Origin of the sequence: Bacteroides faecis (genome assembly GCF_020091505.1) — a bacterium.
Classification (GTDB): domain Bacteria; phylum Bacteroidota; class Bacteroidia; order Bacteroidales; family Bacteroidaceae; genus Bacteroides; species Bacteroides faecis.
The window spans coordinates 6,167,609-6,282,422 of the sequence record NZ_CP081916.1 but is presented as its reverse complement, the minus strand read 5'-3'; the positions used below and the strand labels follow the sequence as shown (position 1 = coordinate 6,282,422).

The 114,814-nt window shown below is 44.1% G+C and carries 94 protein-coding genes, 2 tRNA genes, 1 pseudogene and 3 riboswitches (1 of these 100 only partly in view); of the genes and pseudogenes, 48 read left to right on the top strand and 49 right to left on the bottom strand.

From position 1 onward, the window contains the following. Window positions 1–352 precede the first annotated feature (352 nt). Together K6V30_RS25150 and K6V30_RS25145 are read right to left on the bottom strand one after the other, a co-directional pair. Window positions 353–1,246 (bottom strand): MlaD family protein, encoded by an 894-nt coding sequence (locus K6V30_RS25150; protein WP_055271530.1) that lies wholly within the window; start codon window positions 1,244–1,246, stop codon window positions 353–355. An 8-nt stretch (window positions 1,247–1,254) separates the two neighbouring features. Beyond that, window positions 1,255–2,517 (bottom strand): N-acetylmuramoyl-L-alanine amidase family protein, encoded by a 1,263-nt coding sequence (locus K6V30_RS25145; RefSeq protein WP_029425706.1) that lies wholly within the window; start codon window positions 2,515–2,517, stop codon window positions 1,255–1,257. A gap of 140 nt (window positions 2,518–2,657) precedes the next feature. Between K6V30_RS25145 and K6V30_RS25140 the strand changes: the two genes are divergently transcribed. Together K6V30_RS25140 and K6V30_RS25135 are read left to right on the top strand one after the other, a co-directional pair. Beyond that, a complete protein-coding gene (locus K6V30_RS25140; protein ID WP_055271528.1) occupies window positions 2,658–3,548 on the top strand; it encodes a hypothetical protein in 891 nt (296 codons plus the stop codon). Window positions 3,549–4,155: 607 nt separating this feature from the next. Next, window positions 4,156–5,514: a purple acid phosphatase family protein gene (locus tag K6V30_RS25135; protein ID WP_055271526.1), complete on the top strand. Its 1,359-nt coding sequence runs from the start codon at window positions 4,156–4,158 to the stop codon at window positions 5,512–5,514. On the opposite strand, the gene K6V30_RS25130 is transcribed toward K6V30_RS25135, so the two are convergent. Then, window positions 5,503–6,666, bottom strand: a complete 1,164-nt coding sequence (locus K6V30_RS25130) for an exo-beta-N-acetylmuramidase NamZ family protein (protein ID WP_055271524.1) — start codon at window positions 6,664–6,666, stop codon at window positions 5,503–5,505. The two genes, K6V30_RS25135 and K6V30_RS25130, sit on opposite strands and share 12 nt — an antisense overlap. Before the next feature lie 74 nt (window positions 6,667–6,740). Between K6V30_RS25130 and K6V30_RS25125 the strand changes: the two genes are divergently transcribed. After that, window positions 6,741–7,277, top strand: coding sequence for an HD domain-containing protein (locus tag K6V30_RS25125; protein WP_010539368.1), 537 nt, complete (start codon window positions 6,741–6,743; stop codon window positions 7,275–7,277). 90 nt (window positions 7,278–7,367) lie between these two features. Next, window positions 7,368–10,079, top strand: a complete 2,712-nt coding sequence (locus tag K6V30_RS25120) for a putative LPS assembly protein LptD (protein WP_055271522.1) — start codon at window positions 7,368–7,370, stop codon at window positions 10,077–10,079. A 121-nt stretch (window positions 10,080–10,200) separates the two neighbouring features. On the opposite strand, the gene K6V30_RS25115 is transcribed toward K6V30_RS25120, so the two are convergent. Together K6V30_RS25115 and asnA are read right to left on the bottom strand one after the other, a co-directional pair. Further along, window positions 10,201–10,863: a uracil-DNA glycosylase gene (locus K6V30_RS25115; RefSeq protein ID WP_055271520.1), complete on the bottom strand. Its 663-nt coding sequence runs from the start codon at window positions 10,861–10,863 to the stop codon at window positions 10,201–10,203. A 5-nt stretch (window positions 10,864–10,868) separates the two neighbouring features. Further along, window positions 10,869–11,906, bottom strand: coding sequence for an aspartate--ammonia ligase (gene asnA / locus K6V30_RS25110; RefSeq protein ID WP_010539365.1), 1,038 nt, complete (start codon window positions 11,904–11,906; stop codon window positions 10,869–10,871). Window positions 11,907–12,125: 219 nt separating this feature from the next. Between asnA and K6V30_RS25105 the strand changes: the two genes are divergently transcribed. Next, window positions 12,126–12,198, top strand: a tRNA-Arg gene (locus K6V30_RS25105). Window positions 12,199–12,259: 61 nt separating this feature from the next. On the opposite strand, the gene K6V30_RS25100 is transcribed toward K6V30_RS25105, so the two are convergent. From K6V30_RS25100 to K6V30_RS25090, 3 genes are read right to left on the bottom strand one after another with little or no spacing between them, the layout of a single operon-like run. Beyond that, window positions 12,260–15,205 carry a bifunctional fucokinase/fucose-1-phosphate guanylyltransferase gene (locus tag K6V30_RS25100; RefSeq protein WP_083312281.1) on the bottom strand — a complete coding sequence of 982 codons (2,946 nt, stop codon included), beginning with the start codon at window positions 15,203–15,205 and terminating at the stop codon, window positions 12,260–12,262. After that, on the bottom strand, window positions 15,135–15,809 hold the full coding sequence (locus tag K6V30_RS25095) for an inorganic diphosphatase (protein ID WP_010539363.1): 675 nt from the start codon (window positions 15,807–15,809) through the stop codon (window positions 15,135–15,137). The genes K6V30_RS25100 and K6V30_RS25095 overlap by 71 nt, the downstream gene beginning before the upstream one ends. Window positions 15,810–15,839: 30 nt before the next feature. Beyond that, entirely contained in the window at window positions 15,840–16,646 is an 807-nt protein-coding gene (locus K6V30_RS25090) for a hypothetical protein (RefSeq protein ID WP_055271518.1), read from the bottom strand. Window positions 16,647–16,832: 186 nt separating this feature from the next. Between K6V30_RS25090 and K6V30_RS25085 the strand changes: the two genes are divergently transcribed. After that, the gene (locus K6V30_RS25085) at window positions 16,833–17,333 is read left to right on the top strand and encodes a DUF5035 domain-containing protein (protein WP_010539361.1); all 501 of its coding nucleotides are present in this window, start codon (window positions 16,833–16,835) and stop codon (window positions 17,331–17,333) included. A gap of 98 nt (window positions 17,334–17,431) precedes the next feature. Here the strand turns inward: K6V30_RS25085 and K6V30_RS25080 are convergent, their stop codons facing one another. The 3 genes from K6V30_RS25080 to lysS all read right to left on the bottom strand — a co-directional run bounded on the left by K6V30_RS25080 (window position 17,432) and on the right by lysS (window position 21,606). Then, window positions 17,432–18,769 carry a glucose-6-phosphate isomerase gene (locus tag K6V30_RS25080; protein ID WP_055271515.1) on the bottom strand — a complete coding sequence of 446 codons (1,338 nt, stop codon included), beginning with the start codon at window positions 18,767–18,769 and terminating at the stop codon, window positions 17,432–17,434. Window positions 18,770–18,791: 22 nt separating this feature from the next. Further along, window positions 18,792–19,787, bottom strand: a complete 996-nt coding sequence (locus K6V30_RS25075) for an NAD(P)H-dependent glycerol-3-phosphate dehydrogenase (RefSeq protein ID WP_055271513.1) — start codon at window positions 19,785–19,787, stop codon at window positions 18,792–18,794. A gap of 88 nt (window positions 19,788–19,875) precedes the next feature. Next, window positions 19,876–21,606 carry a lysine--tRNA ligase gene (gene lysS / locus K6V30_RS25070; RefSeq protein WP_055271510.1) on the bottom strand — a complete coding sequence of 577 codons (1,731 nt, stop codon included), beginning with the start codon at window positions 21,604–21,606 and terminating at the stop codon, window positions 19,876–19,878. A gap of 105 nt (window positions 21,607–21,711) precedes the next feature. Here lysS and K6V30_RS25065 point away from each other — a divergent pair, with 105 nt between their 5' ends. Next, entirely contained in the window at window positions 21,712–23,064 is a 1,353-nt protein-coding gene (locus K6V30_RS25065) for an MATE family efflux transporter (protein WP_070101346.1), read from the top strand. Here the strand turns inward: K6V30_RS25065 and K6V30_RS25060 are convergent. Then, window positions 23,045–23,911, bottom strand: a complete 867-nt coding sequence (locus K6V30_RS25060) for a helix-turn-helix domain-containing protein (RefSeq protein WP_022302017.1) — start codon at window positions 23,909–23,911, stop codon at window positions 23,045–23,047. The genes K6V30_RS25065 and K6V30_RS25060 overlap by 20 nt on opposite strands. A gap of 180 nt (window positions 23,912–24,091) precedes the next feature. Here K6V30_RS25060 and K6V30_RS25055 point away from each other — a divergent pair, with 180 nt between their 5' ends. Genes K6V30_RS25055 through K6V30_RS25045 form a run of 3 tightly spaced genes read left to right on the top strand, consistent with a single transcriptional unit; the run spans window position 24,092 to window position 29,663 of the window. Beyond that, window positions 24,092–25,162 carry an efflux RND transporter periplasmic adaptor subunit gene (locus K6V30_RS25055; RefSeq protein ID WP_022302016.1) on the top strand — a complete coding sequence of 357 codons (1,071 nt, stop codon included), beginning with the start codon at window positions 24,092–24,094 and terminating at the stop codon, window positions 25,160–25,162. Next, complete coding sequence (locus K6V30_RS25050; protein ID WP_010539354.1) at window positions 25,159–28,299, top strand: efflux RND transporter permease subunit; 3,141 nt, start codon at window positions 25,159–25,161, stop codon at window positions 28,297–28,299. The genes K6V30_RS25055 and K6V30_RS25050 overlap by 4 nt, the downstream gene beginning before the upstream one ends. After that, window positions 28,296–29,663 (top strand): TolC family protein, encoded by a 1,368-nt coding sequence (locus K6V30_RS25045; RefSeq protein ID WP_022302015.1) that lies wholly within the window; start codon window positions 28,296–28,298, stop codon window positions 29,661–29,663. The genes K6V30_RS25050 and K6V30_RS25045 overlap by 4 nt, the downstream gene beginning before the upstream one ends. Window positions 29,664–29,771: 108 nt before the next feature. Here K6V30_RS25045 and K6V30_RS25040 read toward each other — a convergent pair whose 3' ends face one another. The 4 genes from K6V30_RS25040 to K6V30_RS25025 all read right to left on the bottom strand — a co-directional run bounded on the left by K6V30_RS25040 (window position 29,772) and on the right by K6V30_RS25025 (window position 32,747). Beyond that, window positions 29,772–30,206, bottom strand: a complete 435-nt coding sequence (locus tag K6V30_RS25040) for a DUF6078 family protein (RefSeq protein ID WP_010539352.1) — start codon at window positions 30,204–30,206, stop codon at window positions 29,772–29,774. A gap of 34 nt (window positions 30,207–30,240) precedes the next feature. Further along, the gene (locus K6V30_RS25035; RefSeq protein WP_305728310.1) at window positions 30,241–30,378 is read right to left on the bottom strand and encodes a ribonuclease HepT family protein; all 138 of its coding nucleotides are present in this window, start codon (window positions 30,376–30,378) and stop codon (window positions 30,241–30,243) included. A gap of 256 nt (window positions 30,379–30,634) precedes the next feature. After that, complete coding sequence (locus tag K6V30_RS25030; RefSeq protein ID WP_224207236.1) at window positions 30,635–32,296, bottom strand: IS1182-like element ISBthe2 family transposase; 1,662 nt, start codon at window positions 32,294–32,296, stop codon at window positions 30,635–30,637. Window positions 32,297–32,453: 157 nt separating this feature from the next. After that, window positions 32,454–32,747 carry a nucleotidyltransferase family protein gene (locus K6V30_RS25025; protein ID WP_055271853.1) on the bottom strand — a complete coding sequence of 98 codons (294 nt, stop codon included), beginning with the start codon at window positions 32,745–32,747 and terminating at the stop codon, window positions 32,454–32,456. Window positions 32,748–33,230: 483 nt separating this feature from the next. Between K6V30_RS25025 and K6V30_RS25020 the strand changes: the two genes are divergently transcribed. Continuing rightward, the gene (locus K6V30_RS25020) at window positions 33,231–34,007 is read left to right on the top strand and encodes a hypothetical protein (RefSeq protein WP_055271855.1); all 777 of its coding nucleotides are present in this window, start codon (window positions 33,231–33,233) and stop codon (window positions 34,005–34,007) included. Window positions 34,008–34,128: 121 nt separating this feature from the next. Here K6V30_RS25020 and K6V30_RS25015 read toward each other — a convergent pair whose 3' ends face one another. Next, entirely contained in the window at window positions 34,129–35,238 is a 1,110-nt protein-coding gene (locus tag K6V30_RS25015; RefSeq protein WP_224207235.1) for a glycoside hydrolase family 38 C-terminal domain-containing protein, read from the bottom strand. Window positions 35,239–35,363: 125 nt separating this feature from the next. Here K6V30_RS25015 and K6V30_RS25010 point away from each other — a divergent pair. After that, window positions 35,364–35,684: pseudogene (locus tag K6V30_RS25010) on the top strand (GntR family transcriptional regulator); the annotation flags it as partial. Here the strand turns inward: K6V30_RS25010 and K6V30_RS25005 are convergent. The 5 genes from K6V30_RS25005 to K6V30_RS24985 all read right to left on the bottom strand — a co-directional run bounded on the left by K6V30_RS25005 (window position 35,681) and on the right by K6V30_RS24985 (window position 42,532). Next, entirely contained in the window at window positions 35,681–36,271 is a 591-nt protein-coding gene (locus K6V30_RS25005; protein ID WP_055271856.1) for a Crp/Fnr family transcriptional regulator, read from the bottom strand. The pseudogene K6V30_RS25010 and the gene K6V30_RS25005 sit on opposite strands and share 4 nt — an antisense overlap. A gap of 13 nt (window positions 36,272–36,284) precedes the next feature. Continuing rightward, entirely contained in the window at window positions 36,285–37,640 is a 1,356-nt protein-coding gene (locus K6V30_RS25000) for an MATE family efflux transporter (protein ID WP_055271858.1), read from the bottom strand. 121 nt (window positions 37,641–37,761) lie between these two features. Further along, on the bottom strand, window positions 37,762–39,423 hold the full coding sequence (locus K6V30_RS24995; protein ID WP_224207234.1) for an IS1182-like element ISBthe2 family transposase: 1,662 nt from the start codon (window positions 39,421–39,423) through the stop codon (window positions 37,762–37,764). A 127-nt stretch (window positions 39,424–39,550) separates the two neighbouring features. Continuing rightward, complete coding sequence (locus tag K6V30_RS24990; RefSeq protein ID WP_081030963.1) at window positions 39,551–41,545, bottom strand: DUF5074 domain-containing protein; 1,995 nt, start codon at window positions 41,543–41,545, stop codon at window positions 39,551–39,553. Window positions 41,546–41,688: 143 nt separating this feature from the next. Further along, window positions 41,689–41,903: riboswitch (cobalamin riboswitch) on the bottom strand. Window positions 41,904–41,968: 65 nt separating this feature from the next. Further along, window positions 41,969–42,532: a DUF2284 domain-containing protein gene (locus tag K6V30_RS24985; protein ID WP_055271568.1), complete on the bottom strand. Its 564-nt coding sequence runs from the start codon at window positions 42,530–42,532 to the stop codon at window positions 41,969–41,971. Between the two features lie 35 nt (window positions 42,533–42,567). Between K6V30_RS24985 and cobO the strand changes: the two genes are divergently transcribed. Next, the gene (gene cobO, locus K6V30_RS24980) at window positions 42,568–43,107 is read left to right on the top strand and encodes a cob(I)yrinic acid a,c-diamide adenosyltransferase (RefSeq protein WP_255323281.1); all 540 of its coding nucleotides are present in this window, start codon (window positions 42,568–42,570) and stop codon (window positions 43,105–43,107) included. Window positions 43,108–43,112: 5 nt separating this feature from the next. On the opposite strand, the gene K6V30_RS24975 is transcribed toward cobO, so the two are convergent. The 5 genes from K6V30_RS24975 to K6V30_RS24955 all read right to left on the bottom strand — a co-directional run bounded on the left by K6V30_RS24975 (window position 43,113) and on the right by K6V30_RS24955 (window position 48,488). Beyond that, window positions 43,113–44,798, bottom strand: coding sequence for a putative transporter (locus K6V30_RS24975; protein ID WP_010539331.1), 1,686 nt, complete (start codon window positions 44,796–44,798; stop codon window positions 43,113–43,115). Window positions 44,799–45,083: 285 nt separating this feature from the next. After that, window positions 45,084–45,295: riboswitch (cobalamin riboswitch) on the bottom strand. A gap of 50 nt (window positions 45,296–45,345) precedes the next feature. Beyond that, window positions 45,346–46,107, bottom strand: coding sequence for an ABC transporter ATP-binding protein (locus K6V30_RS24970; RefSeq protein WP_055271572.1), 762 nt, complete (start codon window positions 46,105–46,107; stop codon window positions 45,346–45,348). Further along, window positions 46,104–47,120, bottom strand: coding sequence for a FecCD family ABC transporter permease (locus K6V30_RS24965; RefSeq protein WP_055271574.1), 1,017 nt, complete (start codon window positions 47,118–47,120; stop codon window positions 46,104–46,106). The genes K6V30_RS24970 and K6V30_RS24965 overlap by 4 nt, the downstream gene beginning before the upstream one ends. Next, window positions 47,117–48,253, bottom strand: a complete 1,137-nt coding sequence (locus tag K6V30_RS24960; RefSeq protein ID WP_010539328.1) for an ABC transporter substrate-binding protein — start codon at window positions 48,251–48,253, stop codon at window positions 47,117–47,119. The genes K6V30_RS24965 and K6V30_RS24960 overlap by 4 nt, the downstream gene beginning before the upstream one ends. A gap of 97 nt (window positions 48,254–48,350) precedes the next feature. Continuing rightward, a complete protein-coding gene (locus K6V30_RS24955) occupies window positions 48,351–48,488 on the bottom strand; it encodes a hypothetical protein (protein ID WP_153880817.1) in 138 nt (45 codons plus the stop codon). A 474-nt stretch (window positions 48,489–48,962) separates the two neighbouring features. Beyond that, a riboswitch (cobalamin riboswitch) is annotated at window positions 48,963–49,157 on the top strand. A 145-nt stretch (window positions 49,158–49,302) separates the two neighbouring features. On the opposite strand from K6V30_RS24955, the gene K6V30_RS24950 reads away from it, so the two are divergent. From K6V30_RS24950 to K6V30_RS24920, 7 genes are all read left to right on the top strand, one after another. Then, window positions 49,303–50,280, top strand: a complete 978-nt coding sequence (locus K6V30_RS24950) for a DUF4465 domain-containing protein (protein ID WP_010539327.1) — start codon at window positions 49,303–49,305, stop codon at window positions 50,278–50,280. Between the two features lie 27 nt (window positions 50,281–50,307). Then, window positions 50,308–52,077: a PKD-like domain-containing protein gene (locus K6V30_RS24945; protein WP_022301996.1), complete on the top strand. Its 1,770-nt coding sequence runs from the start codon at window positions 50,308–50,310 to the stop codon at window positions 52,075–52,077. Window positions 52,078–52,079: 2 nt separating this feature from the next. Then, on the top strand, window positions 52,080–54,287 hold the full coding sequence (locus tag K6V30_RS24940; RefSeq protein WP_055271576.1) for a DUF4971 domain-containing protein: 2,208 nt from the start codon (window positions 52,080–52,082) through the stop codon (window positions 54,285–54,287). 132 nt (window positions 54,288–54,419) lie between these two features. Beyond that, on the top strand, window positions 54,420–55,481 hold the full coding sequence (locus K6V30_RS24935) for a DUF5074 domain-containing protein (RefSeq protein WP_022301994.1): 1,062 nt from the start codon (window positions 54,420–54,422) through the stop codon (window positions 55,479–55,481). A 57-nt stretch (window positions 55,482–55,538) separates the two neighbouring features. Then, complete coding sequence (locus tag K6V30_RS24930; RefSeq protein ID WP_168166728.1) at window positions 55,539–57,575, top strand: TonB-dependent receptor plug domain-containing protein; 2,037 nt, start codon at window positions 55,539–55,541, stop codon at window positions 57,573–57,575. 134 nt (window positions 57,576–57,709) lie between these two features. Further along, the gene (locus tag K6V30_RS24925) at window positions 57,710–59,221 is read left to right on the top strand and encodes a cobyric acid synthase (protein WP_055271580.1); all 1,512 of its coding nucleotides are present in this window, start codon (window positions 57,710–57,712) and stop codon (window positions 59,219–59,221) included. Window positions 59,222–59,234: 13 nt separating this feature from the next. Continuing rightward, entirely contained in the window at window positions 59,235–59,870 is a 636-nt protein-coding gene (locus K6V30_RS24920; RefSeq protein WP_055271582.1) for a cytidylate kinase-like family protein, read from the top strand. A 103-nt stretch (window positions 59,871–59,973) separates the two neighbouring features. On the opposite strand, the gene K6V30_RS24915 is transcribed toward K6V30_RS24920, so the two are convergent. Then, window positions 59,974–61,638, bottom strand: coding sequence for a putative transporter (locus K6V30_RS24915; RefSeq protein WP_010539320.1), 1,665 nt, complete (start codon window positions 61,636–61,638; stop codon window positions 59,974–59,976). A 259-nt stretch (window positions 61,639–61,897) separates the two neighbouring features. Between K6V30_RS24915 and mutA the strand changes: the two genes are divergently transcribed. The 3 genes from mutA to K6V30_RS24900 all read left to right on the top strand — a co-directional run bounded on the left by mutA (window position 61,898) and on the right by K6V30_RS24900 (window position 68,249). Then, complete coding sequence (gene mutA, locus K6V30_RS24910) at window positions 61,898–63,799, top strand: methylmalonyl-CoA mutase small subunit (RefSeq protein WP_010539319.1); 1,902 nt, start codon at window positions 61,898–61,900, stop codon at window positions 63,797–63,799. 1 nt (window position 63,800) lies between these two features. After that, window positions 63,801–65,948: a methylmalonyl-CoA mutase gene (gene scpA / locus K6V30_RS24905; protein ID WP_010539318.1), complete on the top strand. Its 2,148-nt coding sequence runs from the start codon at window positions 63,801–63,803 to the stop codon at window positions 65,946–65,948. 141 nt (window positions 65,949–66,089) lie between these two features. After that, window positions 66,090–68,249, top strand: a complete 2,160-nt coding sequence (locus K6V30_RS24900; RefSeq protein WP_010539317.1) for a DNA topoisomerase 3 — start codon at window positions 66,090–66,092, stop codon at window positions 68,247–68,249. A gap of 235 nt (window positions 68,250–68,484) precedes the next feature. Here the strand turns inward: K6V30_RS24900 and K6V30_RS24895 are convergent, their stop codons facing one another. After that, a complete protein-coding gene (locus K6V30_RS24895) occupies window positions 68,485–69,354 on the bottom strand; it encodes a formylglycine-generating enzyme family protein (RefSeq protein ID WP_010539316.1) in 870 nt (289 codons plus the stop codon). Window positions 69,355–69,481: 127 nt separating this feature from the next. Here K6V30_RS24895 and K6V30_RS24890 point away from each other — a divergent pair, with 127 nt between their 5' ends. Next, on the top strand, window positions 69,482–70,297 hold the full coding sequence (locus K6V30_RS24890; protein ID WP_010539315.1) for a DUF5694 domain-containing protein: 816 nt from the start codon (window positions 69,482–69,484) through the stop codon (window positions 70,295–70,297). 16 nt (window positions 70,298–70,313) lie between these two features. On the opposite strand, the gene K6V30_RS24885 is transcribed toward K6V30_RS24890, so the two are convergent. The 3 genes from K6V30_RS24885 to aroC form a co-directional block, all read right to left on the bottom strand. Then, window positions 70,314–71,180: a hypothetical protein gene (locus K6V30_RS24885; protein WP_010539314.1), complete on the bottom strand. Its 867-nt coding sequence runs from the start codon at window positions 71,178–71,180 to the stop codon at window positions 70,314–70,316. A gap of 228 nt (window positions 71,181–71,408) precedes the next feature. Next, window positions 71,409–72,773, bottom strand: coding sequence for a dipeptidase (locus tag K6V30_RS24880; protein ID WP_022301991.1), 1,365 nt, complete (start codon window positions 72,771–72,773; stop codon window positions 71,409–71,411). Between the two features lie 11 nt (window positions 72,774–72,784). After that, window positions 72,785–73,861 (bottom strand): chorismate synthase, encoded by a 1,077-nt coding sequence (aroC, locus tag K6V30_RS24875; protein WP_010539312.1) that lies wholly within the window; start codon window positions 73,859–73,861, stop codon window positions 72,785–72,787. A gap of 158 nt (window positions 73,862–74,019) precedes the next feature. Between aroC and K6V30_RS24870 the strand changes: the two genes are divergently transcribed. Continuing rightward, window positions 74,020–74,583 carry a calycin-like domain-containing protein gene (locus K6V30_RS24870; RefSeq protein WP_022301990.1) on the top strand — a complete coding sequence of 188 codons (564 nt, stop codon included), beginning with the start codon at window positions 74,020–74,022 and terminating at the stop codon, window positions 74,581–74,583. 118 nt (window positions 74,584–74,701) lie between these two features. Here the strand turns inward: K6V30_RS24870 and K6V30_RS24865 are convergent, their stop codons facing one another. Next, window positions 74,702–75,487, bottom strand: coding sequence for a porin family protein (locus tag K6V30_RS24865; RefSeq protein ID WP_010539310.1), 786 nt, complete (start codon window positions 75,485–75,487; stop codon window positions 74,702–74,704). Between the two features lie 88 nt (window positions 75,488–75,575). After that, window positions 75,576–76,661, bottom strand: a complete 1,086-nt coding sequence (locus K6V30_RS24860; protein WP_055271584.1) for a PCMD domain-containing protein — start codon at window positions 76,659–76,661, stop codon at window positions 75,576–75,578. 133 nt (window positions 76,662–76,794) lie between these two features. Here K6V30_RS24860 and K6V30_RS24855 point away from each other — a divergent pair, with 133 nt between their 5' ends. Then, window positions 76,795–78,081 carry an L-cysteine desulfidase family protein gene (locus K6V30_RS24855; protein WP_055271585.1) on the top strand — a complete coding sequence of 429 codons (1,287 nt, stop codon included), beginning with the start codon at window positions 76,795–76,797 and terminating at the stop codon, window positions 78,079–78,081. A 105-nt stretch (window positions 78,082–78,186) separates the two neighbouring features. On the opposite strand, the gene K6V30_RS24850 is transcribed toward K6V30_RS24855, so the two are convergent. Beyond that, window positions 78,187–78,762 carry an FKBP-type peptidyl-prolyl cis-trans isomerase gene (locus K6V30_RS24850; protein ID WP_010539307.1) on the bottom strand — a complete coding sequence of 192 codons (576 nt, stop codon included), beginning with the start codon at window positions 78,760–78,762 and terminating at the stop codon, window positions 78,187–78,189. Window positions 78,763–79,237: 475 nt separating this feature from the next. Here K6V30_RS24850 and ilvD point away from each other — a divergent pair, with 475 nt between their 5' ends. From ilvD to ilvC, 6 genes are all read left to right on the top strand, one after another. Beyond that, the gene (gene ilvD / locus K6V30_RS24845) at window positions 79,238–81,040 is read left to right on the top strand and encodes a dihydroxy-acid dehydratase (protein WP_010539306.1); all 1,803 of its coding nucleotides are present in this window, start codon (window positions 79,238–79,240) and stop codon (window positions 81,038–81,040) included. A 46-nt stretch (window positions 81,041–81,086) separates the two neighbouring features. After that, complete coding sequence (ilvB, locus tag K6V30_RS24840; protein WP_010539305.1) at window positions 81,087–82,784, top strand: biosynthetic-type acetolactate synthase large subunit; 1,698 nt, start codon at window positions 81,087–81,089, stop codon at window positions 82,782–82,784. An 18-nt stretch (window positions 82,785–82,802) separates the two neighbouring features. After that, a complete protein-coding gene (gene ilvN / locus K6V30_RS24835; RefSeq protein WP_010539304.1) occupies window positions 82,803–83,366 on the top strand; it encodes an acetolactate synthase small subunit in 564 nt (187 codons plus the stop codon). After that, window positions 83,366–84,109 (top strand): acyl-[acyl-carrier-protein] thioesterase, encoded by a 744-nt coding sequence (locus K6V30_RS24830; protein WP_055271588.1) that lies wholly within the window; start codon window positions 83,366–83,368, stop codon window positions 84,107–84,109. The genes ilvN and K6V30_RS24830 overlap by 1 nt, the downstream gene beginning before the upstream one ends. Window positions 84,110–84,120: 11 nt before the next feature. After that, window positions 84,121–84,705, top strand: a complete 585-nt coding sequence (locus K6V30_RS24825) for a porin family protein (RefSeq protein ID WP_010539302.1) — start codon at window positions 84,121–84,123, stop codon at window positions 84,703–84,705. Between the two features lie 86 nt (window positions 84,706–84,791). Continuing rightward, complete coding sequence (ilvC, locus tag K6V30_RS24820) at window positions 84,792–85,835, top strand: ketol-acid reductoisomerase (protein ID WP_010539301.1); 1,044 nt, start codon at window positions 84,792–84,794, stop codon at window positions 85,833–85,835. 1,450 nt (window positions 85,836–87,285) lie between these two features. Here the strand turns inward: ilvC and K6V30_RS24815 are convergent. After that, entirely contained in the window at window positions 87,286–89,232 is a 1,947-nt protein-coding gene (locus K6V30_RS24815; protein ID WP_055271454.1) for an AAA domain-containing protein, read from the bottom strand. 65 nt (window positions 89,233–89,297) lie between these two features. Here K6V30_RS24815 and K6V30_RS24810 point away from each other — a divergent pair, with 65 nt between their 5' ends. Genes K6V30_RS24810 through K6V30_RS24800 form a run of 3 tightly spaced genes read left to right on the top strand, consistent with a single transcriptional unit; the run spans window position 89,298 to window position 94,115 of the window. Then, a complete protein-coding gene (locus K6V30_RS24810) occupies window positions 89,298–91,541 on the top strand; it encodes an aconitate hydratase (protein ID WP_055271452.1) in 2,244 nt (747 codons plus the stop codon). Between the two features lie 14 nt (window positions 91,542–91,555). Next, window positions 91,556–92,746, top strand: coding sequence for an NADP-dependent isocitrate dehydrogenase (gene icd, locus K6V30_RS24805; RefSeq protein WP_010539298.1), 1,191 nt, complete (start codon window positions 91,556–91,558; stop codon window positions 92,744–92,746). Window positions 92,747–92,771: 25 nt separating this feature from the next. Then, complete coding sequence (locus tag K6V30_RS24800) at window positions 92,772–94,115, top strand: citrate/2-methylcitrate synthase (RefSeq protein WP_010539297.1); 1,344 nt, start codon at window positions 92,772–92,774, stop codon at window positions 94,113–94,115. Between the two features lie 302 nt (window positions 94,116–94,417). Here K6V30_RS24800 and K6V30_RS24795 read toward each other — a convergent pair whose 3' ends face one another. After that, a complete protein-coding gene (locus K6V30_RS24795; protein ID WP_010539296.1) occupies window positions 94,418–95,053 on the bottom strand; it encodes a GNAT family N-acetyltransferase in 636 nt (211 codons plus the stop codon). 3 nt (window positions 95,054–95,056) lie between these two features. Next, a complete protein-coding gene (locus tag K6V30_RS24790; protein WP_008761044.1) occupies window positions 95,057–95,215 on the bottom strand; it encodes a hypothetical protein in 159 nt (52 codons plus the stop codon). Between the two features lie 172 nt (window positions 95,216–95,387). Here K6V30_RS24790 and K6V30_RS24785 point away from each other — a divergent pair, with 172 nt between their 5' ends. The 3 genes from K6V30_RS24785 to K6V30_RS24775 are packed head-to-tail and all read left to right on the top strand — an operon-like array spanning window position 95,388 to window position 98,237. Next, window positions 95,388–96,149 carry a phosphatidylethanolamine N-methyltransferase family domain-containing protein gene (locus K6V30_RS24785; RefSeq protein ID WP_055271450.1) on the top strand — a complete coding sequence of 254 codons (762 nt, stop codon included), beginning with the start codon at window positions 95,388–95,390 and terminating at the stop codon, window positions 96,147–96,149. 16 nt (window positions 96,150–96,165) lie between these two features. Then, window positions 96,166–97,389: an NADH:flavin oxidoreductase gene (locus K6V30_RS24780; protein ID WP_055271448.1), complete on the top strand. Its 1,224-nt coding sequence runs from the start codon at window positions 96,166–96,168 to the stop codon at window positions 97,387–97,389. Then, window positions 97,386–98,237 (top strand): SDR family oxidoreductase, encoded by an 852-nt coding sequence (locus K6V30_RS24775; RefSeq protein ID WP_055271446.1) that lies wholly within the window; start codon window positions 97,386–97,388, stop codon window positions 98,235–98,237. The genes K6V30_RS24780 and K6V30_RS24775 overlap by 4 nt, the downstream gene beginning before the upstream one ends. A 461-nt stretch (window positions 98,238–98,698) precedes the next feature. Here K6V30_RS24775 and pfkA read toward each other — a convergent pair whose 3' ends face one another. The 3 genes from pfkA to cmk form a co-directional block, all read right to left on the bottom strand. Further along, window positions 98,699–99,679 (bottom strand): 6-phosphofructokinase, encoded by a 981-nt coding sequence (gene pfkA, locus K6V30_RS24770; RefSeq protein ID WP_008761048.1) that lies wholly within the window; start codon window positions 99,677–99,679, stop codon window positions 98,699–98,701. A gap of 172 nt (window positions 99,680–99,851) precedes the next feature. Beyond that, on the bottom strand, window positions 99,852–100,721 hold the full coding sequence (locus tag K6V30_RS24765) for a 4-hydroxy-3-methylbut-2-enyl diphosphate reductase (RefSeq protein ID WP_010539292.1): 870 nt from the start codon (window positions 100,719–100,721) through the stop codon (window positions 99,852–99,854). Between the two features lie 18 nt (window positions 100,722–100,739). Next, window positions 100,740–101,429, bottom strand: coding sequence for a (d)CMP kinase (gene cmk / locus K6V30_RS24760; RefSeq protein WP_010539291.1), 690 nt, complete (start codon window positions 101,427–101,429; stop codon window positions 100,740–100,742). Window positions 101,430–101,650: 221 nt separating this feature from the next. Between cmk and K6V30_RS24755 the strand changes: the two genes are divergently transcribed. The 9 genes from K6V30_RS24755 (at window position 101,651) to K6V30_RS24715 (ending at window position 107,560) form a co-directional block, all read left to right on the top strand. Continuing rightward, on the top strand, window positions 101,651–102,334 hold the full coding sequence (locus tag K6V30_RS24755) for an energy transducer TonB (RefSeq protein WP_010539290.1): 684 nt from the start codon (window positions 101,651–101,653) through the stop codon (window positions 102,332–102,334). A gap of 70 nt (window positions 102,335–102,404) precedes the next feature. Continuing rightward, window positions 102,405–103,379: a polyprenyl synthetase family protein gene (locus K6V30_RS24750; protein WP_055271445.1), complete on the top strand. Its 975-nt coding sequence runs from the start codon at window positions 102,405–102,407 to the stop codon at window positions 103,377–103,379. A 15-nt stretch (window positions 103,380–103,394) separates the two neighbouring features. Beyond that, window positions 103,395–104,111 carry a hypothetical protein gene (locus K6V30_RS24745; RefSeq protein ID WP_022302133.1) on the top strand — a complete coding sequence of 239 codons (717 nt, stop codon included), beginning with the start codon at window positions 103,395–103,397 and terminating at the stop codon, window positions 104,109–104,111. Beyond that, complete coding sequence (locus tag K6V30_RS24740) at window positions 104,105–104,881, top strand: TatD family hydrolase (protein WP_055271443.1); 777 nt, start codon at window positions 104,105–104,107, stop codon at window positions 104,879–104,881. The genes K6V30_RS24745 and K6V30_RS24740 overlap by 7 nt, the downstream gene beginning before the upstream one ends. 120 nt (window positions 104,882–105,001) lie before the next feature. Then, window positions 105,002–105,089, top strand: a tRNA-Ser gene (locus K6V30_RS24735). Window positions 105,090–105,164: 75 nt separating this feature from the next. Next, on the top strand, window positions 105,165–105,968 hold the full coding sequence (locus K6V30_RS24730) for a MotA/TolQ/ExbB proton channel family protein (RefSeq protein WP_008766463.1): 804 nt from the start codon (window positions 105,165–105,167) through the stop codon (window positions 105,966–105,968). A gap of 6 nt (window positions 105,969–105,974) precedes the next feature. Further along, the gene (locus K6V30_RS24725) at window positions 105,975–106,460 is read left to right on the top strand and encodes a hypothetical protein (protein WP_010539286.1); all 486 of its coding nucleotides are present in this window, start codon (window positions 105,975–105,977) and stop codon (window positions 106,458–106,460) included. A gap of 35 nt (window positions 106,461–106,495) precedes the next feature. Beyond that, window positions 106,496–107,086: an ExbD/TolR family protein gene (locus K6V30_RS24720; RefSeq protein ID WP_010539285.1), complete on the top strand. Its 591-nt coding sequence runs from the start codon at window positions 106,496–106,498 to the stop codon at window positions 107,084–107,086. A 3-nt stretch (window positions 107,087–107,089) separates the two neighbouring features. Further along, entirely contained in the window at window positions 107,090–107,560 is a 471-nt protein-coding gene (locus K6V30_RS24715) for an ExbD/TolR family protein (protein WP_010539284.1), read from the top strand. Between the two features lie 111 nt (window positions 107,561–107,671). On the opposite strand, the gene K6V30_RS24710 is transcribed toward K6V30_RS24715, so the two are convergent. Further along, window positions 107,672–108,208 (bottom strand): GNAT family N-acetyltransferase, encoded by a 537-nt coding sequence (locus tag K6V30_RS24710; RefSeq protein WP_010539283.1) that lies wholly within the window; start codon window positions 108,206–108,208, stop codon window positions 107,672–107,674. A gap of 139 nt (window positions 108,209–108,347) precedes the next feature. Further along, window positions 108,348–109,625, bottom strand: coding sequence for an IgA Peptidase M64 (locus K6V30_RS24705; RefSeq protein WP_055271441.1), 1,278 nt, complete (start codon window positions 109,623–109,625; stop codon window positions 108,348–108,350). Window positions 109,626–109,777: 152 nt separating this feature from the next. Here K6V30_RS24705 and K6V30_RS24700 point away from each other — a divergent pair, with 152 nt between their 5' ends. Beyond that, entirely contained in the window at window positions 109,778–110,257 is a 480-nt protein-coding gene (locus K6V30_RS24700) for an Lrp/AsnC family transcriptional regulator (protein ID WP_055271439.1), read from the top strand. Between the two features lie 18 nt (window positions 110,258–110,275). Here K6V30_RS24700 and K6V30_RS24695 read toward each other — a convergent pair whose 3' ends face one another. The 6 genes from K6V30_RS24695 to K6V30_RS24670 all read right to left on the bottom strand — a co-directional run. Next, a complete protein-coding gene (locus K6V30_RS24695; RefSeq protein ID WP_055271437.1) occupies window positions 110,276–110,770 on the bottom strand; it encodes a dihydrofolate reductase in 495 nt (164 codons plus the stop codon). Between the two features lie 7 nt (window positions 110,771–110,777). Continuing rightward, a complete protein-coding gene (locus K6V30_RS24690) occupies window positions 110,778–111,572 on the bottom strand; it encodes a thymidylate synthase (protein WP_010539280.1) in 795 nt (264 codons plus the stop codon). Between the two features lie 37 nt (window positions 111,573–111,609). Beyond that, window positions 111,610–112,881, bottom strand: coding sequence for a cardiolipin synthase (cls, locus tag K6V30_RS24685; protein ID WP_010539279.1), 1,272 nt, complete (start codon window positions 112,879–112,881; stop codon window positions 111,610–111,612). 823 nt (window positions 112,882–113,704) lie between these two features. Next, the gene (locus tag K6V30_RS24680) at window positions 113,705–114,034 is read right to left on the bottom strand and encodes a DUF5056 domain-containing protein (protein WP_010539278.1); all 330 of its coding nucleotides are present in this window, start codon (window positions 114,032–114,034) and stop codon (window positions 113,705–113,707) included. Continuing rightward, window positions 114,018–114,566 carry an RNA polymerase sigma factor gene (locus K6V30_RS24675; RefSeq protein WP_010539277.1) on the bottom strand — a complete coding sequence of 183 codons (549 nt, stop codon included), beginning with the start codon at window positions 114,564–114,566 and terminating at the stop codon, window positions 114,018–114,020. Before K6V30_RS24675 ends, K6V30_RS24680 begins: the two co-directional genes overlap by 17 nt. Next, window positions 114,563–114,814: the 3' end of a DUF6249 domain-containing protein gene (locus K6V30_RS24670; RefSeq protein ID WP_010539276.1), read on the bottom strand. It continues 594 nt past the right edge of the window; 252 of the gene's 846 nt are visible here — the last part of the coding sequence; the start codon falls outside the window, past its right edge — the gene reads right to left on this strand; it ends in the stop codon at window positions 114,563–114,565. The genes K6V30_RS24675 and K6V30_RS24670 overlap by 4 nt, the downstream gene beginning before the upstream one ends.

Below are 114,814 nucleotides of genomic sequence, written 5' to 3'. Positions count from 1 at the left end.
AGTGACTTTAATGCATTTATTAAATTAAGCGAAACTTCTACGTTTGCAAAATTGGGAATCTTATTTGGAAAAAACAAATTTGCTTTTTCTTGTTTTTTTCGGGCAAACAATAATGTGTTTACTTTCAATGACTTATATGATTGTGTTGGAACACTGTCTGTTTCCCCTCTCTTGCAAAATTATAAGTATCTGTATGTTAGTTGTTTATCGTTTTATTTCAGCTCTTTTATATTTCCCGTACCTGTTTGTACGGGAATATTATTTCGGTCTGTAGATAGACTTTTGCAGAGGTTATACTCCCTTTTATACAACGTCTGCTTATTTAGATAAAATCTATATAAGGAAGATTTTGCTACTTATCTTTCTTTCCGAATAAAGAGAAATGAACGTACCGTTTGGGGTGTGCTTTCAGGTCTTCCAATAAGCTTGCCGCATTCTCTGTAGTAGCGTTCAGATTGTTGTATAAAGCAGGGTCGTTGAAGAGCAGTCCGATCGTGTTATCTTTGCTGTTCAACTTCTCTGTAATCATTTTTACGTTAGCGAGTGTCGCGTCAACTTTTTGGAAAATTGCACTGTAGTCTATTTCCTTCAGGTTTCCGCTGATAGCTACAAAATTATCTCCGATGGTATTGAGCTTGCCGGTCAGCTGAGGAATGTCCTTGCTCATGAGTCCTTTCATCTGCGAGCTGACTACAGCGAGATTGGCCGTAGTCGTTTCGATAGAGTGCAGGGTAGAAGGAATACTCTTGTCGCCTACGATGTTGTTCAGTGAGGTGAGGATGGAGTCCAGTTTGGGCAGCATACTCTCAATTTGCGGCATGAGTTTCGCTACACTTTCCATCATTCCGTTGTTCAGTGTTCCGGGAATGGTGTCTCCTATAGCATATTTTTCACGCGGGTTGTTGGCCAGAAGGATATTCATGCGTACGCCTCCCATCAATTCGGATACAAGCTCTGCGCTACTTCCTTTCGGGATGCGCAGTTCAGTGTCCAGTTCAACTTCTACAATCACATTTCCGGGATTTACATAATCATATTCGATGTCGCGCACAATACCTACACGAACACCATCTGCAAATACAGGGCTCGATTTGGTTAGTCCGTTTACATTTTGAAATTTGGCATAGAAATAACTTGAAGGCTGAAACATATGTATACCTTTCAACCAATTAATTCCATAGACAAGTACGCATAATGCTACGATACCTGCAATTCCTATTCGAACTTCTTTTGTAATGTACTTCATTTTATTTTCTATTTATTTCTTCTTTTCTTAAATTCGGTTATTGCTTCGTTGACATTCATCTTTTCTCCGTTCCGGAAGGCTATGATGAATGCGTCTTTGAATTGTGCCGAGATAGTACGCTTGGTGCGTAATACTTTGTTATAATCGCTGGAAGCGCCATACGTATATTTGTACAGTCCTCCTTCTTTGTAATACTCTGCATCTTTGAGTCCTTTTAGTCGTTTGTCATTTTTCGTAAGAGGTTTCGAAGAGGTGAGTATCTGTATCTTAAACGTTATTTCGCTGTCATTGGTTGCGCTCTCTGAAACAATAGGGCGTTTGGGAGCTGTTTTTGCGGTAGTGGCAGGCGTTTTAGCTTCAGCTATCAGTTCTCTTTGCTTCGGAGTGCTGTCCACTTCTTCGGAATCTTTTTGTGTCTGGGCAATCTCCGGAGCGTTTGTTGATGGTTCTTCGGTTGGGATGATCGTTTTGCTGGCTCCGGTCAGGCGTATTTCCTGCTCCCTTTTGTAGTTTAAGAAAGCGTGATAGATACCTTTGGCCATCGTGTTGGCTCCGGCTTCCGAGTTGAGATAGCGTTCTTCTTCCGGGGTTGAGATAAATCCTAGTTCTACCAGGATACTTGGCATGGCGCTCGCTTTCAGAACCAGAAATCCTGCCTGATGTACTCCCCGGTCTACCCGTCTGCAGGTATGTCGGAACTGTTTTTGCACAAGTGATGCGAGATGTACGCTTTGTTCCATGTATTTATCCTGCATAAACTCGAAGATAATGTAGGATTCTGCCGAATTCGGATTGAAGCCGGCATATCTGGTTTGATAATCGTTTTCGTAAAGGATCACCGAGTTCTCCCGTTTGGCTACTTCCAGATTTGCATCCGATTTGGCCAGACCCAATGTCCATGTAGAAGCACCTTTGGCGGTGCGGTTGTTTGCCAAAGCGTTGGTATGGACAGAGATAAAAAGGTCGGCTTTTGCATTATTGGCTATTTCTGCCCGTCGGTCCAAAGGAATAAAGACATCCCTGCTGCGGGTATACACCACTTTGACGTCATCGCAGTTTCTTTTGATCAGGTTTCCCAGTTTCAGTGCAACGTTAAGATTGATGTTTTTCTCTTTGGAGATTTTTCCTATGGCGCCGGGGTCATGACCTCCATGTCCGGCATCGATAACTACTACGAAATCTTTCCCCCATAAATTGCCGATACATAGGGGAGAAACAAGTAGCCAGAGGCAGATTGATATATATAATATGTAGGTTCTATGCGGTTTCATATTTAAATACGGTGCAAATGTAGTAGAATTTTGCAGAAAACTCATGATTTACAATTAAGTTTTGTGTTTTTTTCGGTTTAATGGTAGCTTTTCTCCCGAAATCTCTGTTACTTTGCACCTCTAAGAAAAAATATACGACGATGCTTAAGTTTTTGAAGAATTGGACGTTGCCTATTGCGATGCTGGTAGGTGCTGTCGGTTATCCGATATTTATCTACTTTTCTTTTCTGACCCCATATCTTATCTTTACGATGTTACTGCTGACTTTTTGTAAGGTATCACCGCATGATTTGAAGCCTAAACCGCTGCACGCATGGTTGTTGCTGATTCAGATCGGGGGTGCTTTCCTTGCTTATCTGTTGCTTTATCGCTTCAATAAGATTGTAGCGGAGGGAGTAATGGTGTGTATTATTTGCCCTACGGCTACGGCTGCTGCAGTGATTACTTCAAAGTTGGGAGGAAGTGCGGCAAGTCTGACTACTTATACATTGTTGGGTAATATCGGTGCTGCTATTGCGGTGCCTGTTCTTTTTCCCCTGATAGAGGTAAATCCGGATGTAAGTTTTTGGGGAGCATTTCTGGTGATTTTGAGTAAGGTGTTTCCGTTGTTGATCTGTCCTTTCCTTGTGGCGTGGTTGTTAAATAAATTTTTTCCTGTAGTGCATCAGAAGTTGCTGGGATATCATGAACTGGCTTTTTATCTGTGGGCTGTTTCTTTGGCTATTGTGACAGCTCAGACATTATTTTCATTATTGAATGATCCGGCGGATGGTTTTACGGAAATAATGATTGCGGTCGGAGCTTTGATCGCTTGTTGTTTGCAGTTCTTTTTAGGGAAAACTATCGGATCGGTTTATAATGACCGTATTAGCGGTGGGCAGGCATTGGGACAGAAGAATACAATTCTTGCGATATGGATGGCGCATACTTATCTGAATCCGTTGTCTTCCGTTGCTCCCGGTTCGTATGTCTTGTGGCAAAATATTATTAACAGTTGGCAGTTATGGAAAAAAAGAAAAGCAAGGGATTGAAGCTCTGCCTTACTGCTGATAGTTCCCTACTGTAGAACTATTATTTTTTGCTTGATGAAACTTTAGTTCCATCGTCTTGAAACCGGAGTTTCCTCTGCTTGAAACTTTAGTTTCTTCAGCTTGGCACTAAAGTTTCTACGGCTTGAAACTATTGGTTTCAATGCTTTGGAACTATAGTTTCATCGCATGGAAACCAACTAAACTAAGGTATTCTTTGATTTATCCTTTCAAGGAGCAATATATGATAGTAGCAGGATGTGATAACAAAGCGTGACGGCATTGTGACAGCACACTTTACTGTCACAATGCTGTCACACTTTGCTGTCACCTTTTTATTGGTTTATAATCAGTGCGTTATTTAGCTTTTGGTGACAGATGACAGCAATTTTGGGTGTTTAAATTCTTATGTAGAAGCGCGTCCAAAGTAATCTTCGATATTCGTTTTTGTCTGTAGATTAAGTGATATATTGCAAAAATATTGCAGATTCGTTATATGTAATGTCGTTTATTTCATGCCTGCCACTCTGTTAAAGGTTAAAAAAGGACATAATTTCCGATTTTCGGGACACTATATCTATCTTTGCTACCAGTTTTAAAAATCGGAAAAATGAAGATTACGAAGAGAAAAATAGCTTGGGGCGTCGTTCTCCTGATATTGATTGTCGGTGGTGTCATTTGTAAGAAACGCTGGAATGTGTGGTTTTACAATATTCCTGAAATACGCTATGTGCTGACGGAAGAACCTCAGCGGGTACTTCTGACATTCGGAAATGACGGTGAGCTATCCCGCAATGTAAGTTGGGTGTGCGGAGGCGTTTCTAAACAAGCGAAACTGGAATATACCAAGATCGGTTCCGGCGATACGCTGCTCATCAACGGATCTTCCAAATTTCTTCGTACACTGGGCGGGTTCGGTTATGCCAATTGGGCGAAGTTTAAAGATCTTTCTTATGGAGATTCCTACTCTTACCGGGTATGGAATGACGATCGCTCTTCTGATTGGTATTCGTTTACCATGCAACCCGATTCGACTGACCATTTTTCTTTTGTATTTATAGGTGATGTGCAGGATACTTTGCGTGGAAAGACACGTGATTTTATGGAAAACGTACGCCATCGATATCCCCAGGTTGACTTTTACATGTTTGCCGGTGATTTTGCCGAACGTCCGATGAACTGTTATTGGGACGAGGCCTATCAAAGTGTAGATTCCATTGCGCCCACCAAACCGATGTTAGTTTCTCCGGGAAATCATGAATATGTGAAAGGCCTGGTACGTGTTCTGGAAAAACGTTTTGCCTATGTCTTTTCTTATCTGCTCGAATCAAGATACAAGAATAATAATGTGTATTCTATCGATTACAATGATGCCACCATTATTACACTGGATAGTAACCGTGACCCTTGGTTCCTTTTCTCTCAGCGCGAATGGCTGGAGAAAACGTTGAAAGCTTCGAAAAAGAAATGGAAAATAGTCATGCTCCATCATCCGGTATACTCCATTAAAGGTAAAATGAACAACCTTCCGGTGCGTTGGATGTTCGACGGGCTGTTCCGCGAATATGGGGTCGATCTGGTGCTTCAGGGACATGAACATAATTATGCCCGTATGACTAATAAAAATGATGAGGGCGAAATGACTACCCCGCTGTATCTGGTGAGCCATGCTTCTCCGAAGAGTTACCGTCTGGCTTTCAATGATAAGTATGATCGTTTTGGGACAAACCGCCGTTTCTACCAACATATCGACGTGACAGGAGATACCCTCCGGATGCAGGCATTTTTGGAGAATGACTCATTGTATGATGACGTCCGGATCGTGAAGAATGCTTCCGGTATTCAAGTCATTGACAATGCGCAAGATATACCGGAAATACTCGAAAAGCCCGTAGGGTTGAGGGGAAAGAAAGCTGAAGATTTCGAACGGAATGCGGCGAAGTGGCGGAACCGTTCCTCAGTAAAGTAAATACTTCTGCCTCATGTCCCGGTAAGTCTGCAACTCTTTTTGCCAATTGTCGCAGATTTCCTTTTCCGATTTTCCTTGAAGGATTGCTTTCCGTACAGAATCTGTTCCCATCAGTAAATCAAACCACCGGGGACGGGAGAAGAAAGCTGCACCTTCGCCGGATAAACGATAGAAACGCAGGAGGTAACGGAGCGTGAATCCGTTTACATCTGTTACGTTCCGCAAATCTTCGCCGTAGCAGGCAACTCCTTTGTGCATCGGATTCTTATCGAATCCGGGCAGAGAACGTGGAGTGAAGACGAAATCGCCATACTTTTTGTCAGGTGCGCCCAATACCTGAAAAGGAAATGTTGTTCCGCGTCCTACACTGATACGTGTTGCCTCGAAAGGGCAAAGCGAAGCATACAGGCGGATGGATTGTGCATCGGGCAAGTTGGGAGACGGTTTCACGGGAAGTACGTAAGGCTGTCCATGTTGCCATCCTTTTATGGGAATCACGGTTAGCGGGCAAGTCTTTGTCTGGGTAGTCATCCATCTTTCTCCGTTAATCATTTGTGCCAGTTCCCCGATGGTACAACCGTGAAGGACCGGCAAAGGTAGCATTCCGACAAAACTTTTATACCCCGCTTTCAATACAGGACCTTCTACGTAGTCGCAGGGATTGGGACGGTCTAGTACAATCATTTCTTTTTTATTTTCCGCACAGGCTTCCATTACATAATACATTGTACTGATATAGGTATAAAAACGCGCACCTACGTCCTGAATATCGAACACGATGACATCGATATCCTTTAGTTGGGCGGCGGTTGGTTTCTTGTTATTCCCGTAGAGTGAGACGATAGGTATTCCCGTGCGGCTGTCTTTTCCGTCTTTTACAGTTTCACCGGCATCCGCGTTGCCGCGAAAGCCATGCTCCGGTGCAAAAACTTTCACTATATTGATCTTTTGTTTTAATAAAGTATCCAGCAGATGAACGTGTTCCGTGCCAACGATGGAAGTGTGGTTTACGACCATTCCTACACGTTTTCCTTTGATTAGCGGCAGGTACTGGTCCATGCGTTCGGCGCCCGTAATTACTTTTCCGCTGGCGTATGTCGAGCAAAGTATTATGAACAGAGAGAAAAGAATGAAGGAACTTCTGGCTTGCATATCAGTAAATTTTTGTAATATTGCACAAAAATATCATTTCTCGGTCAGGGAACAAGTAATAACTAGTGAAAAATATGAATCCAATTGAAATTATCGACAAATTTTATCCGCAAGAGACGGAACAACGGCACATTCTACTTATACATAGCCTTTCTGTAGCTCAAAAAGCTTTGAAGATCGTAGATGCTCATCCCAATTTACCTATCAACCGCAGCTTTGTCAGAGAAGCCGCGCTTCTGCACGACATCGGAATCTTTCTGACCGATGCTCCTACGATCCAATGTTTTGGAGAACATCCTTATATTGCCCACGGCTATTTGGGAGCAGATCTTTTGCGGAAAGAAGGTTTTGAACGTCATGCACTGGTTTGCGAACGCCATACCGGAGCCGGATTATCACTGGAAGAAATCATAGAACGACAGCTGCCTCTTCCTCATCGTGAAATGCTGCCCGTCACTCTGGAAGAGCAAATAATCTGTTTTGCCGATAAATTCTTTTCCAAAACTCATCTTGATGAAGAAAAGACAGTGGAAAAAGCCCGAAAAAGTATTGCAAAATATGGTGAAGAAGGGCTAAACCGTTTCGATGGATGGTGTTCTTTATTTTTATAGCACTAAAAAATAATTAAATAACAGAGATTCTCACGCATTATTGATGAAGATTGTGTACTTTTGCCACTTCAAGCGTAAAACTATTAGTTAATGGCGCCATTGAGAGCAAAAATAATTATATCATTCATATTGCTGATTGTCTTGCTGATGCTTCCTGATGAGGCTACGTCTCAGCGTCGAAGAAGAGGGATGATTGCCTCCAACACTGCACAAACGGATTCCCTTAACGGGAACGATTCGTTGAGAGCGGATACAGTTGTGGTACGCGTCGACTCTGTAGCACCGACAAAGAAACAACCGCTCGATGCACCGGTTATTTATGAATCTAACGACTCCACCACTTTCACGTTGGGAGGTGCCGCTACGCTTTATGGTAGCGGCAAAGTTAACTACCAGAATATCGAACTGGCAGCGGAAGTGATTTCCATGAATCTGGACAGTAGTACGGTACATGCCTATGGTATTAAAGATACGACAGGAACAATAAAAGGTAAACCTGTCTTTAAAGAAGGCGAAACAGCATACGACACAGAGACTATCAGTTATAACTTCAAGAGTAAAAAAGCGGGAATCACGGATATCATCACCCAACAGGGCGAAGGTTATGTGACCGGTAGCAGAGCCAAGAAGGGAGCAAATGATGAAATCTTTATGGAGCACGGTCGTTACACGACTTGTGACCATCATGACCATCCTCACTTCTACATGCAGCTGACAAGGGCCAAAGTGCGTCCCAAAAAGAATGTAGTAACAGGTCCTGCGTACCTTGTGGTGGAAGATGTTCCTCTGCCGCTGGCTGTGCCTTTTTTCTTCTTCCCTTTTTCCAGCAGTTATTCTTCAGGCTTCATTATGCCGACCTATATGGATGACTCCAGCCGCGGTTTCGGTCTGGCAGAAGGAGGGTATTACTTTGCTATGAGCGACATCATGGACTTGAAACTCACAGGAGATATATTCACGAAAGGTTCATGGCGGCTCTCCGGATTGACAAATTACAATAAGAGGTATAAATATTCCGGTACCTTGCAGGCGGATTATCAGGTGACTAAAACCGGAGACAAAGGAATGCCGGATTATACAGTTGCCAAAGACTTCAAGGTGGTGTGGAACCACCGGCAGGATGCTAAGGCAAGTCCGAACAGTACTTTCTCCGCCAGTGTAAATTTCTCGACCAGTAGTTATGAACGGTCTAACATCAACAACCTTTACAACTCTCAGTTGTTGACTCAGAATACAAAGACTTCAAGTATCAGCTATTCCCGCAGTTTCCCCGATATTGGTCTGACCTTGTCCGGAACTACCAATATTGCGCAGACTATGCGTGATTCTTCTATCGCCGTGACGCTCCCCGACCTTAATATTACGTTGAGCCGTCTTTTCCCTTTCAAGCGTAAGAAGGCTGCCGGAGCCGAGCGTTGGTATGAAAAGATTTCCATCAGCTATACGGGACGTCTGACAAACAGTATCAGAACAAAAGATGACCGTTTGTTCAAGACCGGAATCAGCGGATGGGAAAATGCGATGAATCATAATATTCCTATCAGTGCTACTTTCACGCTGTTCAAGTATTTGCAGGTTTCTCCTTCGGTCAACTATACAGAGCGGTGGTATACCCGTAAGATGAACCAGACATATAATATGGAAGAACATAAGCTGGACCCTAATCTGAATGATACTATTAATGGTTTCTATCGGGTGTCCAACTATTCTGCCAGTATCAGTTTGAGTACGAAACTGTATGGTATGTACAAGCCTCTTTTCATGAAGAAGAAAGAGATACAGATCCGTCACGTTGTTACTCCACAAGTAAGTCTTAGCGGAGCTCCCGGATTCAGCAAGTATTGGGAGGAATACACAGATTATAACGGCAATACACAATACTATTCTCCTTTTACCGGACAGCCTTTTGGAGTTCCTTCACGTGAAGGTTCGGGAACGGTTAGCTTCTCTCTGTCCAACAATCTGGAAATGAAGTATTATGATGCCAAGAAGGATACGCTCAAAAAGGTCAGTCTGATTGATGATTTGAGCGCAAATATGTCCTATAATATGGCAGCGAAAGAAAGACCTTGGAGTGATTTGAGTTTGAATATCCGTATGAAGCTGACCAAGAACTATACTTTCAATATGAACGCTTCATTCGCTACTTATGCTTATGCTTTCGATAAGAACGGTAATGTAGTGACCAGTAATCGTACTGAATGGTCTTATGGACGTTTCGGACGTTTCCAGGGATATGGTTCTTCTTTTAACTATACTTTTAATAATGATACCTGGAAGAAGTGGTTTGGTCCGAAGGAAGACGCTGAACAGGATAAAAACAAGAAGGACTCGGAAGACGGAGACGGTGAGGATTCTGAAGGTACGGAAGATGGAACTACCACCAAGAAGGTGGAGAAGGCACAGGCCGACCCGGATGGTTATCAGGTATTCAAGATGCCTTGGTCTTTAAGTTTCAGTTATTCGTTCAATATTCGTGAAGACAGAACGAAGCCTATCAATCGCTATTCCATGCGTTATCCGTTTACTTATACCCACAATATTAATATGAATGGAAATGTGAAGATTTCCAACAACTGGTCGCTTTCATTCAATTCGGGTTACGACTTCCAGGCAAAAGAAATTACGCAGACTTCTTGTACGATTTCGCGTGACTTGCACTGCTTTAACCTTTCTGCCAGTCTTTCGCCATTCGGACGTTGGAAATACTACAATGTTACCATTCGTGCCAATGCAAGTATTCTTCAGGACTTGAAGTATGAGCAGAGAAGCCAGACGCAAAGTAATATTCAGTGGTATTAATAAATGGAATGAAGAATCGGGAATAAGCCCCGGTAGGACTAAAATATAAAAATGGCTGCATGATCTTTGGGGTGATGCAGCCATTTTCTTTATGTCTTGATTCTGATTGATCAGATGATGATTACCATACAATTTCCGTTTCTCCGTTTGCCTTCAGATAATCGTTTGCCCGGCTGAAATGTTTGTTGCCGAAGAAACCATTATAGGCAGAGAGGGGAGAAGGGTGGGCGGAGCTGAGTACCAGATGCTTGTTGCGGTCGATAAAGGCTCCTTTGCGTTGGGCATAAGCTCCCCACAAGATAAACACAAGATGTTCTTTTTCTTCTGCCAGCGCACGAATGGCTGCATCTGTAAAGGCTTCCCATCCGCGGTTTTGGTGAGAGCCTGCCTGATGAGCGCGTACGGTCAGAGTCGCGTTGAGCAGCAATACTCCTTGTTCGGCCCAGCGAGTCAGGTTTCCGGTAGCGGGAGCGTCTGTGCCTATGTCCGCCTTTATCTCTTTGAATATGTTTACCAGAGAAGGAGGGAAAGGAACTCCGTCATTGACTGAGAAACAAAGCCCGTGTGCCTGGCCTGGCCCGTGGTAAGGGTCTTGTCCGATGATTACTACCTTCACTTTGTCGAAAGGACAGAGGTTGAAGGCATTGAAAATCAGCTTTCCCGGAGGAAAAATCTGATACTGGCTATATTCACTTTTAACGAATTCTGTCAGTGTGCGAAAGTAGTCTTTTTCAAATTCCGGTTGTAAGTGTGTTTTCCAGCTTTCTTCTATTTGTACATTCATAGCAATTATATAAGGTGTATATCAAGTTCCTCACATTCTTTGCGCATATCTTCCGGCCAGATGCTGGCTTGTATTTCTCCGATATGAGCTTTGCGAAGGTAGAACATACACAAACGGGATTGTCCGATACCGCCACCGATAGATAGGGGAAGTGTGTCGTCCATCAGTCGTTTGTGGAAATAAAGTTTCAGTCTCTCTTCTTCGTTTTCTTCTTTGAGCTGACGTTGCAGAGCTTCTCTGTCTACACGAACACCCATGGAAGATAATTCGATGGAACGTTGCAGTACATCGTCCCAAAGCAAAAGGTCACCGTTGAGCCCCGGCAAGTTGTTCAGCCCATTCGATGTATAATCATCGTAGTCCGGTGCACGTCCGTCATGCTTTTTGCCATCACTCAGTTTGCAGCCGATACCGATGATAAACACGGCACCGTATTTTTGGCAGATGGCATGCTCACGGCATTTGGGTTCAAGGTTCGGATAAAGCTGGCGCAATTCTTCCGAATGGATGAAATGTAACTTCTGTGGCAGACAGGGTTTGATCTGAGGATACATTTCGTATACCATGTATTCTGTGCGGATCATGGCTGCGTAGATACGGTTTACGATCTCTTTCAGGAATTCTACGTTTCTGTCTTCGTTGGTGATGACGCGTTCCCAGTCCCATTGGTCTACATAGAGCGAGTGAAGGTTTCCGAGTTCTTCGTCAGAACGGATGGCGTTCATGTCGGTGTAGATACCGTATCCCGGTTCGATATTGTAATCGGCGAGGGTTAATCTTTTCCATTTTGCTAATGAATGAACGACTTCTGCTTGTGCGTCACCTAAATCCTTGATCGGGAATGAAACAGGACGTTCTATACCATTCAAATCGTCATTGATACCCATGCCTTTCAATACGAAAAGCGGGGCTGTTACGCGTCTGAGGCGCAATTCTGATGACAGGTTTAACTGGAAGAACTCTTTTATTTGTTTGATTCCCAACTCTGTTTGTTTTAAGTCGAGTAACGGTTTATAGTTCTTTGGTTTTATCAAGTAACTCATAGGATTGTTGATTGTTAATTGTCGGCAAAGATAGGAATAATATTAATATCTGTATTGGATATTCTCTAAAAGATTGTCAAATTGATAAACTATATGCTATAAAGCATTTCAAAATAACAGAAGGTCAAGGAGTGCCGGTGACTTAAGAACTATAAAAAAAGATGAATCATTAGGAAGATGAGAAGATTTTTTATACTTTTGTCATCGCATTTAGGAAATGGCCCCGTAGCTTAGTGAATAGAGCGTCAGATTCCGGTTCTGAAGGTCGTGCGTTTGAATCGCACCGGGGTCACATGGAAATCCCTTGATAATCAGCAATTATCAAGGGATTTTTGTATCTATATACCTTCTTCTTAGCTTCTTGATACTTGTAGTCCCTTGTCAGAAAGTGTCATTTCAACAAAGCGTGCACGCGGGTTAGGGGCGTGCTCGGTCAGTATCCGGCGGATATGTCCTGCTGCTTGCGGATCTTTAGCTACCATATATAAGTAACCGCCACCGCCTGCACCGGGTAATTTATATCCTAACGTATAATCTTTAATTTGTTCGATAATGGCTGCTACCGCCGGTGGATTCGTACCCGAGTCCAATGCTTGATTTTGTATCCAGCTTTTGCCGATGAGATTGCCGAAAGTGTCGAAATTGCCACGTAAAATAGCCTCGTTCATATCCATCGCATGGGCTTTCATCTCTGCCAATAAACTAAGATGCATTCCGGAGTTAAGGAACATGGAGCTGACTATTTCAGCCAGGATTCCTTTTGCTGTACGGGTGATACCTGTATAGTAAAGCAGGTGGCAGTCCCGGTATTCCGGTTGCACAAAGAGTTGGTCGGGCAACCAACGAACCAATGGATGCTGTCCAAAGCCGGATTCGGACTGTAACAGTTTTACACCGGGAAATACACCGCCGTATTGATCTTGCCATCCGCCGCCGGTGGTAAGCAATTGCTCCAATACCAGTGTATAATTGCAGATATCGTTCTTGTCCCATGCCAGTCCGCAGAAGTCATTGATAGCTCCGAGTACGGTAGATGAAAGGATAGAACTGGTGCCTAGTCCCGAACCTGCCGGTATTGCGGCTAATAAGGTGATTTCAAGTCCTGAGCCGAAAGCTTTCAGGTGCTCTTCCAGTGATGCGTAAGATTCCGCTGCGAATAACGGAGCGAATCCTGCCAAGGTAAGTGCTGCCTTTGGAATGGAGAAAGGTGAACCGACTTTTTTGTAATCCTGTAGTTCCTCGTAGCTTCTGATAACTTCCATGGCTCCCATATCAATAGAACGAAGTACGATATGGAATTCCGGACATGGCTTGACGTATACTTGCAGCGGAGGCTGTCCGTTCAGTTCAATGGCCAGATTGACTACACTTCCTCCTGAGTAGAGAGAGTAAGGAGGAGTGTCTGTCCATCCTCCTGCAACATCAATGCGCACCGGGCTTCGGGCCCATACTATCTGATCTGAGTAAACATTGAGTTTCGGATGGTTCGTTTTTCCGGCAACGGCTTCCAGTAGCCCGTCACGGAGTAGTTGGAAGGCAGCTTGTTCTTCTTCCTTGTAGTTGTCATTGCCTTGCAGTTTCATGATGCGTGCCCGGAGCATCCGGTTATGTATACGCAGCATGGGGGCGGAATCTTCCTTCAAGATAGCAGGAACATCCAGGTTGAACCGGATAAATTCATTGGCAGCATCCTGCAAATCAAGTTGATAGAATACACTCTTTTCGTAATTGGCGGACAAGCCTTTCCAGTTATCTTTGCGGAAGGCATTGCGCTGTGCATAAAGGCGTTCCAGATTAGCCTGTGCCGATATCTCGTCAGCAGAAAGTTTTTCAGCTTTCAGCCATAGCTCTTTTCCTTCTTTTAATTGTGGTTCGGATATCATCCAGCGTACTACTATGCCAAGTTCTTCGACAGAAGTCATTACGGGGAAAATAGAGGCTGCTTGCAGGTCATCTGTACGTCCTTTTATTTCTTCCCGGCTGATTCCTCTTTCTCGCATCCAATGTGTGAAAGACATTCCCAGATAGGTCGTTGAATCGTTGCTTATCGCCCCTTTGAATACATCGTCCAGTCCATAAGGACGTGCGACAAAACCTGTTTCTCCCATGGGAACGATATCGATGCAGATTCCGTCCGGCACACCTATATTCCAGTGATTTTCGGGAACCCCTGTGATAATCTGGCGAGAACCTAATTTCCATCCTTTTCCTACGTGGCTGTTTTCGATCCATAAATTGGCATTTTCCGCAGACAGCTCCACCTTTGTAAGTGAGTTCTGGATAAAGATGGCAGGGTTCGGTTTTACTTTCCGGTGCATGATACGTCTTTGGTCACGGACTTTATCCTGTATGGCTAGTGTAGAAGAAATCAGTTCCCGGCTTGTTCCGAAATGATAAAACTCTCCTCCGGGTAAAGGCAGGATAGCTACCGATAATTTATTTACTTCGTCGTCTGCCGTTTTAGGATGTTCTCCCAGTGCTAGACCGTAATCTGAATATAAGTCGTAGTAACTGATATCATTCGTACCTTCTTTCAATGACCGTTTCATCAATACCTCCACGGCACGGTCACTTAATATCCAGATGCCGATGTCCATCAGGAAAAGATGGGTCTTGGACAATCCTTCCAATTCCTCCAGCGAAGGTTTTTGCAGCATGAAGTCAAGTACTTCCGGTTTCTTGCGATCCGATACGAATACACCGTGGTGAGTAGCTAATGAAGGATTCACCCATAAGCCATAACATACGACATCTACATTCGGTATGTCTTGCAATGGTTTCTCCGAACGGATATATACATCTCCGCTGGCTATCAATGTATTCAAGCCTTCCGGAGCTTGTTTCATGAGTCTTTCGTACAGAGGAAGTTGTAATGACAGTAGATTCTGCCCCAGCTTTTGTCCTCTTTCCCAACTGAAAACAGGTATCGGAGTCAATATTTTACCCGAAGGAGCATAGCCGGGCAAACGGCGGCTCTGTCCTCCTGCATGCAACAGGATTCTTTTCTCGCTTCCAATCCATTTGCTGAAACTATCTTCCGGTGCAAAGGCTTGATGGCAGGCCTGCAATAACCAGGTTGTTCCACCGCCGGAACCTAACTTACTGCCTACGGGGTCTGATGTACAAAACCAGTCGGTATGATTTACTCCTTCCAGTTGATGGAAACTGTGAATCAGGTTGGGAGGTAAAGATAATAACTTTTGCATAATAGAATCGGTGTTTATTGGTTTATAAAAGAATCGTATCCCAACTATCGCAGAGTGCCTGCATAGAAGGGAACAACAGATCGGCTCCTGCATCCAGCAATACTTGCCCGTCCAGAGGGCCTGTATTTACCGCGATTGTGAAGATGCCTGCCTTATGTCCTGCTTCCACACCCAATGGTGCGTTTTCTATCACTACTGCTTCGTCCGCTTTCAGGTCCCCTTTTTTCAGAGCCATCAGATAAGGTTCCGGATGAGGCTTACCGTATTTTACGTCGAAAGCGGTAACCATCAGTTCCTTGTGAAACATACCGGGAAAGTTGTGTTCCAAACGTTCCAGCAATGAAAGCTGTCCCGAACCGGTGACTACCATGGACGTTAGTCCTTCGCTTTTTATTTTCTGCAAGAGTTCCCACGCACCGGGCATACGCTCTGCTTCCGGGTAAGAATTAAACAGGATACTTTTTTCTTTATATATACTTTCTATTTCTTCTTGTGTGGCTTCTTTGCCCAGTTCGCGTTGAAATACAATGTTGATAGTCGATGCTCCCGTTCGTCCTTCGTGCATATAAGCTTCTTCCCGGCTCAGATTCAGACCGTGAGTTTTCATTACCTGATGCCAGGCTTCGGAGTGGTAGGGCATGGAATTAAAGAGTACGCCGTCCATATCGAACAGGACGGCTTTCAGTTTCTTTTTCATAATTGGGGTTAGATGGAATCTGTTTGATATTTATTCTTTTTTCAGCAGATCTTTCAGTTCAGACACGGTGATTACCACATCGTGCTGATCTTCCGATTGTTTGCCGATATATCTGTAAACTATGTTTCTATTACAATTCACGCAGCATTTGATGAAGAGCTGGGTGGGAAGATCCGTCTGATTGGCTAAGGTGCCTACAATCCCTTCTTTCACTTCTTTGGCATTGGCTTTGATCTGGCTCATTTCACACAAATCTTCATCGACACGGCAGATATATATCACCGATTCATCGCTGAGTTCAATCTTTTCGATGACTACTTCTTCACTTGCCTTCATCGGAAATTGCAGGTTTGCCATCTGTATCTGTGATTCCAGTTTGGCCAGATCACTTTCAGAAGCATTGACATCTGCATTGAGAATGTTTTTGATTTCATCTGTTGTCAGTTCGCAAACTACCTGCTCTCCTGAATCTTTTCCTATATATATCATCTGCAGACCTGCTTTGCACTTAACAACAAGGTCCAGCAATGTTTTTACTTCTTTTGTCGGATTCTGGAACATGATTTTCATCGAAGTCTTCATGCTTTCCGGATTTTTCTGCAATGCTTTGATGTTGGCAGTCTCTTCATTCAACTGGAAGGTGTATACTACGTTTTCTCCGTCGTAAACGATGCTGGTGATTTTGCCGGCCTCTCCCATGTCCATCGGACATTGCTTGTTGGCTACTTCAATGGCAGCTTTAAGTTTGACTTCCTGGCAACCGGTAGTTAACACAATCAGTAATGACAAACTGATAAACAACATCGCTGCATTCGAGCTTCTTATTAATTTTTCCATTGTTCTTTATATTTAGAATTTAAGATAAAGAGAGATATACGAAGCAAAGATAGTCATAAAAAATGAGAGATATGGCAGAATGGGGGAGATAGTTGTTGGTTAGGATTTTGGATGATTCATCGTATGATAATTTGTCGTTTAGAAGATAATATGTATTTTTGTAGCATGATAAAACGAGTCGATAGCATGAAAAAAAGAGTATTGTTTCTGCTGCCATTGTTTCTAGGTGCTTGTTCGGATAGCGGAGAAAGCCCTGTTATCACGATAGAAAAGCTATATGTGAAAGTAGATCAGGGCGATGGAGAAACCAGTCGCGAAGATTATGCGAACCGAATGAGCGAATTGCCTGCTTTGAAAGTAGGAGATAAGGTGGACGCATTTTTGTCTTTGGATGGGAACGGAGCTGAACTGAAAGCTTTCCAGCTTCAGAATGGTGAAGAGATGAAGACTGAACTCCGTTATGAAAAAACGGAAGTTACTACCGAAGGAAATCTGACAGACGAAGAAAAAGGACAGTTACGCTTTAAAGATGGCGTGACAAAGACTAAGGTGCTGGTTCATGCCACTATTGAGCATGTAGATAAGAATGGTGACGTACAATTATCTTTTTATCTGTCTTCAAAAGCGGAGTGTGAAGGAGCGCAGGAAGTGATTGACTTAAGAACAGAAGTAAAGGAGGAAAAATAAACCCCGAAAAGGAGTGAATCACTTTTACGTTACGAAGGAAATATAATAAAAGAAGCGATCTCGGAGAGGTCGCTTCTTTTATTATATGATTTAGGATATTACAGTCTTGCCTGGATAGCTTTTGACTCTTCTTCGTATCCCGGTTTGTTCAGCAAAGCAAACATATTTTTCTTGTATGCTTCCACGCCCGGTTGGTTGAACGGATTCACGCCCAGCAGATAACCGCTGATACCGCATGCCTTTTCGAAGAAATACAGCAGGCCGCCGATATTATATTCGCTCAGTTCCGGAAGAACGATGCGCATATTGGGTACACCGCCGTCTACGTGAGCCAGTTGAGTTCCCAGTTCTGCCATCTTGTTCACTTCGTCTACCCGTTTGCCTGCCAGGAAGTTCAGGCCGTCGAGGTTAGCTTCGTCAGATGGAACTTCCAGTTTGTGGTTCACCTTATCTACAGAGATAACTGTTTCGAAGATAGAACGTTCACCTTCCTGAATCCACTGTCCCATAGAGTGGAGGTCAGTAGAGAAGTCTACGGCTGCAGGGAAGATACCTTTGTTATCTTTACCTTCAGATTCTCCGTACAGTTGCTTCCACCATTCGCTTACATAGTGCAGTTTCGGGCAGAAGTTGACAAGGATTTCAATTTTCTTGCCGTTTCTGTACAGCTCGTTACGGGTAGCAGCATAGATGGCAGCAGGGTTTTCGGCAAACGGAACGTCAGAGCCGCATGCTTTTTCCATATCTGCAGCACCGGCAACCAGTTTGTTGATATCGAATCCTGCCACTGCAATCGGCAGTAAACCCACCGGAGTCAATACAGAAAAACGTCCGCCTACGTTGTCCGGAATGATAAAGGTTTTGTATCCTTCCTTGTCGGCAGTAACGCGTGCGGCACCTTTCCTGGCGTCTGTGATGGCAACGATTACTTTTTTGGCAGTTTCTTTACCGCGCTGGTCTTCGCATTGTTTTTTCAACAGGCGGAAAGCAAGCGCCGTTTCGGTGGTAGTTCCTGATTTGGAAATATTGATAACACCGAATTTCTTGTCTTTCAGATATTCAGTAAGTTCGTACAGATAGTCTTCGCTGATGTTGTGTCCTGCGTAGATCATAACAGGAGCAGTTTTCTTTTCCTGCAGCCAAGTGAAGCTGTTGGACAGCGCTTCGATTACAGCACGTGCGCCCAGATAGCTACCACCGATACCTGCAACGATCACTACTTCACAGTTGTCTCTCAATACTTTTGCAGTAGCGTTCAGGTCAGCCAGATGTTCGTCGCTGATAGAAGAGGGAAGGTGCAACCATCCTAAGAAGTCGTTTCCTTTTCCTGTTCCTTTTTCCAGCATTTCCTGTGCGGCTTTTACCTCGGCTTCATAAGCAGAAACCTTCTCTTTGGAAATGAATCCAAATGTTTTTTCAATGTTCAAGCTAATCATATCTATAAGTTTTGAGTTATTCTTATCTAAAAGAATCAGTTAGCAATTTAATCTCAATCATTGGTGAGATGCGTTCGTACAAGATGTTGTACACGGCATCCAGTATCGGCATGTTGACATGGTGATGCTTGTTGATTTCTTTGATACACTTCGTACCGTAGTAACCTTCCGCGATCATTTCCATTTCAATCTGCGCACTTTTTACAGAATACCCTTTGCCTATCATCGAACCGAAGGTGCGGTTGCGGCTGAAGTTGGAGTATCCCGTCACTAATAAATCTCCTAAATAAACAGAATCATCCACATTTCTGTTCAGCGGGTGTACCGTATTCAGGAAACGGTTCATTTCCTGGATTGCATTTGAAATCAGTACAGCCTGGAAGTTGTCACCGTATTTCAGTCCGCTGCAGATACCGGCAGCGATGGCATATACGTTTTTGAGTACCGAACTGTATTCGATACCGGCTACATCGTCACTGACAGAGGTCTTGATGAAGCTGCTTCCCAGTCGGCGGGCGAAGATGCGCGCTTTGTCTTTGTCCGGGCAGGCGATGGTTAGATAAGAGAGGCGTTCCAGAGCTACTTCTTCTGCGTGGCAGGGACCTGCCAGTACAGCGATATTTTCGGGTGGTACACTATATTCTTTCGTGAAATATTCCGATACGATTACGTTGTCATCGGGTACGATTCCTTTGATAGCTGTGATAATGAACTTGTCCTTGATCTTCGTTTTCAGTTTCTTCAGATGAGCTTTCAGATAAGGAGAGGGGGTGACGAAAATCAGCGTATCCGATTCCTTCACAACATCATTGATGTTAGAACTGAAAGTGATACGCTTCGTGTCGAACTTCACCCCTGTCAGATAGGCGGGATTATGTCCAAGCCTCTTGAAATCAGCAATACGGTCATCTCGTCGCATATACCAATTGATAGAGTCTTCCTGAGCCAGACACATCTTTGCGATTGCTGTAGCCCAACTTCCTCCGCCCATTATCGCTATCTTACCGGGTAGTTTCATTTCTTTAATTAAAAATTAAGAATGAAGAATGAAGAATTATGAATGAAAAGCCGAAACGATTCTCCATTCTTAATTCTTCATTCTTAATTTATTTAAGTTTATTTATCCACTCGGTCACGTCGTTCACGCTTGGATTGTTCAGTTCTAATTTGTATTTTTTATTGATGCCGCAAATGTCCTGGTGTAGCTTTTGCGGATTGACATCTTTCATTTCTTCCACCGTATTGTATCCGGCTTTCTGGATTACCGGAACCCAGTCTTCTGCAATTCCCAGTTCCATGTATTTAGAAGCCGCGTCTTTTTTCACTACTTTTTCCGGACGCATTTGCGGGAAGAACAATACTTCCTGAATAGTGGTCTGTCCGGTCATCAGCATTACCAGACGGTCGATTCCGATACCGATACCTGATGTAGGAGGCATACCGTATTGCAGAGCACGCAGGAAGTCCTGATCGATAATCATTGCTTCATCATCTCCCTTGTCAGCCAGACGCATCTGTTCTTTGAAACGTTCTTCCTGATCGAGCGGATCATTCAATTCCGAGTAAGCGTTGGCTAGTTCTTTACCGTTTACCATCAATTCGAAACGTTCGGTCAGTCCCGGTTTAGAGCGGTGCATCTTCGTCAGCGGAGACATTTCAACCGGATAGTCAGTGATGAAAGTCGGTTGTATATAAGTGCCTTCGCAGAATTCGCCGAAGATTTCGTCGATCAGTTTGCCTTTGCCCATCGTGTCGTCGATTTCTTCCATCTTCAGCTCTTTGCAGACCTGACGGATTTCTTCTTCGCTCTTGCCGTTGAGGTCGTATCCTGTCTTTTCTTTGATAGCGTCCAGGATAGGCAGACGGCGGTAAGGAGCTTTAAAGCTGATTGTCTTTCCGTCTACAACGGTTTCGGTGCTTCCGTTCACGGCGATACAGATGCGTTCCAGCAACTTTTCAGTGAAGCTCATCATCCAGTTGTAGTCCTTGTACTGTACGTAAAGTTCCATACAAGTGAATTCGGGGTTGTGGGTTCTGTCCATTCCCTCGTTACGGAAGTTCTTTCCTATTTCGTATACACCTTCAAATCCTCCCACGATCAGTCGTTTCAGATAAAGTTCCGTTGCGATGCGCAGGTAGAGGTCTATATCCAGTGAGTTATGGTGAGTGATGAACGGACGTGCGCTTGCTCCGCCGGCGATGGATTGCAGGATCGGAGTTTCTACTTCCGTATATCCGGCTTCGTCGAGGGCGTTGCGCAGTGTTCTCACTACGGTGGCACGCTTTTCGAATGTCTCTTTGATGCCTTCGTTTACTACCAGGTCCACATAACGTTGGCGATAACGGAGTTCGGGATCTTCAAAAGAGTCGTAAGCTACGCCGTCTTTATATTTTACGATAGGCAGCGGTTTGATAGACTTGGCAAGTACGGTCAGTTTCTTGGCATGGATACTGATTTCGCCCATTTGTGTACGGAACACGAAACCTTCGATACCTACGAAGTCACCTAAGTCGAGCAGGCGTTTGAATACAGAGTTATATAATTCCTTGTCTTCTCCCGGACAGATGTCGTCACGTGTAATGTATACCTGTATACGACCTTTAGAGTCCTGCAGTTCGATGAACGAAGCCTTGCCCATCACGCGGCGGCTCATAATACGGCCCGCTACAGAAACCTGACGCGGTTCGTCTTCATCTTTGAATTCTGCTTTTATATCAGTAGAGAAAGCATTGGTTACATACTCTGCAGCGGGGTACGGATCGATACCCATTGCACGAAGCTCATTCAGACTATTGCGCCGAATAATTTCCTGTTCACTTAGTTCTAATATATTCATTTCGTTATGTATTAACTCAATTTTGGAGGCAAAAATACGAAACTTTTCTCATATATCCTGTAATCCGTCTCTTTTTTGTATCTTTGCGCCCTCAAAACAATAGGTATGACAGGACAAAAGACACCCACTGCGCTGGGTACGGAAAAGATCGGGAAGCTTTTAATGCAGTATGCCATTCCGGCAATTATCGCCATGACGGCGTCTTCTCTTTATAATATGGTAGATAGTATTTTCATCGGCCACGGGGTGGGGGCAATGGCTATTTCGGGGCTGGCACTTACGTTTCCGCTGATGAACCTTGCGGCGGCTTTCGGTTCGCTGGTAGGTGTGGGAGCGGCTACACTGGTATCGGTGAAGCTGGGACAGAAAGATTATGATACGGCACAACGGGTGCTTGGCAATGTGCTGGTATTAAATATTATCATCGGACTGGCTTTTACGGTTCTTACCCTGATGTTCCTCGATCCGATTCTTTACTTCTTCGGGGGAAGTGAGGCGACTGTCGGCTATGCCCGCGACTATATGGTGGTTATCCTCTGGGGAAATGTCATCACTCATCTATACCTGGGCTTGAATGCGGTACTTCGTTCCGCAGGGCATCCGCAGAAGGCGATGTATGCCACGATTGCTACCGTGGTCATTAATACGATACTCGACCCTATTTTTATTTACGGCTTCGGCTGGGGGATACAAGGCGCGGCTATCGCTACGATTACCGCACAGGTCATCGCACTTCTCTGGCAATTCAAATTGTTCAGTAATAAAGACGAACTCCTGCATTTTCATAAAGGCATTTTCCGTCTGAAGAAGAAGATTGTTTTTGATTCTCTGGCCATCGGTATGGCTCCCTTCCTGATGAATCTTGCCGCCTGCTTTATCGTCATCCTTATTAATAAGGGGCTGAAACAGCACGGAGGGGATCTGGCTATCGGAGCTTTCGGCATTGTCAACCGCCTGGTATTCCTTTTCGTTATGATTGTGATGGGTTTGAATCAGGGAATGCAGCCCATTGCCGGCTATAACTTCGGCGCCAAACAGTATCCGCGCGTGACGCAAGTGCTGAAAATAACGATTTATGCCGCGACCATTGTTACAACCATCGGTTTTCTGATGGGAATGTTTATTCCGCAACTGGCTGTTTCCATCTTTACGACGCACGAAGAATTGGTGAATATCTCGGCAAAGGGCTTACGGATTGTTGTGATGTTTTTCCCGATTGTCGGTTTTCAGATGGTGACTTCCAACTTTTTCCAGAGTATCGGCATGGCGAGCAAGGCTATCTTTCTCTCTATTTCCCGTCAGGTGCTTGTACTGATTCCTTGCCTGTTGATTCTTCCCCGGTTTTACGGGCAGCTCGGCGTGTGGATCAGTATGCCTATCTCTGATTTGATAGCCAGTCTGATTGCAGGAGGGATGCTTTGGTGGCAGTTCCGCCAGTTCAGGAAGGCAACTGCCTGATCTGTTTATTCCGATACTCTTTCGGAGAGACACCTACGTATTGCTTGAAATACTTACCGAAGAAAGATTGAGTCGGGAAATTCAGTTTTGTTGCAATTTCCTTGATGGTGAGATCGGAATTTTCGAGCAGTTGTTTGGCTTCGGTAATTACCATTTGTACAATCCATTGCAGGGCGGTACTACCGGATTTCTCTTTAATGACGGCAGAAAAGTACCGGGAAGAAAGGTATTGTTTGCCGGCATAGAAGGTAACGTCCCGTTCCTTCTGATAATAGCGGAAGAGGGTGATGACGAAGTTCTGAAAGATTTTATCCTTTTTATCTTGCGATAAAGGTTTGAGAGGCTGGTTGGTAAAATAAACGTTCAGCAACTCATAGCATAAGGTTTGCCCCCATGATTTGATGAGCTCGGATATCAGATGCTGTCTTTGCAGCGGGATGTCATGTGCTTTTATATCCATTCGCTGTTGCAGGGCTTTGATTAGTTGTTCCAGATAGCTGTATTGATATTCTGTAATTGAGAAACAGGGATTTTCCCGTAGATAGAGCAGGTTTTCCGAATTGACTATCTTATTAACGATCGGAATAATATAATTCAAATCCACCTCCAGCATAATCCCTTTTATATCCTTGCTGATACGCTGGATGCGCAAGAGACTGCCTGTCATATAAATGCAGACGCTTCCTTTACTTATTAAATACGACTTGTCACTCAGGGCAACTTCCACTTCTCCTTTCTGGCAAAAAAAGAAACCACACTTGTCTATGGTAGATATCATACAGCCTTCTTTTTCCGTAACATTCTCCGGAGATATTATAACATAACTAAAAGGTATCCGTTGTTCCATTTCCTCTTTGCTTTTGGGTGGTTTCTGTTGCAAAGAAACGAATAAATAAATACAAATAGCAAAGTATTTGAGGATTTTAAGTCGAAAAACCTGCAAATCGGACAATTTATAGCTTAAATCAACCTTTTTACTTTTATCTGCTTGGGATACTTTTGCATGAACTAAATAACAAATGAAAATATGAAACGATTCAACTTTTTATTAACAGGAATTTTAGTCGTTTTGTTGGCGTCTTGCAGCCAACGTACACAGATTACAGATAGCAAACCTACAGTGAAGATTGATACTGTATTTTCTGCCGACGGACAGACGGCTTTGCAATTTCCCGGACGGGTGAAGGCGGCGCAGGATATAAGTTTGTCATTCCGTGTAAGCGGAACTATATTGCGTATGCACGTCAACGACGGAACGTATGTGCGCAAAGGACAGCTGCTTGCCGAACTGGACCCTGCTGATTATCAGATTCAGCTGGATGCTGCGGAAGCGGAGTATCAAAGTGTGAAGGCGGAGGCGGAGCGTGTGATGGCACTTTATAAGGAGAATGTAACGACTCCCGACGCCAATGATAAAGCGATGTACGGGTTGAAACAGATAACCGCCAAGTACAATCATGCGAAAGATCAGCTGGAATATACCCGTCTGTATGCTCCTTTCAGCGGATATGTACAGAAACGTCTTTTCGATTCCCATGAGACTATTGCGGCCGGTATGCCCGTTGTCTCCATTATCAGCGAGGGGACACCGGAGGTGGAAATTAATCTTCCGGCAGTAGAATATATCCGTCGCCGGCAGTTCACCGGCTACACTTGTACGTTCGACATTTATCCCGGTCAGGAGTATGCGCTCGATCTGATAAATGTCACCCCTAAAGCGAATGCCAATCAACTGTATACGATGCGTTTGCAGTTGAAGAAAGGTGAAGCGCAGGCGCTTCCTTCCCCCGGAATGAATACAATGGTCACTATAGAATGTACCGAAGGGGAAGTGCGTCATCTGTCCGTTCCTACGGGTGCGGTTCTTCGTGACAAGGGGACGGCGAGTGTTTTCCTTTATGATGCTTCCAGCCGGACCATCCGTCGTTGTGATGTGACAGTCACCCGTTTGCTGGGCAGCGGCAGGTGCCTGGTGACTGCGGAGGGCTTGAAGCCCGGTGACTTGATTGTTGCTTCGGGAGTGCACCATGTGAAAGACGGAGAGCAGGTAGAACCCCTTTTGCCTGCTTCTAAAACCAATGTGGGAGGATTGCTATGATCGATATAAGTAAATGGGCATTTGAAAATAAGAAGTTAATTTACTTCTTGATTGCGGTGCTGATAGTCGGAGGAGCTTATTCCAGCTATGAAATGAGTAAGCTGGAAGACCCGGAAGTAACGGTGAAAGTCGCCATGGTAGTGACTACCTATCCCGGAGCTTCCGCACATCAGGTGGAACTGGAAGTGACGGATGTACTTGAAAAGAATATCCGTACAATGGGGAATATAGATAATGTAGAAAGTTATTCTTACAACGATCTCTCCCTGATTCAGGTGGAATTGAAAACGACCGTCAAGGAGGCAGATGTGGAACAATGCTGGGATTTGTTGCGGCGTAAGGTAGCGAATGCACAGGCTGAACTTCCCGAAGGTGCTGCTACTCCCCTTGTGAAAGATGATTTCGGAAATGTGTACGGTATGTTTTATGCGCTGACAGGAGACGGATTGCAGGACAGGGAACTGTCTGATTATGCCGAACTGATAAAGCGGGAAGTCAGCGAACTGGACGGAGTGGAACGGGTTGACTTGTATGGAAAGCGTGAGGAATGCATCAACATCTCTTTACTGCAGGACCGGATGGCGAATCTGGGCGTGAAACCTGCCGAAGTTCTCGCTACTTTGAACGGACAGAATAAAACCACTTATACCGGATACTACGATAATGGCGATAACCGCATTCGGGTGACGGTGAGTGACAAGTTCAAGACGGTGGAAGACATCGGACGTATGCTGATTCAGGGGCACGATGATGACCAGTTACGTTTGAGTGACATCGCCCGAATTGAGAAAGATTATGAGAATCCTACCCGCAATGAACTCTTTTATGACCGGCAGCGTGCCATGGGAATACTGATTGCGGCTTCTTCCGGCTCGGATATCATCAAGATTGGCAAACGGGTAGAACAGAAACTGGACGAATTGAAAGCAGAGCGGCTTCCGACAGGAGTGGAGTGTCATAAAGTATTCTACCAGCCGGAACGTGTATCCGGTTCGTTGGGAACATTCATTCTTAATCTGATTGAATCGGTCATTATCGTAGTTGTCATTCTGATGATAACGATGGGATTCAAGAGTGGAGTTATTATCGGAATCAGTTTGGTGGTAACGGTGTTCGGCTCCTTTCTGTTCCTGTATTTTGTGGACGGCACGATGCAACGGGTTTCGCTGGCGTCATTTGTGCTTGCTATGGGGATGCTGGTTGATAATGCGATTGTTATTATTGACGGTATACTGGTCGATCTGAAAGCAGGCAAGAGCCGTATGGAGGCAATGACCGCTATCGGGCGGCAGACTGCGATGCCTTTGCTCGGAGCCACTTTGATTGCTATCATTGCTTTCCTGCCTATCTTCATGTCTCCCGATACCGCAGGGGTATATACGCGCGACTTATTTATCGTGCTGGCGGTTTCGTTACTGCTTAGCTGGGTATTGGCTCTGGTGCACGTACCGTTGATGGCCAACCGAATTTTGCATCCCGAAGTTTCGAAAGAAGCGTCAACTACCGGAAAACGAGTGTATGAAGGAAAGATTTATGCCGTCCTGCGCTCCTTGCTGCGGTTTAGTCTGGCTCATCGCTGGAGTTTTGTCTTTGCGATGGTAGCGTTGGTTGTTCTTTCAGCTTTCAGCTATCGGTTCATGAAACAAGGTTTCTTTCCGGATATGGTGTACGATCAGCTTTATATGGAATATAAACTGCCGGAAGGAACAAATTATACCCGTGTCACACGTGACTTGGAAGAGATTGAAGCCTATTTGAAAACTCGTCCGGAAGTGACCCATGTCACAGCTTCCGTCGGTGGTACACCCGGTCGTTATAATTTGGTGCGTAACATAGCCAATCCTTCTTTGGCATACGGTGAATTGATTATAGACTTTACTTCTCCCGATGCATTGGTGGATAATATGCCCGAGATTCAGCAATATCTTTCGTCTCGTTACCCCGATGCCTACGTGAAACTGAACCGTTATAACCTGATGTTCAAGAAATATCCGATCGAGGCACAGTTTACGGGGCCGGACCCGGTTGTTTTGCATCAATTGGCAGACAGTGCCCGCAGCATTATGGAAAGCTGTCCGGATGTATATCTGATAACTACGGACTGGGAGCCGCAGATTCCCGTGCTGACCATTGAATATGACCAGCCGACTGCCCGCGCTATCGGACTAAGCCGTAATGATGTAAGCCTCTCGTTGCTTTCGGCCACCAGTGGCATTCCCATCGGTTCTTTCCACGAAGGAATCCATCGGGACAATATTTATCTGCGCTGCCTTGACGAACAGGGAAGACCGATTGAGGATTTGGATAACACGCAAATATTTTCTTCTCTTCCTTCTTTGAATGGCTTGTTGACGCAGGAGATGATGATGAAACTGAAAACGGGAACGCTTTCAAAAGACGAATTGGTAGAAACCTTGATGGGAACTACTCCGTTGAAACAGATCAGCAAGCGGATCGATGTACAATGGGAAGATCCCGTAGTCCCTCGCTATAACGGGCAACGTAGCCAGCGTGTGCAGTGTTCGCCTGTTCCGGGAATAGAAACAGAGAAGGCACGCCAGTCCATTGCCGCGCAGATAGAGCAGATCCCATTGCCCGACGGTTATAAACTGCAATGGCAGGGTGAAAGGAATGCTAGTACGAAATCCATGCAGTATTTGTTCAAGAACTTCCCGTTTGCCATTATTCTGATGATCTCGATACTGATTATGCTGTTTAAAGACTATCGTAAGCCGATTATCATTTTCTGCTGCATACCGTTGGTTTTTGTCGGTGTAGTCGCCGTGATGTTGTTGACAGGGAAGACATTCAATTTTGTGGCGATTGTCGGCACATTGGGATTGATCGGTATGATTATAAAGAACGGGATTGTGCTGATGGATGAAATTACGTTGCAGATCAGTCAGGGAGTAGAACCGGTCACTGCGTTGATCGATAGCGCCCAGAGCCGTCTCCGTCCGGTGATGATGGCTTCGCTGACCACTATTCTGGGAATGATTCCGCTGTTGCCCGATGCCATGTTCGGCTCGTTGGCAGCTTCTATCATGGGGGGATTGTTGTTTGGCACGCTCATCACGTTGCTCTTTATCCCGATTCTGTATGCATTATTCTTTCATATCAAAAAGACAGACAAATGAAAAAAGAATTTCTTGTAGCTGTTAGTGTTTTGTTTGGAATGGCGGCTTCTCTTTCTGTTTCGGCACAAGAGAAGCTCAGCCTGAAACAATGCCGTGAAATGGCTCTAAAATATAACAAGGAAATGGCTGCTGCCGATAAACAGACAGAGGCCGCCCGGCTGATGTCTCTCAGCTATAAAGCTAACTTCTTCCCCAATTTTACAGCAAGCGGAACCGGACTGTATAGTACGGCAGACGGCAGCTTGGGCATTCAGGGTGGAAATCTGCCGGTATTCCTGCCCGATCCCGCTACTGGAGAGTTGGTAACAAGCGGTTATGCTTATTTCCCCGGATTGAATCTGGACTATAAAGTCGGGACCGTCTATACAGGCGGAGTACAAGTGGAACAACCGCTTTATATGGGCGGAAAGATTCGCGCCGCCTATAAAATGTCATTGCTCGGCAAGGAAATGGCACATCTGAATGAGGAACTGACTGCATCCGAAGTGATTCTGAATACAGACAAGGCTTATGTGCAACTGGTGAAAGCCAAAGAAATGAAGAAAGTGGCGGAGAAATATCATGTGTTGCTCAATGAGCTGTTTCGGAATGTGAAGAGTGCCCATCAGCATGGCATGAAACCTCAGAATGATGTGTTGAAGGTACAAGTGAAACTTAACGAGAGTGAGCTGGCATTGCGCAAGGCGGATAATGCGCTCCGTCTTGCCGGCATGAATCTTTGCCATTATATCGGTCGGCCTCTGACAGCGGGGATTGATATCTCGGATGAATTTCCGGAAGTGGAGCAAGAGTGGAAGACACAGGTTGCCGATATCAGTGCCCGTCCCGAATATGGTATTCTGAATAAACAGATCGCCATGGCCGAGCAGCAGGTAAAGCTGAATCGGAGCGAACTGCTGCCACGTGTGGGAGTGAAGGGAAGTTATGACTATCTCCATGGATTGGAAATCAATGACGAAACTTTGATGAAAAAAGGATCATTCTCCGTCTTTCTGAATGTTTCAGTACCTCTGTTTCATTTTGGTGAACGTATGAATAAGGTGCGCTCTGCCAAGGTAAAATTGGAACAGACTCGTCTTGAACAGGAAAATGCCAATGAAAAGATGTTGCTTGAATTGACGCAGGCCACTAATAATCTGGATGAGGCCCGACTGGAATGCGAGCTTTCAGAACGTTCGTTGGAACAGGCGGAAGAGAATATGAAAGTCAGCGGCAAACAGTATGAGGTGGGATTGGAAACCCTTTCGGATTATCTGGAAGCGCAAGTTATGTGGCAACAGGCGTATCAGACGAAAGTGGATGCCCATTTTCAGTTGTATGTAAACTATGTGGCTTACTTGAAAGCGGCGGGGCAACTGCAATAAAGTTCTCAAACTATTCTCATCGCCTTGAGAAAAAATACTCATTGCGATGAGAAAAAATACTCATGCCTATGAGAATACTTTCTCAAAGGGGTAAGAATAATTCTGCTTCTACCAATCGTATTTCTCGATGTATATATCGAAGGTCGGTTCATATTTTATTCCGTGTTTTATGAAGATAGCGGCAATCTGTTTTTGTTCCTCGGGATGTAACAGGCGCTCTTTGTTACGGATACGATAATACATACTGCGCCCCATCAGAGAGTATATCTCTTTGCGTATGATGACTGCTGTGGCATGCGGGATGTTGTCGAGCAAATGATCCATTCCCGAGGCAAAGAGTGACGTGCGGAATGGTTTGAAAAAAGTACAGTTATTTTCGTTGCCTGTAATGTGAGATGGATTGACTACCGAATAATAAGGGAGGGTTTGGGGCATACATAATGTAGCCTGATAGCGGAGGCATTTGTTGTGGCGTGGGCATTTGTTGTGGGTACAGTATAAATAATTCTTAGGGATGTCATTAAAGTCTATCTGTGTGTTCATGATTCTTGAATGCTTTTATAGTTTGTTGTTGCTTTTAAAAAAGAAAGTCGTATTTACCGTTTTCTATGTCTATGACTATATTATTCAGAGTAGTGAGCAGAGGTGGTATACCTATTTTAATAGTATTGAAAATAGCTTCCGGATCAATAGCAGCATATTCATGTGAGAGAATATTGCGTAGACCTATTATTCGTTTCCAAGGAATTTTATTATTAGTTCACTATAAATTTTTCTTCTGTTAAATTATCGATTTGCCTAACCGTTTCTCCTATTGTCTGAAGGCACATACAGGTCGAATTAAATAAAACCATGCCAGAGTCGGAAGTTAAGAAGTCATGATGTGAATTTAGATGTTTCGTGGGGCTGTGTCAAAACTAAGGCACATCCCCTTCTTTTTTTAATATAAAATAGTCGTTCCTCTTTTTTGTCTATGCGACTATTTTTTCAGTAATTAGGTAATAAGGCTTAATATTCGTCGTATTTTGAGTCACACGTGGTCTGATAAAGATAAATATAGTGTGTGCACTCCTTCTCTTTCCTGCTTTTAGTAGTTTTGTACACATCTTTTTGATATTAAAAGCTATAGCAAAGAAGGCAAAGTCCATTGTAACCTTGTCTTCTCCCACATGCCGGAACCTTTTGTATGCCATGTTGTGTTTCATTTGTCCAAAAACTGCTTCCGGTTCTATACATCGCCTTCCCCTATGCCTGATGCCTTCTTCCGAGAGTAACCTTTCCCGTGCCTGCCGTTTGTATTGGTTTAACCGGTGGTTGACTTCTATCATACGGTTCCCCCGAGCTTTAAAGCAACTGCCACACAAAGGACACCCTTCACATCTTTGTGCTTTATATCGGGCACTTTCGGTGATGTATCCGCTTGCTGTTTTGTCATGTCTAGTTCCTATACGGTTCATGTGCTGCCCCATAGGACAAACGTAATAATCCTCCCCCGCATTGTAATGGAGACTCTCCGCATGGAATGGATTGGGGGTATAACGGGGACGCTGTTCTTTATGGAAGTAGTTGTACTTGACAAAGGCTTCTATCCCATTATCTTGCATGAACCGATAATTTTCTTCCGAGCCGTAACCGGAGTCTGCCACACCGACAGTTGGTAAGCGGTTATAGCGTTGCTCAAAGGAGTGGAAGAAAGGTATGAGGGTCAGTGTGTCGGTTGGGTTGGGAAACAGTCGGAAGTCTATGAGGAATTGGTTCTCGGTACCTATTTGCAGATTATATCCGGGTTTGGTCTGTCCGTTTCTCATGGCGTCTTCTTTCATGCGCATGAAGGTGGCATCAGGATCGGTCTTGGAGTAGGAGTTGCGTTCTCCAAGAGTATCAAGATGGTTGTCGTATTCTATCAACTTGTCACGGTACTCCTCAAGTTCCCGGACCTGTTTCTTCTTTTCCCGGATGACCTTCTTTTGTTCCTTGTCCTTTGTTACAGGCTGGTGTTCCAGCACCTCTTTAAGTTCATTCACTATATCTGAGAGCATGGCGGGAGTGAACTCTACGGGTGTATCTTTCATGGAGTTCTCTTGGGCTATGACTTCATCCACCTGCTCCAGGAGAATGCGGATCTTATCCATCAGCTTTGTACGGTTCTTTTCGACTGTCTTGCGCCAGACAAAAGTATATTTGTTGGCTTTGGACTCAATCTTGGTACCGTCGATATACTCTACGTCAAGGCTGATGAAACCTTTGTCGGCAAGGACAAGAACCAACTGCGTGAATACGGTATTTATTTCCTCTTTTACACGGTTTCGAAAACGGTTGATGGTAATAAAATCCGGATGTTCATTACCGGAAAGCCAGATATAATGAATATCACGTAGGAGAAGCTTCTCTATTTTGCGGCACGAATAGATATTGTTCATGTAGGCGTAGATAATCACCTTAAGCATCATTTTAGGATGATAAGGACAACGACCGGTTGCTTTATAAAGCTTCTTGAAATTGTCAAGATTGAGATTATCAACAACAGTATTAACTATGCGAACCGGATCGTTCGCTGCTATGTTTTCATCAATTCTTCCGGGAAAAAGAACTGTTTGGTTGGGAAGGTAAGGACGAAAATGTAACTTTGCCATAACGAAAAACTTTATGCCTAAAGATACAAAAACTTTGGGTAATAACAAAGCCCGGGCTTGTGAAAGTCTGGGCTTTGTGCATAAAAAAAGGTTGTGCCAGCGTTTTGACACAACCTCTTGTTCTTCCACGAATCGTAACATTCCTACTATTTTTTCTTTAGATATAGATCGCATCTTGCTCTAAGCTTTTTCGGAAGAAATTACGCATGATAGCACCTGATGAAATAACATCCACTTTGGTGCTGAGTATCTTTTCTAAATCTTCTTTTATGTCCAATATTATGAAATAATTAGGTTCTTGTAACTTTATACAAATATCAATGTCGCTATTTTCGTCGTGCTCACCTCTGGCAGCGGAACCAAACAACCCTAAAGTGATGATTCCGTATTTCTCTGCATAGTGTGCCTTGAAATCGCGTAATATATCAAGTATTTCAGCAGTTGTTTTCATCTTTTATTCATGTTCTGATTACTGGAACAAAGATAGCAATAATTTTGATATAAAGAAGAAATGAGGAGCGATAACCTGCTTTGATTTCTTATCTGTTAAATAAGCAGATGAAACCGTACAGAATCTATTTTGGTCTCTGATTTCCCCAAACATTTATTAGCCTCTTTTGTTATTTTCCGAAAACTATTTGTAACTTTGTCATCGGAACGTAGCATGCCGTTTAAAGGTGTGCGATTGCGCGTTTCCTCGGCTAATAGGAAATTGTAACGGATTTTTTTGATGTATGCCGGGAAGACGCCTGTACTTCTATGACTTCTCATAGGGTACGGGCTGTCTGCCCGTATACATCAGGTAGCCGTTACTACCTCCTATTAGCGGGATGTGACAGCTCCGTACTCTTTTATAATATAAAAGGTACGGAACTAGGTAAGAGTATTAACTTAGTTCCGTTTTTTTATGTCCTATTGGCTCACAACAAAACAAATGTCTGAAAGACATGGCGTTCAGGAAGCAACTCTGCGAAACTGGGCGAATCTCGGTTACATCACCAGTTCACGAATCAACAACCAGTTGTTTCTGGACGATGAAAGTCTGACTGCTTATCTCGAAGCTCACAAAAGGCTTGGATTGCAAGCAGATTATCTGGCAAAGATTGTGGAAGAGAAAAAGCTGGAACGCGACTTTATTATTTCCAGATATGATGATCTACTATATGTATTGCGAACACAGAAAACGTGTAAACCTCTATATGAAATCATTATTCGTGAACTTTCCCAATTGATTGTTCATCCCGGAGCCCGTGATATTTTCTACTCCATCTCTATGGGGGAATCAATAGAGAAAGTTGCCGGTCGGCATCGAATTACTTATGGCAGGGCGTTACAGATTTATAATTCTCATCTCAGAGGGTTGAAAGTAAGAAAGAACGTGCTGGCTACTTATCGGAAACATATTATAGATGTCCGTTTTCAGTCTTTGGCGGATAAAAGCAAGAATATAAATTTGAATCAGGAAGAAAGAATTCTCCAATTGTCTGTCGGCAAGGTGGCCGATACGAGGCTGACTAATGTCTTGTATAAAGAAGAAATCCGGACGGTAGGGCAACTGCTGGAATTAGTATCGGGAAAGGGATGGAGATGGCTGCTGAAAATGGAAGGCGTAGGGAGGGTTTCTTATGACCGCTTGCTGTCCAATCTTCAGTTGGCGGGAGTGGTCGATGAAACTTTGGAGCAGATACTTTCCGGTCGCTCTGACAGATGATGAGGGGGGCAAAAGTCAATAGTATTAGGAGAGTTGCTACTGACTTTTGACATTTCCTCATCTCTTTGTGGTGATGATTCTTCCGTTTTTTTAGGGTAGACTACGCATTTGATTCTTTTGATTAAAAACGTTTTATCTTTATAAATTTATTCTGGTACCCCTCAAATATATGCTCTGACGTTTCATTTTCCAATTTCTCTTCAATAGCATTTACTATTGTGAAGAGGACGGTTTGCCCGTCTTCATTTAAAATCCTGAGGTTGGTTCTCTTTCCATCTATCTCTCTAATGTTCAGTAGTATGTAACCTTCTTCTTTAGAGGGGGTACATGAAGTCATCAGGAAATTGTCTTTCTCAAAATGGAAGGCTGAGTACTCTGTGGGTTTATGATTCTCTGTTCCTGTCGGCATTACCCGGGCATATAGAGGAATACGTGAGCTCCAGCCAAACTTGGTAGCAAGGTTGTTAGATGGGGCAACGGAAGAGGTCAGATGGTAACTCCAACGGAACTCTCCTTCTTGGGAAGCTTTGAAGTTGGTATTCCAGTAATTATTCATCACCCACGAGTAGACATGAGGCCTTTCGTACTGTTTCTGATATTGAAATTTTCCGAGGTTTATGTCTCCTAGTTGATAGAGGGGGATGAGGCTGCTTCCTATAATAATTTGCGCCCGATTATTTTGTACCGATACAAAGTTTTGAACAGTATTCCAGTCTGTAGATGTCCCTTCCAGTTGATTCTTGCCAGATATAACTGTTCCGCCCTGAACGTCGAATGCCAGTTTCCCTTCGGGCAGTTGGAAGGGAAATGCAACGTATATCCCTGAGGGCTCCGTCTCCGGCAGACGCTTGATTGCGTACTCCAGTTCTATTCGTTTGGTATCATGATATAATTTAATCTCCAGATTGACCCCAAATGCTTCGTCTGTTCCTGGAGATTTTCCCTGCAACAGGATACGTTGATAAATAGGTCCATTCGAACTGTCAATGATCCGGCACTCGCTCAATCCTGTTCTGTTGTAATTATAGATAAAAGCACCCAGTTCCCATGGAGACGAACTATCGACCAGTTCACAATTCAATTCTTTATCATACAAACTTTGGATCGTTCCTTTGTCCGGGTTGAGTTGTAGTTTGTAGAAATGATTTTCGATACTGGCATTGTTTATTGTAACAGTTCCTGTATCAGTAAACGGTTGTTTGAAGACAATCTCAAACGTCTTGTATCCCATAGGTGGAATATCCTCTGCGAAAATTGCATAGTAGCACCCTTCTCTGCGATAACGGATTGGTTGGACTTTCAACGAATGTCCTTGAAAGTTTGTTATTTCGAAGAATTGGTTTTGGGGGATTACTTCAAAATCAATATCCTTTCGTGTATTTTATATCTTACTTTAATCCTAAGATTGGTTTGACAGGAAGTGAGGACTTTTCTCGTCCCCTTTATGAAATATTAGAAAGAGATTATCATGCGATAGCAAAAGTTTCTAAGGAAGATATAAGTGCTAGATTAGCCGATAAATATATTGCTAATAAACTTGAGATAAAGGTGGGAGATCCAATTCTTGTACGCAAAAGATTTGTTTATGATCCGGATGGATGCCCACTAGAATGGAATATAGGTTATTATCGTGCTGATAGTTTTACATATTCACTTGAGTTTGAAAGAAATATTTAATCTGTCATTACGACGTTGTTAGCTACTATCTCCGCCCGAATCCTGCTGAGCGACTGCGGTGTGATCCACAGATAAGATGCTATATGTTTTAGAGGTACATATTGCAATAATTCCGGTGTCTCTTTGATGAGATTCAGGTAGCGTTCCTTGGCCCGTGGACTTCCGGGGTTTATGAGCCAGTTCTCTTGTTGTAGGAATTGATGATCCATGAGTCGGAGTCCCAGGTTGGCAAGCCCGATAGATGAGGAAAACAACTGATTCAGGGCAGCGCGGGAGATACAGTAAGCCACGCTGTCACACATTGCCTGAATATTTACCAGCGAATAGGCGTTGTCTACATATCCCCAGACGGAGAAGGCAGCCTCTCCGTCCGAAGCGAACCAGATGGTTGTTTCTTCTCCGTCTTTGTGGTAATATGCCCGCCAGATTCCATTCCGTATAAAGTAAAGGTTACTATTCTTTGTCCCTTCTCGTACAATCAGTTCTCTTTTTTTGAAGTGTACTTCTTCCATGCAATCCAGTAAGGACTGCACATCGGCTTCCGATACTTTGTATCTGCTGCAAAGCTTTTTGATGAATGTTTCCATAGTGCAAAGATACTTATCGTCGGCGGACAATGAAGCGATCTTTGAAATAAATTCCGATAATATAGAGTGTCGTCAATAACTCTGCCGACGGAACAGCCAGCCAGATGCCCGGCACACCGAGAATGGGCGGAAGAACAAAGAAACCGATCAGCATAAATACGACACCTCGAAGAAGGGTAATGATAGTAGCTCTCTGTCCCCGTTCAATACTTTGGTAATAGCCGATTCCTATCATATTAATAGCAAAGAAGATGAAGCCGATGCCAAAATAGGGAATGCCGTTTACTGCAATGTCAAAGGCGGAATAGCTGCGGTCTATAAACAGTGCGACTATGTTCCGGCAACATAGCGTTGTGAGTATGAAAAAGCAGATTCCGCAAATCAAAGCTGTACGCAGCGAAAGACGCAGTGCCTTCCGTACACGTTCCGGCTGTCCGGCTCCGAAGTTATAGCTGATAATCGGCTGGGCAGATTGTGCAATCGCATTATATACCATAAATATGATGGGGAAAAAGTAACAGACAATACTGAAGGCAGCTACCCCGTCTTCTCCCAGATTCCGGATAAAGACATAGTTGCCGAGGAACATCATACAGGCAATGGACGCTTCGCTGACAAAGGCCGAATTTCCTAATTTTACCATATATCCTATGTTACGGAAAGTCATTCGCAGACTTTTTCTGCTTAGTTTGATTCGGTATAAGCGAAGGTCATGAGAGTAGTGCATGAGATAGACGAGTGTCATCAATCCTCCTACTACGGTGCCCAGGCTGGTGGCGAAGGCAGCGCCCATCATTCCCCAGCCAAATTCGAAGATGAAGATATAATCTAACAGGATGTTGAGAATAGCTGCTGTGGCATTGCACATCATGACATAGTTGGGCGAACCGTCCAAGCGGATATAGAACATGCCTATATTTAAAATTTCATAGAATACGAGGAAGGGTACATACCACGATATGTATTCTATTACATACGGCAACAATTTATCCGAACTGCCCAAGAAGCGTCCCAATGGCTCTACGAAATAGAAACACAAAGCAGACATGATGAGTATAAGAATCGCAGAAAAGACAAGTGCCTGAGTGATATTGATATTGGCTGCCTTACGTTTACCCTGCGATAGGTGAATGGAGGCGACAACCGATCCTCCGACTCCGAACATCAGTCCGATTCCGGCGGCAATCATAAAAAGAGGGGCTGTGATATTGACGGCGGCCAGTGCGTCGCTACCGATTCCTTTTCCTACGAATATTCCATCCGTAATAACGAATATCGCAGAGAAAACCATCCCGAGTACCGTCGGTACCAATAACTTACGGAATAGCGTGGATATGTCCATGCTGCCAAAATCAATGCTGTCTTTCATGACTTTCTACCTTTTATAATTAAAACGGGTGCAAAGGTAGAGGTATGAAAAGGGGGCTGTGTCAAAACTAAGGCACATCCCCTTCTTTTTTTAATATAAAATAGTCGTTCCTCTTTTTTGTCTATGCGACTATTTTTTCAGTAATTAGGTAATAAGGCTTAATATTCGTCGTATTTTGAGTCACACGTGGTCTGATAAAGATAAATATAGTGTGTGCACTCCTTCTCTTTCCTGCTTTTAGTAGTTTTGTACACATCTTTTTGATATTAAAAGCTATAGCAAAGAAGGCAAAGTCCATTGTAACCTTGTCTTCTCCCACATGCCGGAACCTTTTGTATGCCATGTTGTGTTTCATTTGTCCCAAAACTGCTTCCGGTTCTATACATCGCCTTCCCCTATGCCTGATGCCTTCTTCCGAGAGTAACCTTTCCCGTGCCTGCCGTTTGTATTGGTTTAACCGGTGGTTGACTTCTATCATACGGTTCCCCCGAGCTTTAAAGCAACTGCCACACAAAGGACACCCTTCACATCTTTGTGCTTTATATCGGGCACTTTCGGTGATGTATCCGCTTGCTGTTTTGTCATGTCTAGTTCCTATACGGTTCATGTGCTGCCCCATAGGACAAACGTAATAATCCTCCCCCGCATTGTAATGGAGACTCTCCGCATGGAATGGATTGGGGGTATAACGGGGACGCTGTTCTTTATGGAAGTAGTTGTACTTGACAAAGGCTTCTATCCCATTATCTTGCATGAACCGATAATTTTCTTCCGAGCCGTAACCGGAGTCTGCCACACCGACAGTTGGTAAGCGGTTATAGCGTTGCTCAAAGGAGTGGAAGAAAGGTATGAGGGTCAGTGTGTCGGTTGGGTTGGGAAACAGTCGGAAGTCTATGAGGAATTGGTTCTCGGTACCTATTTGCAGATTATATCCGGGTTTGGTCTGTCCGTTTCTCATGGCGTCTTCTTTCATGCGCATGAAGGTGGCATCAGGATCGGTCTTGGAGTAGGAGTTGCGTTCTCCAAGAGTATCAAGATGGTTGTCGTATTCTATCAACTTGTCACGGTACTCCTCAAGTTCCCGGACCTGTTTCTTCTTTTCCCGGATGACCTTCTTTTGTTCCTTGTCCTTTGTTACAGGCTGGTGTTCCAGCACCTCTTTAAGTTCATTCACTATATCTGAGAGCATGGCGGGAGTGAACTCTACGGGTGTATCTTTCATGGAGTTCTCTTGGGCTATGACTTCATCCACCTGCTCCAGGAGAATGCGGATCTTATCCATCAGCTTTGTACGGTTCTTTTCGACTGTCTTGCGCCAGACAAAAGTATATTTGTTGGCTTTGGACTCAATCTTGGTACCGTCGATATACTCTACGTCAAGGCTGATGAAACCTTTGTCGGCAAGGACAAGAACCAACTGTGTGAATACGGTATTTATTTCCTCTTTTACACGGTTTCGAAAACGGTTGATGGTAATAAAATCCGGATGTTCATTACCGGAAAGCCAGATATAATGAATATCACGTAGGAGAAGCTTCTCTATTTTGCGGCACGAATAGATATTGTTCATGTAGGCGTAGATAATCACCTTAAGCATCATTTTAGGATGATAAGGACAACGACCGGTTGCTTTATAAAGCTTCTTGAAATTGTCAAGATTGAGATTATCAACAACAGTATTAACTATGCGAACCGGATCGTTCGCTGCTATGTTTTCATCAATTCTTCCGGGAAAAAGAACTGTTTGGTTGGGAATGTAAGGACGAAAATGTAACTTTGCCATAACGAAAAACTTTATGCCTAAAGATATAAAAACTTTGGGTAATAACAAAGCCCGGGCTTGTGAAAGTCTGGGCTTTGTGCATAAAAAAAGGTTGTGCCAGCGTTTTGACACAACCTCCTTCTTTCTGCTATTTATTGATCCATTCGTCAGAGAACCGGTATACAAAATCGATTCCTGCCGGGCTGGCTCCGCGTTGGCTGTTATATTTGAAGTGAGACTTCTCCGTTGGAGTGCCACTTGAAATATCATATACATATATATCACTATTTACATAGGTGGACTGTCCTACCCAATATTCTTCCGTAGTAGGGTGAATACCCATAATACCATAAATCGTTATGCTGGATTTCAGGAAGTTTACGTCGAAGCTCTGTGTAGTATAGTTGTAGCGAGTGGCACTGGTTGCGTTGAATGCGTCTGTATCCACAAAGTATAAGTTGGGCTGGGTGAAACTTGCACAGAAGCCGACAGAAGGTGACCAACTTGCGATTGGAAGTTCGATCTCATCCGGCATATCCGTTTCGGAGAGTACATTGCCATCATGGTCAAGCGCTACCATTTTAGGAGAAGAGGTGAATGTCGGGCTGTAAAGGCTTCCTGTGTAAGTTGCGGCGAGCGGGCAATAGATATTTCCGTCTGCGCCTTTGGCGATACCCTTAATCTGATGTCCTTCGAATGGGATTGATTTGATAATCTGATCAGTGGCAGGATCGATGATAATTACTTTCTGTCCGCATCCCGCATACACCTTGCCGCGAGAATAAACCATGCGGCCTTTAGTAGCACCTGCTACAGTAAATGCACCGAAGCTTCCGTCGACTGTTGGTTCTACTTTTACAGCTCCATCGCTCAAAGTCAGTGCGGCGATACCTGAAGTGGCTTCCATACCCGATTCTGAATATTGAACGTATGCACGTGTCGGGCTGACTACTACTAAGTGTTGAGGCCACGTAGATTTACCTTCCGGAGTCATGATTACCAAAGGATCAGCGTATTCCATTTTAAACGTATGGGCATCACATACCACGAAACGTCCGGCTCCTCCCTGACCGCTGCCATTTTGAGTAATTATATAAATCTTATCGTTTGCCATATACATGTCCTGAACTACATTTCCTATTTCCATACCATTATTGGCATTTTCGAAAACGTTGCTGTATTCAACTCCGTTTTTATCATAAAAATAGATCGTTCCATTGGCACTACTCATATTGCCTTCACAGACTACGAAAGTACCTTTTGTATCAGTAAAGTCAATAGAAGCACATACTTCGATGGAAGCAAACATCGTATTCCCATTCTCGTGGATACCTACCAGAGTTACAATACCTCCATTGTAGGATTGGTCGGTATAAGCAGGAGCTTTTACTGTTAGTGTTTTTGCATTTTTGTTGAGAGTGAATGTCCACCCTTCTGGTTTCTTCAAGAAATCTACGCTGATTATTTTGTCCATATTCAGTGAAAGAGTTTTCTTTTCGTTGAAGTTGAAAACGTAGTAAGGACGTCCGTCGGTCGGTTTCACGAAAGAGAAACTGTTTACTCCTTTGGTGGTAGGTATGCTGAAACTGGTTCCATTTGTCAGAGTAAAGACAACTTCCATTTCTGAAGGGATCACTGACTGAAAGAAGGACTCGTTGGCCTTTACGTCTTTTCCAGTCGTATCTTTGAGCCGTTCTCCATCTACTGTCCAGTATCCGTCAGTATCAACACTTAGTTGTGGTGCTGCTCCGGTTACGCGGAGTTTTTGTCCGTCTACAAGCAGAAATTGGGTTTCTCCGTTTGCGGTGATTGTCCAGTAATAGATTCCATCTTCTGCCTTCACTCCGATTACAGGGGCATCTGCTCCCTTTTCTCCGTGTTTGACGATAATCGTTTTATTGTCGCTGAAAGTAATCTTTATACCTTCGTCCGTTTCTTCATAGTTGGTGATAAACTTGGCATTCTCGTAAGCCGAAACGATTGTCTGAAGATTGCTGAGGTTTTCTTTTAACTGAGAGAGTTCGGTTTTTATCCCCTTCACTTCATCCCATAACTCATCGTCGTTGTAACATCCTGCAATTAGAATACTAAAAAGGGCGAAGGTCATCAGTCTGACTGCCCAGAAACGCATTTGCTTTCTCATAAATGTAAATTATTTGATATTAAACAAAAAATCCCCGTTTGTTTAGATAGCTATAATCTACACAAACGGGGACACTAATATCTATATCAAATAAAATATAAATGCTTATTTTCTATTTGACCGTAACCCGAAATCCCGCAGGTGTAAATCAGAGCATCAAGGCAGGTCTTCTGACTCATCTCTTCTGACAACACCTTCCCAGGTTTGTGAACCCAGTGGTTTCAAGTTGCAGTTTTGCTCTGACAGGCAGAGCCAAGATTTACAGCAGCAGGTTCTGTTGCCGGTTTGCACGGCATTCCCTTTTCATTCCTTAACAGTATGTCCACTGTTTTCGGAAACCTTAACGCTACAAAGGTATAAAGTTTTGTTAATATCTTGTTTGTTTTATCAAAAGAATTTTTGTTTGTTCTGATATTGAATCGTTTACAGGTCTTTTTGTATATCTCCGAATATTCCGCTTACTAACAGTAAGTATTCCGGCATCCTGTCTTTATCTCCCCATTTTAATTCAATATGTAGTAGTTCGGATGCTGTTTTACCTATATCGAACCCACAGGCTTCCAGTGACGGACGTACCCGTTCGGGATATAGGCAAGGTTTTCCTTCTGTGCGTGTACATGTGGGGCAGAGCAGGCAAGAGACGGGAAAGAATGCACGTCCTTTATACGTTTTTTCCATTTCCAGCAGTAATTCATCTGTCCGTTTCCGTTCAGTCTCCATCATTTCTTTACCGAAAGAGATAACATCTGTAATTCTTTCCGGATGTAGAGGAGTTATTTTCGTCCCGATAATCAAAGCTGTTTGGCATTGGGAAAGGTAATGATCTACATTGAATGAGAATGGAGGACATGCCCAATAAGTGTTATAGCGGGTGCATTGCCGGCAGAATCCGATAAATTTTTCGGCATCCCGATAGTTTGCCATGTATTCGGCAACGGGAATGGTAGCGGTAAAGTCTTCAGCAATATAGTCTTCTCTTGTTTTCATATCACAAAGATATAGTTTATTTTTGTACTGCGGTTATTAATCATTCAGAGGAAAATCAGATGGAAAAAGGATACATTCATATTTATACGGGTGATGGAAAAGGAAAGACGACGGCAGCATTCGGCCTGGCAGTCCGTGCCCTTTGTGCAGGTAAAAGCGTATTCATCGGGCAGTTTGTCAAAAGCATGAAATACAATGAAACCCGTATGGTTGAAAAGTTCGACCGGATTTCGATAGAACAGTTCGGCAACGGATGTATGCTGACCCGTGAAGCTACGGAAGCAGATATCCGTGCGGCACACGAAGGGTTGACAAAATGCAGGGATGTTCTGCTTTCCGGAGAATATGCAGTCGTTATATTGGATGAATTGACCATTGCCCTCTTTTTAGGTTTATTGGAACTGGATGATGCGTTACAACTGTTGCGTAGCAAGCGTCCGGAAACGGAGGTCGTTATTACCGGACGCTATGCACCGCAGGAGTTGATTGATATAGCCGATCTTGTCACCGAAATGCGGGAAGTAAAGCATTATTATAAACAAGGCGTATTGTCGCGTGACGGAATAGATCGTTAGCAAAGCTATCCCAACGATAGAATCAATAATTGTGCCGTCAGCACCCGCAGAAACATGGTAAGCGGATAGACTGTAGCATAACCTACGGCTGGTGCATCGCAGGAAGTGAGGTCATTGGAGTATGCCAGTGCCGGCGGGTTAGTGGTAGAGCCTGCCAGAACACCGATTAACGTGAAGTAATTCAGCTTGCAGTAATAACGTCCTACCAATCCCGTAATCAGAAGAGGCAGAATGGTGATGATAACTCCGTAACCCACCCATATATATCCTCCGCCATGAATGATGGTATCTACGAATCCTTCTCCTGCTCCCAGACCTACACAAGCGAGGAAGATGGAAATACCGATTTCACGGAGCATCAGGTTGGCGCTTATGGTAGTGTAAGTAATCAACTTATATTTCGGTCCGAAACGGCTGATCAGAATAGAGACGATGAGCGGACCACCTGCCAGTCCCAGTTTCACCGGTTGGGGAATACCCGGGAAGGCAAAAGGAATACTACCCAGAATACAACCCAATGCGATACCTATAAAAATAGGAATCAGATTAGGGTGATTCAGGCGCTTCATTGAGTTACCCAGTACTTTCTCGGCATGAGCAACGGCAAGCTCGGTACCAACGATGGTGACACGGTCGCCCATTTGCAACTGCAGCTGCGGGCCGGCAACCAAGTCCACTCCCGAACGGTTGATGCGGGTAATGCTTGCTCCGAAGTTATTTCGTATTTTCAGTTGTGAGAGAGTCTTGCCGTTGAGTTCCGGTTTGGTTATCAGGATGCGGCGTGAGATGAGCTGTTTGTTCAGCTGTTCCCATTCCATTTTTATTTCCTTGCCGAAGAAGATGGTGATTGCTTCCACATCAATCGGTGTAGAGATGACTAGGATAATGTCTCCTACATGTATGACCGTTTCAGAGTTGACCAATTCTGTTTCTCCTCCTTCACGGTGTTTGATACGTGAAATGACGAACTTACGATTCAATAACGGACGAAGTTCTTTAATCTTGATACCGTCTACCGATTCGTTTCTTACCTCGATGGAGACAGGACGTACGGTAAGTTCCTGCAAATGTCCCAAACCTACTTCCGCTTCTTTTTCTTCCTGTGCGGTATTGATGCGCAGAAGATATTTCAAGGCGAGCAATGACAGGATGATGCCTACGACACCCAGCGGATAGCTGACAGCATATCCCAATGCTATATCGGGGGCGTCTATACCGTTCAGGTCACTGTTGGCCTGCTGCGCAGCTCCCAGTCCGGGGGTGTTGGTGACGGCTCCGGACAAGATACCTACCATGGTGGTAATCGGAGTTCCGGTAGTAAAGTGGAGAATAACGGTGATTCCTACTCCCAATGCCACTACCAGCACAGCCAGCATATTCAGCGTGAAACCTCCTTTCTTGAAGGCCGAGAAAAATCCCGGTCCTACTTGCAGACCGATAGAGTAGACAAACAGAATCAATCCGAACTCTTTCAGGAAGTGGAGCAGGTGCTCGTCCAGATTCATGTTGAAATGACCGAATACGATTCCGACAAAGAGTATCCAGGTGACTCCCAGAGATACTCCCCGTACTTTAATTTTTGCCAGGATGATTCCGAACGCTATGGTCAGCGACAGAATCAGCACGGAGTGTGCCACTCCTCCACCCCAAAGGTTGGGGTAACCTTCGAATAAATTTCTTAGAACTTCCATTTTGATTTTTATATTATATCATGATATTTTGTTGTGTTAAAAGTATCCCCGGAGAAATCACTTCTACAGGGATACGCACACATTGAGTATGACGACTTTGAGCCGTCTCTTAGTTATTTGTAATAGAGAGAATCATTCACTTAAATTTCTTCCGTTGATGTCGGGCGGAACATAGTCTCTATTTTTGCTGATATTAATGATGTCAGCAATTTGATTTGCATATTGTTTTTCCATAAACGGTTTGTTTACATCATTACTGTCTTTCTATCCCACGAGTAAAAACAGTTGTCAAGATACTGAATGGCAGGTCTTCTGACTGACTTCCTCCCTGATGCCTTCCCAACTTGGCATTATCATAACAAGTCAGTGGCTAAAGTAATTATCAAGAAGTTGAACGAAGCTTCACAGCAGCGGGACTGTCCGGGATTTCCACCCGGTTCCCTTTTAATTCAGACAGTTGATATGGCTATCTGAAACCAATTCACGGGCAAAGATAAGGAATTTATGGAGAAACCAGATGGATACCATGTATTTATTTCATGTGGGTTCATTCCTGTTTGATACGCACCCGCATTTCTTTTGCGTCAAACGTAATTGATTCGTTACGGAATAGTCTTTCTATGTGGCCGCTGGCTATCATTTCAGAGGTGGAAAGGGTATATAATTGCGGATTATCAATTAGCATGATAGAGTCGCAAAGTGATAGGGCGATATCGAGGTCGTGTGTGGAGAACAGGATGCATTTGCCTTCTTCCTGTGCCAGTCTTTTCAGGAGCAGGCAGAGTTCGTAGCGGTTGGGCAGGTCCAGAAAAGCGGTTGGTTCGTCAAGCAGGATGACGGGGGTATCCTGTGCGAGGGCACGCGCTATCATGATTCGTTGGCACTCGCCGTCGGACATTTTATCCATTGTCTTTTCTGCGTAGTCGGTCATGCCGACCAGTCGCATGGCATTGTCCACCCGGCTTTGGTCTTCCGGTTGTAACTGTCCGATCCAGTTGGTGTAGGGGGCACGGCCCAATGCTACTACGTCTTTGCAGCGCAGATTGGCGATGCGTACTTTATCGGTGGTTACAAAGCTGATGTTTCGTGCCAGCTTTTCCGGTTTCAAGGAGGTTATATTCTTTCCTTGCAGGATGATTTCTCCCGATTGAGGCTTTTCCAGTCCCATCATGGCACGGAGCAGGGTGCTCTTTCCTGTTCCGTTGCGTCCCAGCAGTGCAACGAGTTGTCCGTCTGTGATCCGGGCGTTTACCGTTTTCAACAGCGTACGCTGTCCGTATCCTAGTGTCAGTTCTTTAAGCTCGATCATTTGATTATACGCAAGTTTTTAGCTATTCCCCATAAAATAACCGGAACACCCAGCAGGGCAGTGATACAGTTGACCGGAAGCAGAAACTTCTTGGCGATGATGTCGCAGAGAAGCATACTGATGAATCCGGTCAGCATGGTGCCGGGGACGAGTATTCGGTGGTCGGCATTGTTAAACAGTAACCGGGTGACGTGGGGAACAGCCAGTCCGATGAAACCGACAGGGCCACAGAAGGCGGTGACCGTTCCAGTGAGCAGTGCGGTGGATATGAAAATAAAGGTACGCGAGCGCTTGATATTCATTCCCATGGTCTGCGCATAGTTCTCGCCGAGTAACAGCAGATTTAGTGGTTTGATGCAGGCTACGGAAATCAGCAGCCCCAGGCACAGCATCGGAATCATAATTCCTAGTTGAGTGGCTGTAATGTGGCTTAATGATCCCATTGACCAGAGCGTGAACATTTTCAGTTGTTCGGCAGAACTCAGGTATTGCAGTATCTGGATGATGGCACCTGCCACGTATCCGATCATGACCCCCATAATCAGTACACCGAGAATATTTTTTACTTTCCGGCTGACAATGGCTACTCCCAATAAAATGGCAGCTGTTCCTACCCAGCCCGAGCCGACGATACCCAGCGATTGAAGGACCGGAAACTCCGTCCATCCGAGCAGCGGAGCTCCTAGTATAAAGAGCGCTACTCCCAATCCTGCACCGGAACTAACTCCCAGCAGGTAAGGGTCCGCCAATGGATTCTGGAATACCGTTTGCATCTGCAGACCGCTAACGGAGAGCGCCACACCTATCAGTGCCGCTACCACTACCCGTATAAACCGGATGGAAAGGAGAATGTTGCGTGTCATTTCGTCGCATTCGCCTCCGGTGAGTACAGCCCATACTTTAGAGATGGGGATATACGTATCTCCGGTTGCCATATCTATCAGTAATAATAGTACGGCAACCATACTTAGCGTAATGAATAAGAGGGCGGTACGTTTGTGGGGCTGTTTCATTCCAGATGCCTGTAGTAATAGAGTGAGTCGGATACAAGTTCAGGGTGGAAAATATGAATCAGATCGCGCAGTACTATGTCGGGACGTACTACTGCCGATTCCCAGTACTCGTTACCACCGGTAGCGGTCAGTCGCAGATTGTTGTTGTATGCAGTCTTTTCGCGAACGGATTTCGCATCAGTGAATTTAGGATTGACGGCTTTCAGTTCATCCAGTGTAGAAGCCATGCCGACATTAATCCAGTAGTCAGCTTTTTGTATCAGTCCGTAGGCAGTTTCCAGTCCGATGGGGGCGGAGCTGTTGGAAGTGTTCTCCTTATATATATAGTCTGCTCCTGCGTCGTTTACCAGTTGTGCCATATAGCTTTTGGTGGAAGGCATTATCCAGCTATCGTTCCAGGGGGTATTGAACATTACGGTAGGGCGCTGCTCTACCGATGCCGTAAGGTCTTTCAATGTCTGATAGCGTTTCGGAATTTCGCTGAATATTTCGATTCCTTTTTCACGGCTGTCCGTCAGTTCGGACAGGGCAACCATCCATTCGGCTTTGCCGAGCGGTGATTCTTCCAGATATTCGCCTACATACATATAAGGTATAGAGAGTTCTTTCAGTTTGTCCGTTACAGCGGTTTGTGCGTCTCCGATGCCGTATAGCAATACAACGTCGGGTTTCAGGCCCAGCAATAGTTCATAATTCATTTCCGGACCCATGTCTTTAATGGAGTCTTTGTGCGCAATGATATACGGATTGGATACGTAGTCGATGCCCGATACGGCTACAATTCGGTCTGCCTGTCCCAGCGCGTCGAGCATGGCGATGTAGGAAGAAGACATACATACAATCTGTTTTGCTCCGGCAGGAATGGTGGGACCTGTGAATCCGGCGGGTGCCTGTTCGCCATTTCGTGATATGAAGTAAGACATTTCTACATCTTTGGCTCCCTGCCACGGGTTGAATACTTGTATCAGGGTGCTTTGAACGTTGTCTGCACCCAATATTTTAAATCCGGAAGCATATTCCGGTGTATATATATCCTGATTGAATGCTTCGAGAGAAGTCTTCTTGTTTGATACGCAACTTACCAGTAATAGCAAGGAAGCCAGTATGAAAGCGGAGATGGATTGTTTTATCATTTTATTTACATTTAGTTGTAACTGTCTTGTGAACATGTGATGCAAATATATTAATTGTTTTCTAATATGTCATTATTAAGTCTCTATTAAATTAGTTTTAGGCTTCCTCTCCAAGTGAATTAAACATAGGTTTTGCTCCCATGCTCTCACTTTCTGCCTGTATCGCTTTGTTCATCGGCGTTTCAGCTGTGGTAGCAACTGTGGTGGCAGAGTGGGAGCAAGCTGTTGCTCTCACTCTGCATCGCCTTGCAATATGTGGTTTTCTTAATGTTATTGTTTGATTTGCAGGGTGTTAACGCCTGTTGTGTCAACTATTAATGATTGACATGTCAGTCGTTAATAATTGAGAAATCAGGTGTTAATAGCTGATGACTCATGTATTCTTGACTGAAAAATGATTTAGTACTTACTGAAAGAACAGGTTAAGCGAAATTGTAGCTATGGTCAAGTTAATCAAATGGATAGGTGTTTCAGAAAGTTTCAAGCGCTTGAAACACTTTGTTTCACCGTATGAAACACTTTGTTTCATTACTTGGAACACATTGTTTCAAGGCATGAAACAAAGTGTTTCAACGGTTGGAACTGATCTTGGAACTATTCTTCATTCATCATTTCAATAGTTCTTCATTCAAACTGGCGTTCAGTCGAAAAAATGGAAGATTAAGGCGTTAAATAAACGGCAAAAAAGATAAAACATAAAAAAAAGATTTATCTTTGCAAATGTAATGGTTCCTGAAAAGATTATTTCGTTCAGGATGAAAAGGGAATCCGGTGAGAATCCGGAACAGTACCCGCTGCTGTAAGTCCCCCTTAATGATTATCGTATTTTTGCCACTGGTGTAGACACTGGGAAGGCGCGATAATTGGGACGAGTCAGAAGACCTGCCATAACTAGGATAGATTTACACCTGCGGGATTGAGATCAGGTTGTGGTCAGATACGAAGTCATTCATATTTGGTACCTCATATAGCCCCGTTTGTGTAACTCTTACACAAACGGGATTTTTTTTTGTGAGAGTTAACATATTATTCATTTAAATGAATGAGTTATGAAAAAGAATTTGAATTTCTTGATGGGTGCTGTCTTATTGATGGCAACAGTGTTGTTTGCCAGTTGTAATGCAGAAGATGATTTTCTCGTATCCCCGGTGGATTCTACAGGTGCTGTAACACGTTCGGTTACTACCGATCCGTATGTTATTGATTTTGCTAATGTACCCGCAGCTTATACCGCTTCGGATAAATACGGTGCTAATCTTTATACCGGAGGTGCGGGGCAAATCACTGAAGGCTACAAGGTACAATTAGGCAACAGTGGAACGTATGTACAGTTTCCTGTTAATTATCTCGAACAAGAATGGGGAGAAGAACCCCGCCCGTGGCAATATGACTATTGGAATGGCGGCTTGGCTGTTTCGGATTATACGGATATTACTGACGGTACCTATTTGAATCAGTGTAGCGTATATAACGGAGGAATAGCTGGTGTAGATAATGATAAGTTCGTTGTAGCCTACGGATATAGCGATTTTTACAATGATCCGCTTTCTACCTATGACAAATGCGCAAAGATCTATCTGACAGATGCTACCGGCTATACAGTTGTGGAAGAAGGAACACCGGTTGAGGGAACAGTAAAAACAGGAACTTTCAACAGTGTATATGTCTGCAATACGACTTATTCGCAAATTGTCATGCGGGATGGTAATTCATTTACGACTGGTGGCAAATCACTCGAAGAGCAGGAAGGTTGGTTCAAGGTTGAATTCATCGGCTTCGCATCGTCCGATACTTCTGTGGCTCCTACGGGTAAAGTCACTTATTATCTTGCCAATTTCGATAAGAGTAAAGAAGAAGAGTCAGGCTTACACGGCGAAATTCGGACCGGCTGGAATCAGGTTGACCTGACAGATCTCGGAACGGGTGTTCATATGGTTGTCGTTAATTTTGTCGGTAGTGACAAGAGTGATTACGGATTGAACACACCGGCATACTGTGCGTTAGATAACCTTTCCATTTCATTGTAATTTTGAAATCTTTAAATAAAATCAGTTGTGAGAAAGTATTTATTGCTCCCTCTATTATTAGCGCTTGTCATTTCTTGTAATAAAGACGATGTTATAACGCAGGAAAATGAAAATCCTCTTATTGAGCTCGACAGCGAAACGGGTGTTTACGTTGTTAAGGTGGGAAAAGAAGTCAAGGTAAATCCTACTTATTCAAATGTTGACTTTGCGGTTTATTCATGGAAGTATAACGGTCGGATTATTTCGGATAGCCCTTCATTGACTTATACTTTCAATCAATCTGGTTCATATTATGTGACTATCCGGGTGGATACCCCCAAAGGTAGTTCCGAAGAAGAAATCCGTATGGAAGTGAATGAACTCGCTCCGCCGGTTATCTCATTAGTTGTTCCGACCGGTGGGCTGAATGTGCTTGCCGGCCGCGAACACAAAATAACACCGGACATTCAGAATGCGGAAGGAGCGATATTCCGGTGGACTCTGAACGGGAAAGAAGTAGGTACAACTGCCGAATATACTTTCAACGAGCAGGAGTTAGGCTCCTATAAACTAGTACTTTATGCGAAAAATGAAGATGGCGATACTTCGAAAGAAGTAGTGGTCAATGTAGTAGACAAATTATCGGCTGATGCAACCATTGTTGCTCCGTCATTTTATACAGAAAACCTCGTAAAAACAGTTGCTTTGGGGCGTACTCTTTATCTCCGACCGTATGTTAACATATCGTCTGTCGCCAATTATCAATGGAGTCTGGATGGAGAACCTATCAGTGGAGCCAATTCACTGATGTATGCATATACACCCGAAGCGAAGGGAGAACATACGCTGACCTTTGCTCTTTCTTACGGAAACAGTGCTGCTCAGAAACGGATCACACGCAACATTAGCGTGACAGGTACGGATAAAATATCGTTGGATATTCCGGTTGCATGCATTGATGCATCCGAAAAGCGTCCTTACACGGAAGGTTGTTCGTTGAATAGTAATAAGGTATATGAATTTATACCGGCACCCGGACAATTCGTGAATGAGACGAATACAGCCGGATATACCGGGACGGAATCTACACAGGAGGCAGCTATCGCCTATGCGGAAAATAGACTGGCAACCACTTCCTATGTTTCACTCGGTGGCTGGGGAGGTTATATTGTCGTAGGTTTCGACCATAGCATCGAAAATAAGGGCGGCTATGACTTTTCTATCATAGGCAACGCATTTGAAGGATCGTCCGAGCCGGGTATCGTATGGGTGATGCAGGATGTAAACGGAAACCAACTGCCTGATGACGAATGGTACGAACTGAAAGGTTCTGAATATGGAAAGAACGGTACTATTCAGGATTATGCAGTGACTTATTATCGTCCCGGTGGTGCAAAAATGGCAACTCAGTGGGCTGATAACCAGGGAAATGTAGGAGAGGTAGATTACCTCGGGGGATATCATCCTCAGGCTTACTATTATCCGCTCTGGATTAAGGAAGATTCTTATACATTGTATGGAACGCGGTTAAAATCTAAAACCGTAGAGTCTCGACCGGGATTCTGGGAAAATCGGTCGTTCGAATGGGGATATGCTGACAATGTAGGCGATGATATGCCTTCGAAAGACAATCCCAATGCCTCGTCTATCAGTAATTATTTCAAGATATCGGATGCTGTAAATTTGGATGGATCATCGGCGAATCTTACGCATATTGATTTCATCAAAGTGCAGACCGGCGTCAATGCTAAAGCGGGATGGCTGGGTGAGAACTCAACAGAAGTTTACGGATTTACAGATGAAAATAATAAGAAATAGAAATGAAACAATTATTCAAGATATTGATGATGGCGGTTTTTGCTACGGCATTTATCGCTTGTAACGACGATGACGGCGTCTCTTTTGTCGGCAAAGATAATTATATCGTCGCATTTTCACTTACAGTAGACGGGGTGACATACGATGCTTCTATTACCGAAGGTAAAATCAAGGTAAGCATACCTTATAATGTATCTCTCGAAAATGCGAAAGCATCGTATACGTTGAGTGAGAATGCCCGAATCAACCCCGATCCGGCAGAAATCACCGCATGGGACGAAGAATGGCAGTTTATAGCTACGGCGGATAACAAAGAAAGCCGTGTTTATCATTATACCTATGAGTATAGCGATATTTCCAAGAGCGGAAATGTCGTGTTAGAGACACAGGCTGACGTTGATAAATTCAAAGCCACACAGATCAATAGCATCGACGGTAACCTGACAATTGGTACGGATAACGGTGACGGTATTGAAAATCTTGATGGGCTCTCCAACCTGGAGAGTGTAACCAACTCTATCATTATCAAATCATCTTATAAGGGACAAAATTTGGAAGGATTAGCCTCGCTCAAACATGCAGGCAGTATAAAGCTCGGTACTCTTTATAAAATGTCGGACAATGAAACGCTTGAGGATATTGCATTACCGGCATTGGAGGAAATTACCGGTGACTTGATTTTGCGTAATGCCCTGGTTAAAAATATCAATCTGCCATTATTGGCATCAGTCGGAGAAACATTTAATATCACGACAGATAACCTTACCTCTGTCAATGTCAATATGCTCTCCTTCATAGGTGATGATCTTACGCTAATCGGTTCGACTACTGCTACGGAAAGTTCCGATATCGAATCAATCGTTTTCCCCCAGCTCAAAAAAGTGGGTGGAAACATGACAATACAGTACCAGAAAAGCATGACATCTATTTATTATCCTGTGTTGGAGGAAATCGATGGAATGACAACTCTTGATCAATGTTCTCAGATGCCGGGGCTTGTATTTCCGGAATTGGTTCGTTCCGGTGGTTTCACATTTACTCAATGCTCGGCTTTGTCGGATATTCAGGCTCCTGAAATGCTAAAGAGCGGGGAAATCTATATCCGAAATTGCAGCAACGTTAACAACATTGATTTTTCAAAAATGACAGAAGTCGATGGAGATTTATATTTAAACAGTGGAACAATAAAAGATCTGACAGGCTTTGCTGCTTTAGAGACAGTCAATGGAGTGTTTACTTTGACGGGGGTGAAGAACGTCTCCGATTTTTCTTGCCTTTCTCATCTGAAAAATGTAAAAGGATTAAGCTTAGGGGGTGTCGGGATTACGGAACTTGATCTAAGAGGAATTGACTTTAATGGAGGAGAACTTCGGCTCACATGTGAAAAATTAGCCACTGTGAAAGCGGACGATACATTCAATGGTAGCATTTATATTAGACCGGATAATACCTCGCGAATTACTTCTTTTACTTTTGAGGGCTTTTCTGTAATCAATGGTAATTTCGAATCGGGGAATTTTAATTATGTCACAGCATTCACATTGCCGATGAAAATCATAAAAGGAGATGCGATTATTGCAATTAGTGGGGTGACAGCTGCTCCAGTTAAAGACATTGATATCCCAAATTTGACAGAAGTCGGGGGGAGTCTTGCTATTCAGCAAATACCTAAGGCGGCTGCCAAGTGTTCTTTTGGTAGTCTTATGAAGGTTGGCAAGTCTCTGAATATGAAGGTCACGTCTTTAAGATGTGGTGTAGAAATGCCTAAGTTGCAATCTATCGGGGAAGCCTTCACTTCAGAAGAAAATAAGGTGTCGACATGGCAGATTAGTGATGAGGAAGAATTTAACTATCCGGAACTGACTATTATCAATGGTAGCTTGACTATTAATACTGGTGCGAAAACTGATTTTAAGATAGAAAAATTTTCGTTTCCTAAGTTGAGGGCGATTGAGGGTGGACTGACAATATCACCGACGCGAATTACAGATGCGTATCGAAATGAGGCGCTCACCACACTTGAATTCCCATCATTGGAAAGCGTCGAAAGCATCAAAATAGTAAATCAGAATGCCTTAAAGAATTTTAGTACGTTTGCGCCGTTATTTACCAAAAATATTCTTACGGAGACTTCGCAATGGAGCGTGTCTACATGTGGCTATAACCCTACTTATGCAGATATGAAAGCGGGGAAGTATGAAGAACCATAATAGTCGCTGATCGAAAAGAGAATGGAGTGCCCGATTATAAACGGACACTCTTTCTTGCGTTTAATGGTATCCTCATCAAGTCCGTAGCGCGATTGTAGTAACAAATGAATTTATATATTATAGGAGGTAACAATGAATCGAATTTCAAAATTGCTCGTTTTTCTTGTTTTGATAGCCTTTACCGGTTGCATGGAATGGGATTACGGTAAAATGGAAGACTTCTCCGCAACAGGGGAAGGGCTTTTTATTACAAACGAAGGTAATTTCCAGTATGGGAATGCTACTTTATCCTATTATGACCCGGAAACGAAAACTGTGGAGAATGAGATTTTCTACCGGGCTAATGCCATGAAGCTGGGTGATGTAGCCCAATCGATGACAATCCGCAACGGCGTTGGCTGGGTGGTGGTCAATAATTCTCACGTCATTTACGCTATCAATATTAATACATTTAAAGAGGTAGGACGTATAACGGGGCTGACTTCTCCACGTTATATCCATTTCCTCTCGGACGAGAAAGCCTATGTCACGCAGATATGGGATAACCGCATTTTTATAGTCAATCCCAAGACTTATCAGATTACCGGATATATTGATTGTCCCGACATGACTACAGAGTCCGGATCGACGGAGCAAATGGTGCAATATGGTAAGTACGTGTTTGTGAATTGCTGGTCGTATCAGAACCGTATCCTGAAGATAGATACAGAAACGGATAAGGTGGTGGATCAACTGACTGTGGGGATACAACCTACATCATTGGTACTGGACAAAAATAATAAGATGTGGACAATAACCGATGGGGGCTATGAAGGCAGCCCGTATGGCTATGAAGCTCCGTCGCTTTATCGGATCGATGCCGAGACGTTCCAGGTTGAGAAACAGTTTAAATTTAAACTTGGCGACTGGCCTTCCGAAGTGCAACTGAACCGGGAAGGTGATATGCTTTATTGGATCAATAAAGATATATGGCAGATGTCTGTCGATGCTGACCGTGTCCCCGTGCGTCCATTTCTTAAGTATAGTAATACGATATATTATGGGTTGACGGTCGATCCGAAAAATGGTGACGTATATGTGGCAGATGCCATTGATTATCAGCAAGACGGCATTGTATATCGTTATACGAAGGAAGGAAAATTAATAGACCAATTCTATGTAGGGATTATTCCCGGAGCATTTTGTTGGAAATAACCAAAAGGGAAATATATGGGAAAAAAGACGAAATGGATCATTTTTACTATAGCTGTCATGTGGGGCATGCCTACTGTTCTCCGGTCACAGCAAACGGAAAATAAGCAAAATTGGGCGGAAAGAGGAATACGGCTTCGTGAAGTTGAAATCAAGGCCAAGCGCCCAATGAAAGATATCGGCGTGCAGAAAACAGTGTTTGACTCACTTGTCCTGAAAGAAAATATAGCTTTGTCGATGGCTGATGTGCTCACATTCAACTCTTCTATCTTTGTGAAGAATTACGGACGCGCTACGCTCTCGACTGTTTCTTTTCGTGGAACATCGGCTTCACATACGCAGGTGACATGGAATGGAATGAGAATAAATAGCCCGATGCTGGGTATGACCGACTTTTCTACAATTCCATCTTACTTCATAGACGATGCTTCTCTGTTGCATGGCACTTCATCTGTCAATATGGTGGGCGGTGGTTTAGGTGGTTTGGTACAACTTTCTACTATACCTGCCGATCAACAAGGATTTGGTATGCAATATGTTCAGGGAGTTGGTTCCTATCGGACGTTTGACGAGTTTCTACGTCTGACGTATGGAGACAAGCATTGGCAGGTATCGACCCGTGCGGTCTATCAGTCTTCACCTAATGATTTTAAGTTCCGCAACCGCGATAAGAAAGAGAATATCTATGATGATAATTATACGATTATTTCACAATATTATCCGGTCGAACGTAATAATAATGCGTCATTTAAGGACTTACATCTTTTGCAAGAGGCGTACTACAACACAGGTAAGGGTGACCGTTTCGGACTGAATGCATGGTATATTAACTCTAACCGGGAATTGGGACGGTTGACGAGCGACCAGAGTGACGGAACTCGTTTTGAGAATCGTCAGCGGGAGCATACATTGCGCAGTGTTCTGTCGTGGGATCATACACGCGAAAACTGGAAGTTGGGGACGAAAGCCGGTTATATCTATACATGGATGGCGTATGATTATAAAAATGATAAAGGGAATGGAGATATGGCTTCCATGACCCGTTCGAGAAGTAAAATCAATACTCTTTACGGGCAAGTGGATGGCGAGTATTTTTTAACGGAAAAGTTACTTTTTACCGCCGGGCTGTCGGCACATCAGCATTTTGTGAAAAGTTCGGATAAAAATATCATTACCCTGGTTGGCAATCGGGCGGTGGTCGGTTATGATAAGGCACGTGTAGAACTTTCCGGTACTGTATCGGCAAAATGGCGTCCGATAGAACGCTTGGGGATGTCAGTGGTATTGAGGGAAGAAATGTACGGTGATAATTGGTCGCCGATTATTCCTGCTTTTTTCGTCGATTATGTTCTGTCGAAAAAAGGGAATATAACAGCTAAAGCCTCCATAACACGCAATTATCGTTTTCCTACGTTAAACGACCTTTATTTCCTGCCGGGAGGGAATACGGATTTAAAGCGTGAGAGCGGGTTTACTTATGAAGCCGGATTGTCATTTGCTGTGGGTAAGGATAATGTTTACACCTTGTCCGGTTCAGCTTCGTGGTTTGATCAACATGTCAATGACTGGATTATTTGGTTACCCAATTTTAAAGGGTATTATTCTCCTCTTAATATCAAAGAAGTGCACGCTTATGGTATAGAAACGGAGGCGGATCTCGCATTACGGTTGGCTAAGAACTGGAAATTGGGAGTACATTCTACTTTTGCCTGGACCCCTTCGATTAATGAAGGTGAACCGATGAGTTCGGCTGATCAGTCATTGGGAAAGCAGCTGCCGTATGTACCGGAATATTCGGCTACGTTGTCAGGCAGACTGTCTTATCGTAGTTGGAGCTTGTTGTATAAGTGGTGCTATTATAGTGAACGCTATACCATGACAAGTAATAAAAAAACATTGACGGGGCATCTCCCTCATTACCTGATGAGCAATGTGACTCTTGAGAAAGGATTTTCACTCCGTTGGGCGGATTTGTCATTGAAAGGAACAGTCAATAACTTGTTTAACGAAGAATATCTCTCGGTATTGTCTCGTCCGATGCCGGGAATTAACTTTGAATTCTTTATTGGCATCACGCCTAAATGGGGAAAGAAGTAAGTGTATTTGATAATGCTGTTTTCTTATTAGATACAAAATATTAAAAGATTATACTGGAATTAAAATCTCTATTGTTTTGTGGTATCTTTGTAATATCCTCAAAACGATAGAGATTTATTTTTAGATATGTAGAGATGGAAAAGAAGAAACTCAACTCTTTTATGCTTGCCGGAACAGGGAGCGATGTAGGTAAAAGTGTATTGGCTGCGGCTTTTTGCCGCATTCTGAAACAAGACGGTTATACTCCTGCACCGTTCAAGGCGCAGAATATGGCATTGAATTCCTACGTTACTCCGGAAGGACTGGAAATAGGGCGGGCGCAAGCCGTACAGGCGGAAGCAGCCGGACTGTCGTGTCATGTAGATATGAATCCGCTGTTATTGAAACCCAGTACGGAACAGACAGCCCAGGTTGTGCTGTGCGGTAAACCGGTTGGTGACCGGAGCGCATATGAGTTTTTCCAGAAGGAGGGACGCAAGGAACTGCGTAAAGTGGTGAATGACGCGTATGACCGATTGGCGAACCAATACAATCCCATTGTCATGGAGGGTGCCGGAAGTATTTCAGAAATCAATCTTCGGGATTGTGATCTGGTCAATATGCCAATGGCGATGCATGCAGGGGCAGACGTCTTTTTGGTAGCCGACATTGATCGTGGAGGTGTTTTTGCCAGTGTTTATGGTTCTATCCTGTTGCAGACTCCCGAAGAACGTTCACTGATTAAAGGGATTATCATTAATAAATTCAGAGGAGATATCCGCTTATTTGAAGAAGGTATCCGGATGATAGAAGACCTTTGTAAGGTTCCTGTGTTAGGAGTAGTCCCTTACTACAGAGGAATCTATATCGAAGAAGAAGATTCCGTCATGCTTGAGAGTAAGAATAGGGAAGCGGCAGCCGGTAAAATTAATGTTGCCGTCATCTTGTTAAGACATCTGTCCAACTTTACAGATTTCAATGTGCTGGAACGGGACGAACGGGTACATTTGTATTATACTAATAATGTAGATGACATCACGAAAGCGGATATCATCTTATTGCCCGGAAGTAAAAATACATTGGATGACCTTTATGAATTACGTCGGAATGGCGTGGCACAGGCTATCTTGAAAGCGTCGCAGGAAGGAGCGACGGTTATGGGGATTTGCGGAGGCTATCAGATGATGGGATTGGAAGTGCGTGATCCGGAAGGAGTGGAAGGAAATGTCAGAATGCTGCCGGGACTGGGGCTGCTTCCTGTGATTACCACTATGCAGGGAGATAAAGTAACCCGGCAGGTGGAATTTACTTTTGACGGGACAGAAGCTCTTTGCAAAGGCTATGAAATACATATGGGGAGGACTGTGCCTGCTGAAGGTTCTCCACCATCACCATTCAATCAATTGGCAGATGGACGCGAGGAGGGTTATCAGGATAAACAGAAGAAATGTTTGGGGACTTACATTCATGGAATATTGGATAATCAGCCATTTATTGATTTTCTGCTTGCTCCCTATATCGGTAAACTTGGGCAACAGACATTTGACTATACGGCGTTTAAGGAAGAGCAGTATGATAAATTGGCAGAACATGTGAGAAAGCATATTAATATGCCGTTGCTTTATGATATATTAGAAAAAAGTCGTATGTTTGCTACAGAACCATAAAACAAAATGTACTATGAGCGGTAATTATGTTATCAATATCGGTCGCCAGTTAGGTAGTGGCGGAAAAGAAATAGGAGAAAAGTTGGCAGCCCGTTTGGGTATCGACTTTTATGATAAAGAACTGATCAATCTGGCTTCTGAAGAGAGCGGATTATGCAAAGAGTTCTTTGAAAAGGCAGATGAGAAAGCTTCGCAAGGTATTATTGGCGGGCTGTTCGGTATGCGTTTTCCTTTTATCAGTGAAGGGGCGATGCCTTGTACCAACTGTCTGAGCAACGATGCCTTATTCAAGGTACAGAGCGATGTAATCCGTCGTCTGGCAGCGGAGAAATCCTGTGTGTTTGTCGGACGATGTGCCGACTATATTTTGCGGGAGCATCCCCGTTGTGCAAATGTCTTTATTTCAGCTTCGAAAGATGACCGTATCGCACGGTTGTGTCAGATGCATCATATTGACGAAGAAGCAGCGGAAGAAATGATAGAGAAAGCGGATAAAAGACGTTCTGAATATTATAATTATTATAGTTATAAGACATGGGGAGCAGCTGCCACTTATCATTTGTGCATTGATTCTTCTTCATTGGGAATTGAAGAAACTGTGCGGTTTATAGAAGAGTTTGTGGCGAAAAAACTGCAACTTAGATTTTGATTGGAAAGAAATACAAAAGTAAAAAAGAAGAGATAAAAAGAAAGCCGGCTGAATTCATCGAAGAATTTGGCCGGCTTTATTATTGATAAGAGCTGAGCTCGATTTACATCATTGCCAGTAAGATCATTTGTCCCGTCAGAATACGGAGGAACATGGACAACGGATAAACGGTAGAATATCCTACTGCAGGAGCGTCGCCGGATGTTGTCTGGTTGGCATAAGCTAATGCAGGAGGGTCAGTGTTACTACCGGCTATCAATCCCATCAGGGTGAAGTAGTTCACCTTATAATATAATCTGGCGATAGAACCGATAATAAGCAATGGGATCACCGTAATCAGGAATCCACAGCCTACATATAATAATCCGTCTCCTTCGACCACCGTTTGCACGAAATTGGCACCGGCATCTATACCGACGCTGGCAAGGAAGAGTACAATACCGATTTCACGAAGCATCAGGTTGGCACTCATTGTGGTATAAGTCACCAGATGCAGCTTATGACCGAAACGTCCGATCAGAATGGCTACTACCAACGGACCGCCTGCCAAACCTAGCTTTAGAGGCGTCGGCATACCGGGGAATGCGATCGGGAGACTACCCAAAAGGATACCTAAGAAGATACCGACAAAGATAGTAACGATATTCGGTGTATCCAGACGTTTCAACTGATTACCTAGTACACCTGCTACACGGTCTACAGCATCTTGTTGGCCTACTACCATGACGCGGTCACCCACCTGCAATATCAGATTAGGATCAGCGAACAGGTCCATACCCGAACGGTTGACACGGGTAACGTTTACGCCATACATGCTGCGGAAGTGCATAGATCCCAAAGTCTTGCCGTTAATTTCCGGTTTGGTAACCAGGATACGGCGTGAAACCATCGGAAGGTCTTGTTTTTCCCAGTCCAGTTCCACTTCTTTACCGATGAATACGGTAATTGCGGGAGCATCTTCTTCCGAGCAGACGATAAACAACTGGTCGCCCACATTGAATATGGTTTCATGATTCGGAATACTTACATGTCCCTCGTGACGAATACGCGAACAAACAAAATTACGTCCCAGAAATTCTTTGATTTCAATTAGTGTCTTTCCGCTGATAGATTCATTGCGTACTTCGAGGCTCATCATGTGAGGTTTGTGATGTGCATCTCCGCTTTGAGCTTTCAGACTCTCTTCCTCTTTCGTCATGTTGACACGGAAAATGTAGCGGATGGCGATGATAGAACCAATGATACCTACCACACCAAGCGGGTAAGCGCAAGCATAACCCAGTGCAATCTGTGGTCCGTTATAGCTCAGCTGATTCAGTGCTTCGTTGGCAGCACCAAGTCCCGGAGTGTTCGTCACAGCTCCGTAGAGGATACCTACCATCATCGGCAATTCTACACGACCGTCCCAAAGGTAATAGAGTCCCAGTGCAACGGCAATATTTAACACTACGATGCCTACAGCCAACAGGTTCAGCGTCATTCCCCCTTTCTTGAAAGAAGAGAAGAACGATGGCCCCACCTGAAGACCGATACAGAATACGAACAAGATCAACCCGAACTCGCGGATGAAATGTAGGATGTGTGTATCGGCTGTGAAGCCGAAATGTCCCATTAGGATGCCGGCAAACAAAACAAATGTAACCCCCAGAGATACTCCGAATATCTTTATTTTACCGAGATATACACCGGCTGCCACTACGAAGGCGTAGAGGAACACGATATGTGCCACGGAACTGGGGTCCCACAATAAACTTTGTAACCAATCCATAAATATTAGTAGTTTTTATAATGTTCTTCTAAAAACGGGTGCAAAATTACTCATAACATTGGAGCTAATCAAATATTTCCCGTCTTTTATTTTCCCGGGCAAATGTCCGACATTGTGCAAGTGTACAGTGCGAATTTTCTCTAAAAAAGAGCTTTGTTTTAACTAATTAGTTATATTTGCAGGTCTAACGACGGACATTTGGAAAGAGATACATAAAAATAAAGACAATATTAATTCTTGTTTTAATTTTAGATAAACTATGGCAGACAAAAAAGAAAAACTCTTCTCAGACTTTTCTCCTGTCTCCACCGAGCAATGGATGGAGAAGGTTACAGCCGACTTGAAAGGTGCTGATTTTGAGAAGAAACTCGTTTGGAAAACAAACGAAGGATTCAAAGTGAAACCTTTCTACCGGATGGAAGATCTGGAAGGTTTAAAGACAACAGACGCGCTTCCCGGAGAATTTCCCTATCTGAGAGGTACCAAGAAAAACAATAATGAGTGGCTGGTTCGTCAGGAAATCAAGGTAGAATGTCCGAAGGAAGCCAATGCGAAAGCGTTGGATATCCTCAACAAAGGAATTGATTCGCTTTCTTTCCATGTAAAAGCAAAAGAACTCAATGCAGAATACATTGAAACACTGTTGAATGATATTCAAGCTGAGTGTGTAGAACTTAACTTCTCTACCTGTCAGGGACACGTTGTTGAGTTGGCTAATCTGCTGGTAGCTTATTTCCAGAAGAAGGATTATGATGTGAAAAAGCTGAAAGGCTCTATCAATTATGACTTCTTTAACAAGATGTTGACCCGTGGTAAAGAAAAGGGGGATATGATTCAAACAGCCAAAGCCCTGATCGAAGCTATCCAACCACTTCCTTTCTATCGGGTACTGAATGTAAATGCAATCTCACTGAACAACGCAGGAGCTTACATTTCTCAGGAACTGGGTTATGCGCTGGCTTGGGGTAATGAATACATGAATCAATTGACGGATGCCGGGATTCCTTCTGCCGTAGTAGCAAAGAAAATCAAATTCAATTTCGGTATCAGTTCCAATTACTTCCTCGAAATTGCGAAATTCCGTGCGGCTCGTATGTTGTGGGCTAATATCGTAGCTTCTTACAACCCGGAATGTCTGCGCGATTGTGATAATAAAGGTGCTAACGGAGAATGCCGTTGTGCTGCGAAGATGGCTGTTCATGCCGAAACCTCTACTTTCAACCTTACCTTGTTTGATGCTCATGTGAACTTGCTTCGTACACAGACAGAAGCGATGAGTGCTGCATTAGGTGGTGTAGACTCTATGACAGTTGTTCCGTTTGATAAAGCATATTCAACTCCGGATGAGTTTTCAGAACGTCTTGCACGCAATCAACAACTGTTGTTGAAAGAAGAATCTCATTTCGATAAGGTGATTGATCCGGCTGCCGGTTCTTATTATATCGAAAATCTGACAGTGTCTATTGCTAAGCAAGCATGGGAGCTCTTCCTTGCTGTAGAAGAAGCCGGTGGTTTCTATGCGGCGTTGAAAGCCGGTACGGTTCAGGCTGCTGTGAATGAAAGCAATAAAGCCCGTCATAAAGCAGTTGCCCAGCGCCGTGAAGTGTTGCTGGGTACCAACCAGTTCCCTAACTTCAATGAAAAGGCAGGTGACAAGAAACCGGTAGAAGCAAAATGTTGCTGTGGAGGTAAAGACCATACTTGCGAGAAAGATGTGGATACATTGGTGTTCGACCGTGCTGCCAGCGAATTTGAAGCGTTGCGTCTTGAAACGGAAGCATCCGGTAAGCGTCCGAAAGCGTTTATGCTGACTATCGGTAATTTGGCAATGCGTCAGGCACGTGCACAATACTCTTGCAACTTCCTGGCTTGTGCCGGTTATGAAGTTGTCGATAATCTCGGATTCGAAACAGTTGAAGCCGGGGTAGAAGCTGCTATGGCTGCTAAAGCCGACATTGTTGTCATCTGTTCAAGTGATGATGAATATGCTGAATATGCAATACCTGCATTCAAAGCATTGAATGGTCGTGCTATGTTTATTGTAGCAGGTGCTCCTGCCTGTATGGACGAACTTAAGGCAGCAGGTATCGAGAACTTCATCCATGTTCGTGTCAACGTACTGGATACCTTGAAAGAGTTTAACGCCAAACTATTGAAGTAAGATGAGAAAAGATTTTAAAAACTTAGATATATATGCTGCATTTCAGCCTGCTAACGGTGCTGAATGGCAAAAGGCTAACGGAATTTCCGCAGAATGGAATACACCGGAACACATTGAAGTGAAGCCTGTTTATACAAAAGAAGACCTCGAAGGTATGGAACATCTCGGCTATGCTGCCGGACTTCCTCCTTATCTGCGTGGTCCGTATTCGGTAATGTACACTCTTCGCCCCTGGACCATCCGCCAATATGCCGGATTCTCTACAGCTGAAGAATCCAATGCTTTCTATCGCCGTAACCTGGCTTCCGGGCAGAAAGGTTTGTCAGTAGCATTCGACTTGGCTACTCACCGCGGCTATGACCCCGATCACGAACGTGTAGTGGGTGACGTTGGTAAAGCCGGTGTTTCTATCTGTTCGCTCGAAAACATGAAAGTCTTGTTCGATGGTATTCCTTTGAACAAGATGTCAGTGTCTATGACTATGAATGGTGCGGTACTTCCGATTATGGCATTCTATATCAATGCCGGTCTGGAACAAGGTGCCAAGTTGGAAGAAATGGCAGGTACTATCCAGAACGACATTTTGAAAGAGTTCATGGTGCGTAATACTTATATCTATCCGCCTGCATTCTCTATGAAGATCATTTCCGATATTTTCGAATATACTTCACAGAAGATGCCTAAGTTCAATTCAATTTCTATCTCCGGTTATCACATGCAGGAAGCGGGTGCTACGGCAGATATCGAGTTGGCTTATACATTGGCTGACGGTTTGGAGTATCTCCGCGCCGGAACTGCAGCAGGTATCGATATCGATGCTTTCGCTCCTCGTTTGTCTTTCTTCTGGGCGATTGGTACAAATCACTTCATGGAAATAGCCAAGATGCGTGCAGCACGTATGTTGTGGGCTAAAATTGTAAAACAATTCAATCCGAAGAATCCGAAATCACTGGCATTGCGTACTCACTCCCAGACTTCCGGATGGTCACTGACAGAGCAAGATCCGTTCAATAATGTAGGACGTACTTGTATTGAAGCTATGGCTGCCGCTTTGGGACATACTCAGTCATTGCATACCAATGCATTGGATGAGGCTATCGCTCTTCCGACCGATTTCTCTGCACGTATTGCACGTAATACTCAGATTTACATTCAGGAAGAAACTTATATCTGCAAGAACGTTGACCCGTGGGGTGGTTCTTACTATGTAGAAGCCTTGACGAATGAACTGGCTCATAAAGCTTGGGAACGTATTCAGGAAGTAGAAAAACTGGGCGGTATGGCGAAAGCGATTGAAACCGGTATTCCTAAGATGCGTATCGAAGAAGCTGCTGCCCGTACACAAGCTCGTATCGACAGCGGTTCTCAGACAATTGTCGGTGTGAACAAATATCGTCTCGAAAAAGAAGCTCCGATTGATATTCTGGAGATTGATAATACAGCGGTGCGTCTTGAACAGATCGAGAATCTGAAGCGTTTGAAAGAAGGGCGTAACCAAGCTGAGGTAGACAAAGCGCTGGAAGCGATTACCGAATGTGTGAAGACCGGTAAAGGTAACTTGCTGGAATTGGCAGTGGAAGCAGCTCGTGTTCGTGCAACGTTGGGTGAAATCTCTTATGCTTGCGAAAAGATTGTAGGACGTTATAAAGCAATAATTAGAACTATATCAGGCGTGTATTCATCAGAAAGTAAAAACGATAGCGACTTCAAACGTGCTTGTGAACTGGCTGAGAAGTTTGCGAAGAAAGAGGGACGTCAACCTCGTATCATGGTTGCGAAGATGGGACAAGACGGTCACGACCGTGGTGCCAAAGTAGTAGCAACAGGTTATGCGGACTGTGGTTTCGACGTAGACATGGGACCATTGTTCCAGACTCCGGCGGAAGCTGCCCGTGAAGCGGTTGAGAATGATGTCCATGTAGTCGGTGTTTCTTCATTGGCTGCCGGACATAAGACGTTGATTCCGCAGATCATGGAAGAACTGAAGAAACTGGGCCGTGAAGATATCGTAGTAATCGCTGGTGGTGTAATTCCTGCACAGGACTATGATTTCTTGTACAAAGCGGGTGTAGCTGCTATTTTCGGTCCGGGTACTCCGGTAGCGAAGGCTGCTTGCCAGATTCTTGAAATCCTGATGGATGAAGAATAAACGCTGAAAAATACTAATTTCTTATCCCGCCTTATAAGTCCATTTGGACTGGAGGCGGGATATTTTTTGCCTCTTAGTGCGGTCAGTGAGAAATATTCGTGTAACTTTGTAGACTATTAGTGTAAAACAAGAAGAGAAAAAATGATAGTTTGCATAGCCGAAAAGCCATCTGTAGCACGTGATATAGCCGAAGTACTCGGCGCTCATACCAGAAAAGAAGGATATATAGAGGGAAACGGATACCAGGTGACCTGGACATTCGGGCATCTCTGTACCTTGAAAGAGCCGCATGAATACACCCCTAACTGGAAATCATGGAACTTGGGTAGCTTACCGATGATTCCGCCACGTTTCGGTATCAAGCTGATTGATAACCCTACTTACGAAAAACAATTCCACATTATCGAAGGACTGATGCAGCATGCAGATGAGATTATCAACTGCGGTGATGCCGGGCAAGAAGGGGAATTGATTCAGCGTTGGGTGATGCAGAAGGCAGGTGCCCGCTGTCCGGTGAAACGTTTGTGGATTTCTTCACTGACCGAAGAAGCCATTCGTGAAGGATTTGCCAAGCTGAAAGACCAGACGGATTTCCAGTCTTTGTACGAAGCCGGACTTTCCCGTGCAATGGGGGACTGGCTGTTGGGGATGAATGCGACCCGTCTTTACACAATTAAATACGGTCAGAATAAACAAGTACTTTCCATCGGTCGTGTACAGACCCCTACATTGGCATTGATTGTCAATCGTCAACTGGAAATTGCTAACTTCCAGCCGAAACAATACTGGGAACTGAAAACGAATTATCGGGATACGACTTTTTCTGCTCTCATCCGGAAAAGCGATGAAGAAATAGCTGCCGAAGAAGAAAAGAACGGTGGAAAGAAGAAGATAGACAATCCCGGCATTGATCCTATTGCCAATCGGGAGGAGGGAGAAGCCTTGGTAGAACGTATCAAGGATCTTCCGTTTGTTGTCACCAGCGTCGGTAAGAAAGATGGAAAGGAGTACGCTCCGCGTCTGTTCGACCTGACTTCCCTTCAGGTAGAGTGTAATAAGAAGTTTGCTTACTCTGCCGACGAAACGCTGAAACTGATTCAATCCCTTTATGAAAAGAAAGTAGCCACTTATCCGCGTGTCGATACCACTTTTCTGAGTGACGATATCTATCCCAAGTGTCCCGGAATATTGAAAGGCCTTCGGGATTATGAAGTGCTGACAGCTCCTCTGGCAGGTGCTTCATTGCCTAAATCGAAAAAAGTATTCGATAATTCGAAGGTAACAGATCACCATGCAATTATCCCTACAGGCGTTTATGCGCAGAATCTGACGGATATGGAGCGTCGTGTTTATGATTTGATAGCCCGTCGTTTTATTGCGGTGTTCTATCCCGATTGTAAGATTTCTACTACTACCGTGATGGGAGAAGTGGATAAGATAGAGTTTAAAGTGACCGGTAAACAGATTCTGGAACCGGGGTGGCGTGTTGTTTTTGCTAAAGACGTGAAAGATACTTCCGAGGAAAAAGAGGAAGAGGATGAAAATGTACTTCCTGCTTTTGTGAAGGGAGAAAGCGGTCCTCATGTCCCGGATTTGAATGAGAAGTGGACACAACCGCCCAGACCTTACACGGAAGCAACCTTGCTTCGTGCCATGGAGACAGCCGGAAAGTTGGTAGATAATGACGAACTCCGTGATGCTTTGAAGGAGAATGGCATCGGTCGCCCGTCTACCCGTGCCGCCATTATCGAGACGTTGTTCAAGCGAAACTATATCCGCAAGGAAAGAAAGAACCTGATAGCTACCCCTACAGGAGTAGAGCTGGTGCAGATTATTCACGAAGAACTGTTGAAATCAGCGGAACTGACCGGTATCTGGGAAAAGAAATTACGTGAGATCGAAAAGAAAACATACGATGCCCGCCAGTTTTTGGAAGAACTGAAGCAAATGGTGTCGGAAATTGTGATGAGCGTACTTTCTGACAATACAAACCGGCGTATTACTATTCAGGAAGCGGTTGCCCAGACAGAAGAAAAAGCAAAGAAAGAACCTAAAAAGCGCGAGCGTAAGGCAAGCGCTCCCAAAGAGAAGAAGCCGAAAACTGAATCGAAAGAAACGGGTAAATCGCCTTCTGTCCCTGCACCGGCTGCTGCTACTGCTTCTTCTGCACCTGACCATACTGATGCTTTGGTCGGTCAGCCTTGTCCGCTTTGTGGCAAAGGCACTGTCATTAAAGGAAAGACGGCTTACGGATGTTCGGAATGGAGGAATGGATGTACGTATCGGAAGAGCTTTGAGTAAAACTTTCCTTTATCGCATATTTTAGTTTTTTTTATACTGATTCTTATTCGTTCCACAGTTGTTGTCTTTTAGTTCCACAACTGTTTCCGCTTCGTTCCATAGCTGTGGAACGAAAGGAAAACAATTGTGGGACGAATAAAGAAAAGCAAATAAAAGAAGAATTGTTGCTAAGCCAGCCTGAAAGATTCTTTTGGGAGTATTCTTTCAAAGGTGCTCGTGGGTATTTTACTTTGATTTACTGTACCGGAGAGGGGATTACTAGCCGTAATCCATAGTCAATATCCCATCGTTGCGGATTTACTCCATAGCGATTGGTTATTTTGCAATATTTCTCAATAGTGTAATAGCTGCCTCCTCGCAAAACCTTATGCATGTCCTTTCCACCTAAATCGGGATCGATGTTTCCGGTAAAAGGAACTTTTTTATCGTACCAGTCCATGCACCATTCATATACATTCCCGCTCATGTCATAAAGTCCAAGTTCATTTGGCTCTTTTCTTCCTGTCTCTTTGGATACATAGTTATTATTATATTTTTCTCTAAACCAGGCTACCTGTTCCGGATTATTGCTGCCGGAATAGATAAAATTCTTTGTATTCAGTCCTCCACGTGCCGCATATTCCCATTCCGCTTCGAAGGGTAGCCGGAAGGGTAACCCGCTCAGTTCGGATAGCCTTTGAGTGAAGCGACGGGCATCATACCAGTTGATCTGGTCTACCGGAAAATCGCGTTTGTGCTGATTGGAAGGGTTGTTTCCCATAATCACATACCATTCATCTTGGCTGACCTCATATCGATTGATAAAGAAAGAGCCTACAGTAACAGGAACGTCGTTATTTTCTCCCATATTTATGCTGTTTCCTTCTACATAGATCATATTCCATAAAATATAGCGTATGACGGCTTTTTGTTCCTTATTTATAGTAGGCGACCAATGCAAGGCTTTTTCCAGCTCAGTGGGAATGGCATCAATGATACTTTTTTCCCGCCGGCATTTGTCATAAAACGGCTTCCATACTTGCTGCTTTTGTGCCGAACTTGATAATGCAATCCCTGACAATAGAAAGAGAAGGCTTACCATTTGTTTTGCGTATTCTTTTATCATGCTGCTTCTTTTTCTTTTTGACGACATAAAATGAAAATGACTGCAATGATTATACTTAAATTAGCTTAATGTCTGTTGTTTGAAAAAAGTTTATTAACTTTGAGCATCAAACATATAAACAAATACAATGAATAAAGTTACATTGTTTTTTATCATGGCGTGCATATTTTACCTGAAAGGATATGCTCAGCAAACAGAAGTTCTGACACTGGGAGTCTTTCACTTTGACTTTCCGAACCTCGATATGCAGCAAATATCCGAAGAGGATCAGATTGATGTATTATCGCCTGTTTATCAGAAAGAAATAGAGTTAATAGCGAATAAACTGGCGAAGTTCAGGCCGGATGCAATTGTCATTGAGCATCCTGTAACCGGACAGCCAAAGGTTGATAATCTTTTTAAGGCATACCTTGCCGGAAAACATAAACTTTCGAAAAGTGAAGTGCAACAGCTTGGTTTCAGGATAGCAAAATTGTGTCATGCAAAGATTTATTGTGCAGATGCACGGGGAACACAGACTGCTCGTATCGAAGAATTACTGGAAGACGATAGCACGAAACAATATCAGGATTTTGAAGAGAGTTTTGTGCATTCTCCCGACTCTTCTTTATATTTCGAAGACCAGCCCATATTCAAGCAAAAAGGAATACTTCCCCAACTGATACATCTTAATGACCCCGAACATATTAAAAAGGACTTGGGTAACTATCTTATCGGACACTTTAAGTATGAATCTGACAAGGGAGATTATACAGGAACCGATTTTGAATCAGGAAGATGGTTCAACCGCAACCTGAGAATATTCCGGAATATCCAGCGTACGCCAAAATCAGCCAGGCGGATACTTGTGATCTTTGGTGCGGCACATATGAATCTTTTGAACTACTTGTTTGAATGTTCGCCCGAATATAAATTGCTGGATGTGAATGATTATCTGAAATAAGTTGGCGATAGCGATTTTACCGTATAGGTATATGCATGCGGGGTGGTCCGATCGTCGGACCGCCTATACCTCTGTTTTTATCAAAGACGACATCACGGAGAATCTCGTATAGTATGCCGCCTACATCCAGACCCAATGTGAACTTGTTGAAATGATAGTAGGGGATCATGACAGGAACCGTTTCCCAACGTCCGCTCATTGCATCGTAATATCGCTGTACTCCCATTTCCATTCCAAAACGGTCGGACATATCAACGGACATGGTAGCGCCGTAGCTATGGGTACTCATGCCATAAGAGTTTCCGATGTCGTATGAACCGAACACTTTGAAAGTGACACGATCGGAAGGATGATAAAGAAAGGCGCCCGAAGTACTGAAAGCCTGTCCGGTGATGTGGGACATATTGATCTTCATCGCATTAGCACGGACCTGCAACTCAAATTGTTCATTGAAAATGTGCTGATAACCTAGCGAAGCATTATTGAAACGCCCGATACCTGCCATGCTTGTCTGACTCCCGGAGCCGAACACTGCCCCGTGGGCGAATTGATGCAATATCCCGTCTGTGCGGTAATCACCTCTGAAAAGAAGGGAAGGATTAGTCTGATAAGGCAGGCTAATGTCTCTTTTCAGTGAAAAACGGGGCATATGTTCTGACTGTCTGGCTGGATATAAAGAATATGTAGTGCTCTTTTCTGGAAAAATTTCAAGTGTAGAACGTTGTAACACGCTTTCTGGCTCCATTGATACACTGTCACGGGCTATGCGTATACTGTCATTATTTTCTTGTGCGGAGAGTAGCTGCGGAATAAAAATCAGCAGAATGAGGATTCCCCAATGAATTGGAAGCGATGATATGCTAACTTTTTGTTTCATACGCATTTGCCCTCCTTTACTTTAATGAATCTTATATACAAAAATAACGAAAGGCATTTTGAAAAGCAAATAATACGTCTTATTTTATTCCATTCGCAGGCTTTTTTAACTCAAATAGAAGTAACTTGGATTTTTTCTGAATAAATACCTTTTTCTGAATAAAAAGAACGGTAGAGAAGTGATGAGATCATCAACCTGTCTACCGTTCTTTTATTTTACACCTTTGCGGCTTATTTATTTTTTCGCATATTCTTGATGGAACTCAACCACTGCCTCAATTCCTTTTCGGAAAATGTCCAGCGAGAAGTTCTCATTCGGTGAATGGATCGCATCTGATTCAAGCCCGAATCCCATCAGTACCGTTTTAGTACCCAATACTTGTTCAAATGTTGAGATGATAGGAATGCTTCCACCACGGCGCACTGCCAGTGGCTTTTTACCGAAAGCTATTTCGAAACCTTTTTCCGCAGCTTGATAAGCTGGGAGGGAGATTGGGCAAACATACCCCTGTCCTCCGTGCATCGGAGTTACTTTTACCTGTACGGTATCAGGAGCAATATGCGCGATGTAATCTGCAAATATCTGCGAAATCTTGTGATGATCCTGATGTGCAACCAGTCGGCAGGAAACTTTCGCATATGCTTTTGAAGGAAGGACTGTTTTGGAACCTTCACCTGTATATCCTCCCCAAATGCCGCATACATCGAAAGACGGGCGGCAACTGTTGCGTTCCAGTGTGCTGTATCCCTTTTCTCCAAAGAGTTCTTTTACTCCGATCGCTTCTTTGTATTTCTTTTCATCGAAAGGAATATGAGCGATCATCTCTCTTTCTGCTTGCGGTACCTCTTCTACGTCATCGTAGAATCCGGGAACGGTTATTCTTCCGTCTTTATCTGTCACTTTACTGATTATTTCGCAAAGCACATTGATCGGATTGGCTACTGCTCCTCCGAAGTGTCCCGAATGTAAGTCACGGTTCGGACCGGTTACTTCTATTTCCCAGTAAGCCAGACCACGCAGGCCAGTGGTTAGTGACGGAAGTTCGGCACCCAGCATACTGGTATCCGAAACCAGAATGACGTCTGCTTTCAATAGCTCTTTATGCTCTTCACAGAAAGCTTCCAGACTGGGCGAACCGATTTCTTCTTCTCCTTCGAAGATAAACTTGACGTTGTTTCTTAGAAGTTCGTTCTTGGCGAGATATTCAAAGGCTTTGACCTGAATAAAGGATTGTCCCTTGTCATCGTCCGCGCCGCGCGCCCAAATGTACCCGTCCCGTATTTCGGGCTCGAATGGCTGGCTTTTCCATAATTCCAACGGCTCGGCAGGCATTACGTCGTAATGGGCGTAGACTAATACCGTTTTGGCATTGGGGTCCACGATCTTTTGCGCGAAAACAATCGGATTACCTTTGGAAGGCATTACCAATGCTTCGTCTGCTCCGGCTTCGAGCAATAGTTGTGCCCAGCGTTGTGCACATGCAAGCATATCATCGTGATGTTCCGGCAAGGCACTGATACTGGGGATACGGATGAGGCTGAACAAGTCCTCCATTATTTTCGGTTCGTTCGCTGCGATGTATTTTTGAATTTCGTTCATAAGAATGAGATTTAAAGCTGCGTTGTTTTATCCAACAGATAATAATCAAGTATGGTCATGGCAGCCATTGCTTCTACGATAGGCACGGCACGTGGCAGTACACAGGCGTCATGACGTCCGCGGGCTTTCAGCGTGGTATCTACACCGTCAATATTCACCGTTTCCTGTTCCATCAATAAGGTAGCTATCGGTTTGAATACCACACGGAAGTAAATATCCTGTCCGTTACTGATTCCCCCCTGAATACCTCCGGAGTGGTTGGTATGCGTTTCTATTCGTCCGTTATTATTGTAGAAAACGTCGTTCTGTTCGGAACCTTTCATCTTCAATCCCTTGAATCCTTCTCCATATTCGAAGGCTTTGGCGGCATTGATACTTAACATGGCATTGCCCAGAGCTGCGTGAAGCTTGCCGAATACAGGTTGACCCAGTCCGATAGGGCATCCTTTGATGACACAAGTCAGCGTACCTCCGATAGTGTCGCCTTCGCCTTTTACCTTGTATATAAGGTCTGCCATTTCTTTCGCCTTTTCAGGGTCCGGACAGCGTACGTCGTTTGTTTCTATCAAGTCGAGATCATAATCGGAATAAGTGCCTTCCAATTTGATGGCACCTACTTGCGATGTGTAGGCTGTGATGCTGATTCCTAACTGGCGAAGGGCTAATTTAGCCAATGCACCGGCTACTACGCGTGAGATCGTTTCACGGGCGGATGAACGTCCGCCACCGCGATGGTCACGGATACCATACTTTACTTTATAGGTATAATCCGCGTGTGAAGGGCGATATACCTCTTTCAGGTTATTGTAGTCATTGGAATGCTGATTCTCATTCCATACGATAAATCCGATAGGGCATCCGGTTGATTTACCTTCGAAGATGCCTGAAAGAAACTCCACTTTATCCGCTTCTTTGCGTGCTGTGGTGAGGATGGATTGTCCCGGGCGGCGTCGATTTAGTTCTTGTTGTACAAATTCTTCGTCAATCGTTATTCCGGAAGGAAATCCGTCAATTACTCCCCCAACTCCTTTTCCATGAGACTCGCCAAAGCTGGTGAGTCGAAAGATGTTGCCAAATGAATTAAACATAGTTGTGGCTTTTTTAAAATTACTCTATGCAAATATAACAAAGTTTTCGATAAGAAGGTTGTGAATTCAAAATATCTTCGGAAAAGGAAGCAAATTGAACCTTTTTTCCTCTTTTTAGTTTATAAATGACGATTATTTACTAACTAAACCGGAAATTTATGAAAAAGAATCTATTGTATTTGTGGGCATTGGTATGCTCTGTCTCTCTTTTGGCGGCTTGTAGCAGCGATGATGATAATACGGTCAATGATGAAACGACTCCTCCGGAAGAAGAGGCGGTAATAACTGCTCCCGATGTGGTAGGGACATATTGGGGTAATCTTGATATTTCAATGATACCGGATGGCTCTGGCCAGGAAATAGTGATTGCTGACGGACTTCCCAAATTCATCACTTTCTCGCAGGTCAGCAATACGGAAGTGAAGATGGAACTGAAGGATTTTGAACTGTTTATAAACGGAAACATCTTGAAGTTCGGTGATATCGTAATAGATAAGTGTACGGTGAAAAAGGCAACTGACGTTTCAACGTTTACAGGACAGCAGGACTTGATTTTTCAGGGAGATGCTGCTAGTTTGGGGACCTGCGCTACTACGATAGAAGGGACGGTTCAAAATGGAGATGCTTCGATGAATATTCAGGTAAAAGTGCCTGCGTTACAGCAAACCGTGAAAGTTACTTTCTTCGGTGTGAAGCAGGTAGAAGAATCCGGTAAGGACTGATCCGGCAGGGGTTCAAATAAGATTGTAGGTATGAATTACGCGGATTTCACAGTTTTAAGAATTGAGTAACTAAAAAACGTGTTAATCCGCGTAATTCCGTGCCTGGCTTTTTTATTATTTAGAAAGCATATCCGAAGCCGATATTTAAATAGATCGGATACATGGCAAAGGTTATTGTCTGGAAATCATTCTTGAAGATATCATTCAATCCCCATGTGAGGTCTGCATATATATTCAGATGTTTAAATGCTCTCCATCCGACTCCTACTTGCATTCCCCACTGAAAATGTCTCAGGTCGTCCGAGAAGTCATAAGTTGCGATTTTACCATCCGTAAATTCTACTTTGGGGCCTACCGGGTCACCTTCACGCAAATATCCTTCATATACGTGTCCCGAAAACTCTCTTGAAAGCAGATACGAAAAATAAGGTCCGGCTTTAATATTCCAACGGTTGCTCAACTTGTAAGTAGCCATTAGAGGAATTGTCAGTCCGGAAGTGTGGACTTTGGTTTTTACTCCTCCTGTCCAGACACCGCTGATTCTTTCTCCTCCTTGTCCCAGAATTTCCATATTATAGTTTTTTACGGTGGCTTCTGTTGTCATGGCTTTATTTTCCAACCGTAATCCGACAATTACTCCCAGTTTGTTTTGAACGGCAAACCACTTGGTCACTTCTCCTCCAATGCTGATAGCCAGCGTCGGGTTATAGCCGTCAACCGAACGGATTTCCACAGGTAGGGGGAGCGGAGCCGTGCCGCCAATGCTGAACCCTGCTTTGATTTCATACTCCAGCCCATGAAGAGCGGAGCGGATAAGCGTTTCATTTCTGTCAACCTGCGAATAGCCGGGAAGGGCTATGCTTATGCAGGCAAGTAAACTGAATATGTAGGAATGGACTTTCATCTTTATTATTATCAAATTATTCATTATTTCATTATGTAGATAGTCACTCTGTCTCCTCTTCTAATATGAGAGAATGGATAGAATGAAATCAGTTTTCTGAGCGATAGATGAGTTCGACCTCATCGATCAACAGCGTACTTCCGATAGCTCCATTAAAATGATCGCCTTCCAGACTGGATGTGAATACGATAGCTACATTATATTTTCCTTCCAGCAGCTTTTCTTTATCAATGTATTTTCCGGTTAGCATATTAAAAGGAAGTTTAAAGTAGGTCCATTCATCTGTCTCTTTAGCGTCATCAATGCGTGCCATTGAAATCAAGTTAGGGCTGGTGAAGGCATTTGTTCCGTCGAGGGTCGGTACAGATTCACTGGTCTCGTACATGATGGCGTATATATCGCATATGTCACGTTTGCCACTGACAGGTTTTCCTCCTTCTGTGAACTGATCTCCGGCTTTGTATTTATAATAACCGGCCAGATAAGTAGGAACATGCCGGAAAGGAAGCCCGAATTTAGTCGCTTTCAGTGGGTTACTCATGGCATTTCCTACATCGAAGGAACCGATGAACAAATTTCCGGCAGCGATAGGCATTCCCATTATGCTACCAAAGAATCCGGTGCTGCGAGTTACTAAGGACAGGCATTTTCCACTTTTTCCATTGGCAATTTGGAAGGTTGGATAGTCGTCGGCTGTTTTAGGAACTCCGGTCATCGCATAGCCGGCGCTCCCGCTTGCCCATTCCATCACTACTCTTTCTCCTTCCCGTTCTACAAAAATATAATATTTCTGCCCGCCGAGCGTATCTTCAAAATTATAAATGGTAGCAAGCTCTGTATCAATGACGGCCACAGTGTACTTCTTCTTCCAAAAGCCGTCAGCAGCCGTAACAGTATATGGCTGGGGCGAATGAAAATCTCTTGTACTTCCACTGGGAGGATCGATGGTAGCTCCCGGAGTTAACGTAAATTCCGGTGCAAGGGATGAAATGTCTGTTCCCGGTGCTACGAATATGTTAATGGAGTTATTAGTGATGATCGGGCTTGTTGTCATGACTGCTCCCGGCAATCTGCAACTCAATATATCTGCCTCTGCATTGGGAGCTTCTTCGCGGATGCAAGAAGAAGAGAAAATGGCTAGCAGTAAATAAGCAATAACGTGTTTTGCTTTCATTTTTCTATTATTCTAACTGTTAAAGTTCGGTTCTTGGGGGATTTTATAACAATATGCAATTTTATTTGTTCACTAATGGATGTTTGATAAAAAAGAATTTTCTACTTTTGTGGAAACTAAAGCCTTATAGGTTATGATTGAATCGGAAAGAAAGCAAATAATAGACTTGATCAGAAAAGAAGTGATTCCGGCGATAGGATGTACGGAGCCCATTGCGGTAGCACTTTGTGTGGCTAAAGCTGCCGAAACTCTCAACATGAAACCGGAGAAAATAGAAGTATTATTGAGTGCGAATATACTGAAGAATGCGATGGGAGTCGGTATTCCGGGAACGGATATGGTCGGGCTTCCTATAGCTGTTGCCTTAGGAGCGTTGATCGGCAAATCGGAATATCAGTTGGAAGTGCTGAGAGACTGCACACCAGAAGCGGTGGAAGAGGGTAAACAGTTTATCGCAGAGAAACGAATCTGTATTTCTCTAAAAGAAGATATTGCAGAGAAACTATATATCGAAGTAATCTGTAAAGCCGGTAGTCGGAAAGCAACGGCAGTGATTGCCGGCGGACATACTACTTTTGTTTATATTGCTACGGATGAGAAAGTGTTGCTTGACAAGCAGCAGACCGTCAGTGAGGAAGAGGAAGAAGCTCAGCTGGAACTAAACTTACGTAAAGTCTATGATTTTGCCCTGACCTCCCCTTTGGATGAAATCCGTTTTATCCTAGATACAGCACGTTTGAACAAAGCTGCTGCTGAGCAGGCTTTTAAAGGTAACTACGGTCATTCTTTGGGTAAGATGCTCCGGGGAACTTACGAACATAAAGTCATGGGAGATAGTGTGTTTTCTCATATACTATCTTATACTTCAGCTGCTTGCGACGCCCGGATGGCCGGTGCAATGATTCCTGTAATGAGTAACTCCGGTAGTGGTAATCAGGGAATATCCGCTACACTTCCCGTTGTGGTATTTGCCGAAGAAAATGGTAAAACCGAAGAAGAACTGATCCGTGCCTTAATGTTGAGTCATCTTACAGTCATCTATATCAAACAGAGTTTGGGACGCCTTTCTGCCTTATGTGGCTGCGTAGTAGCTGCTACAGGATCTAGTTGTGGAATCACTTGGCTGATGGGAGGAAATTACAATCAAGTTGCCTTTGCCGTTCAAAACATGATTGCCAATTTGACGGGAATGATTTGTGATGGTGCCAAACCGAGTTGCGCACTAAAAGTGACAACAGGAGTTTCGACAGCCGTATTGTCTGCTATGATGGCGATGGAGGATCGTTGCGTAACTTCTGTAGAGGGCATTATTGATGAGGATGTGGATCAAAGTATCCGTAATTTGACCCGAATAGGTTCGCAGGCCATGAATGAAACGGATAAAATGGTGCTTGATATTATGACGCATAAAGGATGCTAAAAATGAAGAACTGAGAAATGAAGAACTAAAAATGAAGAATGAAGAATTGCTATGCAGTTATTGCGCAGCTAATTCTTCATTCTTCATTTTTAGTTCTTCATTTTATCAATGGCAGTGTCCGCCTTCGCAACCGCAGTCATCGCCACAGTCGCTTCCACAGCTGTCGCATCCGCAACCACAGCCTTCGCCACTCATCATTTTCACCAGTTCCTGGATTTCTTCGTTAGTAGCAGGGCGGCTTTCAATGACTTCACCTTCAAAGAACAGGTCGGCACCTGCCAACGGGTGGTTGAGGTCAACGATTACTACATCCTGTTGGATTTCTACTACGCTGGCGTTTACACGCTGGCCATCTCCGGTCATTAAAGGTACAATGCTGCCTTCTTGTACGCGTTCGCTATCGAACTTGCCATCTATTTCGAAGATATGTTTAGGAAGATCGAATACATGTTGCTCATCGTATGCTCCGTACGCTTTATCTGCAGGAATGGTAAAATCGAATTTATCACCCTTAGAAAGAGTTGTTATCTGGTTCTCGAAGCTTTCGAGCGTTGTGCCTAATCCTGAAATGAACTGAAAAGGATGTTCTGCATTTGTTTCTTCGAACAATTCTTTTTCACCATCTTCCACTGTATATAGCTTATATGCAACGGTGATGTACTTGTTTTCTACTGTTTCCATCTGATATTTATAGTTTCTAATTAATAAATCCCTTTATTTAGGGTGGACAAAGATACGAATAATTTGCTTGCTACCGGATGCATACTGAGTAAATTTCAGATTATTAAGCGCTTTTGTAAGAAATGGACAGTCCTTCTCTACTAACTGATAGTTGCAAATTCAACCTTTAAGTGATAAAATTTAGGTTTATTACCGCTCTTTTCTTACGATTATTCGCTTTTTAGTGATTTTTTTCTTCGATTTGTTTGGAGATAATAAAAAAGCCCTTACCTTTGCAGCACGAAAACAAAGAAAAGAAGATATGAATATATTACATACATCTATTAACCTAGCAGTTCTGCATATTATTCGCGTCGTGGTGGTGCCATCAAGAGCGTGAGAAAGGTTTTGTGTATGTATTCGTACCATAAAAGATAGAATTTAGAGCCTTTCTCACTGATGTGAGGGAGGCTCTTTAATTAAAAGATAGATTGAAATGAAAAAGCAATTACGCAGTTCGTTTAGTACACAAGGCCGTCGCATGGCGGGAGCCCGCGCATTATGGGCAGCCAACGGCATGAAGAAGAATCAGATGGGAAAACCCATTATCGCTATCGTCAATTCATTTACACAGTTCGTTCCGGGACACGTGCATCTGCATGAGATCGGGCAGTTGGTAAAGGCTGAAATTGAGAAGCTGGGATGCTTCGCTGCGGAATTTAATACGATTGCTATCGATGACGGTATCGCTATGGGTCACGATGGAATGCTTTACTCGCTTCCTTCCCGTGATATCATAGCAGATAGCGTGGAATATATGGTCAATGCGCACAAGGCGGATGCAATGGTATGTATCAGCAACTGCGACAAGATTACTCCGGGAATGTTGATGGCTGCCATGCGTCTGAATATCCCTACCGTATTCGTATCCGGCGGACCGATGGAAGCCGGCGAATGGAATGGCCAGCATCTGGATTTGATTGATGCTATGATTAAATCGGCAGATGACAGCGTAAGTGATCAGGAAGTGGCTAATATCGAACAGAATGCTTGTCCTACTTGCGGATGCTGCTCAGGAATGTTTACGGCGAACTCAATGAACTGCCTGAATGAAGCCATCGGTTTGGCTCTTCCGGGGAATGGAACTATTGTAGCTACGCACGAAAATCGTACAAAGCTATTTGAAGATGCTGCCAAATTGATTGTAGAGAATGCAATGAAATATTATGAAGAAGGAGACGAAAGCGTACTTCCCCGCAGCATTGCTACCCGTCAGGCATTCCTCAATGCAATGACATTGGATATTGCGATGGGAGGTTCTACGAATACAGTTCTTCACTTGTTGGCTGTAGCACATGAGGCAGGAGTTGATTTCAAGATGGATGACATTGATATGCTGTCACGTAAGGCACCCTGTCTGTGTAAAGTCGCTCCGAATACACAAAAATATCACATTCAAGATGTTAACCGTGCAGGTGGTATTATTGCCATTTTAGCAGAGTTGGCAAAAGGCGGTCTGATTGATACCTCTGTTCTCCGTGTGGATGGCATGTCGTTGGCGGAAGCAATCGATCAATATTCAATCACGAGCCCCCATGTTACAGAAAAAGCAATAAAGAAATATTCAAGTGCGGCAGGAAACAGATTCAATCTCGTACTTGGCTCTCAGGGTGCATATTATAAGGAACTGGATACAGATCGTGCGAGCGGCTGCATCCGTGATTTGGAACATGCTTATAGCAAAGACGGAGGTCTGGCGGTATTGAAAGGAAATATTGCTCAGGACGGTTGTGTGGTAAAAACGGCGGGGGTAGACGAAAGTATCTGGAAATTTACCGGACCGGCCAAAGTTTTCGACTCACAAGAAGCAGCTTGTGAAGGCATTCTTGGAGGCCGAGTCGTCAGCGGCGACGTTGTCGTCATCACGCACGAAGGTCCGAAGGGTGGTCCCGGTATGCAGGAAATGCTTTACCCGACTTCTTATATCAAATCCCGTCACCTTGGCAAAGAATGTGCCTTGATTACCGACGGACGTTTCAGTGGTGGAACTTCCGGATTGAGTATCGGACATGTTTCTCCTGAAGCCGCTGCCGGAGGTAACATAGGAAAGATAGTAGATGGGGATATCATTGAAATCGATATTCCCGCCCGAACGATTAACGTGCGACTAACAGATGAAGAACTGGCTGCCCGTCCGATGACTCCCGTTACTCGTGACCGTTACGTGCCGAAGAGTCTGAAAGCATACGCCAGCATGGTAAGCTCTGCCGATAAGGGAGCAGTGAGATTAATTGATTGATCCACTTCATTATCTATTATGAATTTCCATTATCCATTAAGAAACTATGAGTAAGGACTTAATAACAGGCGCAGAGGCAATGATGCGTTCTCTGGAACATCAGGGAGTGACTACCATTTTCGGTTATCCCGGTGGTTCCATAATGCCTACATTCGATGCCCTGTATGACCATCAAAATACATTGAATCATATCTTGGTTCGCCATGAACAGGGAGCTGCCCATGCGGCACAAGGCTATGCCCGTGTATCGGGTAAAGTAGGTGTTTGTCTGGTAACAAGTGGTCCCGGAGCAACAAATACCATCACCGGTATTGCAGATGCGATGATAGACAGCACTCCTATCGTTGTCATTGCAGGGCAGGTGGGGACAGGTTTTCTCGGAACGGACGCTTTTCAGGAAGTCGATTTGGTAGGTATCACCCAGCCAATCGCTAAATGGAGCTATCAGATTCGTCGTGCGGAAGACGTGGCTTGGGCGATAGCACGTGCTTTTTATATTGCCAGCAGCGGACGTCCCGGTCCGGTGGTACTCGACTTTGCTAAAAATGCACAGGTTGAAAAAACGAAATATGAACCGACAAAGCAGGAGTTTATCCGCAGTTATGTTCCGGTTCCCGACACAGACGAAGAATCGGTAAAGGCTGCTGCCGAACTGATTAATAATGCCGAACGTCCGCTTGTGTTAGTAGGACAGGGAGTAGAACTGGGAAATGCTCAGGAAGAACTGCGTACCTTTATCGAAAAGGCAGATATGCCGGCAGGTTGTACCTTGCTCGGACTGTCCGCATTGCCTACTGATCACCCCTTGAATAAAGGAATGTTGGGCATGCATGGAAATTTAGGCCCCAATATCAATACCAACAAATGTGATGTACTGATTGCTGTCGGGATGCGTTTTGATGATCGTGTAACAGGTAATCTGGCTACTTATGCCAAACAAGCGAAAGTGATTCATTTTGATATTGATCCGGCAGAAGTTAACAAGAACGTAAAGGTAGATATTGCCGTTTTGGGTGACTGCAAAAAGACATTGTCCGCTGTGACCGAACTGTTGAAAAAGAATCAGCATACCGAATGGGTAGATAGTTTCAAGGAATATGAGGCAGTAGAGGAAGAAAAAGTCATTCGTCCCGAACTTCATCCCGCAACGGATTCTCTGAGTATGGGAGAAGTAGTACGCGCAGTAAGCGAAGCGACCCGGCACGAAGCTATATTGGTGACAGATGTAGGTCAGAATCAGATGATTTCTGCCCGTTATTTTAAATATACCAAAGAACGTAGTATCGTTACTTCGGGCGGACTCGGCACAATGGGGTTTGGTCTTCCGGCAGCTATCGGAGCTACTTTCGGACGTCCGGATCGCACAGTATGTGTATTTATGGGCGACGGCGGACTGCAAATGAATATTCAGGAGCTGGGGACAATCATGGAACAGAAAGCTCCGGTGAAGATTATCTGCTTGAATAACAATTATCTCGGCAATGTGCGCCAATGGCAGGCAATGTTCTTTAATCGCCGTTATTCGTTTACTCCGATGCTGAATCCGGATTATATGAAAATCGCTTCTGCCTACGATATTCCTTCCAAGCGTGTATTTTCGCGGGAAGAACTGAAAGTGGCTATCGACGAAATGCTGTCGACAGACGGACCGTTCCTGCTCGAAGCTTGTGTGGTAGAAGAAGGTAATGTCCTGCCGATGACCCCTCCGGGTGGTTCGGTAAATCAGATGTTGCTGGAATGTTAATTCTTAGTTTAAAAAGTTATGAGTGATAAGACATTATATACAATTATAGTTCATTCCGAAAATATAGCCGGATTGCTGAATCAGGTAACTGCTGTATTTACACGCCGCCAAATAAACATCGAGAGTTTGAACGTGTCTGCTTCTTCTATCAAAGGTGTACATAAATATACGATTACCGCATGGACCGATAGGGACACTATCGAGAAGGTGGTGAAGCAGATTGAAAAGAAGATTGACGTTATTCAGGCACACTATTTTACGGAAGACGAGATTTATTTTCACGAGATTGCCTTATATAAGGTATCTACTCCCGCTTTTCAGGAAACTCCGGAAGCATCTAAGGTGATCCGCAGATATAATGCCCGTATTGTAGAAGTGAATCCGGTATTCTCTATCGTTGAAAAAAACGGTATGAGTGAAGAGATCACTTCACTTTACGAAGAACTTCGGGCTTTGAAATGTGTTCTGCAATTTGTTCGTTCGGGGCGTGTAGCCATTACTACCAGTTGTTTCGAGCGGGTAAATGAGTTTCTGGATGGACAGGAAGCGAAGTATAAGCAAAGTAAACAACAACAAGAGTGATGAGTAAAGAAAATAAAATAGGGACCTATCAGTTTGTGGCAGAGCCGTTTCATGTGGACTTTAACGGACGCCTGACAATGGGAGTGCTGGGAAACCATCTGCTGAATTGTGCAGGTTTTCATGCCAGCGACCGTGGATTTGGTATTGCTACGCTGAACGAGGACAATTACACATGGGTACTTTCCCGTCTGGCTATCGAATTGGATGAGATGCCTTATCAATACGAGAAGTTCTCGGTTCAGACATGGGTGGAGAATGTCTATCGTCTGTTTACCGACCGTAACTTTGCCATCATTGACAAGGATGGCAAAAAGATAGGCTATGCACGTTCCGTATGGGCGATGATCAATTTGAATACCCGTAAGCCTGCCGATCTGTTGGCACTGCATGGAGGGAGCATCGTCGATTATGTGTGCGATGAGCCTTGTCCGATTGAAAAGCCTTCGCGTATCAAGGTGACCAGTGATCAGCCTGTTGCAACGCTGACGGCCAAATACAGTGATATAGATATTAACGGGCATGTAAACAGTATCCGTTATATCGAGCATATACTAGACTTGTTTCCGATAGAATTGTATCAGACAAAACGCATCCGCCGGTTTGAGATGGCGTATGTGGCTGAAAGTTATTTCGGAGATGAACTTTCTTTCTTCTGCGATGAGGCGAATGAAAACGAGTTTCATGTAGAAGTGAAGAAAAACGGGAGCGAAGTCGTTTGCCGTTCCAAAGTGATGTTTGAATAGCAAACAGAGAGATGAAGAAATGGTATGCCATATTGCTTCTTTTGTCCGCACTCAAAGTGAGTGCTCAGGAGATCAGTTTTATACCAGAAGTAGGTTTAGGATTATCCAATATAACCAATAGCGACAATAATAGTAAGGTGCGTCCCGGATTTAATATAGGTATGGGGATGGAAGTTATCTGGAATGAAAGAGTCGGTATGGGCATAGGAGTTAATTATCTGGTGCTGGGTAATAGGTTTACAACTGATTACATCTCTTATACGACCAAGTTGGATTACGTCAGTATACCGGTTTACGCAAAAGGATATGTGTACAAAGGGTTGTTTGTATTTGCAGGTCCCCAGTTCGGTTTTAATGTAGTCCGGGATGATGGAAGAGATTATGATGAATTGTCAGATCTGGACAAAATGCGTAAATTTGACTTTTCTATAGGAGTCGGTATCGGTTATCAGTGGGACTTTGGTCTTCAGCTTTCGGCAAGTCACAATTTGGGGCTGATTGATGTCTGGAAGAAGTATCCCGATGAATGGTCCTCTTCCGGCAAGAAGTATAACAGCATTTTTCAATTTAATGTAGGTTGGAGAATCGGATTTTAAAAAGATTATAATAATTAATAACTTGCCTCTTCTTTATTTTTTCGTAATGGAGAAAGAAGAAAGGCTTAAAACAAAAAAACAAAAAAATGGCACAGTTGAATTTTGGCGGTACTACAGAAACCGTAGTAATCCGTGATGAATTTCCATTGGAAAAGGCTCGTGAAGTATTAAAAAATGAAACAATCGCTGTAATCGGTTACGGTGTACAAGGTCCTGGACAAGCATTGAATCTGCGTGATAACGGTTTTAATGTAATCGTTGGTCAGCGTCCGGGTAAAACATACGATAAAGCAGTAGCTGACGGATGGGTTCCGGGTGAAACTTTATTCGGCATTGAAGAGGCTTGTGAGAAAGGTACAGTCGTTATGTGTTTGTTGTCTGATGCGGCAGTAATGTCTGTATGGCCAACTATCAAACCTTACCTGACTGCCGGAAAAGCTCTTTATTTCTCTCATGGCTTCGCTATCACATGGAGTGATCGCACAGGTGTAGTTCCTCCAAAAGATATCGACGTGATTATGGTGGCTCCTAAAGGTTCGGGTACTTCTTTGCGTACCATGTTCCTCGAAGGTCGCGGTTTGAACTCTTCTTACGCTATCTATCAGGATGCAACAGGCAATGCAATGGACAGAACAATTGCACTGGGTATCGGTATCGGTTCAGGTTATTTGTTTGAAACAACTTTCAGCCGTGAAGCTACTTCCGACCTGACAGGAGAACGTGGTTCACTGATGGGTGCAATCCAAGGTTTGTTGTTGGCACAGTACGAAGTTTTGCGTGAAAACGGACACAGCCCTTCTGAAGCATTCAACGAAACGGTAGAAGAACTGACTCAGTCACTGATGCCGTTGTTCGCAAAGAATGGTATGGACTGGATGTACGCTAACTGCTCTACTACAGCTCAACGTGGTGCTCTCGACTGGATGGGCCCGTTCCATGACGCTATCAAACCGGTAGTTGAAAAATTGTATCACAGTGTAAAGACTGGTAACGAAGCGCAGATTTCAATCGACTCCAACTCTAAACCGGATTATCGTGAGAAACTGGAAGAAGAACTGAAAGCATTGCGCGAAAGCGAAATGTGGCAGACTGCTGTAACAGTTCGCAAACTTCGTCCGGAAAATAACTAATCAGACTTATTATATAAGCTTTTCAAAAGGCGGGAAAATCGTATTTTCCTGCCTTTTCTATGTAAATATCACTTTTTAAAACGATAGAAAAGGGGTAAAAGAAGAAAAAAGATTAAAAGACACTGATAATGTAGGTAAAAAAGAGCATTTATTATTACCTTTACGCCAACAAATAAAACAGAAAAGGCAATGAAGACACTTTTTACTTTCAGAAGATTGATATGTATGCAGAAAATTTCTTCTTTAATAAGTAGTATATCAGAATGTTACATCAAAAGATATTTAAGTTATTCTCTACCGAATAGTAGAAATAATACCATTTCAAGTCCTTTTAATATTTCGTGCTCCATTAGTAATTCGTTGGTATGATGCAGAAGTTTCATTCTGTAGCAGGAATGAACATGCGTTAAAACGTGTTTAAAAAAACTTTTGGAGCAGAATTTAGTGGGAAAATAACATTGTTTGTTTTGTTTGTAAATAGGGGTCCTCTTTCGTGAGAAAGGGGGCTTCTTTTTTTATCGAAACAATTCAGGAAAAGACCGCTTCCTGATCGTAGGGGGAGGTGGTAGGTGAGTATATTAGTCCTTCGTATCCTTTTGTTACAAATCAGAAGTTAAAAACATCTATTGTAGGAGACATATACATTCGAGAATTAAGTAGATTCTATTGTCATCTGTCAGCTTTTAGTATTTAAACATCTACAAAACAGTCGTTTATATCATGACAATAAGACCTGATAATAAGGCTGACAATAGAAAAACAGGCGTTTTATTGTCAGCCTCTTTTTTCAATTCTGATAGGAGGCATCAATGATTTCTCTTATTCTTGCGAATCTTGAAGGGGATAAATGACAGGGCGGATGTTTTTGCTTGCTCATCTGTAGAAAGCTGCTGTTTCGTGTTTATGGAATTGTCGTTTCCTTGCTTGGAACTGTTGTTTCTTCTATTGGAAACGGTTGTGCCAAAGGCTTGGCACAGTTGTGCCATCGTGTTGGCACGGTTGTGTCACTACGTTGGCACAACTGTTTTACCGGTATGGCACAACTGCTTTGATTGGTTGTCATGAGCAAAGTGAGCGCTCAAAAAATACAAGGAGAAGGAGAGGATATTTAAATTGCAGGATTTATCTTTGGGTAATGGGCTGACAATAAAACGCCTGTTTTTCTACTGTCAGCCTTATTATCAGGTCTTATTGTCATGATATAAACGCCTGTTTTGTAGATGTTTAAACACTAAAAGCTGACAGATGACAATAGAATGCCCGAAAAACTCTTTATGTAGAAGCAACTCGGACCCGTTGATTTCTCTATATGAAATAGGGGATCAATCCGAAATCCCGGTCGTTTTCAGTTTGTTTCTTTCGGTACGGTTTTGAATGATGAATGAAGAATTACTTTGCAGCGTGATAGCGCAGCCAATTCTTCATTCTTCATTTCCGTACAGTATGGAGCTCAAACAGGGGTTCCGGACTGACGGATATATTGCATCAGTTTACGGTAGAATGGATGTTGGGCAAGAGTCGTTGCATCTCCCAGAATTACAAGTTTCATCCGGGCGCGGGTAATGGCAACATTCATTCGTCTTAAATCATTGAGAAAGCCGATCTGTCCATCTTCGTTTGCCCGTACGAGGCTGATAAAGATGACATCCCGTTCCTGCCCTTGAAAGCCATCGACCGTATTGACTGTGATGAGGCTGCGAAAAGGGCGTAGAAAGCTGTTTCCTCTGATTTTGCTTCTTAAGTATTGCACTTGTGCCTTGTAGGGAGAAATCAGACCGAAGTCGATACGCTCGTCCAATATGCGTGTTTTGCCGATCCGGTTAATATAAGCTTCCAGTTCCTGCAGCAATAAGTTGGCTTCCTGCTTGTTGATGCGTCCGAAACTTTCGCCTACAAATTCCTCATGGAAATCCATTTCCGAGGTATCTATCCAGTTCATGGGAGTGTCGAAATCAAGAATACCCCGGTTGCGCACTTCCGGTGCGGCTTCCAGTTCCCCGTTGTAGAACCATTCGGAAGGAAAGCGCATGATTGCCTCATGCATCCGGTATTGCACTTTGAGCAGCGAAACGGCAGAAGGTTTTTGCTGCACGACTTTTTCCATCAAAGTGTGATCCAGTCCGCCACGGGCAGCTTCGATACATTTGATTGTAGGAGGAAGTTGGCAATGATCTCCGGCAAGGATTACGCGGTCCGCTTTCCGGATGGCGATCCAACAGGCAGCTTCGAGTGCCTGGGCGGCTTCATCTATAAACAGAGTGGGAAAGCGCCGTCCGTTGAGCAAACGATGGTTGCTGCTGACCAGAGTAGAAGCTATCACACGGGCACTGTCGAAAAGATCGGCATTGATTAAGATTTCCAGTTCCGTGGCACGGTCGCGGAGACGGCTCATTCTGCTGCGCATACCTTCCCTTTCGGAATAACTTCCCCGACGCATCCGGCTACCCATTTCACGGATTGATTTACGGATTCCCCAGAGTTCGGGGTATGCCGGATGGCTTTCAAAGCAGCGTTCGTAGGTAGAAGAGAGCATTTTGTCGTTTACACGCGTGGGGTTGCCAATACGAAGTACGGCTACTCCCCGGTCTGCCAGTTTCTCGCAGATCCAGTCCACAGCAGTATTACTTTGAGCGCAGACCAGCACTTGCGGTTCGCGGTGAAGCGTTTCGTAAATCGCTTCCACGAGAGTGGTAGTCTTTCCGGTTCCCGGAGGACCGTGGACAATGGCGACATCGCGCGTACATAATACTTTATTTACAGCCGTTTCCTGCGTACTGTTGAGCCACGGAAAGCGGACGGGGTACAATTCACGAAATCCGGGTTTTTGTGTTCCCAGCAATGTATCCCGTAGATCGGCAAGGCGGTTTCCTTTGGCACGGATGGTATCTTCCAGTGCTTCGAACATGGCACGATAAGAAGTTTCATCGAAATAAAGTTGTACTCCCAGCACATCTTCTGTCTGCAGTTCCATCAACGCGCCTGCTCCGGGAAGTACGACTACCATCCGCTCTTCGTCCGCATAACTGACCGTTGCAATGAAATTCATATAACTCACTTTTCCATCAAAGGACTGCCGGAAAAAACAGACGGGACGACCGAATTCGAAGGAGTGCTCGATTTCTTTATTTTCGGTTCGTGTAATATCTATTACAAGTTGATTCAGAGAATTGTAGTAACTTCGACCGGGAGAGGCGGGATACCAACAAAGACCACGTTTTACTTTGCGGGCGACTCCCATTGTTTCAGTCTGCCGCTTGAATTCCTCCTTTTCGTATTCATACTCCATGCGTAGCAGGAGTTGCTGTTGTTGAAGGTCGATGATTGGACTTTTCGGATGATTACTCATAATAGGTGCAAAGGTAATAAATCTTCTTCCTGAGACGAAAATATATTTCATTTTGTTAAACATTCCTCGAATGCCGTTCGTTATTTTTATAGATAGACTAAAAAAACAAAAGCAATATGGTGTATGATTTGACTATGTTAGAGGCTTTTTATTCTGCTTATAAAGGAAAAGTAGAACACGTACGGGCTGTTTTGAAACGGCCTTTGACGTTAGCCGAGAAAATTCTGTATGCTCACTTATTCAATGAGGGTGACTTGAAAAATTACAAGCGGGGTGAAGACTATGTAAATTTCCGTCCCGACCGTGTTGCCATGCAGGATGCGACTGCCCAGATGGCATTGCTTCAGTTCATGAATGCAGGAAAAGAAAAAGTAGCTGTTCCTTCCACTGTGCACTGTGATCACTTGATACAGGCATACAAAGGAGCGAAAGAAGATATCGCTACTGCAACTAAAACAAACGAAGAAGTTTACGACTTTTTGCGCGATGTATCCTCTCGCTACGGTATCGGTTTCTGGAAACCGGGGGCCGGCATCATTCACCAGGTAGTGCTCGAGAATTACGCTTTTCCCGGTGGAATGATGGTGGGAACCGACTCACATACTCCGAATGCCGGAGGACTGGGCATGGTAGCTATCGGCGTAGGCGGCGCGGATGCCGTAGACGTGATGACGGGCATGGAGTGGGAGCTGAAAATGCCGAAAATAATCGGTGTCCGCCTGACCGGAAAACTGAGTGGCTGGACTTCCCCGAAAGATGTGATTCTGAAACTCGCGGGGATTCTGACCGTAAAAGGAGGAACCAATTCCATCATCGAATATTTCGGACCGGGAACGGCTTCTTTGTCGGCTACCGGCAAAGCGACCATTTGCAATATGGGTGCCGAAGTGGGAGCTACCACTTCACTTTTCCCGTTCGACGGGCGCATGGCTACTTATCTGAGGGCTACCGGCAGAGATCGTGTCGTGGAACTGGCAGAGGCCGTTGACTGTGAACTCCGTGCGGATGAGCAAGTAACGGATGAACCGGATAAGTACTACGACCGTGTCATCGACATCGATTTGTCCACGCTTGAACCTTACATCAACGGACCTTTCACACCGGACGCTGCTACACCTATCTCTGAATTTGCAGAAAAAGTATTGCTGAATGGCTATCCGCGTAAAATGGAAGTCGGACTGATCGGTTCGTGTACCAACTCTTCTTATCAGGACTTGAGCCGTGCCGCTTCGTTGGCAAAGCAAGTAAAGGAAAAGAATCTGAGTGTAGCTGCTCCGCTGATCATCAATCCGGGTTCCGAACAAATACGCGCTACTGCCGAAAGAGACGGAATGATGGATACCTTTACGGAAATCGGAGCCGTCATTATGGCAAATGCCTGCGGACCTTGCATCGGTCAGTGGAAACGCCACACGGACGACCCGACGCGAAAGAATTCAATTGTTACTTCCTTCAACCGTAACTTTGCCAAGCGTGCGGACGGCAATCCGAATACGTATGCCTTTGTCGCTTCTCCCGAACTGACGATGGCACTGACAATTGCCGGTGACTTATGCTTCAATCCTTTGAAAGACAGGCTTATGAACCATGACGGCGAGAAAGTGAAACTGACAGAACCGGTAGGAGACGAGCTTCCATTAAGAGGCTTTGCTTCCGGTGATGAAGGCTATATCGCTCCCGGTGGAGCAAAAACAGCGATCAATGTCAACCCGGAATCGCAGCGCCTGCAATTGCTGACTCCTTTCCCGGCGTGGGACGGACAAGATATACTCAATATGCCTCTGCTGATTAAGGCGCAGGGCAAATGCACTACCGACCATATTTCGATGGCAGGGCCGTGGCTGCGTTTCCGCGGACATCTGGAGAATATTTCGGATAATATGTTGATGGGAGCCGTGAATGCGTTCAATGGAGAGACCAATAACGTGTGGAACCGTTCGACAAATACATACGGGACCGTTTCCGGCACAGCCAAAATGTATAAATCCGAAGGAGTGCCTTCTATCGTCGTGGCCGAAGAAAATTATGGCGAAGGTTCCAGTCGCGAGCATGCCGCTATGGAGCCCCGTTTCCTCAATGTGCGTGTGATTCTTGCCAAGAGCTTCGCCCGTATTCACGAAACGAACCTGAAAAAGCAGGGTATGCTTGCTCTTACGTTTGCAGACAAAGCGGATTATGACAAGATACAGGAGCACGACCTCCTTTCGGTCATTGGCCTGATAGATTTTGCACCGGGGCGCAATCTGACCATCGTTCTTCATCACGAAGACGGCACGAAAGAGAGTTTTGAAGCGCAACATACATACAACGAACAGCAGATCGCTTGGTTCCGTGCCGGTTCTGCATTGAATGCCAGATAATTAAAAAGATAGAAATGAGCAAAATAACCATGCAAAAAGATGGTACGCTTTTAGTGCCCGATGTGCCTGTCGTACCTTATATTACCGGAGATGGAGTAGGAGCCGAAGTGACTCCGTCGATGCAAGCCGTTGTGAATGCGGCTGTTCAGAAAGCATACGGTGGCAAACGCCGGATTGAATGGAAAGAAGTGCTGGCGGGCGAACGCGCTTTTAACGAGACAGGTTCGTGGTTGCCGGATGAAACGATGAAGGCTTTTCAGGAATATCTGATTGGCATCAAAGGGCCGTTGACAACTCCTGTCGGCGGTGGAATCCGTTCTTTGAACGTAGCTTTGCGCCAAACGTTGGATTTGTATGTCTGTCTGCGTCCTGTTCGTTGGTATCAAGGCGTTCATTCTCCGGTGAAAGCTCCGGAAAAGGTGAATATGTGCGTGTTCCGTGAAAATACGGAAGATATCTATGCAGGCATCGAGTGGGAGGCAGGTACTCCCGAAGCAGAAAAGTTCTGTCAGTTTCTGAAAAATGAGATGGGAGTGACGAAAATCCGTTTCCCGGAGACCTCTTCTTTTGGAGTGAAACCTGTTTCCCGTGAAGGCACGGAACGCCTTGTGCGGGCCGCTTGTCAGTATGCCCTCGACCATCACCTGCCTTCTGTGACTTTGGTGCACAAGGGAAACATTATGAAGTTCACCGAAGGAGGCTTCAAAAAATGGGGCTATGAACTGGCGCAACGTGAGTTTGGCGATGCTCTGGCAGACGGCAGACTGGTGATAAAGGACTGCATCGCCGACGCTTTCCTGCAAAATACGTTACTGATTCCCGAGGAATATTCCGTGATAGCTACCCTGAACCTGAACGGAGACTACGTTTCCGACCAGTTGGCTGCAATGGTAGGCGGCATCGGCATTGCTCCGGGAGCAAATATCAACTATAAAACGGGGCATGCCATTTTTGAAGCGACGCATGGAACTGCCCCGAACATTGCCGGAAAGGACATCGTGAATCCTTGTTCTATTATTCTTTCGGCAGTGATGATGCTTGAATATCTGGGATGGAAAGAAGCGGCTGTCCTTATCGAAAAGGCTTTGGAACAAAGTTTCCTCGATGCCCGTGCCACGCACGATCTGGCTCGCTTTATGCCGGGAGGTACCTCCCTGTCTACTACCGCTTTCACACGCGAAATTGTGGAAAGAATCGAAAAGTAAATGTAACGATTAAAAACGAAGTATTATGAAGAAAGAGTATTTGATTTACAAACTCTCCGAGGAGATGAAAGAGGCTACCCGGATCGACAATGAATTGTTCCCCAAGTTTGACGTGAAACGCGGACTGCGTAATGAAGACGGCACCGGCGTGTTGGTAGGTCTCACTAAAATAGGTAATGTAGTAGGTTACGAACGGGTCCCCGGCGGTGGACTGAAACCTATTCCGGGAAAGTTGTTCTATCGGGGCTACGACGTGGAGGATATTTCTCATGCCATCATCAAAGAGAAACGTTTCGGCTTCGAAGAAGTGGCTTATCTGCTGCTTTCCGGTCGCCTGCCGGACAAGGAAGAGCTGGCTTCATTCGGCGAACTGATTAACGACAATATGGCGCTCGAACAGAAGACGAAAATGAATATTATCGAGCTGGAAGGAAATAATATCATGAATATCCTGTCGCGTAGTGTCCTCGAAATGTACCGTTTCGACCCCGATGCCGATGATACTTCGCGGGATAACCTGATGCGTCAGAGCATTGACCTTATCTCCAAGTTCCCCACTATCATTGCGTATGCTTATAATATGCTTCGCCATGCTACATTCGGACGTTCGCTGCACATCCGCCATCCGCAGGAAAAGCTGTCCATCGCTGAGAATTTCCTCTATATGCTTAAAAAAGACTATACGGAACTGGATGCCCGTACGCTCGACTTGCTGTTGATTCTACAGGCGGAACACGGTGGTGGTAATAACTCGACTTTCACGGTTCGCGTTACTTCTTCCACAGGGACGGATACGTATTCGGCAATCGCCGCAGGTATCGGTTCGTTGAAGGGTCCGCTTCATGGAGGCGCGAATATTCAGGTTGCCGACATGTTCCATCATTTGCAGGAAAACATCAAAGACTGGAAAAGCGTGGACGAAATAGATACTTATTTCACACGGATGCTGAATAAAGAAGTATATAATAAGACCGGACTGATTTACGGTATCGGTCATGCTGTCTATACGATTTCTGACCCTCGCGCGCTGCTGCTGAAAGAACTGGCTCGCGACCTCGCCCGTGAAAAAGGGAAAGAAGAAGAATTTGCTTTCCTCGAACTACTTGAAGAGCGTGCCATCGCTACCTTCGGGCGGGTAAAGAACAACGGAAAGACGGTGTCCAGCAATATCGATTTCTATTCGGGCTTTGTCTATGAGATGATCGGCTTGCCGCAGGAGATTTTCACTCCGCTGTTTGCCATGGCCCGTATCGTGGGCTGGTGTGCGCACCGCAATGAAGAATTGAACTTCGAAGGCAAACGCATTATCCGTCCGGCTTATAAAAATGTTCTTGATGATTTGGCTTATATTCCCATTAAGAAACGCTGATAAGAACAAATCCTTTTTATGCAATAATGGCTTGTTTTTAGAAAGAACATCCGATGTTCTATTAACATTTAACACTTTGCGGCTGTCGTGTTTCTCTCCCGATGGAGGCTAAGGCATTTATCGTTGGTAGAAAAGGCGCAGCCTCGTATGTAGAAACGCCCTTTTAACACAGCGTTAAAAGGGCGTTTCTACATACGAGGAATTATATATTCTATTTCTTTGTATATCAGTGAACTATGATCTTTCCCTTTGCTGGAGGAGAGATTATGGACAGGTGACCTGTTGAGAACAAACTTGTTATTTTAATAATTACCGTCGATTGAGTCTTTGCTGCTATTATTGGGATAAGGCATAATGTCTATTAAATCAAAATACATTAAGCGTGTTTTTAGATGCGTTCCGGTTTCAAAGCCTGTATATTCCACTTCTTGCGCTTCCGTAGAGAAAAGGTATTTGAAACCGTTTTTCAGATAATAGTTCAGAGGAATATTTTCATTGTAAGCGTCAACAATTAAAAAGCGACACCCTGTTTTGTTTCCCGCATCAATGAACCATGATTTTATGAAAGTCATCAGATCACTACCTATACCCTGATGCTTGTATTCTTTATTGATTCCAAGTCTGCCGATTAATACACCCGGATAGCGGCGCATTTGTTTGGCTCGAGGAATGTCTTTCTGAACTTTCTTTTCCCTGCTGTTGGGGAGGATATTTACTCTGATACTATCGTTAGAAACAGTGAAGGCACACACTATGTCCGAAGGATTTTTATCTGAACGAAAACAGTAACTTTTTCCTAATAGTTGTGCATTATAGAGAGGAGCATCGTTATGAAAGAAGTCGTCTAAGTCTTGGTGCCCACATGAGAAAGGGTCACATTCTTTAATCGTATCCTCATCAAGTACGGCAAAAGTACATTTCTCAAAAAGAAATCCCATGTTTTATAACATTTTAGCCTTTTTGAGCACAGCACGGGCTTCCAGCACATGTTTGCTGAAGTCTTGTTTGTTTTGATTTTTATAAGCCTTGTCCGCTGCCTTAACGAAGTGTTCCGCTTCTTTTCCTTTTAAGGTCGGTATGGCTTTAATTTCCATTGCCATTGCTTTTTCTTTTTATTTAGTTCATAACCAACTGCAAAGATAGCTGATTTTTAATGAATAAACAAAGAATGCCGGAAGTCTGTTGTCGTTTGATTTGTTTTTTATTTGAGTTATTTTTGTGGCCATTCTTTTCTTTTTTTGTTATTTTTGTGAATCTCAAAAGAAAATCAAGATGAGTATAGCTGCCTTTAATCTATTTTTGGGCGTCATGAGTCTGATAGCTCTGATTGTTTTCATTGCCCTCTACTTTGTGAAAGCCGGTTACGGGATATTTCGCACCGCTTCCTGGGGAGCCGCTATTTCCAACAAGCTGGCTTGGGTGCTGATGGAAGCTCCCGTATTTCTGGTCATGTGCTGGATGTGGATGCATTCGGAACGTCGTTTTGATCCGGTCATACTAACATTCTTTGTGTTTTTTCAGATTCATTATTTTCAGCGTGCTTTCGTCTTCCCTCTGTTGCTGACCGGAAAGAGCAAGATGCCGTTGGCAATCATGTCGATGGGAATTCTTTTTAATTTGTTGAATGGCTATATGCAAGGTGAATGGATTTTTTATCTGGCAGCCGAAGGGATGTATCACTCCGGGTGGTTTACTTCTGCATGGTTTATAACGGGCAGTCTGCTTTTTTTTGCAGGCATGTTTATGAACTGGCATTCGGACTATATCATCCGTCACTTGCGCAAGCCGGGTGACACCCGTCATTATCTGCCTCAAAAGGGCATGTACCGCTATGTTACTTCCGCCAACTATCTGGGCGAGATTATCGAATGGGCAGGCTGGGCAATACTTACCTGTTCGCTTTCCGGACTTGTATTCTTTTGGTGGACAATGGCCAACCTCGTTCCCCGCGCCAATGCGATATGGCATCGTTACCGCGAAGAATTCGGTTCGGAGGTGGGAGCGCGCAAACGTGTATTTCCTTTTATATATTGACTTAAAATAGCGTACTATGGAATCTAAACTTTTTACTCCTGTCACTTTCGGTCCGTTGACGCTGCGGAATCGTACTATCCGCTCTGCTGCTTTTGAGAGCATGTGTCCGGGGAATGCTCCTTCGCAGATGTTGCTCGACTATCACCGTTCGGTAGCTGCCGGCGGAGTCGGGATGACGACTGTTGCCTATGCAGCTGTGACGCAAAGCGGACTTTCTTTTGACCGTCAGTTGTGGCTGCGTCCGGAAATTATCTCCGGCTTGCGTGAAGTGACCGGGGCGATACATGCGGAAGGGGCGGCTGCCGGCATCCAGATAGGGCATTGTGGAAATATGTCTCATAAAAAGATTTGCGGGACCACCCCGGTTTCAGCTTCTACCGGCTTCAATTTATATTCTCCCACATTTGTGCGCGGCATGAAAAGGGAAGAATTGCCGGAGATGGCGAAAGCCTACGGACAGGCTGTTAACTTGGCACGCGAAGCCGGCTTTGATGCTGTTGAGGTACATGCCGGACACGGATATCTGATCAGCCAGTTCTTATCTTCCTATACCAACCACAGAAAAGATGAATATGGCGGCTCGCTCGAAAACCGGATGCGCTTTATGGGAATGGTGATGGATGAGGTGATGAAAGCGGCGGGAACCGATATGGCTGTCATTGTGAAAATGAATATGCGTGATGGCTTCAAAGGAGGAATGGAGATCGACGAAACCCTGCAAGTAGCAAAACGCCTGTTGCAACTGGGAGTACACGCGCTGGTCCTGAGTGGAGGTTTTGTCAGCAGAGCTCCGATGTACGTGATGCGGGGGGCCATGCCTGTTCGTTCGATGGCTTATTACATGGATTGCTGGTGGCTGAAATATGGAGTCCGGATGTTTGGAAAGTGGATGATTCCGACTGTTCCTTTTCGGGAAGCTTATTTTCTGGAAGATGCGCTGAAGTTTCGGGCAGCACTTCCGGAAGCTCCGTTGATTTATGTGGGGGGACTGGTGTCCCGTAAAAAGATAGATGAAGTCTTGGATGCCGGCTTTGATGCCGTTCAGATGGCACGTGCTCTGCTCAACGAGCCAGGGTTTGTCAATCGGATGAGGCGGGAAGAGCAGGCGCGTTGTAGCTGTGGACACAGCAACTATTGCATTGGTCGCATGTATACCATTGAGATGGCGTGCCACCAACATCTGAAAGAAAAACTGCCTCCCTGCCTGCAACGGGAGATTGAAAAACTGGAAAAACGATGAGTGAAGAGAAATGGGCAATCATCACCGGCGCCGATGGTGGCATGGGAACGGAAATAACCCGTGCCGTAGCCGCAGCCGGTTACCACGTTATAATGGCTTGCTATCACCCAGAAAAAGCAGAGTTGGTACGGCAACGTTTAGTGAACGAGACGGGAAACACAAAACTGGAAGTCATGGCAGTCGATCTGTCTTCCATGTCATCGGCAGCCTCTTTGGCCGATCAGATTTTGGAACGTCATCTCCCCGTTTCTTTGCTGATGAATAATGCCGGAACGATGGAAACCGGACTTCACATCACCGCCGACGGCTTCGAACGTACGGTGAGCGTCAATTATCTGGGACCGTATTTGCTTACCCGGAAACTCCTTCCGGTAATGACGCGTGGAGCGCGTATTGTAAATATGGTTTCCTGCACGTACGCGATTGGCCGTCTCGATTTTCCGGATTTCTTCTTGCAGGGAAGAAAGGGAGGTTTCTGGCGTATCCCTGTTTATAGCAATACGAAACTGGCTCTGCTGCTGTTTACAATGGAACTTGCGGAACGTCTTCGCGGGAAAGGAATCACGGTCAATGCTGCCGATCCCGGAATTGTTTCTACCAATATGATTACTATGCATCAATGGTTCGATCCGCTGACGGATCTCTTTTTCCGTCCTTTTATTCGTACGCCACGGAAGGGGGCTTCTACTGCCATCGGTCTTTTGCTTGATGAGAAGGAAACTGGAGTGACCGGTCAACTGTATGCTGGCAATCACCGGAAAGAGTTGCCGGACAACTACGTTCATCATGTACAGAAAGAACAGTTATGGGAAATAACGGAGCAATTGCTGGCGCAATGGTTCACATGATTTAATCATTTGGGAGATTGCACGTGCATCTGATCGTTATCCGTTTGATACAGCGCAAATGATGAGTAAGAAAAAATGACTGTTCTGTCTTCTGCCAGAGAAAAAGAAACCGCTTGGAATCTGTGGCATGGATATAGGAGTCAGTCCGAAAAACCGGCTTGAGTTCCATATTGTACGGAAAAGAATATATTTAGGCACGGATTACACGGATTAACACGGTTGTTTTACGTAATCATAGCACTAAAACCGTGAAATCCGTGTAATCCGTGCCTAATCCTCAATTTATAATTTAGTTCATTTCTGTACAGAAAGAAACAAACTGAAAACAACCGGGTTTTCGGGTTGATCCGGATATAGGATGGATTGAAATAAGAACGGTGGACAATTGAATAGCTCAATTCGTCCACCGTTCTTTATATTACCTTTATAAAAATAAGCTTCTGTTCTATTGACAGTCTCTATTAAATAGAAAGTTCTTTCAGTACATTGACCAGATCTCTCTTGACCGGCTTATCGTTTTTGATAGCCTTGCTGAATGGTACATAAACGATTTCATCATGTTCGATACCTATCATTACATTACGCTGGTCTTCCATGATAGCGTCGATAGCAGCGGCACCCAAGCGGCTTGCCAGAATACGGTCGTGAGCTGTAGGACTGCCACCGCGCTGCAAGTGTCCCAGGATCGTTACACGTACGTCATATTGCGGATATTCATTTTTTACACGTTCCGCATAGTGCATGGCACCACCTGTCAGTTCGCTTTCCGCTACCAACACGATACTACTGTTTTTTGATTTACGGAATCCGTTCTTGATAAATTCTTCCAGTTGGTCGACTTCCGTACTAAATTCCGGTATGATGGCTGCTTCAGCTCCCGACGCGATGGCACCATTCAGTGCGAGGAATCCGGCATCACGTCCCATCACCTCTACAAAGAACAGACGTTCGTGTGAAGTGGCGGTGTCGCGGATTTTATCTACTGCATCCAGAATGGTATTCAATGCTGTATCGTATCCGATGGTGGTATCTGTGCCATAGAGGTCATTGTCAATCGTTCCCGGAAGTCCGATACATGGAACGTCAAATTCCTGCGCAAAGATTCGGGCACCTGTCAGTGAACCGTCACCACCAATGATGACCAAAGCATCAATGCCTTCTCTCTTCATATTATCATAAGCCAGCTGGCGACCTTCCGGTGTAGTGAACTCCTTACAACGGGCTGTTTTCAGAATCGTTCCGCCCAGTTGGATGATATTACTTACGTTTTGGCTCTTGAACTCTTTGATTTCGCCTGTCACCAGACCTTTGTATCCTCTATATATACCTTTTACTTGTAGTCCGTTGTAGATAGCCGCACGTGTTACTGCGCGGATAGCCGCATTCATACCCGGGGCATCACCTCCGGAAGTCAAAATACCGATACATTTAACTGTTCCCATAACAATCTTTCATTAATTAGTTTGACGTGGCAAATGTACAACAAAAAGTTGAAAGCGGTGTTTCATAAGTTTTTTTTCGTGTGTCGAAACCATTAAAAATATTCAAATTGTTCCTTCTTTCTTTCTTTTTATTCTTTTGGGAGGGAGAAAATACCAGTCCTTTGACACATTGTTAATCTTTTATTAATAGCCGGATATGGTCATGTATTTTTTCCATCAGCCATTTGGGAGTGGAAGTCGCCCCGCATACTCCGATAGATTCCACATTCTGAAGCAAAGAAGGGTCGATTTCTTTCTCATTGTCGATCAGGTGTGAGTTCGCATTCACTTTCAGGCATTCTTCAAAAAGCATTTTCCCATTCGAACTCTTTTTTCCGCTGACGAAAAAGATAAGATCGTGTGTAGCCGCAAACTCTCTGAGATTGGGCATACGGTTGGCAACTTGGCGGCAAATCGTATCATAATATTCGAAAGTGGCATCCGGTGAAATGTGGTGTTTGATGTATTCCACAATCTCCTGAAACTCATCCAAAGATTTGGTGGTCTGCGAGAAAAGCCGGATACTTTTGCTGAAATCAAGCTTTTTGGCTTCTTCCGCACTTTCGATGACAATGGCTTGGCCACCCGTTTGTCCCACCAGTCCCAGCACTTCCGCGTGACCGTTTTTGCCGTAGATAACAATTTGCTTTTCTTCAAAGTCTTCTTTTCGGAACTCTTGCTTGATGCGCTTTTGGAGTCTCAGTACAACCGGGCAGGTAGCATCGATGATTTCAATGTTATTTTCTTGGGCAATCTGGTAAGTTTCCGGTGGCTCTCCGTGCGCACGGAGCAACACTTTGGCATTGCGTAATTGTCTGAATTCATCGCGGTTGATGGTAATCAGTCCCATCGCTTTCAGCCTGTCTACTTCCCGGCTGTTGTGTACAATATCCCCCAGGCAATAGAGGGTTTCTCCTTTTGCCAGTTCTTCTTCCGCTTTGTGGATGGCTGTGACCACCCCGAAGCAGAAGCCGGACCCTTCATCTATCTCTACTTTTATCATACACTCAACTTCTGTCCTCTACTTATTAACAATTTTCCCGAACTGTTCCGACAGCCATTCTTTCTGTTGCTCAATACTCAGATTGGAGTTGTCGAGCAGTAAAGCGTCATCTGCCTTACGCAATGGGCTCACTTCGCGGTGCTGGTCGATATAATCCCGTTGCTTTACGTTTTCCAGAATTTCTTCAAAACTGCCTTCCTGTCCCTTTGCTTTCAGTTCGTCAAAACGGCGTTGGGCACGAATCTCCGGAGTAGCCGTTACGAATATTTTCAGTTCCGCATCCGGAAAAACGGTGGTCCCGATGTCACGTCCGTCCATCACAATTCCCTTTTCTTTTCCCATGGCCTGCTGCTGTGCCACCATCGCTTCGCGTACAAAATCAAGCGCACTGATAGGACTGACCTTTGACGAAACCCCCATTGTACGGATTTTATTCTCCACATTCACCCCGTTGAGGTAAGTGTCCGGGCGTCCCGTTTCCGGATTCGGACGGAAGGAAATCTGAATATCCTTGATTGCTTTTTTCAACTTCTCCGTATCGATGACATCTCCGTCGAATATCCCGTTCTCAATACTATATAAGGTGACTGCGCGGTACATGGCTCCACTGTCTATATAAATGTATCCTACTTCGCGGGCGAGGTCTTTGGCCATTGTACTTTTTCCGCAGGACGAAAAACCGTCGATTGCGATTGTTATCTTTTTCATATTTATCTGGTTCTTATTTTACTCGCCAAAGATACGCTTATTTTGAAAATCCGCCATAGATTTGACTGTAAAAGCAACTGAATGAGTATGAAAGAATTAAAAAAGTTAAAAAGCCGGATAAAAAGAGACGAAGAGACGGACGGTTATCTGAAAATGTACTATATTTGCCCAGAGACACATAGGAAGACACTTTTTTTATTAATCATTATATTAACAAAATTATGGAAGTTAAAAAATCACCCAAGGCAGACCTGGAAGGAAAGAAGTCCACATGGCTGCTGATCGGTTACGTGGTGGTATTGGCTTTTATGTTCGTGGCGTTCGAATGGACCCAGCGTGATGTGAAAATCGATACAAGCCAGGCAGTAGCTGATGTCGTTTTTGAAGAGGAAATCATTCCTATTACCGAAACCCCTGAACAAGCAGCACCACCACCACCCGAGGCTCCGAAGGTGGCCGAATTGCTGGAAATTGTCGATGATAAGGCAGATATTGAAGAATCAACTACCATTCTTAATGAGGATAACACACCGAAAGTAGAAGTAAAATACGTACCGGTGCAAGTAGTTGAAGAAGAGCCGGAAGAACAGACTATCTTTGAAGTGGTAGAAAACATGCCGGACTTCCCGGGTGGACAAGCAGCATTGATGCAGTATCTGGCTAAAAACATTAAATATCCGACTATCGCACAGGAAAATGGTACTCAAGGTCGTGTTATCGTACAGTTCGTTGTGAACAGAGACGGTAGTATCGTAGATGCAAAAGTTGTACGTAGTGTAGACCCGTATCTGGATAAAGAAGCTCTCCGTGTGATCAACACGATGCCGAAGTGGAAACCAGGTATGCAGCGTGGTAAACCGGTTCGCGTTAAATTTACAGTTCCTGTAATGTTCAGATTGCAGTAATTTGTAACACCAATACATTTAAGAGGCTGCGAATGCAGCCTCTTTTTATTCATTAATCTTCATTTTCATCATGTTTACAGCATCTCAATTACTTGATAAAATAAATAACCATATTTCTGAACTTCAGATAACCCGGACTCCGAAAGGACTCTATGAACCAATCGAATACATCCTTTCTTTGGGGGGGAAGCGGATACGTCCTGTATTGATGCTGATGGCATATAATCTGTATAAGGAAGATATTTCGTCTATTTATGACCCAGCTACTGGTATCGAAGTTTATCATAACCACACTTTGTTGCATGATGATTTGATGGATCGCTCGGATATGCGTCGGGGAAAGCCGACTGTGCATAAAGTCTGGAACGATAATACTGCTATTTTGTCGGGCGATACCATGTTAATATTGGCTTTCCGGTATATAGCCGGCTGTGCACCGGAGCACTTGAAAGAAGTTGTTGACTTATTTAGTCTGACTGCATTGGAGATTTGTGAAGGACAGCAGTTGGATATGGAATTTGAGTCGCGCAGCGATGTTGCAGAGGACGAATATATTGAGATGATTCGTTTGAAAACAGCTGTATTGCTTGCCGCAAGCCTGAAGATTGGCGCGATTCTGGCAGGAGCATCTGCCGCTGACGCGGAGAATCTTTATAATTTCGGAATGCAAATAGGAGTTGCATTCCAGTTGCAGGATGATTTACTGGATGTTTATGGCGATCCGGAAGTGTTCGGAAAGAAAATCGGTGGAGACATCCTTTGCAATAAAAAGACATACATGCTGATCAAAGCACTGGAACGTGCAGATGGAAAGCAGCAGGAAGAACTGAACGGTTGGCTGAATGCAGAGAATTGTCAGCCGGCAGAAAAAATAGCCGCAGTTACCGAAATCTATAATCAGCTGGCTATCCGCAGCGTTTGTGAAAACAAAATGCGCGAGTATTATACACTTGCTATGGAAAGCCTTGAGGCAGTTGCGGTTGCCGGAGAGAAGAAGAAAGAACTTAAAAGTTTAGTGAAATTGCTAATGTATCGGGAAATGTAGTAAAGTGGGAGAGAAATGCCTTACAGACGATTGCCAAATACGGATCAAGCCAGAGTACGGGCGCTGAAAGCAGCGGTCGAGAAGGGTGATGTGTATAATGTGCGGGATCTGGCTATCTCATTGAAAACATTATTTGATGCCCGTAATTTTCTGTTGAAGTTTGAAGCTGCGCAAATTTACTATACACAATGTTATGATAATCAGTCGAGAGCCAGTCGCAAGCATCAGGCGAATGTGAGAATGGCACGGCTGTATATTTCTCACTTTATTCAGGTGCTCAATCTTGCAGTGCTCCGTGATGAGATCAAACCGGTGCATAAAGAACTGTATGGGCTTCCCGAAGCGAATGTGGTGCCGGATTTATTAAGCGAAGCATCTTTGGTAGAGTGGGGGAGGAAAATCATTGATGGCGAGCAGCGGCGAATTTCTCAAGGGGGAATCCCCATTTATAACCCGACTATTGCACGCGTAAAAGTGCATTACGATATTTTTCTGGATAGCTATGAACGTCAAAAAGGATACCAGTCCGCAACAAACCGGAGCTTGGATGAGTTGGCCTCGATGCGTGACCGTGCTGATGAGCTGATTCTGGATATCTGGAATCAGGTGGAAGCCAAGTTTCAGGGAATAAATCCCAATGAAACCCGATTGGAAAAATGTCGTGACTATGGGCTGGTATATTATTACCGCTCCAATGAGAAAGTGAAAGAAGAAAGCGAATTATCATGTTAATAGATACTCATTCCCATCTGTTTTTAGAAGAATTTTCCGATGACCTGCCACAGGTAATGGAGCGTGCGCGGCAAGCCGGCGTTTCGCGTATTTTCATGCCCAATATTGACAGCACGACAATTGAACCGATGCTGTCGGTCTGCGCGGATTATCCGGAATATTGTTATCCGATGATCGGGCTCCATCCTACTTCGGTGAACGAGTCGTATAAACAGGAGATGGCAATTGTCCGGGAGCGTTTGGAAGCCCCTCATCACTTTGTGGCCATTGGAGAAATCGGACTTGACTTGTATTGGGATAAAACATTTTTGAACGAACAATTGTACGTTTTTGAGAAACAGATAGAGTGGGCGCTCGAATATAAATTACCTATTGTGATCCATTCGCGGGAAGCATCCGACTATATATATAAGGTGATGCAACCTTATAAAAACACAGCTTTGACCGGTATTTTTCATAGTTTCACCGGGAGTGCGGAAGAAGCAGCCCGATTACTGGAGTTTGACGGTTTTATGTTGGGAATCAACGGAGTGGTCACCTTCAAGAAATCCTCTCTGCCGGAAGCCTTGTTGACGGTACCTTTGGAGCGAATAGTGCTTGAAACGGATTCCCCCTATCTGACCCCTGTACCCAATCGGGGAAAAAGAAATGAAAGCGCGAATGTGCGCGATACCTTCCTGAAGCTGGTTGAAATATATCAGACCACCCCGGAGCACCTTTCACAAGCCACTTCCGAAAATGCACTAAAAGTGTTCGGAATGGTCAAATAAGGTTCCAAAGGTTTTAAATTATATTAATTTGCAGTATTTATTTAAGATAAAAAAGGGATAATGCTTTAGGAAAAGAAAAAAAAGGATACATTTGTAGCTGAAAATGCGGAAAACTCATAAGGAGAGGTGCTCGAGTGGTTGAAGAGGCACGCCTGGAAAGCGTGTATACGCCAAAAGTGTATCCGGGGTTCGAATCCCCGTCTCTCCGCAAAACAAAAGTTGAAACGTGAAGTAAATACAATAAATAATAATCAATTAATTAATCTTAAAAATTAGACACACAATGAAAAAGTTATTTGCAATTGTTGCTGTGATTGGGGCCTTTACATTTGGCTCAATTCAACTTGCTCAGGCTCAAGACGCTCCTGCAGCAGAACAAACTGAACAACAAGCTGCTCCTGCTGCTGCTCAAGCTGCTCCGGCTGCTGCCCCTGCTGCAGAAGAAGGTGGTATTCACAAAGAAATCAAAGTTAAATTCATCGAAGGTACTGCATCTTTCATGAGTTTGGTTGCTATTGCTTTGGTAATCGGTTTGGCTTTCTGTATCGAACGTATCATTTATTTGAGCTTGGCTGAAATCAACACAAAAAAATTCATGGCATCTATCGAAGCTGCTTTGGAAAAAGGTGATGTTGAAGCTGCTAAAGACATCGCACGTAACACCAGAGGTCCTGTTGCTTCTATCTACTATCAGGGTTTGATGAGAATCGACCAGGGTATCGACGTAGTTGAGAAGTCAGTAGTATCTTACGGTGGTGTACAGGCTGGTTACCTTGAAAAAGGATGTTCATGGATCACACTGTTTATCGCAATGGCTCCGTCACTCGGATTCTTGGGAACTGTAATCGGTATGGTGCAGGCATTTGATAAGATCCAGCAGGTAGGTGATATCTCTCCGACGGTTGTTGCAGGTGGTATGAAAGTTGCCTTGATTACAACTATCTTCGGTTTGATCGTTGCTTTGATTCTTCAGGTATTCTACAACTACGTACTTGCTAAGATTGAAGCTCTTACAAGCGAAATGGAAGATTCTTCTATCTCTTTGCTTGACATGGTAATCAAATATGATCTGAAATACAAAAAATAATTCGAAATGAGTAAGTTAACATATAAAGCATCGTACTACGCGCTGTATGCGATGTTTGCCATCATACTGATCGTAATGGGTATCTTCTTCTTCGGAGGAGACGCTACAGGCGATGCAGTAATTCCGGGAGTAGATCCCGAAATGTGGCAGCCGGCTCAAACAGATGCCTTACTCTACTTGATGTATGTTTTGTTTGGTTTAGCTGTTGCAGCCACTATTATTGCTGCTGTATTCCAATTTGGTGCAGCTTTGAAAGATAATCCGGCAGGCGCTATCAAGTCTTTGCTTGGTTTGGTTCTTTTGGTTGTTGTTTTAGTTGTAGCTTGGGCTATGGGTGACGGAACACCGATGAATATTCCTGGTTATGATGGTAGTGACAACGTTCCTTTCTGGCTGAAAATAACTGATATGTTCCTTTATTCCATCTACATCCTGTTGTTTGTAACAATCGTTGCAATCATCGCGAGTGGCATAAAGAAAAAAATATCATAATCAATTGAGGATACTCAATTTAATAAGTAATAACAATGGCAAGAGGAAAAAGAAAAGTTCCTGATATTAACTCAAGTTCTACGGCGGATATCGCTTTCTTGTTGCTGATCTTCTTCTTGATTACAACATCAATGGATACAGACCGTGGTTTGGCAAGACTTTTGCCTCCACCACCCGAAGATCAAGATCAAAAGAATACGGATAAGATTAAAGAACGTAACATTTTGCAGGTATACTTGAATAAGGATGATGCTTTGATGTGCGGTAATGATTATATCGGTGTTGATCAGCTGAGAGAAAGAGCTAAAGAATTTATTGCGAATGCCGGTAATGCGGAGCATATGCCTGAAAAGACACAGAAGAATGTGGAATTTTTTGGTACGACTCTCGTTAACGACAAGCACGTAATTTCTTTGCAGAATGACCGCGGGTCTTCTTATCAGGCATATATCAGCGTGCAGAACGAACTTGTTGCTGCATACAATGAATTGAGAAATGAATTAGCTCTTCAGAAATGGCAGAGACCTTATGAGGAATTGAATGACGAACAGCAAAAAGCAATTCGTGAAATCTATCCGCAGAGAATTTCTGAGGCAGAACCTAAAAAATACGGAGAAAGGAGGTAAGTAATGGGAAAATTTAATAAAACTGGTAAACGTGAAATGCCGGCATTGAATACTTCTTCATTGCCTGACCTTATCTTTACTTTGTTGTTCTTCTTTATGATTGTAACAACAATGCGTGAGGTTACTTTAAAAGTACAGTTCACACTTCCGGAAGGTACTGAGCTCGAAAAACTGGAGAAGAAATCACTGGTAACATTCATTTATGTGGGTGAACCGACTCAGGAATATCGTGCGAAAATGGGTACTGAAAGTCGTATTCAGCTCAACGACAGCTACGCTGAAGTGGGCGAAGTACAAGACTTCATTTTCCAGGAACGCGCAAGTATGAATGAGGGTGACCAAGCTAAGATGACTGTGTCTCTGAAAGTAGACCAAAAAACAAAAATGGGTATTATCACTGACGTGAAGAATGCTCTTAGAAAATCTTACGCTTTGAAGATTAACTATTCGTCTACTAAACGTGGTGAGAAATAAACAGTTAATTTGATATATAAGAGAAGGGTGTCCAAGCAATTGGACACCCTTTCTTTTTTGATGCTGTTTGTATTTTGTCAGGTTTTGCCTGAACTTATATTTCAAGTTGCTTTATTCTTTGACTCCATAAACTACTGTGTGAAGTTTATGTCTTATTTCTTCATAATCCTTTTCTGCATCCAGATTACCGTGCACCATCAGATACATGGGCAGGAAGTCATCTCCTGCTTTGTAGGGTGGTTGATAGTAATCTTTTTCCCAAAGTGTGAATCCATGGCGTTGGTAGAAATTGATACGGCGTTTAGCCATCTCCTCTACCGGGCGTTCCACTTCCAGAACAATGGGGTATTTTAGGTGTTCACACAGGTGCTCTAAAGTGCGTTTGCCGTAACCTCCGTTGCGCAATGCCGGATTGGTGGCGAAATGCTCTACATAGTAGAATCTGTCGAAGTCCCAATATGTGATAAAGCCGATAGGCAGGTCATCATCAAAAATGATATTATTATGGAAGTTGCCTATCCGGTCTGTGTATTCACGAAGATGCTCCAGTTGGCGGTATTCTTCCGGTGGAAACGATTCGACAAGAAGTTCTTCCATAAATTTGTAATGTTGCACGTCCGATGTAGTAATCGGTTGAAATCTGATCATACGGTTTGGGTTTTTAAGTTTGACAATATTGCTTTTCTGTTATTATATTAGTTGTTTTTATACCGGTTGTTTTTATATCGGTTGTTTTTTTATATCGGATACATAAGATTTCTGATCGAATTCTTATGACTGCCTGTGACTAAGGAACATAGAACTCGATAATCCGTTGGATAGCACGCCGGCAGACCGGGCAAAATTCGGGATATTCGTTCGTTTTCATACGGCAATTGAATGCGGGACGGTATATGCCTTTGGCTGAGTAACCACCGCCTTCATATACACCTACCGGATAGCTTTGGTGTTGTGTGGCAGGGGTGGGGACAGGTGTATTCGGTGCAAGCATATCCTTCCATTTTGAGGCGAAGTTTACCCGCGTACTGATATTTTGTTCCCATGGTTCTACATCCAGCGGATAGGTGTCCGTCATTACATCGTCTTCATAAAAATACTCATCCGCCAAGCCCGCAAAACTATGTCCGAATTCGTGGACTACTACTGGCTTGAACATGGCATGGTGAGCAGTAGTCAGCGTATATGAGTTGTAGATTCCTCCTCCACCGTACACATCTGTATTGGCAAGAATAATAATGTGTTCGTAAGGAATACCTGCCAAGGCATTATGGATGGCTTTCACCCGGCTTGTAGTCAGATAACGGTCTGAGTAAAAAGTATCAAAATGGGAATGAACAGCCGTGTGCTTCCATTGATTCTCGCGGGGCACACTGACTCCGCTGTCAATAGACGGGCTGGCTACAGCCACTATGTTGAACTTGTTTTTCATTGACCGGAATGGTTCATGAGAAAACAGGCTTTCACAAGCTTTCTGCGCATCCTGATAGAATACATTCATTTCTTTTTCCGTATATCCCTCTGCCAAGATAGCTACATCTATGCACTCTTTTTCGTTACCGCTGCGAAGCATGTATCGATGTGGGGTGACATGTGTTGTTCCGCGTTTGTGAATCAAAATATCTTCCGGGCGGACAATATGCTTAAAACTGGTCATCACTTCCTTGCGGGGAGTAAATAGAACAACTTCTACTTCTGCCGGCTGTTTGGGATAGGGAAGTAAGAAACTGTTTTCGAAGCCCCGTGCCGTTTCTTTGGCTTCATCGGTGGACAACCACTCTTGAAACAGTGAAGAAAAGGAATGCTTATAAATACATTGTCCCGTAGCGAGATCTTTTACGATGATCTGCCCGTTGCCTTCCAGCGGAAGCTCGGACAAATGATGCTCACGACCTGCCCAGGAAGGAAGTTGTGATAACTCATCCAGATAGATGGCTTGCTGTTTATTGTTTCCGGTGAAAATGTAGTCCACCCTCAGCGTTTTATCCTGAAAATAATCTGCAAAGTTTTGCGCATAACTTCCTGCTGATGCCAGGAAAAAAAGAAGAATACTGCAAATTTGTTTCATATAAATAGTATATTTATGTTTTTCACAAAGGTACGAACTATTGTTGACTTATTCGATATTTGCAAATAAAAGTAATAAATCATAGTATTTGTTGCCGAAAAATAGCTAACTTTGCATGAAAGATTCATTGATTAAAACAATTTGATTCAAAAATGGGACATCATCAATTAGATGCTTTAGATGAGCAAATTCTGAAATTAATAGCAGGGAACGCGCGTATTCCTTTTCTGGAAGTAGCCAGAGCATGTAACGTTTCCGGGGCGGCTATCCACCAGCGCATTCAGAAGTTGACTAATCTGGGAATATTGAAAGGGTCGGAATATGTCATCGATCCTGAGAAGATAGGATATGAAACTTGTGCTTATATCGGTATATATCTGAAAGATCCGGAATCCTTTGATTCGGTAACAAGAGCTTTGGAAGCAATTCCGGAAGTAGTCGAATGTCATTTCACTACAGGTAAATATGATATGTTTATCAAGATTTACGCGAAGAACAATCACCACTTGCTGAGTATCATCCATGATAAGTTGCAGCCTCTGGGGTTGGCGCGTACTGAAACATTGATCTCCTTCCATGAAGCCATAAAGCGGCAGATGCCCATTATGGTCGACATAGAAGATGCAGATTAATTGTATTAAATAACAGACTTACTGTTTCACGTAATCTACAAAAGCATACGGGCAGAGATGTTTCTCATCCACAGGATGAGCCTCTCTGCTTTTTTCGTGCCATTGAGCGGGAGATACTTCCGGGAAGAAGGCATCAGCTTTGGGAGCAAGGTCATTTATTTCCGTCAGGCAAAGCTCATCGGCAAAGGGAAGTGCCTGTCTATAAACGCTTGCGCCTCCGATGATATATATATGCTCGTCTTCCTTGCAACTTTGCAAGGCTGCTTCCAGTGATGGAAAGACTTCTGCGCCGGGACATACTGTTTCCGGTCGGGAGGATAACACAATATTCCTGCGGTTGGGCAGCGCCCCTTTCGGGAGCGATTCAAAGGTTTTTCTTCCCATGATAATTGTGTTTCCGGTGGTCAATGCTTTGAAACGTTTCAAGTCGTTGGGCAACCAGAAAAGCAGTTTATTCTGAAAGCCGATAGCCATTCGACGGTCTACGGCGGCGATGATTGATACTTTACTCATGTCTTTTTTATACCGCTACTATTCCGGCAATATGTGGATGCGGGTCGTAATTCACCAGTTCGAAGTCTTCGAACTTAAAGTCGTAAATACTCTTCACATCCGGATTAATCTTCATTTGAGGCAATGCGCGTGGTTCGCGGCTGAGCTGTAATTTAACCTGTTCCAGATGGTTCAGGTAGATATGGGCATCACCGAGTGTATGAATGAAGTCTCCCGGTTTCAGTCCTGTTACTTGCGCCATCATTTGCAACAGGAGCGCGTATGATGCGATGTTGAACGGAACTCCGAGAAATATGTCCGCGCTGCGCTGATAAAGTTGCAGGCTCAGCCGACCGTCTGCCACATAAAACTGGAAGAAGGCATGGCAAGGAGGAAGATTCATATTCTTTAAATCAGCTACATTCCAAGCACTTACAATGATACGGCGGGAGTCGGGATTGTGCTTGATGGTCTCTACGGCTTCGCTGATCTGGTCGATGAATCCACCGTCGTAGTCGGGCCACGAACGCCATTGATAGCCATAGATATGTCCTAAGTCACCGTTTTCGTCCGCCCATTCGTTCCAGATGCGCACGCCGTGTTCTTGCAGATATTTCGCATTCGTATCCCCTTGCAGAAACCAGAGCAACTCGTAGATGATTGATTTCAGATGCAGTTTTTTAGTCGTCAGACATGGGAAACCCTCGTCGAGGTTGAAACGCATCTGATGCCCGAATACGCTGATCGTTCCGGTTCCTGTGCGGTCACTCTTTTCTGTTCCTTCGGTTAGTACGCGATGGAGTAAATCTAAATATTGTTTCATAGCGAATAATTTTCCAATAAATGGGTGCGATGCAAAATTACAAAAATGGAGTGAATAAATTGGCAAACCATCCGACGAACTTCTTCCACGGTGAGCGCTTTTTCCAGAACTCGGGTGTCAGTTGCGTACAATGCTCTATATCGTTCCGGAACATTTCGTTCAGTTCCCCTGTGATTTCCTTGTTAAAGATGAAAGCATTCGTTTCGTAGTCGTACCGGAGGCTGCGGCTGTTCAGGTTGGCGGTGCCTACTGTGCAAAAAATGTCATCGACCATCATTATTTTAGAATGATGGAAGCCGCCATTATACATATATACAGTGGCTCCTCTCTTCATCAGTTTATGGAGTTTGTAGAGGGCGGCATCCGGTGTAAACGGGATGTCGGAGGCGGAAGAAACCATGATTGTCACATCTACACCACGTTCGATCGTGCGCTGGAGCGCTTTGTTGATGGAGGAAGTCGGTACGAAATACGGATTGACGATGTGCACGTTCTTTTGTGCCGAATAGATGGACATCGCATAAGCATGACTGAGCATGCGGCTGTTTTTCTTCGGTGTACGGTCGACAATGGCGACTACTACCTGGGTGCTGTCCGACTGTCCCTTGTGGAGGGGGAAGTAGGCTTCGCCACCGATGTTTTGTTTAGTCTCTTTGTTCCATATGGTGAGAAATATTTCTTGCAGATCATTGACAGCATCCCCTTCGATTCTCATGTGCATATCACGCCATGTACCGATTTTGGGGAGTCCGTTGATGTAATAGTCGGCGATGTTCATGCCTCCTGTATAGGCGACTTCACCGTCGATAACGGCTATTTTCCGGTGGTCGCGGTGGGCCGCATGGTTGATATATGGGAAGGTGAACGGATCGAATTTGACAATCTCGATTCCCTGTTCGCGTATTTTCTTGAGATGCTTTTTTTTGAGCGGTTTGTTGTTCGACCAGTTGCCGAACGCATCGAACATGGCCCGTACTTCCACCCCTTCTTTCACTTTTTCGGCCAGTAGGGCAAATAACGCATTGGCTATCGAATCGTTGCGGAAATTAAAATATTCCAGGTGGATATGATGTTTGGCCTCACGGATGGCGCTGAATAAATCGATAAACTTCTCTCGTCCGCTTTTTAGCAGCTTGACTTTGTTATTGTCGGATATAGGAATCCCCGACTCTGACAAGAAACGTAATACAAGGGAATCGCTTGTCAGGGCTATAGAGTCTCTGGGGTGTGTCATCAAACTGTCGATGACATCCGCTTGAGCACGGAATAAAGACAAAAACAGGAATAAAATAAATATACGTAGTTTCAAAACTCTTCTCGCTATTTTAGTTTACAAGGTAACAAAGATACAACATCTATGTTTGGAGCTATCGGGAGATAAGGATATATTTATTATAATTTAACAGAAAAAACAACAGGGAATCTCTTCAATAATAACGGAGCCCGGTGTAATAGGAGCTGATCAGACTGCTCTCTATTCTAATGTTTCTTCAATGGTAACTTGAGTCCGATGTAATAAGCACTCGTCTGTTTTTTCCTCTTTTTGGGGGGGGGAAAGGAAAAGGTAAAAGGGGGCAGTCCGGAAACCCTGTTTGAACTCCATACTGTGCTGATATGAACTAATGATTCTTTTTTTAGACATAAGCCCCAAAGAACAAATCTGCTATAAAAGCTATGCAGGAAATATGTTCTTTTGTTCTTATGTCTAAAGTCGATTCAAAACGAATCGGAAAAGAATATATTTAGGCACGGATTACACGGATTAACACGGTTGTTTTACGTAATCATAGCACTAAAACCGTGAAATCCGTGTAATCCGTGCCTAATCCTCAATTTATAATTTAGTTCATTTCCGTACAGAAAGAAACAATCAGAAAACAACCGGGGTTTCAGATTGATCCGGTAAAAGCTTTGTAAATAGGTGTCAATAAGTTCTTTACCTGTTTACAAAGCTTTCTGTTTCTGCTTCCGTCGTAGTGTCACAGCAGTGCCAAGGTTTGTCACGGCTGTTCCCTTCGGGTGTCAGGGTTGTGCCAACGGGCTGTCACAGTTGTGCCACCGCGATGGCACTGCTGTGCCAATGCAATGGCACAACTGTGACAAGCCGTTGGCACAAGGTACGGCAATGCTTGTTATGCCAGCGATACTACTTTCCGTCCGGCCATGAAAAGCAGGACGACCGTTGCAATGATGATTGATTTCGGATCGAGGCTGGCTGCACCGTGGTTGATCATGCCGATCAGTACTTCCCTCAGTGTTTCCCATACAGCTTGCAGTCCGCCCAGAGTGATGAAGAGCACTGCTCCTACTGTCATTACAAATAGCGTCCAAAGACGTGCCAGTCGATTGCTGCGATCGGGCAGTTGGTGCATGACGCGACGGCTGAATCCGTTGTCGGCTATTTCCCGCTTGTTCTCTGCGAAGAAATCTTTCAGAAGTTTATCATTATCTATTTCCGTCATAACCGTTTCTTGTTAAATACGTTGCTAATTTCTCTTTTCCACGCGACAGGTGGCTTTTCACCGTTCCTGCCGGTATTCCCATGATTCCTGCAATCTTGTCGATGCTTACATCTTCCATGTAAAACAGCGTGATGCAGGTTCGTTCCACTTCCTTCAGCGATTTGAGTGACTGGTAAACATCCATTGTCTGCCCTATGTTCGCTTGTTCCGTGTAGTTGGCGGCGTCTACTTCCCTGGTATCCAGGTCCGCCATCTCCTTTCGGCTGCGAATATAGTCATAAAATATATTATAAGCAATACGATACAGCCACGTAGAGAAACTCGACAAGTTTCGGAAAGAAGCCAGATTGGTGTATGCTTTGATGAAGGTATCTTGCGCCAGATCGTCACTCAATTCGTTGTCACCGCAGGTCAGATGCAGGAAGAAACGTCTGACAGGCGACTGGTACTTTTGCACCAACTGGTCGAAGGCCCTGGTGTTTTTGAACACCACGACCTGTGCGACTAGTGATATATCGTTGAGTTGGCTCATTTATTTTCTTCGTTCTTCTCTTCGTCGTTTTTTTCCGGGATTCTTGTCTCGTTCCTCTCGGTGGCGGACTCTGACTCTGTATTGACAGCTTCGTTTTTTTCTTCGGTGAAGCGAGTGTTGAAATTGCCGGTTCCGGTGTTCCTGCCGTTTTTCTCTCTGTCTGTGAATGAGGTCCGGTAGGTGGACTCTTGGTTATTTTGTTGTTTGTAGCCGACCAGCCATTGCCCGATTCCCATGAACATAACGAG

Coding starts and splice junctions, on each gene's coding strand:
- K6V30_RS24920 (WP_055271582.1), top strand. CDS start 59,235: ATGAGCGGTAATTATGTTATCAATATCGGTCGCCAGTTAGGTAGTGGC.
- K6V30_RS24815 (WP_055271454.1), bottom strand. CDS start 89,232: ATGAAATATATTTTCGTCTCAGGAAGAAGATTTATTACCTTTGCACCT.
- K6V30_RS24800 (WP_010539297.1), top strand. CDS start 92,772: ATGAAGAAAGAGTATTTGATTTACAAACTCTCCGAGGAGATGAAAGAG.
- K6V30_RS24970 (WP_055271572.1), bottom strand. CDS start 46,107: ATGATCGAGCTTAAAGAACTGACACTAGGATACGGACAGCGTACGCTG.
- K6V30_RS24930 (WP_168166728.1), top strand. CDS start 55,539: ATGTGGGGCATGCCTACTGTTCTCCGGTCACAGCAAACGGAAAATAAG.
- K6V30_RS24755 (WP_010539290.1), top strand. CDS start 101,651: ATGGAAGTTAAAAAATCACCCAAGGCAGACCTGGAAGGAAAGAAGTCC.
- K6V30_RS24855 (WP_055271585.1), top strand. CDS start 76,795: ATGATTGAATCGGAAAGAAAGCAAATAATAGACTTGATCAGAAAAGAA.
- K6V30_RS24725 (WP_010539286.1), top strand. CDS start 105,975: ATGAGTAAGTTAACATATAAAGCATCGTACTACGCGCTGTATGCGATG.
- K6V30_RS24785 (WP_055271450.1), top strand. CDS start 95,388: ATGAGTATAGCTGCCTTTAATCTATTTTTGGGCGTCATGAGTCTGATA.
- K6V30_RS24705 (WP_055271441.1), bottom strand. CDS start 109,625: ATGAAACAAATTTGCAGTATTCTTCTTTTTTTCCTGGCATCAGCAGGA.
- K6V30_RS25085 (WP_010539361.1), top strand. CDS start 16,833: ATGAAAAAAAGAGTATTGTTTCTGCTGCCATTGTTTCTAGGTGCTTGT.
- K6V30_RS24730 (WP_008766463.1), top strand. CDS start 105,165: ATGAAAAAGTTATTTGCAATTGTTGCTGTGATTGGGGCCTTTACATTT.
- K6V30_RS24960 (WP_010539328.1), bottom strand. CDS start 48,253: ATGATAAAACAATCCATCTCCGCTTTCATACTGGCTTCCTTGCTATTA.
- lysS (WP_055271510.1), bottom strand. CDS start 21,606: ATGAATATATTAGAACTAAGTGAACAGGAAATTATTCGGCGCAATAGT.
- ilvN (WP_010539304.1), top strand. CDS start 82,803: ATGAGTGATAAGACATTATATACAATTATAGTTCATTCCGAAAATATA.
- K6V30_RS24880 (WP_022301991.1), bottom strand. CDS start 72,773: ATGAACGAAATTCAAAAATACATCGCAGCGAACGAACCGAAAATAATG.
- K6V30_RS24915 (WP_010539320.1), bottom strand. CDS start 61,638: ATGGATTGGTTACAAAGTTTATTGTGGGACCCCAGTTCCGTGGCACAT.
- ilvC (WP_010539301.1), top strand. CDS start 84,792: ATGGCACAGTTGAATTTTGGCGGTACTACAGAAACCGTAGTAATCCGT.
- K6V30_RS24710 (WP_010539283.1), bottom strand. CDS start 108,208: ATGATCAGATTTCAACCGATTACTACATCGGACGTGCAACATTACAAA.
- K6V30_RS24780 (WP_055271448.1), top strand. CDS start 96,166: ATGGAATCTAAACTTTTTACTCCTGTCACTTTCGGTCCGTTGACGCTG.
- K6V30_RS25040 (WP_010539352.1), bottom strand. CDS start 30,206: ATGAACACACAGATAGACTTTAATGACATCCCTAAGAATTATTTATAC.
- K6V30_RS24825 (WP_010539302.1), top strand. CDS start 84,121: ATGAAGAAATGGTATGCCATATTGCTTCTTTTGTCCGCACTCAAAGTG.
- K6V30_RS24700 (WP_055271439.1), top strand. CDS start 109,778: ATGGGACATCATCAATTAGATGCTTTAGATGAGCAAATTCTGAAATTA.
- K6V30_RS24950 (WP_010539327.1), top strand. CDS start 49,303: ATGAAAAAGAATTTGAATTTCTTGATGGGTGCTGTCTTATTGATGGCA.
- cmk (WP_010539291.1), bottom strand. CDS start 101,429: ATGAAAAAGATAACAATCGCAATCGACGGTTTTTCGTCCTGCGGAAAA.
- K6V30_RS25060 (WP_022302017.1), bottom strand. CDS start 23,911: ATGGAACAACGGATACCTTTTAGTTATGTTATAATATCTCCGGAGAAT.
- K6V30_RS24975 (WP_010539331.1), bottom strand. CDS start 44,798: ATGGAAGTTCTAAGAAATTTATTCGAAGGTTACCCCAACCTTTGGGGT.
- K6V30_RS24795 (WP_010539296.1), bottom strand. CDS start 95,053: ATGGGATTTCTTTTTGAGAAATGTACTTTTGCCGTACTTGATGAGGAT.
- K6V30_RS25055 (WP_022302016.1), top strand. CDS start 24,092: ATGAAACGATTCAACTTTTTATTAACAGGAATTTTAGTCGTTTTGTTG.
- K6V30_RS25015 (WP_224207235.1), bottom strand. CDS start 35,238: ATGGGATACAAGACGTTTGAGATTGTCTTCAAACAACCGTTTACTGAT.
- K6V30_RS24900 (WP_010539317.1), top strand. CDS start 66,090: ATGATAGTTTGCATAGCCGAAAAGCCATCTGTAGCACGTGATATAGCC.
- K6V30_RS24810 (WP_055271452.1), top strand. CDS start 89,298: ATGGTGTATGATTTGACTATGTTAGAGGCTTTTTATTCTGCTTATAAA.
- K6V30_RS24775 (WP_055271446.1), top strand. CDS start 97,386: ATGAGTGAAGAGAAATGGGCAATCATCACCGGCGCCGATGGTGGCATG.
- asnA (WP_010539365.1), bottom strand. CDS start 11,906: ATGAGTTACTTGATAAAACCAAAGAACTATAAACCGTTACTCGACTTA.
- K6V30_RS24895 (WP_010539316.1), bottom strand. CDS start 69,354: ATGATAAAAGAATACGCAAAACAAATGGTAAGCCTTCTCTTTCTATTG.
- K6V30_RS25065 (WP_070101346.1), top strand. CDS start 21,712: ATGACAGGACAAAAGACACCCACTGCGCTGGGTACGGAAAAGATCGGG.
- K6V30_RS25120 (WP_055271522.1), top strand. CDS start 7,368: ATGGCGCCATTGAGAGCAAAAATAATTATATCATTCATATTGCTGATT.
- K6V30_RS24740 (WP_055271443.1), top strand. CDS start 104,105: ATGTTAATAGATACTCATTCCCATCTGTTTTTAGAAGAATTTTCCGAT.
- K6V30_RS24940 (WP_055271576.1), top strand. CDS start 52,080: ATGAAACAATTATTCAAGATATTGATGATGGCGGTTTTTGCTACGGCA.
- K6V30_RS24750 (WP_055271445.1), top strand. CDS start 102,405: ATGTTTACAGCATCTCAATTACTTGATAAAATAAATAACCATATTTCT.
- K6V30_RS24990 (WP_081030963.1), bottom strand. CDS start 41,545: ATGAGAAAGCAAATGCGTTTCTGGGCAGTCAGACTGATGACCTTCGCC.
- K6V30_RS25115 (WP_055271520.1), bottom strand. CDS start 10,863: ATGAATGTACAAATAGAAGAAAGCTGGAAAACACACTTACAACCGGAA.
- K6V30_RS24985 (WP_055271568.1), bottom strand. CDS start 42,532: ATGAAAACAAGAGAAGACTATATTGCTGAAGACTTTACCGCTACCATT.
- K6V30_RS25000 (WP_055271858.1), bottom strand. CDS start 37,640: ATGAAAGACAGCATTGATTTTGGCAGCATGGACATATCCACGCTATTC.
- K6V30_RS24830 (WP_055271588.1), top strand. CDS start 83,366: ATGAGTAAAGAAAATAAAATAGGGACCTATCAGTTTGTGGCAGAGCCG.
- K6V30_RS24765 (WP_010539292.1), bottom strand. CDS start 100,721: ATGATAAAAGTAGAGATAGATGAAGGGTCCGGCTTCTGCTTCGGGGTG.
- pfkA (WP_008761048.1), bottom strand. CDS start 99,679: ATGGGAACAGTTAAATGTATCGGTATTTTGACTTCCGGAGGTGATGCC.
- K6V30_RS24865 (WP_010539310.1), bottom strand. CDS start 75,487: ATGAAAGTCCATTCCTACATATTCAGTTTACTTGCCTGCATAAGCATA.
- K6V30_RS25140 (WP_055271528.1), top strand. CDS start 2,658: ATGCTTAAGTTTTTGAAGAATTGGACGTTGCCTATTGCGATGCTGGTA.
- K6V30_RS25025 (WP_055271853.1), bottom strand. CDS start 32,747: ATGAAAACAACTGCTGAAATACTTGATATATTACGCGATTTCAAGGCA.
- K6V30_RS24935 (WP_022301994.1), top strand. CDS start 54,420: ATGAATCGAATTTCAAAATTGCTCGTTTTTCTTGTTTTGATAGCCTTT.
- aroC (WP_010539312.1), bottom strand. CDS start 73,861: ATGTTTAATTCATTTGGCAACATCTTTCGACTCACCAGCTTTGGCGAG.
- K6V30_RS24925 (WP_055271580.1), top strand. CDS start 57,710: ATGGAAAAGAAGAAACTCAACTCTTTTATGCTTGCCGGAACAGGGAGC.
- K6V30_RS24745 (WP_022302133.1), top strand. CDS start 103,395: ATGCCTTACAGACGATTGCCAAATACGGATCAAGCCAGAGTACGGGCG.
- K6V30_RS24860 (WP_055271584.1), bottom strand. CDS start 76,661: ATGAAAGCAAAACACGTTATTGCTTATTTACTGCTAGCCATTTTCTCT.
- K6V30_RS24715 (WP_010539284.1), top strand. CDS start 107,090: ATGGGAAAATTTAATAAAACTGGTAAACGTGAAATGCCGGCATTGAAT.
- K6V30_RS25090 (WP_055271518.1), bottom strand. CDS start 16,646: ATGGAAAAATTAATAAGAAGCTCGAATGCAGCGATGTTGTTTATCAGT.
- K6V30_RS24995 (WP_224207234.1), bottom strand. CDS start 39,423: ATGGCAAAGTTACATTTTCGTCCTTACATTCCCAACCAAACAGTTCTT.
- ilvD (WP_010539306.1), top strand. CDS start 79,238: ATGAAAAAGCAATTACGCAGTTCGTTTAGTACACAAGGCCGTCGCATG.
- mutA (WP_010539319.1), top strand. CDS start 61,898: ATGGCAGACAAAAAAGAAAAACTCTTCTCAGACTTTTCTCCTGTCTCC.
- K6V30_RS25050 (WP_010539354.1), top strand. CDS start 25,159: ATGATCGATATAAGTAAATGGGCATTTGAAAATAAGAAGTTAATTTAC.
- K6V30_RS25045 (WP_022302015.1), top strand. CDS start 28,296: ATGAAAAAAGAATTTCTTGTAGCTGTTAGTGTTTTGTTTGGAATGGCG.
- K6V30_RS25130 (WP_055271524.1), bottom strand. CDS start 6,666: ATGCAAGCCAGAAGTTCCTTCATTCTTTTCTCTCTGTTCATAATACTT.
- K6V30_RS25125 (WP_010539368.1), top strand. CDS start 6,741: ATGAATCCAATTGAAATTATCGACAAATTTTATCCGCAAGAGACGGAA.
- icd (WP_010539298.1), top strand. CDS start 91,556: ATGAGCAAAATAACCATGCAAAAAGATGGTACGCTTTTAGTGCCCGAT.
- K6V30_RS25150 (WP_055271530.1), bottom strand. CDS start 1,246: ATGAAGTACATTACAAAAGAAGTTCGAATAGGAATTGCAGGTATCGTA.
- K6V30_RS25095 (WP_010539363.1), bottom strand. CDS start 15,809: ATGAAAAAGAAACTGAAAGCCGTCCTGTTCGATATGGACGGCGTACTC.
- K6V30_RS24870 (WP_022301990.1), top strand. CDS start 74,020: ATGAAAAAGAATCTATTGTATTTGTGGGCATTGGTATGCTCTGTCTCT.
- K6V30_RS24690 (WP_010539280.1), bottom strand. CDS start 111,572: ATGAAACAATATTTAGATTTACTCCATCGCGTACTAACCGAAGGAACA.
- K6V30_RS25135 (WP_055271526.1), top strand. CDS start 4,156: ATGAAGATTACGAAGAGAAAAATAGCTTGGGGCGTCGTTCTCCTGATA.
- K6V30_RS24675 (WP_010539277.1), bottom strand. CDS start 114,566: ATGAGCCAACTCAACGATATATCACTAGTCGCACAGGTCGTGGTGTTC.
- K6V30_RS24790 (WP_008761044.1), bottom strand. CDS start 95,215: ATGGCAATGGAAATTAAAGCCATACCGACCTTAAAAGGAAAAGAAGCG.
- K6V30_RS25080 (WP_055271515.1), bottom strand. CDS start 18,769: ATGATTAGCTTGAACATTGAAAAAACATTTGGATTCATTTCCAAAGAG.
- K6V30_RS24720 (WP_010539285.1), top strand. CDS start 106,496: ATGGCAAGAGGAAAAAGAAAAGTTCCTGATATTAACTCAAGTTCTACG.
- K6V30_RS24680 (WP_010539278.1), bottom strand. CDS start 114,034: ATGACGGAAATAGATAATGATAAACTTCTGAAAGATTTCTTCGCAGAG.
- K6V30_RS25075 (WP_055271513.1), bottom strand. CDS start 19,787: ATGAAACTACCCGGTAAGATAGCGATAATGGGCGGAGGAAGTTGGGCT.
- K6V30_RS25145 (WP_029425706.1), bottom strand. CDS start 2,517: ATGAAACCGCATAGAACCTACATATTATATATATCAATCTGCCTCTGG.
- K6V30_RS24695 (WP_055271437.1), bottom strand. CDS start 110,770: ATGAGTAAAGTATCAATCATCGCCGCCGTAGACCGTCGAATGGCTATC.
- K6V30_RS24965 (WP_055271574.1), bottom strand. CDS start 47,120: ATGAAACAGCCCCACAAACGTACCGCCCTCTTATTCATTACGCTAAGT.
- K6V30_RS25100 (WP_083312281.1), bottom strand. CDS start 15,205: ATGCAGGAGCCGATCTGTTGTTCCCTTCTATGCAGGCACTCTGCGATA.
- ilvB (WP_010539305.1), top strand. CDS start 81,087: ATGAGTAAGGACTTAATAACAGGCGCAGAGGCAATGATGCGTTCTCTG.
- K6V30_RS24885 (WP_010539314.1), bottom strand. CDS start 71,180: ATGCGTATGAAACAAAAAGTTAGCATATCATCGCTTCCAATTCATTGG.
- K6V30_RS24850 (WP_010539307.1), bottom strand. CDS start 78,762: ATGGAAACAGTAGAAAACAAGTACATCACCGTTGCATATAAGCTATAT.
- K6V30_RS25005 (WP_055271856.1), bottom strand. CDS start 36,271: ATGGAAACATTCATCAAAAAGCTTTGCAGCAGATACAAAGTATCGGAA.
- K6V30_RS24890 (WP_010539315.1), top strand. CDS start 69,482: ATGAATAAAGTTACATTGTTTTTTATCATGGCGTGCATATTTTACCTG.
- scpA (WP_010539318.1), top strand. CDS start 63,801: ATGAGAAAAGATTTTAAAAACTTAGATATATATGCTGCATTTCAGCCT.
- K6V30_RS25030 (WP_224207236.1), bottom strand. CDS start 32,296: ATGGCAAAGTTACATTTTCGTCCTTACCTTCCCAACCAAACAGTTCTT.
- K6V30_RS25020 (WP_055271855.1), top strand. CDS start 33,231: ATGTCTGAAAGACATGGCGTTCAGGAAGCAACTCTGCGAAACTGGGCG.